Source organism: Flavobacterium pectinovorum (genome assembly GCF_900142715.1).
In the GTDB taxonomy this organism is placed as follows: domain Bacteria; phylum Bacteroidota; class Bacteroidia; order Flavobacteriales; family Flavobacteriaceae; genus Flavobacterium; species Flavobacterium pectinovorum.
In genome coordinates this window covers 634,090-749,432 of sequence record NZ_FRBX01000002.1, presented here as the reverse complement: position 1 = coordinate 749,432, position 115,343 = coordinate 634,090, and the positions used below count along the sequence as shown (strand labels likewise).

Genomic DNA, 115,343 nt, shown 5'->3' with positions numbered 1-115,343 from the left:
TAATTTAAGCGCATATTCTGCATTTCTTCGAAATCGTAATAGTTTTCAAAAATATTATGCATGCATAGTATAATTATTCCAAATTAAATTCTAAATTTGTAAAAGCATATTATAAATTCAAAATATATACTTATGAAAATACTAGTTTGCATCAGCCATGTGCCTGATACTACTTCAAAAATTAACTTCTCCAATGGTGACTCAGAATTTGACACCAATGGCGTACAATATGTAATTAATCCTAATGACGAGTTTGGCCTAACACGTGCTATCTGGTTTCAGGAGCAACAAGGTGCTAACGTTACTGTAGTTAATGTTGGAGGTCCTGATACTGAACCAACTTTGCGTAAAGCTTTGGCAATTGGTGCAAACGAAGCTATTCGTGTAAACGCAAATCCAACTGATGGCTTTTTTGTGGCTAAACAATTGGCAGAAGTAATTAAAAATGGAGGTTATGATCTTGTAATTGCAGGAAAAGAATCTTTAGATTATAATGGCGGAATGGTTCCTGGAATGATTGCTGGAATTTTGGGTTCTAACTTTTTAAACTCTTGTACTTCTTTAACCGTTGATGGAAATAATGTAAAAGCCGTTCGTGAAATCGATGGTGGAAAAGAAACTGTAAGCACTACTTTACCTCTGATCATTGGTGGGCAAAAAGGTCTTGTTGAAGAAAAAGATCTTCGTATCCCGAACATGAGAGGGATTATGACTGCAAGAACAAAAGCCTTAACTATTCTTGAGCCTGTTGATGCTCCTGTAAATACAAAAGCAGTAAAATTTGAAAAACCAGCTCCGAAATCAGCAGTAAAATTAATTTCTCCTGATAACTTAGATGAGTTAATCAATTTATTACACAACGAGGCTAAAGTAATCTAGTAATCAGTATTCAGTCGCAGTTTTCAGTTTTCGAACTTGAAACCTGAAACTTTAAACTTTTAAACAAAAAAAATATGTCAATATTAATATATGCAGAATCTGCAGAAGGAAAATTTAAAAAAGTTGCTTTTGAATTAGCTTCTTACGCTAAAAAAGTGGCAGAAACTTTAGGAACAACCGTTACCGCTTTAACTGTAAACATTACAGATGTAAGCGAATTATCTAAATACGGAGTTGATAAAGTACTAAAAGTTACAAACGATAAATTAGCAGGATTTACAGCTAAGGCTTACGCCGATGTTATAAAACAGGCTGCTGAAAAAGAAGGAACAAAAGTTGTTTTACTTTCTTCGACTACAGACAGTATTTATTTATCATCATTGGTTGCAGTAGCTTTAAATGCTGGTTTTGCTTCAAATGTTGTTGGATTACCGGTAAGCACTTCTCCTTTTCAGGTAAAAAGAAATGCTTTCTCAAACAAAGCTTTTAATATTACCGAAATTAGCACAGATGTAAAAGTTCTTGGCCTTGCTAAAAACTCTTACGGAATTTTCGAAAGTGCAGGATCTGCATCTGTAGAAGATTTTAATCCAACAATTGGAGATAATGATTTTGGAGTAAAAGTAGAATCTGTAGAAAAAGTATCTGGAAAAGTATCTATTGCTGATGCGGATATCGTAGTTTCTGGCGGACGTGGATTGAAAGGTCCTGAAAACTGGGGATTAGTTGAAGATTTAGCCGCTGTTTTAGGCGCTGCAACCGCATGTTCTAAACCAGTTTCTGATTTAGGATGGAGACCTCACAGTGAACACGTTGGGCAAACAGGAAAACCGGTTGCGACAAATTTATATATTGCAATAGGAATTTCCGGAGCTATCCAGCATATTGCGGGTATTAACTCATCAAAAGTAAAAGTTGTGATCAATAGCGATCCGGAAGCACCTTTCTTTAAGGTAGCAGATTATGGTATTGTTGGAGATGCTTTTGAAATTGTCCCTAAGTTAACAGAGAAATTAAAAGCTTTTAAAGCACAGCATTCTTAATTTAAAATTCTCTCAAAAAATATAGCTGCCTAAAAACAAGATAATCGTATCTTTGTTTTAGGTAGCTTTTTTGTTCCATATTTTTTGATTAAAATTGCACCTTTATTTTCCAATCAAAAAAAGTATTAAAATGTGGCATTAAGTGCCCTTTTTTACCCATATATATGAGTCTAGTAAAATTGTCCATAAAAGGAATTTCATACAGTCAAACTCAAAATGGCGCTTATGCCTTAATTTTGAATGAAGTTGATGGTGAAAGAAAACTACCTATTGTTATTGGAGCTTTTGAAGCCCAATCGATCGCTATTGCCTTAGAAAAAGAGATAAAACCTCCTCGCCCGTTAACACACGATTTGTTCAAAAACTTTGCTGAAAGATTTGACATTGTTGTAAAACAAGTAATCATCCATAAACTGGTTGATGGCGTTTTTTATTCAAGCTTAATTTGCGAAAGAGATAAAATCGAAGAAATCATCGATGCCAGAACATCTGATGCTATTGCATTGGCATTACGTTTCAATGCTCCGATTTTTACTTACAAAAACATCTTAGACAAAGCGGGTATTTATTTAAAATCAAATACTGCAGAAACAGATCAGGGTTCTCAGGAAATAGATGATGTACTTTCGAATCCGGAAACTTTCGGGCATGAAGAAGAAAGCAATCAATCCGGCGATGTTTATGCAAAACATAGTTTACAAGAACTAAATGAACTTTTAGATCAGGCAGTTTCTCAGGAAGATTATGAAAAAGCAGCAAAAATTAGAGACGAAATCTCAAAAAGATAATTCTGATTGTTTAATCGTGGATTTGTTTATTCGTTAAATCGATTAAACATTTACCCGAATAAACAACAAAACGAATAAACGATTAAACCAATTATGAAACAATACTTAGATTTAGTAAAACATGTTTTAGAAAACGGGAACCAAAAAGGTGACCGAACAGGAACCGGAACAAAAAGCGTTTTCGGTTACCAAATGCGTTTTGATTTAAGTGAAGGTTTCCCAATGGTTACAACCAAAAAGTTACACTTAAAATCTATCATTTACGAACTGCTTTGGTTTTTAAAAGGTGATACCAATATTAAATATCTACAGGAAAACGGAGTTAAAATTTGGGATGCCTGGGCAGATTCTAATGGGGACTTGGGTCCTGTTTACGGTCATCAATGGCGCAATTGGAATAGCGAAGAAATTGACCAGATCTCTGAATTAATTACTGAATTAAAAACAAATCCAAACAGCCGAAGAATGTTAATCTCGGCCTGGAACCCATCAGTTTTACCAGACACAAAGAAATCATTTGAAGAAAATGTAGCAAACAACAAAGCTGCCTTGCCTCCTTGTCATGCTTTTTTTCAATTTTATGTTACAAGTCCTGATCTTGAAAAAGGCGAAACAAAAGGAAAGCTATCTTGCCAATTATACCAAAGAAGCGCCGATATATTTTTAGGCGTTCCGTTTAATATAGCTTCTTATGCATTATTAACAATGATGATTGCCCAGGTTTGTGATCTTGAAGCGGGTGAATTTATTCATACTTTTGGAGATGCGCACATTTACAACAATCATTTTGAGCAATTAGAATTACAACTAACGCGCGATCCAAAACCATTACCAAAAATGATTTTAAATCCTGCGATTAAAAACATTTTTGATTTTGATTATGACGATTTTACACTTGTTGATTATGAACCACATGCAGGTATAAAAGGAAGTGTTGCTGTATAAATAAAAAAATCCGCTTAAAATTAATTTTAAGCGGATTTTTTTATACTACCAAAACACTATTTTCACTTCCTGCAAAATCATTCCATTTGTATGAATCTGCTTCAGGATCGTTAACATAGCTTCCATCGATTACGTATTTAAACTCGTAAATTGCATCTTTTACTAAGTCATAAGTAGCTTTAAAAGTCCCGTTTTTTAACTTGCTTAAAGTTCCTTCTTCGGCATTCCAATTATTAAAATCTCCAACTACAGCAGCTGAACTTGCATCTTTTGCTTCTACAGAAAATGTAACCTTACAAACTGGTTTTGTTTTGATAAATTGCTTCTTTAAAGACATAACTATTTAATTTTTAGATTTATACACCTAAATTACACAAAATCATTCTTACATTAGACACATACTAAAGCGATTTGTGACAATAACAAAAAGCGCGTGTAATTTTAATCATATCTATAATTTTAATACTATTTTTTTTAGCAATTAGAATTAAACAGTTGTTTTTAACGAAATATTCCACGCTTCAAATTGTTGAATTTCAAAATAAATTTTAACTTTATGACCTCATTTATATCTTATGGAAAAAGAAGCGCACGAACAATACGAATATGCCAGAAGAAGATTAAGACAAAAGAAAGTTCTTTATTTTCATTTTGTTCTTTTTTTAATAGGGAGTCTATTTTTATTTATAGCAAATAGGTTTTTTGGTTTTGGTGCCAACACAGATCAAAATTGGTGTATCTGGGGCATAACGATATGGCTCTTCATTTTTATTCTGCATTTTATAAAAGTCTACATTACAGACAGATTTATGAATAAAAAGTGGGAAAGAGAACAAATTGACAGACTTGTTGCTTTACAACAAAAAAGAATTAGTCAATTAGAATCAAAAATCAACGAGGATACAGATAACAAAATTTAGTTTATACGATGCTTATAATGATAGCGGCTGTAGCCGAAAATAATGCGCTTGGAAAAAATAATGAACTCGTTTGGCATTTACCAAATGATTTTAAAAGATTCAAGGAACTTACAACCGGTCATCACATTATTATGGGAAGAAAGACTTTTGAAAGTTTTCCAAAGCCATTACCCAACAGAACCCATATTGTTATAACGCGCCAGGAAAACTACAACCCCGATGGTTGCATTGTTGTAAATAGCATTGAAAAAGCAATTGCTATATGTCCTGAAAACGAAGACTCATACATTATTGGTGGAGGAGAAATTTATAACTTAGGTTTGCAATATACTGACATTATAGAAATCACAAAGGTTCATCATACTTTTGAAGCTGATGCATTTTTTCCTAAAATTAATGAAAGCGATTGGCTGTTGGTTGAATCTGAAGAAAATTTTAAAGATGAAAAACATCTTTATGATTACACTTACGAAACTTACATTAAAAGATAAAATAAAAAACATCCCCAAAAAATGAGGATGTCTTTAATAAAAAATGATTTCTAGCTTAGGACTTATTCAAGAAATAGTATTTGATAACATGACGTAAAATTTACAATTGTTAAACAATTGAAAACTATTGTTATAAATGAATTGTTTTTCTGAGAATAAATCTCAAAAAATGGGGTCTTTAATACCAAATACCACGAAGGTATTAAAGACAAGAAAATTAAAATTTCCAAAAACAAATTTAATCCTAAGAACGTATTTTGCGCTTTAAAAAATAGTATCATTAAAAATAATACTTTCAAAACTACCTACAAGAACAAATGAAATTACCAGCACAAAAAAAGTATTCATTTGATTTGAGTCACAACAACTATTAATCATTAAAAATTTTAATATTTTTATAGGACAAAAGTGACAATAAAATCTTGTTGCCACAATACCCACTTTCCGTGATTTTTTCACAATACCCACTTTCCGTGATAAGCAAAAGACAATTGTTAGCTTAAAAATCTTTTTCTGAAACATTTGATTTACAAATTAAAAAACCCATAACAGTTAAGTCAGATTGTATTATATTTGCGTAAATAAAAAATAATGACTGAAAAGGTAACCCCATATAAAGACTCTACACTAGGCAAAAAAGAACAAGTTGCCCAAATGTTTGATACTATCTCTGGAAACTATGATAATTTAAACCGCGTAATTTCTTTTGGAATTGATATTAAATGGCGAAAAAAAGTATTGAAAATAGTTTCTGATAAAAAGCCAAAAATCATTCTTGACATTGCGACAGGAACCGGTGATCTTGCTATTTTAATGACACAAACTAATGCTGAAAAAATTATAGGCCTGGATATTTCTGCAGGAATGCTTGAGGTGGGAAAAAAGAAAGTAGAAGAAAAAAAACTATCAAATGTTATTGATTTAGTTTTAGGGGATTCAGAAAGCATACCTTTTGAAGATAATTATTTTGACGCAATTACTGTTGGTTTTGGAGTTCGAAACTTTGAGAATTTAGAAAAAGGTTTCGCAGAAATTTTAAGAGTTTTAAAACCAAATGGTGTTTTTGTTATCTTAGAAACTTCGGTACCAGATAAAACACCTTATAAACAAGGATATAAATTCTATACAAAAAACATACTTCCCGTTATAGGAAAGTTATTCTCTAAAGATAATTCAGCTTATGGATATTTGTCTGAATCGGCTGCTGTTTTTCCTTATGGAGAAGCGTTAAACAATATTTTGAGAAAAATTGGGTTTATAGATGTTGTGGCTATGCCACAAACGTTTGGAGTTGCAACCATTTATTCTGCTTCTAAAAAATAGTATGAAAAAAACAGTAATCTTACTTTTATTAGTCTTAACGACAAAAGGATATTCTCAATTTGCTAAAAACATGTTTAGCAAAGATCCTATTATTAATCTCGAAAACTGGCAAAAACAACGCCTGTACTTCGGGTATTATTTAGGTTTCAATAGTTTCGACTTTAAAATTGATTACAAAAATGTCGTTCAACAAGACATTCAGGTAAAAAAAACAACTGGTTTTAATGTTGGTGTTGTTGCCGATTTAAGATTGCAGGAATACATTAATTTGCGTTTTGAGCCAGGTTTGTATTACACAAAGAGAGATTTGTATTATCCTGAAATGCCTTTAGAAAAAGATTATTTAAGAGAAGTAAACAGTACTTATATACATTTTCCTTTACTATTAAAATTCTCATCATTGCGTACCGGAAACATTCGCCCATATTTAGTTGGAGGAATGTCTACGACATTAAACTTATCGAGTAATTCGAAATCTAAGGATGATAACCATGAAGGAAAATTCAGGGTTAAACCCTGGACTGCCGCTTATGAACTTGGTTTTGGAATAGATATTTTCTCTGAATATTTTATTTTCTCACCTTCTATCAGAGGAATGTTTGGTATAACCGATGAATTAATTCGCGATAATCCTGCAAATGGACCAAGTCCGTGGACAGATAATATTGATTCTATGAAATCAAGAGCGATTTTAATAAATTTCACTTTTCATTAAAACATTTTCTCAACTATTTCGTTTAAATTCACTTAGAATAATTGCTGTTGCAGTAGCTACATTTAAACTTTCCGTTTTTTGTAGCTCTCCAAATCTTGGAATTGTGAGTCGGCTGGTAACCGTTTTTTCAATCTCTACCGAAATGCCATTGGCTTCATTACCCATAATAATGATTCCGTTTTGTGGTAAATTAGATTGATAAATATTTTCTCCATTCATAAAAGTTCCAAAAACAGGTAATTTTGTTTGCGAAATAAAAGTTTTCAAATCGACATAATTTACGTTTACTCTGGTAATAGAACCCATTGTAGCCTGAACTACTTTGGGATTGTAGATATCAACGGTTTCTTTTGAACAAATAATTTGTTTGATGCCAAACCAATCGCAAAGACGCAAAATGGTTCCTAAATTTCCGGGATCACGAATGTCGTCTAAAGCTACAATTAAACCAGAGTCGGTAATTTTATTTTCGGCAGGAATTTTAAAAACCGCCAAACAAGAATTTGGAGTTGATAAAGCACTTATTTTTTTAAGTTCCTGCTCATTAATAAGCGTGCGTTTTGAAGGCTCAACTATTTCGAAATCATTTTGTGTTGTGTATAAATGTTCTAATTCAAAATTGGATTGCAAGAGTTCTTGAATTACTTTTACTCCTTCGGCAAAAAATAATTGATTTGCAAAACGTTGCTTTTTTTGATGTAAACCTGTTATAAGTTTTATTTGGTTTTTACTAACCATAAAATAATGTACTTTTGAATTAAATATTAAAAAACACTTGAAAAAGAATTCCACAAAAATAGTAGCATTTATTCTAATAGCAATATTTATTTCTGCTTGTAATGCCGTAAAAAGAGTTCCGGATGGAAAAAACCTTCTTGTAAAAAATAATATTCTGGTGAATGGAAAGTCTACAAACGACGAAATAGCATCAAATCAAATGTACCAAAAACCAAATGGTACTTTATTAGGCTACAAATTACGTTTGAATATGTACAATTTGGCCAATTTAAATCCTGATTCTACTTATCAGGCAAAATTTAAAAACAATCCGGGTCTTTATGAGCGCCAGGCAAAAGTTTTATCTGCAAAACAAGTAGATCGTCTTGGACAATCATTTTTATATAAAGGAATTCACGAATTTTTAAAAAATACCGGTGAACCGCCTGTTATTGTCGACACTGCAAAAACAAAAAAATCTCTGACTCGTTTAAAATATTATTATTTCAACAATGGTTTTTTTAATGTAAAAACAGATTATAATATTGATAGCGTTGGCAGAAAAAAAGCTCAGGTAAATTATAATATTACAACAGGACCGGGTTATACTTTAGATTCAATTAAAACCAACATTCTTACTCCTGCTCTCGATTCATTATACAAAACAAACAATGAACCTTCTCTTTTAAAATCCGGAAATCAATTTAAAACTTCTGATTTTGAGGAAGAAAAAAGCCGTATTACCACTTATTTCAGAAATCATGGTGCTTACTTTTTTCAGCCAACTTACATCAATTATAATATTGATACGATTGGTAAACAAAACAAGGCAGATGTAACTTTAATTATTAAAAACAATAACATTCAGGAAAGAGATTCGAGCCGTACTGAACCTTTTAAATTGTATAAAATAAGCGATGTCAATATTTATACAGATTATTCTCCAACGAATGCAAAAACAAAAATTAACGATAGTACAGCTTATAACAACTTTAATTTATACAGCTATAAAACTTTAAAGTATAAACCCCGCGCAATAACAGATGCGATTTTTATCACAAAAGGAAGTACTTTTTCAGATACGCGAACAACCCTTTCTTCCCGGTATTTGAATAATTTGAAGATTTTTAATTATCCTTCGATACAATATGAGGTCGACAAACGAGATCCCGCAGGAGAATCTTTAATTGCTAATGTTTATTTAACACCACGAAAGAAATATAGTTTTGGGGCTACTTTGGATTTTACACATTCTAATATTCAAGATTTTGGAATTGGAGCGAGTGTTTCTGAAACGATTCGAAATGTTTTTAACAGGGCTGAAACTTTAGAAATCTCGGCGCGTTTAAATATCGGATCATCAAAAGATATGGCCAATCCAAATAATAATTTCTTTAATGTTTCGGAATACGGAATTGATACAAAACTTAATTTTCCAAGAATCTTGATGCCGTTTGGAACTGAAAAAATTATTCCGAAAAGAATGATTCCTTCAACGAGTATTGCAGCTGGTTTTTCAAAACAAAGAAATATTGGTTTAGATAAAGAAAATTTTACAGGTGGATTATCTTATAACTGGTCTCCAAAAAGACGTAATACAGTAAAACTTGATTTATTGAATGCACAGTTTGTACGTAATCTAAATCCAGGTAATTATTACAGAGTTTATACTTCTTCTTATAATGAATTAAACGGCATTGCAAATCAATACAATACTGATGCGACAAACATAGATGAAAATGGAAATTTAATTATTAGCCAGGGAACAACAAATTTTACTAATGAAGTTTTAAACAATCAAACAGCATTAACTCCGGCAGATGCACAATATAAAGATGTTGAAAGTATTGAGGAAAGAAGAGTAAGATTGACAGAAAATGATTTTATTCTGGCAACGAGTTATACTTTTACAACAACAACAAAAAAAGATCTTGCCGACAATACTTTTTATCAGTTTAAAACAAAAATAGAATCTGCAGGAACTTTATTATCAGCCATTTCAAGCGTTGCGAGTTTACCTAAAAACACAAACGGGAACTATGAAATTTTTAATTTGGAATATTCAGAATATGTAAAAACCGAATTAGATTATATTAAACACTGGGATTTTGGTAAAGAAAAAGTTTTGGCAGTAAGAAGCTTTTTTGGAATCGCAATTCCGTTTGGAAACTCAAATTACATTCCGTTTTCACGAAGTTATTATGCGGGAGGTTCTAATGATAATCGTGCATGGCAGCCTTATTCGTTAGGTCCCGGAAGCACAAATGCTTTGAACGATTTTAATGAGGCTAATATGAAAATTGCAATGAGTGCCGAATTTCGATTTAAAATCTTCGGAGATGTCAAAGGAGCTATCTTTGCAGACGCCGGAAATATCTGGAATGTACTCGATAATGTGATTGATGACAAAGCAAAATTCAACAACTTAAACGATTTAGAAGAAATTTCTTTGGGGTCAGGATTTGGTTTACGTTACGATTTAAGCTTTTTTGTTATTCGTTTAGATTTAGGCTTTAAGACCTATAATCCGGCGCATCCAGAGGGAGATCGTTGGTTTAAAGAATACAATTTTGGACACTCGGTTTTAAATTTTGGAATAAATTATCCTTTCTAATGCTAATTAATTCTTATTTTTGCAACCTAAAAACTAAAAACAACTATAAAAAAAATTACAATGGCACACAATATTAAACCAGGAGTAGCTACAGGAGATCAGGTTCAGGAGATTTTTAATTATGCGAAAGAAAAAGGTTTTGCTTTACCAGCAGTAAATGTTACAGGGTCTAGCACAATCAATGGAGTTCTTGAAACTGCAGCAAAACTAAACGCGCCAGTTATCATTCAATTTTCAAACGGAGGAGCACAATTTAATGCTGGAAAAGGATTATCTAATGCAGGTGAAAAATCAGCAATTGCTGGTGGAATTGCAGGAGCAAAACATATCCACGCATTAGCAGAAGCTTACGGTGCAACAGTAATTTTACATACTGACCACTGTGCAAAAAAATTATTACCTTGGATTGATGGTTTGTTAGATGCATCTGAAAAACATTTTGCAGAAACAGGAAAACCATTATTCAGTTCTCATATGATCGATTTGTCTGAGGAGCCAATCGAAGAAAACATTGAGATCTGTAAAGAGTATTTAGCGAGAATGAGTAAAATGGGTATGACATTAGAAATCGAGCTAGGTATTACAGGTGGTGAAGAAGATGGTGTTGACAACTCTGATGTTGACAGTTCTAAATTATACACTCAGCCAGAAGAAGTAGCTTATGCTTACGAAGAATTATCTAAAGTAAGTCCTAAATTTACTATCGCTGCAGCTTTTGGAAACGTTCACGGTGTTTACAAACCAGGAAACGTAAAATTAACTCCAAAAATCTTAAAAAATTCTCAGGATTTCGTTCAAAACAAATTCAAAACTGGTCCTAACCCGGTAGATTTCGTTTTCCACGGAGGTTCAGGTTCTACACTTGAAGAAATCAGAGAAGGAATTAGCTACGGAGTTATCAAAATGAACATTGATACAGATTTACAATTTGCATATACTGAAGGAATTCGTGATTATATGGTTAAAAACATTGACTATTTAAAAACACAAATTGGTAACCCAGAAGGTGCTGATGTTCCTAACAAAAAATATTATGACCCAAGAAAATGGGTACGTGAAAGCGAAGTGACATTCAACACAAGACTTGAGCAAGCTTTTGCAGACTTAAACAATGTGAATACACTATAATTAAAAGTTTAAAGTTTCAGGTTTCAAGTTTCGCAACTTTAAACTTTAAACCTGAAACAAAAAAAACAAAAAATATGGCTTGGTTTAAAAGACAGGAAAAAGGGATTACAACCGCGACAGAAGATAAGATGGACGTTCCGAAAGGATTGTGGTACAAATCTCCTACTGGAAAAATTATTGACGCTGACGAATTAGCCCGAAACTTATTTGTTAGTCCGGAAGATGATTTTCACGTTAGAATTGGAAGCGCAACCTATTTTGAAATTTTATTCGACAACAACGAATTTGTTGAGTTAGATAAAAACATGACATCAAAAGATCCTTTGCATTTTGTGGATACAAAAAAATATGCAGAGCGATTGAAAGATGTAATGGAAAAAACGCATCTTAAAGACGCTGTACGTACCGGAGTAGGAAAATCTAAAGGAAAAGAACTTGTAATTTGCTGTATGGATTTTGCCTTTATTGGTGGATCTATGGGAGCTGTTGTAGGGGAAAAAATTGCCAGAGGTATTGATCACGCGATCAAAAACAATATGCCTTTTGTAATGATTTCTAAGTCTGGTGGAGCTCGTATGATGGAAGCAGCTTATTCATTAATGCAATTAGCAAAAACATCTGTTAAACTTGCGCAGCTTGCCGAAGCTGGTTTACCTTACATTTCTTTATGTACAGATCCAACTACAGGAGGAACAACTGCATCTTACGCCATGTTAGGAGACATTAACATCTCTGAGCCAGGTGCTTTGATTGGTTTCGCTGGTCCGCGTGTCGTTCGTGATACTACAGGAAAAGATTTACCGGAAGGTTTTCAAACGGCTGAGTTTCTTTTAGAGCACGGTTTCCTTGATTTTATTACGCCTAGAAAAGATTTAAAAGATAAAATCAACTTATATATTGATTTGATTCAGAATAGTACAATTAGATAGTTTTCGAACTTCTTTATTATATAAAATCCCATTTGCTTCGGCCGATGGGATTTTTTTATATCTTTATTTAAATCTTATTTCCATGGCAAGAATTTTTATTGGTTTAATTATTTGTTTTTTTCTTTTAAATTGCAACAAAAAAGAAAAACAAGAAGAAAACTTTCCTTATATCATATCTCAAGAAAATCATGAAATAATTCACGATAAAGATACGATGCCCGCTCCGCTACCTCCTCCAGGATGGCTTGTATATGGAACAAATACTTTCATCATAAACTCCGATTCTACAGCATTTTACTTTCAACAGAAAGGAATTGGATCGGTTTGTGGAACACCGACTGCCGACACAATTCCTTACTTTATAAACTTACAGCCTAAAGATATAATTGAAATTTCAAATAAAAATATTTATGATTTTATAAAATTGAATTATAAAGATGATTTTCGAAACCAAACCTTTATCGCTTCTCAATCGGACACTTTAAAAGCTAAAGTCTTTTTCGAATTAAATAAATCCTTAAACTTCTTTAAGAGAGATCGAGATTTTGTTGTTATTAGAAGGACAACTCAAGAAGAAGATACAGTTATTTATTATAAGAAAAACAACAAATATTACAATTCAGAAAACATTCAATGGGACAAATCAAGAATCAAATTTCCCGAACATGCTGAATTTGCTAAAAGAAAGGAATAAAACCGAGTCAATGTATATCGTTCCTACGGAACTTCTGAATTCTCTATTTCCATATTTTCAACGGAATAAATTCCGTTGCTACCAATATTTCATTCCTACGGAATTTTTCTCAGCGTGTGATTTTAATCCCAACTAATTAATACTTGTCTGAAAAATTGTATTTTTGTTTACGATTCAGCATTAAATAATAGTTTCACATCTAAAGCAAACTAATAGAAAATGTATCGAACATAAATTGATCTGTTTTTTACCAAAACTGATTTTTTTTTAAAGCATTATAAATATCTTTGAACTATGAGCACAGCAACAAAACCAAATCATATAGGGCGAAAAATTAGCCGTATTCGTGAACTTAAAGACATGAAGCAAGAAGCCTTAGCTCAAGCTTTAGGAACAAATCAGCAAGCAATATCTGTTATGGAAAATAGCGAAACTATAGATGATGAAAAGCTCTTGGAGGTTGCAAAAGCTCTTGGAGTAAGCGCTGAAGCTATAAAAAACTTTACCGAAGAAAATATGATCAATTATTTCAATAGTTTTTATGATAATAGTTCTACTCAAGGAAATAGCTTTAATCAAGGCATGTATGCCACTTTTAATCCCTTAGATAAAATCATAGAACTTTACGAGCGTTTAGTTCAGGTAGAAAAAGAAAAGAATGAATATTTGGAAAAATTATTAAAGGAAAAATAATCTTTTTAAAAAACACATTAACTCTAAAATCCTAAGGTAATTTTCTTGGGATTTTTTTATATCAAAATAATACATGTCGTCCCTACGGGACTTTTTTACGTGCGTTGTTTCAATTCAACGGAATAAATTCCGTTGCTACCAATATGTAGTTCCTCCGGAACACTTCCTTAAGACTTTAGCCTTTTAAAACCTTAGAACCTCAGAACCTTTGTTCCTTTGGACCTTTGTCCCCCAAAAAAACTACATTCCCGTTCTAATCGCTTCAACAGGATCTAGATTTGCTGCTGAAATAGCAGGTAAAATTCCAGATATTAATCCGATAAGCGCAGCCAGAGTTGTTCCTAAAATTATATTTCCAAAGCTTAAGACGAATTCAAAATCGAGTGCTTTTGTTAGAATCAATGCAATGCCCCAAACCATCAACAAACCGATAATTCCGCCAATTACAGAAAGAATTATGGCTTCGAATAAAAACTGAAACAGAATAAATCTATTTTTAGCGCCAAGCGATTTTTGAATTCCAATTAAATTGGTTCGTTCTTTTACGGAAACAAACATAATATTGGCAATTCCGAAACCTCCAACTAAAAGAGAAAACCCACTGATAATCCATCCTACAACATTCATCTGACCTAAAATTCCATCGATAAAATCAGTAAATCCGGAAAGTACATTGATGAAAAAGTTATCCATCTCCCCTGCTTTCATTCCGCGAATTGCTCGTAATTTTTGTGCAACTTCAGCTTTATAAGCATCCATATCAATTCCTTTTACAGGTTTTAAAACAATCACAGGCGTCATAGCATCGCTGTCGCCGTACATTCTGCGAAGAAAATTTGCCGGAAAATAAACCGAAGTATCATTACTGTCTCCAAAAAAACCTGCTCCTTGTTTCTTCATTACACCAATAACGGTGAAACGCTGTCCGTATAAACGAATACTTTTTCCGATAGGGTCACTTTCTCCAAAAAGTCCGTTGGCAATATCATATCCTAAAACAATTACAGGAGTTCCTGAATTAGATTCAGATTCGTTATAAAATCTTCCTTTGTCGAAACTTAAGCCATCAATATCGACCATTTCAAATGATGACGGAACCATATTTACATCGGCAACGGTTTTCGAATCGTATTTTAAACTTTCACGATTTACGAATAATTGATAACCAACCTGCTCTGTATTGTTTAGTGAATTTTTTAAGTTGATGTACTCGTCATATTTTACATTCGGGAATTGCTCTCTTTTCCATTGCGGAATTTCTGACGGCCCAAAACAATATTTCATTAAATAAATCGTATTTTTATCTAAACTGCTCAAATCTTTAGAAATTTTTCGGTCTAAAGAATCAACAGCAGCAAGAACAGCAATAATTGAAAATATACCGATTGTAACACCTAACAATGATAATAAAGTTCGCAATTTATTATTTCGTAAAGCGTTAATGGCAAAGCTCAGACTTTCTTTTAATAACCGAAGATAAAGTAGCATATGTTTGTATTTTTCAATAAAGTAAAATTCAATAAATTAAAATCAAAAACCTAATAAAAATCAACTTACTCATGAGTACATTTTTTTAGTATAATGTTACACTAAATCCTTTAAAATAATATTTAAAAAAACTACTTTTGCAGTCTGAAAATCATAACTACACAATGAGCACAACTAAAACAATACAATCAGCATTAATATCTGTTTTTTCGAAAGATGGACTAGAGCCAATCGTTAGAAAATTACACGAACAAAATGTAACACTTTACTCAACTGGCGGAACAGAAGATTTTATTAAAAACCTTGGAATTCCGGTAGTTCCTGTTGAAGACATTACTTCTTTTCCTGAAATTCTTGGTGGAAGAGTAAAAACATTACACCCGAAAATTTTTGGCGGAATTTTAAATCGTCAGGATGATGAAAGTGATGTTCAGCAAATGAAAGAATTTGATATTCCTCAGATTGATTTGGTGATTGTTGATTTGTATCCGTTTGAAAAAACTGTTGCTTCTGGTGCAAGTGAACAGGAAATTATCGAAAAAATTGATATTGGCGGAATTTCATTGATTCGTGCCGGTGCAAAAAACTTCAAAGACACTGTAATTGTAGCTTCGGTAAATGAATACAGTTTGCTTTTGGATTTGATTACAGAACAAAACGGTGCAACAACTCTTGAAAACAGAAGATTGTTTGCTACAAAAGCATTTCATGTTTCATCTCATTATGATGGTGCTATTTTTAACTATTTTAATACTGACGAAACGATCTACAAAGAAAGTATTGCCGGTGGTCAAATTTTGAGATATGGCGAAAACCCACATCAAAAAGGTTTCTTTTTTGGAGATTTTGACGCAATGTTTAAAAAAGTCCACGGAAAAGAGTTATCTTACAATAATTTATTAGACGTTGATGCGGCTGTAAACTTAATTAACGAGTTTAAAACTGACGGACCAACATTTGCAATATTAAAACACAACAATGCTTGTGGTTTAGCTTCAAGAAAAACAATCAGCGAGGCTTATTTGGCAGCTTTGGCTTGCGATCCAACATCTGCTTTTGGTGGAGTTTTAATTGCAAACACTAAAATTGATTTAGCTACAGCACAAGAAATCAACAAATTATTTTGCGAAGTTGTAATTGCTCCAAGTTATGATGATGATGCAATTGAAGTTTTACAAGAGAAGAAAAATAGAATTATATTAGTTCAAAATGAAGTTGAATTACCTTCAAGACAAGTAAGAACATGTCTTAATGGTTTGTTAATTCAGGATAGAAATAATATTACAGATAATAAAGAGCATTTAAAAACCGTTACTACGACAGAACCTACGGCTCAGGAAATAGAAGATTTGATATTTGCTTCAAAAATTTGCAAAAACACAAAATCAAATACGATTGTCTTTGCTAAAAACGGAACATTAATTTCGTCAGGAACAGGTCAGACATCAAGAGTTGATGCTTTAGTGCAGGCTGTTGATAAAGCAAAAGCTTTTGGCTTTGATTTAACCGGCGCTTCTATGGCAAGTGATGCATTTTTCCCTTTTCCGGATTGTGTTGAATTAGCCAAAAAAGCAGGAATAACAGCAGTAATTCAGCCGGGAGGTTCAATAAAAGACGAATTAAGTATAAATTATTGCAACGAAAATAATCTTGCAATGGTATTTACAGGAACACGTCATTTTAAACATTAATTTGTTTAACTTTGTTCGATAAATTATTTATAACATTTTAAACCCCTAAAAAACTTATGGGATTTTTTGATTTCATGACCGAGGATATTGCGATAGACCTTGGTACCGCAAACACTTTAATCATTCATAATGATAAAGTTGTTATTGATAGTCCATCAATCGTTGCACGTGATAGAATATCAGGCAAAATCATTGCTGTTGGTAAAGAAGCTAACATGATGCAGGGTAAGACACATGAAAACATCAAGACCATAAGGCCTTTGAAGGATGGTGTAATTGCCGATTTTGATGCTTCAGAAAAAATGATCAATATGTTCATTAAAAGCATACCAGCATTAAAGAAAAGAATGTTTACTCCAGCATTAAGAATGGTAGTATGTATTCCGTCTGGTATTACTGAAGTTGAGATGCGAGCAGTAAAAGAATCTTGTGAAAGAGTAAACGGAAAAGAAGTTTACTTAATTCACGAGCCAATGGCAGCAGCAATTGGTATTGGTATCGATATTATGCAGCCAAAAGGAAACATGATTGTTGATATTGGAGGTGGGACTACCGAAATTGCCGTTATCGCTTTAGGCGGAATTGTATGTGACAAATCTGTAAAAATTGCAGGTGACGTTTTTACAAATGATATCGTTTATTACATGCGTACTCAACACAATCTTTTTGTGGGAGAAAGTACTGCAGAGAAAATAAAAATTCAAATTGGAGCCGCTATCGAAGATTTAGACGGACCTCCTGAAGATATGTCTGTTCAGGGTAGAGATTTACTTACCGGTAAACCAAAACAAGTAGATGTTTCTTACCGTGAAATCGCCAAAGCATTAGACAAATCAATTCAACGTATTGAAGATGCTGTAATGGAAACTTTATCTCAAACACCTCCTGAATTAGCTGCTGATATCTACAATACAGGTATTTATTTAGCTGGTGGTGGATCAATGTTAAGAGGTTTGGATAAACGTATTTCGCAAAAAACAGATTTACCTGTTTACATTGCTGAAGATCCATTAAGAGCAGTAGTTCGTGGAACTGGAATGGCACTTAAAAACATTGCAAAATTTAAAAGCATCTTAATAAAATAAGATTCTAAATAACAAATTAAAAGATCTTTATAAGAGTCGAATTGAATCATTCGGCTCTTATAAAATTTGAAGCCCTAAAGCATATCCTGAAACAAAATAACCGAACAAGAAATGCAGCAAATTTTTAATTTCATTATACGAAACAGTAATCGATTGCTGTTTTTGCTGCTTTTAGGTATTTCGTTGGCTCTCACAATTCAATCTCATTCCTATCACAGAAGCAAAGTAATCAGTTCGGCTAATTTTTTAAGCGGAGGCGTTTATGAAAAAATTAATCACGTAAATGAATATTTGAATTTAAGAACCGAAAATGACGAACTGGTACTTGAAAACGCAAGATTAAAAAGCCTTTTATTTAATAAAAAAGACACCACAAAAATACCTTTGGCTGACAGTATAAAAGGAGTAAAACCTGCTGATATCATTGTTTCAAAAGTAATTCATAACTCTTACAGCACTCACGAAAACTATATTACCTTAAATTCCGGAGCAAAAGACGGAGTGAAACAGGATATGGGAGTAATCAACAGTTTAGGAATTATTGGTGTGGTTGATAATACATCAAAAAACTATTCTACTGTGGTTAGTATTTTGAATATGAAATCTCAGATTAATGCTAAAATCAAAAAGTCAAATCACTTTGGTTCTTTAACCTGGAACGGTAAAAGCACCGGATATGTTCAGTTAGAAGATGTACCTAGATTAGCATCAATCAGAAAAGGCGATACAATTGTTACCGGAGGCCAATCTGTAATTTTCCCTGAAGGAATTAACATTGGTACCGTTGATAAAATTTACATTAAAGACAAGACAAGTTTTTACGTCATAAACGTAAAACTATTTAACGATATGACCAATCTTGGACATGTTTATATTATTAAAAGTAAAGACCGCGAAGAACTTATTAATTTAGAAAAAAAGGAGAAAGATGAATAGCGCATTGTTAGTCAATATTTTTCGGTTTATAATGTTACTGGCAATTCAGGTTGTTATTTTTAATAATATGAATTTCTTAGGATACATAAGTCCTTTTCCGTATATTCTTTATATCATTCTTTATCCGGTAAACAGTAACAAATCAGGGTTAATAATTTCGAGTTTCTTACTTGGCCTTACCATGGATATGTTTTGTAATTCTGGCGGAATTCACGCAACAGCTTGTGTAATTCTGGCGTATTACAGGCCTTATATTTTTAAATTCTCATTTGGTCTAAGTTACGAATACCAAACAATCAAACTAAATGAGTCTTTAACACCCGAAAGGTTTTCGTTTATTCTAGTATCGGTTTTATTACATCACATTATACTATTTATACTCGAAGCTTTTCAGTTTAAATTTATCTGGGACATACTATTAAGAACTTTATTTAGTTCGATATTCACCATAATTATTTCAATCATAATAATTTATCTTATTAAGCCCAATAGAAGATGAGAAAAGTCCTGCTGCCCTCTTTAATTATTATTGCAGCATCTTTGCTAGTGATCAGGATATTTTATTTGCAAATTATTGATGATTCATTCAAATTAAAATCAGAAAATAATGCAATAAAAAAGGCGTATGATTATCCTGAAAGAGGATATATATATGACCGAAATGGAAAATTATTGGTAGCCAATCAGGCTTCTTATGACATTATGGTTATTCCGAGAGAAATCAAGGAAAATCTTAATGTTACTGAATTTTGTAATTTACTAAGCATTACTCCCGAAGAATATTATAAGAGAATTGCAAAGGCAAAAATATATAGCCCACGATTACCATCTGTTTTTCTTGCACAATTAAACAAATCAGAGTTTGCCGCTTTTCAGGAAAAGATCAGAAAATATGAAGGTTTCTATTTTCAGAAAAGATCGCTTCGTGACTATGAAGTTGACTATGGTGCCAATATATTTGGTTTTATCACTCAGGTAAATGAAAATTTAATTGCCAAAAACCCATACTACAATAGTGGGGATTTAATTGGAAAACAAGGTGTTGAAGAAAGCTACGAAGAAATTTTACGCGGAATTAAAGGTGTAAAATACATTCAGAAAGACAAATACAACCGAGAAATTGGTTCTTACAAAGATGGTAAATACGACACCATCGCCGTTGCCGGGGAAGACATCAACTTAACAATTGATGCCGAACTTCAAAAATATGGCGAAGAACTAATGATTAATAAAAGAGGCGGGATTGTTGCGATAGAACCTAAATCAGGAGAAATTCTGGCTTTGGTAACTGCTCCATCATATGATCCGGGTATTTTAGTTGGAAGACAAAGATCTAAAAACTACACACTTTTATATCACGATTCTATTGCAAAACCTTTATACGACAGAGGACTTTTAGCCGAATATCCTCCGGGTTCACCATTCAAAATCTTAACCGGTTTGGTAGCATTGCAAGAAGGTGTTATCAATGAGCAGACATCCTTTATGTGCCACCACGGATTTAGTTACGGTAGAGGACGTTTTATGAAATGTCACGGTTTTGGTCCGCATCAATTGCATAACGGAATTTATAATTCCTGTAACACTTATTTTGCAAATGCATACATGTTAACTATTAATAAATATTCTGATCCGGGAAAAGCTGTTGATGTTTGGAGTAATCACGTAAAAAGTTTTGGATTAGGTCAGTTTATGGGCTATGATTTACCTACAGGTAAAAAAGGAAACATACCAACTTCTAAAACATACAAAAAAATATATCCTAATGGAGGTTGGAGAAGCACAACAATTGTATCAAATTCAATTGGTCAGGGAGAAGTTTTAATGACGCCAATACAACTTGCCAATATGATGGCGACAGTTGCCAATCAAGGTTATTATTACACACCTCACATCATTAAAAAGATTGAAGGTAAAAAAATTGATGCTAAATTTACTACCAAGCATGTTACGACAATTGATCAAAAATATTTTCCACCTGTAATAAGTGGTTTATTTGATGTATACAATAAAGGAACAGCTTATGCACTTAGGGTAAATGGCATTGATATTTGCGGAAAAACGGGTACAGCAGAAAATTTCGCTAAAATAAACGGAAAAAGAACACAGCTTAAAGATCACTCTATATTTGTAGCCTTTGCCCCAAAAGACAATCCGAAAATTGCTATTGCGATCATGATCGAAAACGGAGGTTTTGGTGCTACCGTTGCGGGACCAATTGCCAGTTTGATGATAGAAAAATATCTAAGAAAGAAAATTACCCGAACAGATCTGGAGGTTCGCGTATTAAATAAAAGCTTAGCCAGCGAATATGCCAAATTAGGAGGAATGAACGAAGCAAGCGCTATCGAATCTACTCCAAAAGATTCTGTCTTAAAAGCTAAAATAGTGGTGCCAAAAGTACCAACAGCTCCAAAAACAGAAATTAAAAAAACAGCCGTAGACACTACTAAAGAGAACTAATAAGGGTTATTTCAAATGAGAAATCAAAGTGTAAAAAATAATATTGATTGGATAAGTGTCTTTATCTACATTGCCTTAGTAACTCTGGGTTGGCTGAATATATATTCATCTTCCCTATTGTCTACAGATGGCACTTACGAAAAACAATTAATATTTATTGCCTGTACTATTCCGTTAATACTTGTTGTTCTGTTTGTAGACGGTAAGTTTTACGAAAAATACGCCAGTATTATATTTGGTGTTTCCTTGTTATCCTTAGCGGGATTGTTTCTTTTTGGAAAAACAATAGCCGGACAAAGATGCTGGTATGCCATTGGAAGTTTTACAATTCAGCCATCTGAGTTTGCAAAAGCTGCAACATCATTGGCTTTGGCCAAATATTTAAGTGACAGTCAAATTAACTTAAAGGAAACAAACAGACAAATTCAGGCATTGGCCATTGTGTTTTTGCCCGTGCTTTTAATTTTACCACAACCCGATCCCGGAAGTGCTTTAATCTATAGTATTTTTATTGTTGTTTTGTTTAGAGAAGGATTACCTTCATGGTATGTCTGGACAGGCTTTATAACTATATTATTATTTGTATTAACGCTGGTTTTAGAACCTTATGTTGTTATACTAATTTCTTTAGGAGTATTAATAATTATACATTTTAAAGGCCGGGCTGTAGATCGAAATCTACTTTTAAGCACGATACTTTTGGCTTTGATTTCAGGTTTTGTTTTATCTGTCGATTATGTTTTTGACAACGTTTTTAAACAGCATCATAGAGACCGTTTTAATATTTTACTAGGAAAAACAGTTGACATGAAAGGTATTGGATACAATACCAATCAATCTGAAATTGCAATTGGATCTGGTGGCTGGATAGGAAAAGGCTTTTTAGAAGGGACTCAAACCAAAGGAGGTTTTGTACCAGAACAACATACCGATTATATTTTTACAACCGTTGGAGAAGAGTGGGGTTTTGCCGGATCACTTGTTGTTATTCTTCTTTTTGCCGGATTGCTTTTAAGAGTGATTTATTTAGCCGAAAGACAGAAGACGAAGTTTAGCCGGGTTTATGGTTATTGCGTTGCAGGAATTCTGTTTATTCACTTTTTTGTAAATATAGCAATGGTTGTGGGCATCTTCCCTACTATCGGGGTTCCGTTGCCGTTCTTTTCGTATGGAGGTTCCGGACTTTGGGGATTCACTATTTTGTTGTTTATCTTCTTAAAAATGGATGCTAACAAGGTTAATGAATGGTAAACATACATTAAATTTCAATCCCGAAGCCTCGGGATAAATTCCAAATTCTAATTGATATAAAAAAATCCAAGTTTATGACTTGGATTTTTTATGCCTATATTTTATGCTTTCAATTTAAAAACTATCTATCGCTATAGAATGGGTAAAAACTAAACATTGTGGAGAACATTAATTTTTATTCTGATTTTACCACTACGCAGACTTTCAAATTAATTCATTTTGCTTCATAAAAAAAGTCCGAAGTTAAAACTTCGGACTTTTCACTATATATGATTTCAATTATATTTTTTCAATTGGTCTTTTCTTTAATAATTTAAGAAGAACCGGGAATGTAGAAATTATTACAATTATAATGATGATATATTCAATATGCTCTTTTAAATTTATTCCTTGTTTTAAAAACACGCCATATAAGTAATGTCCGGAAAAAATCAATAAGAAGGACCATAAAACTGAACTCAGAACATTATAAAACATAAATTTCTTTTTGTCCATCGAAACTATACCTGCAATAATTGGAGCGAAAGTTCTAAAAATAGGTAAAAACCTAGCGTAGATAATAGCTTTTCCTCCATACTTTTCAAAGAAATCTTTTGACTGTAATAAATATTTCTTTTTGAACCAGAAAGAATCTTCTTTTTTAAATAAATAATATCCGCTTTTAGCACCAAACCAATAACCGGTCATATTTCCAAGAACTCCCATTATAGCAACCAAAATTGAAAGTATAAAAACATTTATAAAATCACTTGGAATATAAACTACATTTTGAATTAAATCACGACTGTAAATACCTGCTAAAAACAACAAACTATCTCCGGGAAGAAAAAAACCAGCAAAAAGTCCTGTTTCGGCAAAAACTATAAACAAAACAATATACAAACCAATTTGGAAACCTCCAATGCTTAAAGTAATATAGAATTCAGGGTTAATTAATTGGGTCCAATCAAAATTATTCATAAAATGGTTTGGTTACATTTATAGTTGGTGAAAGTAACAATAATTTACTTTAACCACAATAAAATACGGTATTTTAAAGATAAATTAACTATTCAAAGAAGCCCAGGCTATCAAACCTGGGCTTTAAATTATTAACCTCTTTCGTACTTACAACAAGAGTGCAAATTATCGTAATCTTCCTGAGTTGCTTTTACTTCTTTTGTATCATGACCGACTTTGGCAATGGCTTTATTTAAATCAGCAGGCGAAGATTTCTCTTCATTTAATATTACACTTAATTGATGTGTATTAATATCCCAGTTGGCTGTTTTTACACCTGGAACACTATAAGCAGCTTTTTCGATTCGCTTTTTACATTGCTCACAATTTCCGTTTACTTCTGTTGTATATTTTAAGTTCTTGTTTTTTTTAGTTTGGGCCTGAGCCGAAAATCCTAAAAAAGTGATCATCGCAATTAAAATTAAATTTTTCATATTATTATTTGTTGTTATTGAATTGATTTTTAAAATTGATATCGATATTCATTGACATTGTTATTGAATTATTTTATTTTAAATCGTAATCCTGCATAATACATTTGTCCGTAAATAGGCGCATATGCAATCGAAGCGTCAAAATTTGGACCAAAAGGATTATCTGCTCCTAAAATAGCCTTTTCTTGTTTATAGTTTCCAATATTTTCTCCACCAATATAAATTTCAAAAACAGGAGAAAAAACTCTTGTTACCTGAACATTCATCACAGCATAAGAAGGAGAAAAATCAGGAAATTGATCTGCAGCAGGGTTTGTAGCCGTGTATGGCAATTGTTGTTTGCCTGACCAGTTAAAAGTATAATCGAATTTCCATTGTTTATCATCGTTAAGATTGGTTTCGTATTCCAGATTTCCTAGAAAACGATGTTTGGCCTGCAACGGACGCTGAAAAGTTCCTCGCAAATAATCGGTCTGAATGTCATAATATTTATAAGCTGTTCGCAAATTCAGATTATGTGCTAACTCATAATTAAACTCAACCTGCAGACTATTCGCAAATGAATTTCCTTTTAAATTATAAAACAAAACTTCCTGCGGACTTTGCATTAAATCGACAACGGCCTGATTTTGAAAATCGGTTCTGTAAAAATCAAAACCCGCATCGGCATTTTTATTAAAAACTTTAAATTTTTGAGAGAAACTGACACCATAATTCCATGCAATTTCAGGATTTAGTCCATACGTTTTTCCGTTATTATCTAAAATTGAAAAAGTTCTTGAACTCGCAAAAAGCTGTTGATTTTCGGCAAAAATATTGGCAGAACGTTTTCCTCTTCCGGCAGAAAAACGAATTACTCCATTTTTCCAAGGATTGTATCGCATGTGTAAACGTGGCGTAACGAAAAAACCAAGGCGGTTATGATTATCAACCCTTCCTCCTAAAATCAAACTAAAATTATCGGTGTTGTCATATGTATATTCAAAAAATGCTCCAACTGAATTATCAATTCTGCTATAATCATTTACATTCACAAATTCCTGATATTGATCGTAAGTGAAATTTAAACCTGTCGTGAATTTATGTTTGGTATTATTGATAATCGAATTGAAAATTAAATTCGAATAATAACTATTTTGCCTAATATCATATTGATTTAAACCAAAATACGAATCTTGATTATGACTGTTAAAAGCATTTTGAAAACCGATACTTTGATAAGGCATATCTTTAAAAACATAACCAATTTTAGTAGAAACCTCAAAACGTTCGGTATTAATTTCTGATCCCCAGAAATTCGTTGTCCCGCGATCTCTGTCTTTATCAAAATCGACTTCTCCGGTTTGTTTTTTATCATTCATATATCTGAAATTGATAAAACTCACCAATCCGCTTTCGGGATCATAATACTGATATCTGTTTAAAACATTGATTTGTTTCCCTAACGGATTATCTAAAAATCCGTCATCGTTCATATCATTCTTCGCTACTCGCGTATTTCCGTGTACAAACAAACTTGTTGCCCATTTATCAGATAATTTTTTATTGAAATGCGTATTTAGCTCAAAACGAGAATCTGTAGAACCGTAGGCGTTCAGAAAAAACGGAATATCGCTTAAAGGTTTTAAAAGCTCTGTGTTTATTTGTCCCGAAATACTTTCGTAACCGTTAATAACACTTCCTGCTCCTTTTGTAATCTGAACACTTTCTATCCAGGTTCCGGGTGTAAATGATAATCCGTAAACCTGAGAAGCGCCACGAACTGAAGGGATATTTTCTTCGGTAATCATTAAATACGGACTTGTTAAACCCAACATTTTAATTTGTTTGGTTCCTGTTAAGGCATCAGAAAAATTAACATCAATTGATGGATTTGTTTCGAAACTTTCGGCCAGATTACAACATGCCGCTTTCAGTAATTCTTTACTGGTTATTGTGGTTGTATTTGCCGTGAGCGTATAGGATTTTTTTATTCCTTTTTGCTTTTTTGTAATTTTCACTTCCTCCAAATCTTCTTGCGAAAACACAGAAACAGAAAGCAAAGTCATCACAAAAAGCATGATATTTTTTTGCATAAAAAAATGATTTTAATTATTTAGAAAATGCTGTTTTTGAATTCTCAGAGAAATAAAAACAGTGGATTACAAGCCAAAGTCAGGCTTGATTCTAAACATTAAAATCAGGCGTAAAAAATATATTGTTGATATAATTGATATAAAGGAGGCGCATTCGCATCAGAATAATACGAAATGATTTGATTGCTTTTGAAAATAGGAATTGATAAAAAAGCAATTGGTTTAAACTCCTGAATTATTGCAGAAAAAGCAATCTGAAAAAAGAATATTTTGATAGTGGCATCATCTGATTTTTTTTCAAAATGAACTACTTTGTCTTTACAACAAGAAGATTTTTTTTCGGATGCTCCACAACATTTTTTTTCAGAGGAAACAGAAGCTGTGGTATTTAATGAAACAGAAGCAATTTTTCCTCCGCAATAATGCACATCAAAAGCAAACCCAATGTTGGAAACCAACAATAGGAAAGCTAAAAATAGTCCTGTGCACTTTTTTAAATTCATATTGCAAAACTATTTAAAAAGCTTCGAAAAAGCGCAAAAAAAATGTTATTTTTTGAGATTTTGCTGCTGATAATAAAAAGCCGGAATAAATAACAGCACAAATATTGGCTGAATAATAAATCGTCTTATATAGAAAAGAATCCAACTTCCTTCCGGATAAAATTTCAGAATTGTGAAAAACATACCGAAAAGCAGCAATAAAAAGAAGACGTATAAAACGGAACTGAATTTAATTATCTCAACATCTTCAAACAAAGAATAAATTAACACTAAAGACAATACTGTATTCAAAAAATACCGAAATAAAAGTCCTCCAAAAAGCCTCAAAAGGTCAACTTCGGGAAAAGGCAAACTTTTAAAATCAGATTCAAAATAAACTAAAAAAGGATCATAAAAAAGCTGATTTTCAAAAGCTCTGATAATTCCGAAACAGTTTACAATTACAATTGCTATTATAATTTTCCACTTATGTTCGAATATGTTATTTAGCATATTTTGAAAATTTATTCACCCAAATGATCCACAAAATAAAAACTACTCCGTAAATAACTAATGGAAAAAGAACTCCATGCAGAATATGTTCTTTTTCGGGGAAATGAAATAATAACACCGTTAGTAATGCAATTCGAATTACATTTAACAGATATATGATAAGGATTCCAAAAAGAATAAAAAACAAAGTGGTTTTAAATTTTCCTGAAAATGCAACTATAAAAGATATAAATAATATAATAACACTTATGGCATTACAGCCTTCTATGATTCTCAATGTATATCTTTTGTTGTACCAAACCTCTATATAAGGATTCGTGATACTTTTGAAAATTTTAATATCACAATTAAACAAATCCATTAACTGGTTAACATTATGACCAACAACATTTGTTATTCCGTCAACATCATTGATTTCAAAACTATTCAAATAGAATTTATAAACTACCGTAAGCAATATATAAACACCAAAAAAAGTGCTAATAAAAATTAGAAATGGCTTGAATTGTAATAAATATTTTCTCAAAGGATTTTTTTTTCAAATTTATATATTTTTTAACTTCGGCTTTAAATACTTTTGTATAAAATTTTTATACCATGACATTTCAGGAATTACAACCGAAAATAAGCACTATAGTAGCTGAAAACAACATTGTTAGAGACGAAAAACTTTTGGCAATTTGTCAATTATTAAATGCAAATGTAGAATATTATAACTGGGTTGGTTTTTATTTTGCCAATCACGAAAACAAAACCCTTCATTTAGGCCCTTATGTTGGTGCAGAAACAGATCATACTGTGATTCCGTTTGGAAAAGGAATTTGCGGACAGGTTGCAGAAAGTAATGCCAATTTTGTAGTACCTGATGTTGCTGCTCAGGATAATTATATTGCATGCAGCTTTACAGTAAAGTCTGAAATCGTTGTTCCTTTATTTGTAAACGGTGTAAATATTGGTCAGATTGATATTGACAGCCATGTTATAGATCCTTTTACAGAGGCTGATGAACGATTTTTAGAATTTGTAAATCAAGAAGTTGCTAAACTATTCTAAAAGGGCTATTTTTAATAAAAAATAGAACTGAATGAAGAGAAACATATTACTCCTTTTGCTTCTGATAATTTCAGCTAATCTGTTTTCACAAATTAATGTAATGTCTAAGAAAATTTTTCTTGACTCATTAAATCGTGAAACAACGCCCGAAAACTACAGTTACACACGAATAATTACGAATTATTCTCAAAAAAGTGCAAGATACGTTGTTACCGACTTCTACAAAAACGGAAGAAAGAAAATGACAGGTACTACTTTAGACAGGGATATTTTAAAAAAAGATGGAGAGTTTATCTGTTATTATAAAAATGGGGCAAAAGAATCTGTCGTAAATTATTTAGAAGATCATAAATCAGGCAAAGAAATTAATTGGTACGAAAACCAAAGCAAAAAATGGGAGAAACAGAATCTCTGGGATTCAAAAACAAAAAAATCCCAAACTTTAATTCTTAATTACTGGGATGAAAATAAGAATCAAACTGTAATTGATGGAAACGGAGAATATGAAGAAACAGATAAATATACAACACAAAAAGGAACTATTAAAAACGGACTAAAACAAGGTACGTGGCAAGGGAGTGACATTTTGCGCAAGATTACCTTTATTGATAATTATGATCGGGGCGTTTTAATTTCGGGCGTTAGTATCGATGAAAACAATGTGAAATCTTCGTATTCTTCTTTAGATAAGAAACAAGCAGGCAGAAAATAATTATAATCGTAATAGTTAGATCATTATATGTAATACCTATTACAGTACCAATTAACAATCTAAAAAAGATCGAATATTGCTCAAAAAACAAAATTTGGTATTCTATTTTAAGATTCTCTTATTTTTGTTTGATTCTTTTGTTTTTTTACCTTATTTTTGCACCCGTCTTACAAAAGATGTATGACATACATAAAAATCATTAAATAATATTGGAATGTATTTAACTAAAGAAAAGAAAGAAGAGATTTTCGCACAACACGGTGGTGCAACAAACACTGGAAGCGCAGAAGGTCAGATTGCATTGTTCACTTACAGAATTTCACACTTAACTGAGCACTTGAAAAAAAATCGTCACGATTACAACACAGAGCGTTCTCTTGTACTATTAGTAGGTAAAAGAAGATCTTTGTTGGATTACTTGAAAAAGAAAGAGATCAACAGATATCGTGAGATTATCAAAGTATTGAATATCAGAAAATAATCAATATAGAAAAGAGGTGCGAAAGTGCCTCTTTTTGTTTTTAGATTACAAGCATTTTATAAGAAAAAAAGTTTGGTTTTTCATTGGGTTTTAGAAACAACAACTACACACAACAACTACAACACAACTAAAACCCATTGTATAACCAATAAGGAAAAATTATGATTCCACAATTATTTGTAGAAAAGATCGATTTAGGTGATGGCAGAAGCATCACAATCGAGACGGGGCGTTTAGCAAAACAAGCTGATGGTTCGGTAGTAGTAAGAATGGGCGACACGATGATACTTGCAACAGCAGTATCTGCACGTAGCGCTAACCCAGCGGTTGATTTTTTACCATTAACGGTAGATTACCGCGAAAAATTTGCAGCAGCAGGTCGTTTTCCAGGAGGTTTCTTTAAAAGAGAAGCTCGCCCTAGCGATAGCGAAGTATTAACAATGAGATTAGTTGACCGTGTTTTACGTCCGCTTTTCCCAGATGATTACCATGCTGAAACACAAGTTATGATTCAGTTAATGTCTCATGACGAAGAAGTTATGCCAGACGCTTTAGCTGGTTTAGCTGCATCTGCAGCATTAGCAGTTTCAGATATTCCATTTTATAACTTAATTTCTGAAGTTCGTGTTGCACGTATCGACGGAAAATTTGTAATCAACCCAAGCAGAACAGAATTAGAAAAATCAGACATCGACATGATGATTGGAGCTTCTTTGGATTCTGTAGCAATGGTTGAAGGAGAGATGAAAGAAATTTCAGAAGCTGAAATGGTTGAAGCAATTAAATTTGCTCACGAAGCTATTAAAGTTCAAATTCAGGCACAATTGCGTTTGCAGGCTGCTTTTGGTAAAAAAGAAATTCGTACTTACGAAGGTGAGAAAGAAAACGAAGAAATTTACAAAAAAGTAAAAGCTGCTGCATACGATAAAATATACGCTATTGCAAAAGTTGGTTCAGCTAAACATGAAAGAAGCGCTGCATTTGCTGAAGTAAAAGAAGAAGTAAAAGCTTTATTTACTGAAGAAGAATTAGCTGCTGATGGAGATTTAGTTTCTAAATATTTCTACAAAACAAACAAAGAAGCTGTTCGTAATGTAGTATTAGAATTAGGTGTTCGTTTAGATGGTAGAAAAACTACTGATATCAGACCAATCTGGTGTGAAATTGATTATTTACCAAGAGTTCACGGTTCTTCTTTATTTACACGTGGAGAAACTCAGGCTTTGGCTACTGTAACTTTAGGAACTTCCAGAGAAGCTAACCAAATTGACTCTCCATCTGAACAAGGAGAAGAAAAATTCTACTTACACTATAACTTCCCTCCTTTCTCAACTGGTGAAGCAAAGCCATTAAGAGGAACTTCAAGAAGAGAAGTTGGTCATGGTAACTTAGCTCAAAGAGCTTTAAAAAATATGATTCCTGTTGATTGTCCTTACACAATTCGTATTGTTTCTGAAGTTTTAGAATCTAATGGTTCTTCTTCTATGGCAACAGTTTGCGCTGGTACAATGGCATTAATGGATGCTGGAGTTCAAATGGTAAAACCAGTTTCTGGAATTGCTATGGGATTAATTACTGATGGTGAGAAATTTGCTGTATTGTCTGATATTTTAGGCGATGAAGATCACTTAGGAGATATGGACTTTAAAGTAACCGGAACTGCTGACGGTATTACAGCTTGTCAAATGGATATCAAAATTGACGGATTACGTTATGATATTATGGAGCAGGCTTTAGGGCAAGCACGTGATGGTCGTTTACACATTTTAGGTAAACTTACTGAAACTATCGCTGCACCAAGAGCTGATGTAAAAGCTCATGCACCAAAAATCATTACCAGAACTATCCCTGGAAACTTTATTGGAGCCTTAATTGGACCTGGTGGAAAAGTAATTCAGGAATTACAAAAAGCTACAGGAACAACTATTGTGATCAACGAAGTTGATGAGCAAGGTGTTATCGAAATCTTAGGTACAGATCCTGCCGGAATTGAAGCAGTATTGGCTAAAATTAAGTCAATCACTTTTAAACCACAAATGGGAGAAGCTTACGAAGTTAAAGTAATTAAAATGTTAGATTTTGGAGCTGTTGTAGAATATACATCTGCACCAGGAAATGAAGTTTTATTACACGTTTCTGAATTAGCTTGGGAACGTACTGAAAACGTTACTGATGTTGTAAACATGGGAGATGTTTTTGAAGTGAAATACTTAGGTGTTGACCCTAAAACTAAAAAAGAAAAAGTGTCAAGAAAAGCACTTTTACAAAGACCTCCACGTGAGGAGAAAAAAGAGTAATCAGATCTTAGTTTACTAAAGGTTTATTCATAGAAAACCCCAATTCATTTATTTGACTTGGGGTTTTTCGTTTTTATCTTTTTTCAATTCATAACAAATCAACTTTTCAAAAACTATCCATTAAACAATTTGTGTCTTTTTATTGATTTTCCTTCTCTAATTAAATAAGCATGATAAGAGCTTGGAACATCATGTGTCCATTTAGGTAAAAAATAAATTATCAGATAAACATCAATATGCCCCACTATTCCAAAAAATACTGCAAGAAAAAAAGGAATTCCGGCATAACCAAAACCTATCATGGAGACAAATGCGAGTAACAATGTTACCCCCCATAATTTAGATAAAATAGCATGAGTACAAGTTTCTTTTCTAAATTTTAGAATACTAAAAACATATGTCAGACCTTCCATTACAAAAATTGAAATAATCGCATATTTATGTTCAATAATAATTTCTGGATTTAATAACCACGTGCACCAACCTACACAAATCCAAAAAATTAAATCGACCTGACTATCCATTCGACGTAATTTTTCTGATGACACACCTACTCTTCTGGCAATAATACCATCAAAAACATCCGTTAATAATCCGAAGATCATTAATGACACTAAAATCATTCTAACATGCACAAAATTAGTGCTCGCAATTAGAATCATTATGAAACCTAACAATAATCTAATAAGAATAAGCAATAAAGGAACTTTTTTCATTTCTATAATTTTAATAATTCCCAACAAACCTATTGCAATTATCGCATTTTGATTTGTGCAAAATAATAATAACAATTTGTATATTTGTGATTATCGCAAATTATGAAACATCAGGAATCCTTTTTAAAATCAATTCGAAACAAAATTCCAAAATCTACTTCTCTAATAGATGAGATTGCTACCGTTTTAGAAATCAGTTACGATGCATCGCACCGAAGAATATCCGGAAAAAGTAAATTTTCATTGGATGAAACTATTAAACTAGCCAATCATTTTAATATTTCAATGGATAATTTATATGCGAAAAAGGAAAATATTATTGTTGAGAAAACAATTGAAATAGAAACATTAAAAGATATGCTTCAGTATTTCAAAAGATCGGCAGAGCAAATTGAAATATTAACGAAAGATTCTAATACCGTATTATTTTATTCTGCAAAAGACATTCCTCTATTTTATTTCATGGACGGAACCATATTATCAAAATTTAAAGCTTTTGTCTGGCTTAATCTTTTAAATACAAATCCAAAAAAAGTTTCCTTTGAAAATTTTGTCATTGAAGAATCCTTTACAGAATACATGCAAAAACTAAAAACTGTATACGAAAATGTCCGTGTAAATGAAATATGGAATGATACTACCATCAACAGCAGTCTACAACAAATTCTGTATTTTTATGAAGCAGGATTACTTAGTCTAAAAAATGCAAATGCCCTGTGTAAAGATTTAAAGAGAATCATTAATTTAATACAGGAAAAATGCAATGAACCCAATACCAATTTTGCAATTTATTATAATGAGTTGATTTTACTAAATAATAACATGCTCATAGAAACCGATCAAAAGTTAACGATGTTTGTACCTTATACGCTACTAGGTTATTTTATAACTGATAATGAAGATGGCTGCAAAAATGTACATCAGTTTTTCAAACAACAAATCACAAATTCAAAACCCTTAGGGCAATCTGGAATAAAAGAGCAAAATTTATTTTTTAATCGAGCCATTAGAAAGATAGAGTATTATCTGGAGAAGATAAATTCGCAGGTAGATCTATTATTTTAAAAGCAGATATTAAATACGTAATTTATTCACATAAAATCCTAATTCATTTATTTGAATTGGGATTTTCCTTATAAAAAAACAAACATTAAATGACATTTTAACACTTATCCGTGAAATTTGTAACATTTTTTTGATACTTTTGGAATCGCCAAAACCAAACATTAAAACCACACAATCCTTTGAAAAATTATCAAAAAAAATCTGCATTCCTTATTTTATTTGGATTATTCTTAAACATTTCCATTATTCACAGTCAAACTAGCAATGATGTTGCTATTTACAATTGGTTTGACAAAACAATAGGGAAAGAGAATCTGGACATCATTAACGGCATCCCGCACACCAATCCTTACAGAACAACCGGAGATAGTCATTTGTATTATATTGACCAATACGAATTAGGAACCCTTAATTATGAAGGACAATTATATTACAACGTAAAACTAAAATATGATATTTATAGAGATATTTTGGTTTTAAATCCTTTTGGAGAATCAGAAAGTATTGGTATAAATGTTATCACTACCAAAGTTGGATCTTTTTCTATTAAAGATAAAAACTTTGTGAATATCGATAAAAAAGATCTGGCGGTTCCTGAATTTACAGCAGGTTACTATGAAGAAAATAAGATTTCGCCTGATTTTGTATTTTACATTAAGCATCATAAAAACCAAATAAAATCGATAAATGAAGGTGTCTTACTTTATACTTTTAAAGAAAACACATCATACTTTCTTGATTTAAAAGGTAAAATTTATTCTATAAAAAGCAAAAACGATATCATCAAACTGTTTCCAGATCAAAAAAAACAAATCAATGGGTTTTATTTAATGAATAGAGAACTTAGAAAATCTGACGAAAATCAATTTATGAGAAATTTGATGAAATATATTAGTAATTCTCTTTCCATTCAAACCAAATAAGACAAATGAAAAAATTTCTACTCGCCTTAATTATTTTATTCTCATTTCAATTATCTGTTGCTCAAAATACGAATGAGAAAATATCTATTACTTTTAAAGATGAAACTCTTGAAAGTGCATTAAAAGCAATTGAAACAAAAACATCTTACAAGATTTATTTTGATCATACATGGGTTGGCGCTAATAAAGAGTTGATAAACGGAACTTATACCGACGTTAAAATTGATGAGATACTGGATAAAATTTTAAATAAAACCGATTTAAATTTTATCATTCTAAAAAACAAAATCATTCTAACACTAAATAGCACAATTCACGATGATTTGCCTGCTAATTATTTTTCTGACGCTCCGATTGAAACTCCGAGCAACGATAATAATAGTGACAATCCTGTTTTTTATCAGCAATATGACTCATTAAACAGTTACAGCGTTACAAAAAAAGCATCTATTGTTTTTATTGGAAAGGAAAACAAGGATATAACCAAGAAAAACTATACTGTTTCTGGTTCTATAAAAAATGCCGAAACCGGTAAACCCGAAGCCAACATATACATTAAGGTAAAAAATAAAAACATCAGTACTTCTAGTGATCCTGATGGAAATTATACTTTGCAACTTCCGAGAGGAATCAATGTTATTGAAATAAAATCATTAAGCCACAAGGATGTATCCAAAACTTTAATGGTTTATGATGATGGTACTTTTGATATTAATGTTAATGACAAATCAAATCAGTTAGACGAAGTTGTAATTAATAAAAAAGGAAGAAAACAAACTGAAACTGCTGTTTCGGGCTTGGTTTCTATTGATATTGAAGGAATAAAAAATGTTCCTTTGATTCTTGGTGAAAGAGACATTTTAAAAGTTGCAACTACTTTTCCTGGTATTAAAACAACGGGAGAAGGATCGGCGGGATTCAACGTTAGGGGAGGAAAAGACGATCAAAACTTAATTCTTTTAGACAATGCTGTACTTTATAATCCACAACACTTTTTAGGTTTTTTCTCTGCCATAAACCCTTATACTGCCAAAAAAGCCGACATCTATAAAGGAAGTATTCCTGCTGATTTTGGCGGAAGATTATCATCTGTATTTGATATTACAACCAAAAACGGAAATCCTGAAAAGTTTTCAGGTGAAGGTGCAATTGGTCCAATTACATCAAACCTTACACTTAGTTTGCCAATAGAAAAAAACAAATCAAGTATTATTTTTGGAGGTCGTGCAACCTATTCAGATTGGATTTTAAAATCTTTAGATGATGAAAATCTTAAAAATAGTCAGGCTGGTTTTTATGACGGAATCCTTAAATACAATAACGCTATTAACAGCAATAACAATCTTGAAGCTACGGCTTATTATAGCCATGACCGTTTTAGTTTGGATACAGATTCTATTTATAAATACAGCAACAGACTTGCTTCATTAAAATGGGATCATACTTTCAACAAAAAAAGCAAAGCAGCTTTAATTTTTACAAATAGTGAATATAAGTTTAATATTGATTATGATTCAGATAATGTTGATTCATTTGATTTTGGATATAAAGTAAGCGAGTCGCAAGTACAGTTGAAATTCAATTATCAATTAACTCCAAAACATAATTTATCGTACGGTATTGCAAGTAAATTATACAATATTGCTCCAGGATACCAACATCCTAAAAATCCTGAATCTCTTTTAATTTCTACCGATATTGAAAAAGAAAGGGCACTAGAATCTGCCATTTATTTAGCCGACAGCTACAAATTAAGCGATAAATTATTGCTTGATTTAGGTTTGCGATATTCTTATTATGCAGCTCTGGGAGAAGCTAATATAAATTCTTATCAGGAAGGTTTGCCTTTAAGCAACGAAACTGTAACGGGAACTACACATTATAAAAAAAATGAAGTTATAAAAACATATGGAGGCTTAGAACCTCGTTTGGCGGCACGTTATTTTATTACCGAAGATTTCTCGATAAAAGCCGGCTATGACATGACCAGACAGTACATTCATCTTTTATCAAGCAATGTAACACAATCACCTACAGATACCTGGAAATTATCAGATTCGAATGTTGCGCCACAAACCGCACAACAAGTTTCTTTAGGTTTGTTTAAAAATCTAAAAGATGAAGAATATGAAATTAGTCTTGAAGGATATTACAAAAGATCTAAAAACATTCTTGATTACAAAGTTGGAGCACAGCTTGTTTTAAATGAAAATGTAGAAACAGAATTATTGCAAGGAGAAGGAAAAGCTTATGGAGTTGAACTTTTATTGAAGAAAACAACCGGAAGATTAAACGGGTGGATTGGCTATACATACTCACGCACACTTATTAAACTTGACAGCCAGTTTAGTTCAGAAAAAGTAAATAACGGAAATTATTTCCCTGCAAATTTTGATAAGCCTCATGATTTAAGTGCGATTTTAAATTATAAATTTACAAGACGTTATAGTTTGTCAACTAACTTTTTATATCAAACGGGAAGACCTATTACTTATCCTATTGGAACTTATCAATATGGAAATGCCCAATATACCTTGTATAGCGACAGAAATGCTTATAGAATTCCTGACTATATTCGTCTGGATATCGGAATTAACATTGAAGGAAACCATAAAATAAAAAAACTGGCTCATAGCTTCTGGAACATATCAGTTTATAATGTTTTAGGAAGAAATAATCCGTACTCAATTTATTTTGTCACTGACCAAAGTGGAAAAGTAAAAGGCTATAAAACATCAATTTTCTCAATACCTGTACCAAGTATTACTTATAATTTTAAATTTTAATTTAAATGAAAAATTATAAACTAAATAATATTCTGGTTTTCATTCTATTAGTTATTCTCTGTAATAGCTGTACAGAAGCATATCCGCTGCTAACTAATAGCTACGAAGAGGCTTTAGTAGTTGAAGCTACTATAACTAATGAATTAAAAACCCAGGAAATAAAACTCACTAAAACTGCCAAGTTTGAGGATGAAAGTTATCTTCCTGAAAGTGGCGCAGAAGTTTTTATAACCGATGATTCCGGTAATCAGTATAACTTTAAAGAAGACGCTGAAAAATATATTTCTACAGTAGAATTTCAAGCTGTACCAGAAAGAAAATATCAATTACATATTAATACCAAAGATGGAAGATCGTTTGAATCGTCTCCTGAAACTTTAACTACCATTAATCCGATGCAAGAAGTAACTGCTGCAGTTGAAGCTAAAGATAATGTGAATGGAGTAAGTATTAGAATAAAAAGTTTCGATGCTGCACACGCATCAACCTATTATCGATATGAATACGAGGAAACCTATAAGATTGTCACTCCAAAATGGAGACCAATAAAAGCAGAACTAAGTCCCACCGGCTCACTTATTTTCCTTACAAATTCACCAGATACAAAAGTTTGTTATGGAAGTAAAAAAAGCACAGACATTCTTTTAGTTAATACAAATGATTTAAGTGAAGATCGTGTTGATTTTCTGGCACGATTCATTAGTGATCAGGATTATATAATGACAACCAGATATAGTATTCTGGTAAGACAATATATTGAAAGTTTAGCAGCCTTTAATTACTATACAACCTTAAAAAAATTATCAGGTCCTGAAAGTATTTTATCTCCAACGCAACCGGGACTTTTATTAGGAAACATACAATCTACTAACAATCTGAACAACAAAATAGTGGGATATTTTGATGTTACATCAGTATCAACAGAAAGAATTTATTTTAATTATGCTGATTTATTTCCAGGCAAAGGCGCACCGCCATATGTTACAGATTGTCAAGAATATTGTTACGGTGATCCTGAAGCAGGACAAGTTCCTGAGCCATGCACACATGTAAAATCGCCTGTAGAAGATTTAGCATTAGGCTATGTAACTTATTTCACAGGAATTGATGGTGCAGGTTCATTTAGCTATTGGGTTAATGCTCCTTGTGGAGATTGTACCACTTTTGCATCGAATATAAAACCAACTTTCTGGACAGATTAACATTTTCAATTCTAATAAAAAAATGAAAAGTTTCTAAATCAAAAAGTGCAAAATTTAAGTAATGAAAATCCATAAAATAAAAAATATAATCCTTTTTGCTTTTCTTGCCATCCTTTTAAATGGATGTACAGAAACGTATCCGCTTTTGACTAACACATATGAAGAAATAATTGTTGTTGAAGCCACTTTAACTAACGAACTTAAAAACCAGGAAATAAAAATTACCAAAACTTCAAGATTTGAAGATGATGGTATTGAACCCGAAACTGGTGCAAAAGTTGTCGTTAAAGATGATCAGAACAATGAATATTTGTTTGAAGAAAATGCAGGAACTTACAAATCTCAAACTGCTTTTGCCGCAGCTCCGGATAGACAATACACATTGGAAATTACCACAAAAGACAGGAAAATTTACCAATCAACGCCACAAACCTTAACAGCTGTAAATCCAATTGAAAGCGTTGTGCCATCGCTTGCAACAAATAAGAATAATGAAACCGGAATTCAGATTAATGTAAATAGTTATGATGAAAACAAGAGTTCAAAATACTATCGTTATGAATATGAAGAAACCTATAAAATTGTTGCGCCAAGATGGAACTCTTTAAAAATTATAGCAACTGGACCACAAACAGTTGCGTTGATTAACAATGATCCAAGTACGAGAATTTGTTATTCAACTCAAAAATCGAGCGATATTATTTTAGTAAATACTAACAATCAGACAGAAGACAGGGTAAACTTACCAATTCGCTTTATTCAAGAAGATAATTATATCATTGGCCACAGATATAGCATACTGGTTAAACAATATATAGAAAATTTAGAGGCTTATACTTTCCATAGAATATTAAGAGATATAGCAGGGTCATCAAGCATTTTATCTCCAAAACAGCCTGGTTTATTATCAGGAAATATAAAATGCATTAGTGATTCTAACACAAAAGTTATTGGTTTTTTTGATGTCGCTTCTTACTCTGAAACTAGGATATTTTTTAATTACAATGATTTTTTTCCTGCTAAACCGGCACCTTATTTCAATACATGTGAAGATATTCCTTTTCTGTTTTGCTTTGCAGGAGAAGGCTGCGAGGGAGAAACTATGATTTACAACATCAATAGAAACCTCATGACGTATATTGGTAACAGCGCACTAAATTACAGACTAGTAGACGCAGAATGCGGAGATTGCACATCATTTTCATCTAACATAATACCTTCATTTTGGACAGAATAAAATACCTTATTGCATTGTTTGTACTCATGAGTACACAATTCGTCGGAGCACAGCAAACCATCTCTTTAGATGAGACTGTTTTCATTCATTCAAATGCCACCACATTTGTTTCGGGTGAAACCTTATTGTATAAAATTTATTGTTTAAAATCTACAGATAAAACACCCAGCAATATTAGCAAAGTAGCCTATGTTGAACTTGTAGACAATAATAAAAAATCGGTATTTAAAACCAAAATTTCGCTGGAAAACTCAGTTGGACAGGGAGATTATTTTATTGCTACAACCTTAAAAACCGGAAATTACAAACTGATTGGTTACACAAACTGGATGTTAAACAAACCTGTTTCTGAGTTATTTCAATTAGACATCAATATCGTTAATCCGTATAAAATAACTGAAAAAGGAACTTCTGAGAATACTTTAACTTCAAATGCCGTTAATTCTTCAAATAGTTCAGAAACCGCATCAAATCAAAGCAGTATCACAAATGAAAATGTTAAACTAAATTTGAATAAAAAAACATTTTCAAATCGTGAATTAGTTGATTTGAAAATTGAAACTTCAAATGCAGTTTTTGCAGACGGGAATTATTCTTTATCTGTTAGAAAGCTAGACAACATACCAACCAAAAGTCAAATCTCTGCTACAGATTTTGCAACAAAATCATCATATCCGGCATTACTTGATTTACAAAATAAAGATCAGAAAATAATTCTGCCTGAATTAAGAGGAGAAACTATTTCCGGAAAAATCACAGCACAAAATGGCAGCGATAAAATCGCAGACATAAGCGTTGGTTTGTCACTTCCGGGAAAATCTTTTGCCTTTAAAGTAGTAAAAACGGATGCTGAAGGAAATTTTATTTTCAACATAAATAAAACGTATTACACTCCGGATATTATTGTTCAGATAATTGATGAAAAAGCAATTAATTATAATCTGACTATAAATAACGCTCCGGAAATAGATTACTCGAAATTATCTTATGAGCAAAATGCTAATTTATCTTATGTGATCAAAGAAAGCCTTTTAGACAGATCTGTTTCAAGCCAGGTTGAAAATGCTTATTATCATAAAAAAGTAGATAACATTGAAAAAACACCAACTCTGGAAACGTTTTATTATCCTCTTGGAAAAGAATATGTTCTGGATGATTTTACCCGATTTAAAACATTAAAAGAAACGATGACCGAGGTTGCTACAGAAGTTTACCACAAACAAGTTGGCGATAAAACTTATTTACACGTAAATGATCCGAGTGTTTTTCCTCAATTACCTGATGCTGCATTAGTTTTGGTTGATGGATTATATTTAGAAAATCAAAATGATTTGATGATTTACAACATGAAAAACGTTTATAAAATCGATGTAATTATTGGAAGATATTATGTAGGTTCAAAATCTTTTAACGGTTTGGTTAGTTTCACCACTTTTGATAAAGATTTTAAAAGCACACAAAAAGGAAACTTTATCGCAAAACCTACTATACTAAGACCACAACCGAAGAAATTATACAACAAAATAGAGTATACTAATTCTAGTGATAACGCAAGAATTCCAGATTTCAGAAATCAATTGTTCTGGAATCCTGAAGTAGCTTTAAACAGCAACAATAATAATTCTTTTTACACGTCAGATATTTCAGGGACTTTTGAGGTAAGACTTGAAGGTTTTGCAAAAAATGGATCACCGGTTTCTTTAAAAGAAATTATCGAGATAAAAGACTCAACATCAAACTAAAAGATCAAATTATTAAATAAAAATTCCCGTTTCTAAACTTTAGAAACGGGAATTTTTATTTTTTTTCAAAAATATTTGTAACTTTTTCATAACTTATTACGTATAACTAATTGTACACTTTAAAAATAAGGAGACAATACAATGAGACAACTTAAAATCACCAAGCAGGTAACCAATCGTGAAACTGCATCGTTAGATAAATATCTACAAGAAATCGGAAAAGTTGACCTAATTACCGCTGATGAAGAGGTAGAATTAGCACAAAGAATAAAGGCTGGTGATCAAAGAGCTTTAGAAAAACTTACAAAAGCCAACCTACGTTTCGTAGTATCGGTAGCTAAACAATATCAAAATCAAGGATTAACACTTCCTGATTTAATTAACGAAGGAAACTTAGGTTTAATTAAAGCCGCTCAACGTTTTGATGAAACTCGTGGTTTCAAATTTATCTCTTATGCAGTTTGGTGGATTCGTCAATCGATCCTTCAGGCTTTGGCAGAACAATCCCGTATTGTTCGTTTACCATTAAACAAAATTGGTTCTATCAATAAAATCAACAAAATGTATGCGTTATTAGAGCAATCTAACGAGCGTCCGCCTTCTGCTGAAGAAATTGCAAAAGAACTTGACATGACTGTAAACGACGTAAAAGAGTCTATGAAAAACTCTGGTCGTCACTTATCTATGGATGCACCTCTTGTTGAAGGAGAAGATTCTAACCTTTACGACGTTTTACGTTCTGGAGAATCTCCAAACCCGGACAGAGAGTTAATTCACGAATCATTACGTACTGAAATTGAACGTTCATTAGAAACATTAACCCCTAGAGAGGCAGATGTTGTTCGTTTATATTTTGGTCTTGGAGATCAACACCCAATGACTTTAGAAGAAATTGGAGAAACTTTCGACCTAACTCGTGAGCGTGTTCGTCAGATTAAAGAAAAAGCAATCCGCAGATTAAAACACACTTCTAGAAGTAAAATCTTAAAAACATATTTAGGATAAATAATATTTTGTTTCAGGTTTCAAGTTTCATGTTGCTATGAGTAACCTGAAACTTGAAACTTGAAACCTTTTTAACGCAAACAACAGTTTGATTGACTGTTCGTTTTTTGATTGATGATTGAAACTCCGGCTGATTACCGGAGTTTTTTATTGCTTTTTTTAACCATTAAGATATTAAGTTAAATTAAGGAAGATCATTCAGTTTATAAAACTAAAAAAGGATATCAACTGCTACTTATTTTCTTAATCTCTTAATGGTTAGAAAAATAAAATTTTATTTTAAACAAACTAAAATCTACCTTTGCAAAAAATAACACACACAACTACACAATGAAGAATACACTTATTGCTCCTTCTGTTCTTGCAGCTGATTTTGCCAATTTACAACGTGATATCGAAATGATCAATAACAGCGAGGCTGATTGGTTTCATATTGATATTATGGATGGAGTTTTTGTTCCAAATATTTCTTTTGGAATGCCCGTTTTGGAAGCAATTTCCAAACATGCAAAAAAAACAATCGACGTACATTTGATGATTATTGATCCTGACAGATATATCAAAACTTTTGCTGATTTAGGTGCCAATATTTTAAGTGTACATTACGAAGCCTGTACACATTTACACAGAACACTTCAGGCCATCAAAGCCGAAGGAATGAAAGCAGGAGTTGCCATCAACCCTCATACTAATATTGATTTATTAGAAGATGTTATTAATGACATTGATTTAGTTTGTATTATGAGCGTTAATCCTGGTTTTGGAGGGCAATCTTTCATCGAAAACACTTATGCTAAAGTTAAAAAACTAAAAGATTTAATTACAAGAAAAGGTGCTTCGACAATTATCGAAATTGACGGTGGTGTAACCAATAAAAATGCAAAACAACTAGTAGAGGCCGGAGCTGATGTTTTAGTTGCAGGAAGCTTTGTTTTTAAAGCCGAAAACCCAACGCAAACTATTGCTGACTTAAAAGTCCTTACTACTTTTTAAATTTTTCAAATTCGGAAAGAAATTAATACCAGTCATTTTTTCTAAAGTTTCAATAGAAACTACAAAATCATAAAGTGACTTATCGCTATCTTCATTCGGAACTAAAAAAGCAATTGCTTTATGTTCTTTCCCTGATTTAGCCAAAATGATTTTATAAAAATATTTAGGAACAGATACTTTTTCTGTTCCTATTTTTTTATTCGAATCTTTCAGGATTCCGCCTGTAACCACATAAACATCATTATACTTACCTGCCCAATAACGTGTTTTCTGCTCTAATCTATTCCAGATCCCGCTATTAAAATCATGTCTTTGAGGCGAAATATTTGATGTATAAAAAGTATCATTATAAGCATCTTTATTAAACTCCATATCTCCAGCCGGACACAAATGGCCTTTGTCATATCCTGATTTTTTATAATTTCTCCAATCAGCAGAACCCGTTGTTACATTTGGATCTTCAACAAAATAAGGTCTTTTAAAATCATTATTTTTTAAATATTCTTTCTTTAATTCATAAGCAACCCATTCTGCCTGCTCAAATTTTTCATTATATGATAGTGTGTAATACTTATGCTTTACAATTTGGTTTGTCGTAGATGTTGGCAAATAAGAAACATTATAAAACGAATCTGTACTGCTTTGACTTGAAGCAAAAGATGGTGAATTATCTTTTTCAGATTCTTCAATTATAATTTCATTTTTCTCTTTCACATCACTTTTACAAGAAAACAATGCCAAGCCAATCAAACTAAACACAAGACTTTTTATCATATTATTTTAATTAAAGTTCATAAAAAAACGCTCCGTAAATATAAACTTTCGGAGCGTTTTCATAACAAATTAATTTTCTAAGAAATTAAGATTTTACTAATTTATCTTTTTTCATTTTAGATGAAGTACCTTTTGCAACATTACCTTTACTTTGCAAATCATCCAAAACATTTAATGCTTCTTCTACATAAACATCTTTTGATAATGCCTGGTGCCAGGCTTCTCTCTTTTCTTTTAAAGTTGCATCGTTTTTAATTTCAAGCTCTTCATAAGGCAGTGATTTAAAAACCAAATTGTTTTTGTATTCTGAAATTGGTTTATATTTTTTACCCTCGTTTTCAACTTGTTCTTGTGTAGCTTTAAAACTGTTGATGTTTAAACTATAAGTGTTTTCTTTGTTTTTAATATCAATCCATTTTGCATTATCTTCAATTAATTTAAATTGAGGACTTTGAGCAATTCTAGTTGTACTATTCGCAATTGCCTGATTAAATTTTTGGTTTTCTGTCCATGTATTATAATCAGCCTGATCAATTTTATCCCAAGGCATTGCATTATCAATATCGCGTTCTCCCATTTTTAAATACGCATAACGATCTGGCATAACAACATCACTATGAACACCTTCTAATTGAGTTGAACCTCCATTAATTCTGTAGAATTTTTGTCCTGTAATTTTCAGTGCACCCAAATCTCCATAACTTGCATTACGAACAAACTGATTTAAATCAAGAACGTTTTGTACAGTACCTTTTCCGTAAGTTTGTTTACTTCCAATGATAATACCACGCTTGTAATCCTGAATTGCAGCAGCCAAAATTTCTGAAGCAGAAGCTGAGAAACTGTTAACCATAATTACTAACGGTCCGTCCCACTCTATCTTTTTATCTTTATCGTATAAAACTTCTTTCTTTTTTCCAGCAGATTTTACCTGAACAATTGGTCCTTCTTCAATAAATAAACCTGCAATATCTACAACTGTAGACAAAGACCCACCACCATCATCACGAACATCAAGTACGATTCCGTTAATATCTTCTTTTTTTAATCTCTCTACTTCAAGAGCGATATCTTTTCCTGCATCGCGACCATCTTTATTTTCAAAATCGATATAAAATTTAGGTAAATAAATTACCCCGTATTTCAATCCATTCTTTTCTACAATACTTGATTTTGCGTATGTTTCTTCGATTTCAACAACATCTCTTATAATAGAAATAACTTTGATACTTCCGTCAACTTTTTTAACGGTAAGTTTTACTTCAGTTCCTTTGTGTCCTTTAATTTTTTTCACAACATCATCCAAACGCATTCCCACAACATCTACAGGCTCTTCGTTTCCTTGTGCTACTTTCAAAATTAAATCTCCCGCTTCAAGTTGTTTTCCTTTCCATGCCGGACCTCCTGAAATTAATTCATCAATTTGAGTAAAATCATTTTTCTTGGTTAATCTTGCACCAATTCCTTCTAATTTTCCACTGATATTCACATCAAAACGATCTTTTTCCTCTGGTGCAAAATAACTTGTATGAGGGTCAAAACGTGTCATAATAGAATTTACGTACACAGAAAACCAATCTTCTTTATTCAAATCTTTAATAAGACTAAAATTATCATCTAAAGATTTTAAAGAACTTTCACGAGTTTCTTTTTCTAAAGTTTCAAACGATTTTACTTTATAAGCAGGATCTGTTTTTTTCTTATCTTCTTCCAACTTTTGTTTTGTAACAAGTGATGAAAGTGTAGATAATTTAATTTGCTTTCTCCATCTTTCATTAATTTCTGTTAGATTTTTGGCATAAGGCAGCGTCTCATAATCTGCATTAAAAGTCTCGTCAACATTATAATTAAAAGGTTGAGCTAAAATAGTTTTATAGCGTTTTTTGCTTTCTTCCATACGTTTCATCAATCTTGTATAAGTAAGATTGAAAAAGGTAAGATCCTTGTTTAAAAACTGATCGTCAAGCATCAATTCATATTGCTTAAATTCATCAATATCAGACTGCAAAAAGAATCTTTTTGAGGGGTCAAGCGCATCAATATAATCCTTGAAAATTCCTTTAGAAAACTCATCATTTATTTCAGCAGGACTGTAATGTCCTTTTTCAATAACAAAAGCAAGTAATTCTAAAAGCGTTTTATCTCTGTTTGGATCCGGATCATCTTGCTTATCTGCATTAATTTTAAAAGCAAATAAGGTTAAAGACAAGCATAATACGGCTATAAGTATTTTATAATTTCTTTTCATAAACATAATAATAGCATTCATCAAATTTTTTAATCTAAGTTACGGTAAAAACTGTGCCAACAAAGCCAAGCTCACTATAATTTTTTGTTAAAGATATAAAAATGTTTGAAGTACCAAAGCCATCTTTACTTTAGTTGACAAATTTTATTTTAATTGTTACTTTTCTACAAAATCTGTCACTACATTTGTTATATAATGCAGCATTTTTAGCTGTATAACAACACTTATTTAAATTATGAAACAAGAAAAGCCCCTTATATTAGTTACCAATGATGACGGAATTCTGGCTCCCGGTATCAGAGCTTTAATAAGTGTTATGGAAACTATTGGCGAGGTAATAGTTGTAGCGCCAGACAAGCCACAAAGCGCCATGGGACATGCCATTACTATCAATAATACTCTTTATCTTGATAAAATTTCGAAAGAAGGCGACGAAATTGCTGAATATAGCTGCTCCGGAACTCCCGTTGATTGCGTCAAACTGGCAGTAAATGAAATCATGAAAAGAAAACCTGATTTGTGTGTTTCAGGAATTAACCACGGATCAAATTCTTCTATAAATGTTATTTATTCCGGAACTATGAGTGCCGCGGTTGAAGCAGGAATTGAGGGGATCCCGGCAATTGGTTTCTCTTTATTAGATTTTGACTGGAATGCCGATTTTGAACCTGTAAAATCTTTTGTCAAAAGAATTACTCTGGAAACAATTGCGAACGGATTACCAAAAGGTGTAGTTTTAAATGTCAATTTTCCGAAATTAAAAGAAAATGAAATTAAGGGTGTCAAAATTTGTCGTCAGGCGAAAGCTTACTATGCTCAGAAATTCGACAAGCGCCAAACACCTTTTGGCAAAGATTATTATTGGCTAACAGGTAAGTTTACAAACGAAGATCAAGGAGAAGATACTGATGAATGGGCTCTGGAAAACGGTTATATTTCGGTAGTTCCTGTGCAATTTGATTTAACAGCGCATCACACTATACAACAACTTAATACATGGAATTTAAATGAATAAAAAAGATATTACTATTGGTTTCTTAATTGGAATTTTTGTCGCCTTCCTGGGGAGTTTTTTATTTATAAAAATCTTTACTGATTTTGAAATTTCAACCGGAATTAAGACAATAAAACAATATGGCTATTTGGGAAAAGTGATTGCTTTAGGAGCCACTTTAAATTTAGTTGTTTTTACAATTCTTTTAAAAATCAATAAAGAATTTATGGCAAGAGGAGTCATTTTTGCTGTAATTGTTTTGGCGATTTCTACTTTGTTTATTTAAATTCTATCTTTGCATTGCAAAATTTTGTTGTGTTTTTAAAATAAAACACATCTCAAAAATACTTTTATGAAATACTACATAATAGCTGGCGAAGCCTCTGGAGATTTACACGGTTCAAATTTAATGAAGGCATTATATGAGGAAGATCCTCAGGCTGAAATTAGATTCTGGGGAGGTGATTTAATGCAAAAAGCCGGAGGAACTCTGGTAAAACATTATCGTGAACTAGCCTTTATGGGGTTTGTTGAAGTTATTTTTAACTTAAAAACCATTTTTAGCAATATTGCTTTTTGCAAAAAAGATATTACATATTTTCAGCCAGATGTCATTATTTTTATAGATTATCCTGGTTTTAATATGCGTATTGCAAAATGGGCAAAAGCATTAAATTACAAAACGCACTACTATATTTCTCCTCAAATTTGGGCCTGGAAAGAAAACAGAATCAAAGCCATCAAACAGGATGTCGACAAGATGTTTGTGATTTTACCTTTCGAAAAAAGTTTTTATGAAGACAAACATCATTTCCCGGTAGATTTTGTTGGTCATCCTTTAATTGATGCTATTCAAAATCAGCCGCCTTTTGATGAAGTTATTTTTAGAAAAGAAAATCAATTGAGTGAAAAGCCGATTATTGCTGTTTTGCCCGGAAGCCGCAAGCAGGAAATCACCAAAATGCTAAGTTTGATGTTAAGTGTTGTTGATGATTTTCAGGATTATCAATTTGTAATTGCCGGCGCACCAAGTCAGGATTATGAATTTTACCAGCAATTTATTACCAATAAAAACATCAAATTTATTTCTAATAAAACTTATGATCTGCTGCGTTCTTCAACAGCTGCATTGGTAACATCCGGAACAGCAACTTTAGAAACTGCACTTTTTAAAGTACCCGAAGTGGTTTGTTATAAAGGAAGCTGGGCTTCTTACCAAATTGCAAAACGCATTATTACCTTAAAATACATTTCGCTTGTTAATTTAATTATGGATCAGGAAGTTGTAACAGAATTGATTCAGAACGAATGCAATCCAAAACGTATTAAAGAAGAGTTACAAAAATTACTAAACCCAAATTATCGTCAAAATCTGCTGAAAAATTATGATATTCTGGAGCAAAAACTAGGCGGAATTGGCGCAAGTAAAAAAACTGCAAAACTTATTGTTGCCGATTTAAAATCTTAACCTTTTTATTTTGAAAAAAATACTCGTTTTATCTTTGTTGTCTTTGATGTTTATTTCGTGTAAATCGACATCACCTGCAATAAACAAAACTGAATCAAAACGAGAAAATAAATATATTGTAAATAATTTAATCGAAACTGCAACAGACAATATTGGCGTACGCTATAAAGCCGGAGGAACAACCAAAAATGGTTTTGATTGCTCTGGCTTGGTTTTCACCACTTTTGATTCTCAGAATATTAAACTGCCAAGAAGCTCGTATGAACAATCTAAAATTGGAAAAATAATTAGATTAGACGATGCAAAAAAAGGTGATTTAATATTTTTCAAAACCAATAAAAGCAACCAAATAAATCATGTTGGTTTAATTACCGAAGTCCATTCTGATGAAATAAAATTTGTGCATTCTTCAACCTCAAAAGGTGTAATAATTTCATCAACCAAAGAAGCTTATTATCAAAAATCTTTTACACAGATTAATCGAATTATTGATTAATAATACACATTAAAAATATTATTTTTCTTACAAATTTTTAATACTTTTAGATCATGAAAGTATTAGATTTTCCTTTGGTTAAAATTACCATCAGTTTTATTTTAGGAATTTTGGTTTGCTATTTTTGGCAGCCTTCAATTCTATTAGCCACAACTGCTCTTGGTCTCGGCATATTCTTAATTTCAATCTTATATTTTCTTTCAAAAAAGAGCAAAAAAGCAAATATTCTTTTTGGCATAAGCATTAATTACCTTTCATTTTGTGTCGGAATTACGACGCTCCTGATCAATACCGATTCTCTTCAGCAATCTAATTATACACATTATGAAAAAGCTTTTAAAAGTGAGCATTATGTAACTCTGACACTTCGAGAAAAAATCAAAAGCAATGATTATAGTGATAGATATATTGCCATTGTAAACAGCATTAATCAAAAAAAATATTCGGGGAGGATTATCATAAACGTACAAAAAGACAGTTTGCCAAATCTTCTTATAATTGGAAACAAAATAAAGGTAAAAACAATTTTACATCACAATAGTCCATCCAAAAATCCAAATCAGTTTGACTACAGTAAATATTTGGCAAACAAGCAAATATATGCACAAATCTATACATCAAAAGCAGCGATCAATATTAACAAAAAAATCAAAAAAGATATTTGGTTTTATGCTTCACGATTAAACACAAGAATAATTCGCAATCTTGAAAAAGCAAATTTCAATAAAGTCGAAATGGATGTTGCAATGGCATTAATTTTAGGACAGCAACAAGAAATTTCAGCTGATATTATTAAGGACTATCAATATTCTGGAGCTACCCATGTTTTATCCGTTTCAGGGCTACATGTAGGCTTTATAATGATATTCATTCTATTTATTTTAAAACCAATTCCCAACACAAAAAAAGGTTCTTTTACAAAACTAGTTGTCATTATAATTTCACTCGCACTTTTTGGTATTGTATCAGGACTTTCACCTCCCGTTTTACGTTCAGTTGTTATGTTTTCTTTTATTGCCATTGGCAATCATTTACATAGAAGTACTAATACTTATCATACTTTACTTGTTTCCGTGTTATTGATTTTACTTTTTGAACCTTATTTCCTATTTGATGTTGGGTTCCAGTTAAGTTACATTGCATTATTTTCTATTGTATGGATTCAGCCTTTATTCAAAAATATATGGACTCCTAAAAATAAAATCATTAATTATCTTTGGGAAGCCTTAACCGTTTCATTCGCAGCACAAATAGGCACTTTCCCTATTTGCTTGTATTATTTTCATCAGTTTCCGGGGCTTTTCTTTGTGACCAATATTCTCATTTTACCTGTTTTATCCTTTATAATGATTGCAGGAATAATTGTTATGGTGATTTCTGTATTTCAAAGTTGTCCATTATTTATTGTTCAAATTTTCGAAAAAAGCATCTATTTCTTAAATCTTATCATTCATTATGTAGCATCTTTTGATTCTTTTGTAATTATAAATATCTGTTTCAATTCTTATTATCTGTTTACATTTTCCTTAGTAACTATAACAGTGATAATATGGTTTAAAAAACCAAGTTTCGGTAAATTAATTGCGTTTCTTTTTACTCTTATTTTACTGCAAATTTCATTTGTTTACACTAAAAAAGAAACTGAAAACCAAAGAGAATTAATTGTTTTTAATACAGCAAAAAAAACAATTATTACAAAAAGAACCGGACAAAATGTTTCCATTTTTACAAATGACAGCCTTCTAAAAAAAGAAACAAAAAATAACATTACCGATGCTTATTTAGTTGGAAATTTTGCCACTTTGAAAGAAATAAAAACCGTTAGGAATCTTTTGTTTTTTAATGGCAAAAAAATCCTTTTAATAGATAGTACCGGTATTTATGAAGATAAAATTCAACCGGATATTATTATTCTAACGCAATCGCCCAGAATAAATTTAGATCGTATTTTACAGAAACTCAAACCAAAAATCGTAGTAGCAGATGCAACAAATTCAAATTCTATGCAAAAATACTGGAGGACAAGTTGCCTGATAAAAAATATCCCTTTTCACGCAACACGCGAAAAGGGATACTATACTTTGAATTAAAATTCTTGCTATTCCTCCGGATTCAAAATCAAATTAGATTCAGCAATCCATGCTTTTACACCTCCTGAATTGTAACCAATTTTTCCTAAGGAATTAAAGTTGGTTTTTCCTGTTCTCATAGCTGCGGTTGCAAAACAAGCTTGGGGTAACTCGTCTATACCGAAGGCATTTTTTAAGGAAACATTTTGGTCTCTTACACTCTGAGATGCTGAAGCATCAGACAAATCAAGTTTTACTAAAATAACATTTTTATTCGACCAATTGAGAAAATCAGGCGTGTTAAAAATTTCATTTTGAATTTTTTCCGGTGCATTTGAGGCGGTAAAAAAAATCAATAATGGTTTTCTTTGTTCATTACTTATTGCAATCGCATCTGTCAGATTTGTACTCCAGACAAGGCCTTGTGATCGCATAAAAAACGAACCTAAAAAAAACAGTAGGATAAGTAATTTTTGGGTCATAAAAAATAAGGTTTGGTTATAATAATTGAACCAATTTAACATAAATACGCTAAAAAACAATCCTGACGGAGTTAAAAAGTTAACGAAGTCTTAATAAAAAGGAAATCACTAATAAATTGATAAAAAAATAGCAATTTGAAAAAAAACCGAGCTTTAAATAGCAAATGTCGTTACACTAAATTGCCGGAACAGGCAAAAAAATATCCCTTTTCACCTGTCGTGAAAAGGGATTACTACAAAATTAAATTTAGAAAGTAATTAAAAAGTTTTATTATTCGCTTTCACTGGGATGCAAAATCGAATTTGACTCAGAAATCCACGATTTTGCACCGCCGGGTTTGTAGGCAAGTTTTCCTAACGCACTAAAAGTCGTTTTGTTTTTTCTAACAGAAGCACTTGCAAAACAAACTTCGGGTAATTCAACAACGCCAAAAGCATTTTTAAGTCTTACATTTTGTTCTTTATCACTATCAGAAGCATTAATATCGGATAAATCCAATTTAACAAGAATAACATTGTCACGAGACCAAACCGCAAAATCAGGCGTCTTGAAGATTTCATTTTGAAGATTATCCGGCACACCAGAGGCAGTAAACAAAATCAGCATTGGTTTATTTTGCTCATTGCTTATAGCGATAGCATCAGTCATGTTTGTTCTCCAGACTAAATTTTGAGAATGTAACATAAATGATCCAAAAAAAACGAGTAGGATAAGTAATTTTTTAGTCATAGTAATAGGTTTGGTTAGATTAGCATGACGAAATTAACATAATATTTTAATTTTACAAGTTTTATTAATACAAAAAATACACTATATGTTTTTTTAATACCAATAAAATAATAAAATAATAATTTCCAAAAATGCAAATCAAAACTTTTCCTACTAAACAAAAAAAACTCCCTACATTACTGTAGGGAGTTTTTTAAAATTATTTATTGAATAAAATTTTCGCTTAAGATTTTTTCGGATGTACAATTCCTTCCGCAACTGCCAGCCAGGCTGATGGTCCACCTGCAACATATCCGGTCTGTCCAAGTCCTTTAAAATTTACTTTACCATCCTTAGCTTCTGCGCTGGTAAAATAAATAGTCGGAAACCCCTGTATACCAAAAGCTTGCTGCAACTCATTATTCTGATTTTTTATTTCAGGAGTTTGCGGAGTTCTTCGTGGGTAATCCAACTCTACTAAAACAACATTGTCTTTTGCCCATTTCTGAAATTCAGTTGTTTTTAAAACCTCATTTTGCAAACGGATACACCATCCGCACCAATCGCTTCCTGTAAAAAACATTAGCATTGGTTTATTCTCCTTATTGCTTACAGTAATTGCTTCTTTTACATCTGTATACCATTTTAACTCTTGAGCTTGAGAAGTAAATGCTCCTAATACAAAAAAGGCAACTAAAAATATTTTTTTCATGGTCGGCGTTTTAATTTTTTACAAATTTAAACAAAAAAAGAATCGGTAAATGTCGTCTATTTTACTTCTTGCATTAATTTTTTGATTAAAGGCGTTGTTACAATTAAAACAACACCTGCAACAAGTGCATATATAGCCAATTGATAATACCCATCTGTATAAGCAATAAGTTTAGACATTAAAGTCGTTCCTGTATTAGCATTTGACATTTCTGAACCTAGTTTTCCGGCTGCAAATTGCCCGAATGCGCTTGATAAAAACCAAAGCCCCATCATCATACCAAACAATCTTTTTGGAGATAATTTGGTAATTACAGACATTCCGATTGGTCCGATACAAAGTTCTCCAAGTGTATAAACCAAATATCCTAACGCAAATAAATCTAATGAACTTAGCCCATTTGCATCAACAAAAAATCTGGCACTATAAAATATAAAGAAACCAACAGCTAATAGTATAAACGAAAATCCAAATTTAATAACTGTATTCGGCTCAATTTTTCTTTTGTATAAAAAGATCCACAATAATCCCACTAATGGGCTAAAGATAATAACGTATAATGAGTTGATACTGTTATTGACTACGTTTGGATCAATATTAAACCACAATAGTTTACTTGATAAATTATCTTTAGCAAAAAGCGAAAGCGACCCTCCTGACTGTTCAGAAATAGCCATAAACATAAAATATCCGAAGATAAAAATGAAAGCGGCCAGTAATTTGTATTGTTGTTTTCTGTCTTTTATTTGAAACAATTCATATAAGAAATACAATAGTGCTGCAATTCCAATCGTATACATAAAATATTCTGTAAAATCAGAATTGATAACCATTATGTAAACTAACGGAATCACTACAATAGAACCCACATAAACTGCGATTTCATAAAGATTACGTTTTTTTGCAGGGTGGTTTTCAAGAGGTGAATTCCCAATTGGCGCCAAGTGCTTTTTCGTTAAAAGAAAAGTAATTACTCCAATAATCATTACAATTGCTGCAGATAAGAAACATAGACTCCACGAATAGTTTTTTCCTAAATAAATAGGAATTGCACCACCCAACATTCCACCAATGTTAATACCGGCATAGAACATTCCATAACCTGCATCTCTTCTTCCGTCGCTTTCATGATATAACTCACCAACCATTGAAGATACATTTGGCTTAAAAAAACCGGTACCAATAATAGATAATGTAATTCCGTAATAAAAGAAATCATGTGGAGAAGCCGCTATTAGCAAATTCCCCAAAATCATTACGATTCCACCAAAAAGCAATGACTTTTTAAACCCTAAAATTTTATCGGCAAAAATACCTCCAATAAAAGTAAAAGCATAAACAAAAGCCTGAATAGCTCCATATTGAAGATTTGCTTTTCCTTCAAGCAAACCTAACTGGTCTACCATAAAAAAAGCTAAAACCCCTCTCATTCCATAGAAGCAAAAACGCTCCCACATTTCAACCAAAAACAAATACCATAATTGCTTTGGGTATTTTCCTTTAAAATCCTGTATCTGTTCTAATGTAATTGTATTGTTTTCCATCTTATCTAACTCCATGCATCATTTTTTTCAAGAAAGGAGTTAAAGCAAACAAAATTATTGCTGCAAGTCCTGTAAGAACAACAAATACCATGAAAAACTCGTATAAATTATGAATTTCAAATCCGGCAAAAAAGTGATTATGAGCACTAATTTGGTGTTTATCCAACAAGGCTAATTGCTCTGCAGTTGGTGTAATTTTATTATCTAAAACCGCTTGAAGATCAATTCCTAATTCTTTTGCTTTTGCAAATTTATCTCCGGTTGCAGGCAAGATAGAACCCAAAGTTCCTCCTAAAGCATAACCAGACGCATTCGACAAAAAGAATACTCCGTATAATAATGATGCAAAACGTTTTGGAGATAACTTACCTACCAATGATAAACCAATTGGTGATAAACACAACTCAGCACATGTATTTAAGAAATACAATAAGATAAGCCATTTTACTAATAACAGTCCTGAAGTTCCAATATATGAAACCTGAGTGGCAATCATAAAGAAACTAATACAGATTATCACTAGTCCGGCAGCTAACTTTACAGGAGAAATAGGTTCTTTTTGATTTGCTCTCAAAGTATCCCATAAAATACTGAAAGGAACAGCCATAACAACCACAAATAATCCGTTGAAAATCTGAACCATTGATGGAGGCATTAGATAGCCAAAGAAATGTCTGTCTGTTTGATTGTCTGCAATAAAAGTTAAAGATGAACCAGCTTGTTCAAAAGCGGCCCAGAAGAAAATAATAAAGAACGAGACAATGTAAATTACAATAATTCTGTCTCTTTCAATTTTTGTTAAAGACGTATCTGAAATAATTAATCCGGCCAAAGCCAAACCGCTGGAATAAATCAAAGTATAAATTAAATTCTGACCTACAACATAATGAAAAAAGAAACCTAAAGCGATAAATGCAATTCCCGCAATAGTTAAAGCTTTATTAGAAAAATTTGCTTTTTGTGCTTCTCCTTCTTCAAAATCTTCTGCAACATTTTTAGAAGGTAAACCTCCTAATGGTCTTCCTTCAGGAGAAACCACATATTTGTTTTTTAAGAAGTAAAAAAGAACAGTTCCGATAAGCATAGCACCAGAAGCTGCCATGAAACCCCATCTAAAAGCGTGAATATCTCTAATTCCTCCAGAATCTTTAACATCTCCTAACAAAGGACAAATTGACTGCCCTAAGAAAGCACCGATATTAATACCCATGTAAAAAATAGTAAAGGCAGTATCCAGTTTTGTTTTTTCCTGTTTTGGATACAAACTTCCCACCATACTCGAGATATTTGGTTTGAAGAATCCATTACCAAAAACAATAACACCTAAAGCAGAATACATAATGATTTTAGCCAAAGGCAGGTTCGCCTCAAAAATACTTCCACTGGTAAATAATAACATCTGGCCAATTGCCATCAATAATCCACCTAAAAGAATACAATTTCTGTTACCTAAAAAACGATCGGCAACAAAACCACCTAACATTGGTGTCAGATAACAAAGCCCAAGAAAACCTCCATAAATCAGCGAGGCTTCTTCTTCTTTCATTAATAATGAGTTTACAAGAAATAAAGTCAATAAAGCCCGCATTCCATAAAAATTGAACCGCTCCCACATCTCCGTCCCGAACAAAACCCACAGTCCTTTTGGATGCGCCGTTTTTACTTGAGTTTCTTCCATATTATTCATTATTTTTTAAAAGTTGATAAAGTTATACTATAAATTTTCTTTGATAAAATTAGTCATTTTGTTATAAAGCTGAATTCTTGTTTTACCTCCGTAAATACCGTGGTTTTTATCTGGATATATTTGAGAATCGAATTGTTTATTAGCCTGAATTAACGCTTCCATCATTTGCATAGAATTTTGCACATGTACGTTATCATCACCAGAACCGTGAATCAATAAAAATTTACCTTTTAATTTGTCAACGTGATTTATTGGAGAATTTTGATCATAACCGCTTGCATTTTCCTGTGGAGTCTGCATGTATCTTTCTGTATAAACACTGTCATAAAATCTCCAGTTTGTTACCGGAGCAACAGCGATTGCCATTTTAAACACATTGTTTCCTTGAAAAATACAGTTTGAAGCCATAAAACCTCCATAGCTCCATCCGAAGATTCCAATTCTTGAAGCATCAACATAAGGATAAGCTCCAATTACTTTTGCAGCATCAATTTGATCTTCTACTTCGTATTTTCCTAATTCTTTCTGTGTTACTTTTTTGAAGTCAGCACCTTTAAAACCAGTACCTCTACCATCAACACAAGCTACAATATAACCTTGTTGAGTAAGAGATAAGAACCAGTAATCATCTGTATTGTTCCAGTCGTTATTTACTTGTTGAGATCCCGGACCAGAATATTGGTACATGAAAACCGGATATTTTTTTGAAGGATCAAAATCTTTTGGTTTTAAAATCCATGCATTAAGTTCGTTTCCTTTTGCTGTTTTTAAAACAAAAAATTCTTTAGCAGGAAGATTATATCCTTTCAATTTATCTGCAAGAGCCTGATTGTTTTCGATAACCTGAATTTCTTTTCCAGTTTTTGACTCATTCAAGGTATAAGTCGTTGGCACTAAATTGCTGGAAAAAGTTGTAATGAAATATTGGAAATTTGGACTGAAAGTAGCAGCACTTGTTCCAACTTTTGAAGTTAAACGTACTTTGTTTTTTCCGTCTAAACCAATTCTGTAAATATCTCTGTTGATTGAACCATTTTCTGTAGATTGATAGAAAATAGTTTTATTTTTTTCGTCGAAACCATAGTAAGACACTACTTCCCAGTTTCCTTTTGTAACCTGATTTTTAAGTTTTCCGGTTTTATCATACACATAAATATGATTAAAACCGTCTTTTTCGCTTGTCCAGATAAAACTGTTGTCTTTTAAGAAAGTTAAGTTATCTGTCACATCAACATAAGCTTTGTCTTTTTCATTTAAAACCACTTTTGCAGCAGCCGTAGTTCCATCTACAAATAATAAATCAAGATTATCCTGATGACGGTTTAAAACCTGAGCACATAATGTATTATTATCATTTGTCCATTGTAATCTTGCAATATAAAAATCTTTATAATTCCCTAAATCAACTTTTTTCGTTGCATTTGCAGCCGCATCATATATATGTAATGAAACTACAGAATTTTTTTCTCCGGCTTTAGGATATTTGAATGTTTCAACTGTTGGATACAAGTCTTTTTTGAAGATTGACATTGAAAATTCCGGAACGGCACTTTCGTCAAAACGAATATAAGCTAATTTTTTACTGTCTTTACTCCAGTCAAAAGCACGAACAAAAGCAAATTCCTCTTCATAAACCCAGTCCGTAATACCGTTGATCACTGCATTTTTCTTTCCATCTGTAGTAACCGCTGTTGATTTTTTTGAAGCTACATCATAAACATAAAGATTGTTTTCTTTAGCATAAGCGATTTTAGTTCCGTCAGGAGAAAAAGTTGGTTCCTGAACCTGAAAATCAAAAAGCTTCGTTAATGATTTAGAAGCAATATCATATAAAAAATAATCTGCCGTAAAAGAGTGGCGGAAAATTTGATTCGTGTTACAAGCAATTAAAATCTTTTTTTCTGATGCATCAAAAGTATAACTGTCAATTCCGTCTGCTAATTCCTTATGGTTTTTTGTATCAATTAAATTAGATACTTTTTTAAGCGTTGCAAAATCGTATAAATCAATTTGCATACTTCTGCTGGCGTTGTCAACATTCAATACAGTATATTGGTCTGTATTTTTCAAAGATTGCAATTCATCCATTCCTTTGGCACGAAATGCTCCACCATAAATATTCTCAACAGTAATTTTTTGTTGCCCAAAAACCGTAGCAACTAAAAACAAAAGTATAACAGTAATTTTACTTGTATTCATTTGAATTAATTTAAATATAAAAAAGAGCCCAATTTTAGTGAAAAAAATAAACATAATACACATTTTAAGTGTTAAATGTTAAAAAAAATAACGATTGCGTATTTTTCAATTTTAAATAGATTATAAACAAAACTCTTAAATTGGTATCTTTGCCGCAACATTATTATTTAAAATACTGAAAATGAACAATGCTGTTGCCGGATTTTCGAAATTATCCAAAAAAGAAAAAATAAACTGGATCGCCAATGAATACTTTTCTACTCCCGAAGAAGCGCTTAATATAATAAGAAATTACTGGAATTCAGATGAAAAGCTTCAACAGCTACATGATGAATTTATAGAAAATACGATTACTAATTTTTATATTCCGCTTGGCGTAGCACCCAATTTTTTAATCAACGGAAAATACAAAACCATTCCAATGGCAATTGAAGAAAGTTCAGTTGTAGCTGCTGCTTCAAAATCAGCAAAATATTGGGCAACTCGCGGTGGTTTTAAAGCAACAGTTATTAACACCGAAAAGATTGGTCAGGTTCATTTTACTTTTAATGGAGATGCAGAAAAACTACAATCGTTCTTTGACCAAATAAAACCTAAGTTTTTCTCAGAAACGCAAAGCATTACCAAAAACATGCAACAGCGTGGCGGTGGAATTTTAGATATTAAATTAAAAGACAAAAGAAGTTTACTAGAAAATTATTTTCAGCTTCATGCTACTTTTGAAACCAAAGACAGCATGGGCGCAAATTTCATTAACTCTTGTTTAGAACAATTTGCAACGACTTTAAAAGAGGAGTTTCAAAATTCTGAATTGTTTTCAGAAGAAGAAGCGATCAACGTAATTATGAGCATTTTATCTAATTATGTTCCGAATTGTCTTGTTCGCGCCGAAGTTTCCTGCCCAATTGAAGATTTAACCGAAAAACACATTACAAATCCACAGGATTTTGCAGAACGCTTTGTTCAGGCAGTGCAAATTGCAGAAATTGAGCCCTTTAGAGCCGTAACACACAACAAAGGGATCATGAATGGTGTTGATGCTGTAATTTTGGCAACGGGAAACGATTTTAGAGCTGTAGAAGCCGGTGTACATGCTTATGCATCACGTAATGGTCAATATGCCAGTTTATCACATGCTAAAATCGAAAACGGAATATTTACCTTTTGGTTGGAAATTCCACTTGCTTTAGGAACCGTTGGCGGATTAACTTCGTTACATCCTTTAGTAAAATTATGTCTTGAAATGCTGGAAAAACCTTCTGCAGAAGAATTAATGCAAATTGTTGCCGTTGCAGGTTTGGCGCAAAATTTTGCTGCCTTACGTTCTTTAACTACAACCGGAATTCAGGAAGGGCACATGAAAATGCATTTAAACAACATCATTAATCAATTTGAAGCCAACGAAGAAGAACGCCATTTAATTAAAGCTCATTTCAAAAAGAACACCGTTTCGCATAGCGCGGTAGTTGAATTTATTGAGAATATAAGAAAATAATTGATTAATAAATTTCAAAAATTATAGTTTCCAAATAAAAATCCCAAATTCCAACTCCCTACAATAATTGGAATTTAGTCCCGAGGCTTCGGGATAAAAGATTGCAATTTCCTTGAAAAAATTATAGAATGAAAACAACCTTTTACAGTAACGGAAAACTTTTAATTTCCGGAGAATATCTTGTTTTAGACGGCGCTAATGCTTTTGCTTTGCCTACAAAATTTGGTCAGGATTTGATTATCGAAGAAGGAACCGACCAGACAATAGAATGGAAAAGTTACGACTATGATGATCATCTTTGGTTTGAAGATGTTATTTCGTTTTCTGAAATTATAAACAAAACCATTCCGGAATCAGAAACTGTAAAAACAACTTTAATCAATATTCTGCACGAAGCTTATGTATTAAATCCTGATTTTATTAATAATTCTAACGGATTTAAGGCAAGTACGCATCTTACATTTCCCAGAAAATGGGGATTGGGTACTTCCTCTACCTTAATAAATAATATTGCGCAATGGGCAAAGATAAATGCGTTTACTTTACTTAATAACAGTTTCGGAGGCAGCGGATATGATATTGCCTGCGCACAAAATAATACTCCTATTTTATATCAGGTTGAAAATAATGCTGTGAAACCGGTAGTTTTTAATCCGGCTTTTAAAGAAAACATTTACTTCGTTTATTTGAATAAAAAACAGAATAGCAAATCAGCAATAAAAGCATACTATAATAACAGGAACGAACATTTAGCAGAGAATGTTGCTAAAAACAATAAAATCACAGACGCTATTTTAAATGCCAAGACTCTAAAAGAATTTGCGCTAGCAGTAGAAAAACATGAAATTCATTTAAGTAATATCCTGGAAACAAGAACAATCAAAGAAATAGCTTTTTCTGATTTTAATGGCGTAATAAAAAGTCTTGGGGCTTGGGGCGGCGATTTTGTAATGGTAATTTCTAAAGAAGATCCAAAAGCTTATTTTACTACGAAAGGATACGAAACTATTTTGACTTATGATGAAATGATTTTACAAGTGTAAATTATCTCTCTGCAATTTATTAATTTACTTTCTTGTTCCTAACTTGTTTAGAGGTTTCAAGTCGGCGTACTTTTTGGTTTTCTTGTTCGTTAGATTCTATAAGAGTATTATGCAGGCGTTCTGCCATTTTTTCTATACTATTTGTAATAGAATCATAAACTAGTTCCATTCTGCGATGTTTCTCTTCTTTTACCGCTTTTAAAACATCTTCTACAAAAAACTTATCGTATTTTTCAGCAACAGAATCACGAGTATTAGTAAGTCTGATAACATAATCGTTACTCAATATCGTAACCTTGAAATGTTGTTCTTCATTACTTAAATAATACTTTCCTCCCAATTCATCAACATTGATGTCAGTACTGCTTACCTTCAAAAGCTCGGTAATTATCCCAAAAATATGATTCTCAATTTTGGTGTATACTTTAGCTTTTCTTCTAAACAAAAACTTAAACATAACAAAAATTAAATGCCTGATTATTAAAGTACTTACTCATTCTTGTTTTGGAATTTTAGTTGGTATTTTGTGTTGAAAATTTCGACAAATAAACTGCAATATTTTGAATATCACAAATTTTTTAAATTATATTTCGATTATTCCTATAGAATTATCAAAAATAGACATGTAATTATTACAAAATTATTCTGAATTTGTCTAAATTAACGGAAACAAAAAAGCATTTAATTGCTAATTAAAGCAATTTATAAATTACAGTTCTTGTTCGGAATGATATACGAGAAATTGCTCGTTTTAGTTTTAAAAATTTGACTAAAAATTACTTTAAAAACCTTAAACGCATAAAAAAACCCGAAACATTCAAATGAACATTTCGGGTTTTATATTTTTTTTTATTTACTAGTATAGACTAGTAATTAAATTGCAATCTGTTATCTTCAATTTTAGCATTGTTTTTTAACGCTGGTAAAATTCTGCTTGCATCAGATGCAGTTTGAGTTTTTATTTTTGCAACATATTCTGCATGGTTAGCAATTGCAGGAGCTTTTACTGTACTAATGTTTTTTACAACATACACCCCAGTATTTCCTTCAATTGGAGCAGAAACTTTATTTGCTCCTAAAGCAAATGCAGTTCCAACAACTTTAGGCTCTTGCCCAACTCCACCAGGTAAAACAGGATTATCCAAAGTTACATCAGTAGCTTGTTGAACAGCAACTCCGGCACTTTTAGCAATAGCTTCAAGATTTGAACCTGTCATTTTAGCTTTAAGCATTTCTGCTTTTTTCTTGTTTTTCAAGATTGGCTCAACATAAGGTCTTGCAACAGTTACAGATACTAAACCTGATTTGTTTTCGCTTTTGTATTGTGCGATTACGTGACCAATATTAGCTAATTCAAAACGTTTTACATCACCGATTTTTGTTTCCTTGTCAAATGCCCATCTTACAATGTTACGTTGATTCCCTAAAGGACCAAACGCTTCATCCATAGCTTTTGCAGTTACAGGAGCAGCAGCTTTTAAACCTAAAGCTTTTGCTGTTGCGTTAAAATCTTTATCAGCAGCGTCCATTTCGAATTTAGTTGCTAATGTAAATACTTTATCAGAAGTAGCTTCAGAAGGCTCTATTTTTTGAGCAATTGTAGCTAAACGAATTCCGTCTTGTTTATCTGTAATTTTGATAATGTGAAATCCAAATTGAGTTTCAACTAAACCAACTTTTCCAATTCCATTATTGAATACAAAATCATTGAATGGTTTTACCATTTGGTTTGGACCAAAATATCCTAAATCACCACCTTGCTGTGCAGATGAATCATCAGAACTTGTAAAAGCCAACATCATGAAACTATCAGGATTTGCCTGAACCTGAGCCAGGATTCCTTCAGCTTTAGCTTTAGCTTCTTCTTTTGTTCTTTTTTCTTTTGCGTTAGGAGTTTGAGATCCTTCGTAACCAATTAAAATATGACTTGCTTTTGCATTAACACCAGATTTAAATCCTAAAGATTTAGATATAGCATAATATCTTCCGTAAACATAAGGTCCGTAGATCGCTCCGGCAGGCAAGCTGAATAATTTATCAGCATCAACTGCAGGTAAATTATTTTTAGCTACATATGTAGAATCGTAAGGAACATCAGAATTTGCATTTACAAATTCGGCAATGTTTGTTGCGTTTCTAAAACCTGGCAAAGTATCGTTTTTACCTGTTTTTGCATTATATTCTACTCTTCCGTTTAATAAAGCAGTAATTTTAGCTTTAATTTCAGCCTCATCTTCTTTTGAAGCTTTGTCTTCAACTAAAACATATTGAATTTCACGAGTTTCATCCGCTTTGAATTTTTTCTCGTTTTTCTTCATATAATCAACAATTTCATCATCAGAAATTTTTACATCACTATCTTTAATTGAAGAATATAATCCGGCAGCATAAGCAAAGTTTACTTTATTAGCTTCCATTTCATATTTCAATTTCCCTTCACTAGCAGTTGTGTAAAGACCTGATTTTACTAATGTATTGTAGATTTGGAATTTTGCGTTTAATTCAGCATCTTTTTCTTTTGCAGAAATATATTGTGCTGCTTCAGGATTTGTTTTAAAGTACTCTTTAAATTTAGCTACGTCAAAAGCACCTGCTGCGTTTAAAAACATTGGATTTTTACCAATATTTGGGTCAGTTTTTAAAACTTCCAAAAGGTGTTTTTCTCCAACTCTCAATCCTAATTTGTCAAACTGAGATGACAATAAAGCAATTGAAACCTCTTGATCCCAAACTCTGTTTGCAGCTTCAGTGGAAGTAATTCCTTGCCCACTTTTTTCAACATTACTAACTTTAACTCTAAAGTCTTCAAATGAAATATCTTTTCCATCGATGCTTCCTACATCTTTTGAACTCTGACCGAAGCTTCCTCTTGTGAAAAGATCTTGTATTATAAATGCAAATAATGCAAGTGCAATAACTCCTATCAATAAAGCGGAACGCTGTCTAATTTTTGCTAAAACTGCCATTTTTATTATCGTTAATTTTATATTCAGTTTGCGAAAATACAATTATCTAGTTAATAACAATACAACTAGTGTTTTATTTTCGACATTTTTTTTTAATTAATGAAAAAATCACTCTTTTATCGTCATTTTTACCAATTCAATTTTCTTGTTTGACGCTTCTTCAACCACAAAATGGAAGTGATCAATCACGATTTTTTCTCCTTTTTGAGGTATTTCTTTTGTAGAATTCACGATAAAACCACCTAATGTTCCGTAAGAATCTTCTTCAGGAATGTCTAATTTATATGTTTCATTTAAATATTCAACATCTAAACGTGTCGAAAACAAATATTGACCGTCACCAAGCTCCTGCTCTATTAATTCTTCATCTAAATCGTGTTCATCTTCAATTTCACCAAAAAGCTCTTCTACAATATCTTCTATTGTTATAATTCCCGAAGTTCCACCATGTTCATCTAAAACAACGGCAACGTTTTTTCGCTTTTTGATTAACAAATTTAAAGCGTCTTTTATTGAAATTGTTTCAGGCACAAACTCAACCGTCATCAAAACCGATTTAATTGTTTTAGGCTTTTTAAACAAATCAAAAGAATGCACGTAGCCTACAATATCATCAAGTGAGTTTTGGCTTACTACAATTTTAGAATAACCTGTTTCAATAAATAATTCCTTAAGCTCTGAAACACCTGCAAATATATCAATATCAACAATTTCCGTGCGAGGTGTCATGATATCGCGCGCTTTAACACCCGAAAATTCTAAAGCATTTTGAAAGATCTGAATTTCTGAATCGACTTCGTCATTTTCTTCTACAGAACTCATTTGTTCGGTGATATAATTTCCTAACTCTATTTTGCTAAAATACAATTGAACCTGATCGCCTTCTGTTTTAAAAAACTTTCTTAAAATAAAATCTGAAATCCAGATGAAAAAAGTCGAAATATAATAAAACAACCTGTAAAACAAATAAGCCGGAATAGCAAAAATCTTAATCAGGGAATTGGCATAAATCTGAAAAAAAACTTTGGGAAAAAACTCAGCCGTTACCAAAACTACAAAAGTAGAAATCACGGTCTGAACCAATAAACTGGTAATATTTGAAAACTGATATCCTAAATGAGCAATACATTTCAGGACTACATCTCCCATAAAAAAACCGTAAACTACAAGAGCTATATTGTTGCCAATAAGCATAGCAGCAATAAATTTTGACGGATTTTGGGTAAGTTTCGTTAAGATTTGAGAAAGAAAATTATCTTGCTTTTTTTCTATTTCAAGATAAATTTTATTGGAGGAAACAAAAGCTATTTCCATTCCTGAAAAAAAGGCTGATAGTATTAAACATAGTATTATAATACTAATTTCCATTTTTTATTGTTTTTTATAATGATCATCAAATCTTTTAGCATATTTTCTTCTGAAGAAAAACATAAAAACACTCACTGCGGCAATCAAAAAGCTTAACCAGGGATTTCCGGTAGGATCATTTAACTTTGTAATTCCGTCATAAATAAACGCAACTGCAATTATTAAGTAAAGGTATTGTGTGTATTTTAAAATGCCCATAATCTTTATTTTATTCTTCGGCTTCTAATTCGCCGGTTACTCTTTGTGAGTTTATTACTTTAAAATCTTTGCTGAAGTCAATTCCCTGCCCGTACGAAACTCCTTTTGCATCTGTTAATTTAAACTTCCTCTCGGTATAAAACCATTCGTTTTTCTGATCAAAATACAACTGTTCTGTTTCTAACATCTGACCTGTTTCTGAAGTGATTTTTACTTTTCCCTGCAAATCAATAATCCCGGTTTGCTTATATGAAACAGCATAATTGGATCTTATAAAAGTACGCTTTTGATTTTTATCATACAAAGTAACGTCAATTCCTTCAGGAAATTCTGTAAACGGAAAATCAAGATTAGAATAATCCAGCATTTTTCGGCTTTTAAGAACTCCGGTTATGCGTCCTGAATCTGTATATTTTATATCGACAGTATCAGCATCACTTCCCGGAACAAACTCTGAAAAGTTAATTTTCTGAACTTCTTTAAAATTACTTTCGCATCCAAAAAACAGTGTCACAGCAAAAACTGTGACAGCGTTTATTATATATCTCTTTGGTAAATTCATTTGCCAAATGTAGTAAATTGTAGTGAGCTTAAAAAAACATAAAACCTTATGCTTAATTGAATTTACTTTTCACGAACCATTTATCGTTAAAAGAGAAACTTAAGCTAAAATTTAAATAGTTTTCCTGAACTAAACCTGCAGATGTTGTCCCTTTTTTACCAAACTCGATTCCGAAATTTACGTTTGAAAAAGTTCCTGTAATTGGAAAACCTGCACCTAAAGACATTCCAACATCATTAATTGATTCATTATTTACTATTAATCCTGTTTTTTCAAATTTAAGACCTGCTCTATAAGTGATTCTGCTAAAATAACTTGAAAAAGAGCTGTAATTTGGCACATAATATCCTCCAACTGCATATTTAGAATACTTTTCGTAACGAACATTATCACTTGAGTTGTAATAATTATTAAGTTTCCCGTCTCCCTGAAAAGCTATTGTTGTACCTACCAACCATTTTCTGGCTTCTCCAACACCTGCACCAAACGTTATTTTGTTTGGCAATTTCAACGTATTTTCAACAGGATCACCGGTTACCTCATCCGGATCTCCGTCAACTTCAATAATTCTTGAACTGTCTGAAGTTAATGTACTTGCAAAAGTGTAGTTTAAACTAGTATATAGATTTAATTTTTTATCAATTTTAGTTTGATACATTGTACCAATATTAAAATTCACACCTGATAATTCAGAAGCATTGGTTTCTCTTGTAGCACTTTGAACTCCGGTAACGGCTTCTATAGTAGTTGTTGAAATTTTACCAAAGTTATATTGTACATCTGCTCCAATATTCCATTTTGGTGTAATTTTATAACCTAAACCAAGGAAAACTTTGTTTACGCCACCTTTTCCTTCAAGCTGACTGTTTACTCCTCCTTGTGTCGGGTTTAGATCTGAAATTTTATACCCTACAGAAGACAAAGGCACTAAACCAAAACCGGCTCCAAATTTACCCATTGGAATCCCTAATGCTAAATAATCAAAAGTTGATCTTTGCGCTTTTGAAGACTCAGTGCTGCTTTTTATATTATTCGTTCCAAAAGTTCCTCCAACTGTAAAAGTCGTTTGTCCAAGACTGGCATAACTTGCCGGATTTTCAATATTCAAGTGAATACTATCCTGTTCTACTGCAACCCCGGCCATCGATCTGTTTTCAAGGGTTCCTTTAAATCTTGATTCTCCAATTCCGTAAAAAGAATATGGTGACGAAGTACCTTGCTGAGCAAATGAAACGAACGAGATAAGTAAACAAGCACTTATTATAATTTTTTTAATCATTGTCGATTTTATATTGAAATGTTTGGTTCAAACTTTCCAGAAGGAAATTTGAATTGGCAAATATGGTATTTTTTAATCGTTTAGCCAAAAATTCTGCATCGCCACCCGTTAAAATTATTATAAAATTTGAAAAGTTTGTGCTATATTCATCGATAAAACCGTCAATCTCATAGACGAAACCATTAACAACTCCAGAATGAATGGCTTGTTGGGTCGAGTTTCCTATATATGAATCAGGCAACTCTAAAGCCAGCAAAGGCAGCTTGGCCGTGTAATTATGCAAAGCTTCATAACGTAATCGCAGGCCCGGAGAAATAGCTCCGCCCAAATAATTGTCGTTTTCGTCGACAAAATCGTAGGTAATGCAAGTTCCCGCATCAATAACTAACCTGTTTTGTTTTGGAAATTGTAAAGTTGCTCCCGCAGCCAAAACCATTCTGTCGATTCCTAACGTTTTTGGTGTCGCATATTTATTTATAAAGGGAAAAATATCCTCATGCGTTAAAAAATGAATATTGAGTTCTTTTTCGAAAGCCAAAAAAGATTGTTTTTCGATGTTTCCAACCGATGCAACAACTAAATCAGAACAATTTGAAAACTTTTTTAAAATTTTTTCAATTTTTTTTTCGAGTTCATTTTTCTCAAAAACGAAATTTTCAAGAACTTTACTTCCCTCAAAGACAGCCGCTTTAATTCGAGTATTTCCAACATCAACAGTTAAAACCATATTTTTTTATTTACCAATGCGAAGGTACGAATTGATTTTTTTAAAAAAATGTTTTGGATAAACGAAAAATGATTCTATCTTTGCACCCGCATTAACCGCACAACGGTACCTTAGCTCAGATGGTAGAGCAATGGACTGAAAATCCATGTGTCCCTGGTTCGATCCCTGGAGGTACCACCAAAACCCGAATAGCAATATTCGGGTTTTTTGTTTTTAATACTTTCTACAAATGCATTACTTATATATTCTTTACTCAGATTCATCTCAAAAATTTTATATTGGCGAAACCAACGATTTAGAAAGTAGAATTGAGAAACATCAAAACCATTTTTACTCAAACTCATTTACCAAAATAGCTGAAGATTGGAAAATTGTTTTAACCGTCGATTGTATTGACAGAGAAGAAGCTGTTTATTTAGAAAAATTTATTAAAAGAATGAAAAGTAAAACTTTTAATAACAAAATAATTGCAGATCCTTCTATTTTAAAAGATATCTTGTCTAAAAGAAAACCATAATGTCCCTGGTTCTCCCGAAGCCTCGGGACTGGAGGTACCACCAAAACCCGAATAGCAATATTCGGGTTTTTTGTTTTTAATACTTTTTGGGGAAATTCCAATTTTTTAAATTCCAAAATCCAATAAAATTTACCGCAAAGAAACGCTAAGATTTACGCAAAGGTTCGCAAAGCTAATTATCAAAGCTTTGCGAACCTTTGCTTTTATATGAGCTTAATAAAATCTTTGCGAACTTTGCGCTTTTTCTTTGCGCCTTAGCGGTAAAAAACACCCCAATTTGTAAACTTTCAATTACCAAAAAGTGTAAATTAAACAATTATATGATTTTGTTAAAAAAGTATCAATTAAATAAAAAAATATCTTTTATATTCGTAAAATAATACTTTATACTTTTCTTTACTAATAAGAACACAAGAGCTATTTATGGGTAAAACTTCTACAAAAGGCATTTGGAAAGTAATTTCTGCCTCATCAATGGGTACAATGATTGAATGGTATGACTTCTACATTTTTGGAAGTTTAGCTGTTGTAATTTCAACAAAATTCTTTCCAAGCGATAATCCAACTGCAGCTTTTTTATCTACATTGGCCACTTTTGCGGCAGGATTTGTAGTTCGCCCGTTTGGAGCATTGTTCTTCGGAAGACTTGGTGATATTATTGGTAGAAAATATACTTTTATGGCTACCTTATTATTGATGGGTGGTTCTACTTTTTTAATAGGCTGTATTCCAAGTTATGAAACGATCGGTTTTCTAGCCCCTTTATTGGTTTTAATTCTTCGTTTATTACAGGGTCTCGCACTTGGAGGAGAATACGGTGGTGCCGCGACGTATGTAGCAGAACACGCTCCCGCCGGACAAAAAGGATATTGGACATCATGGATTCAAACCACGGCTACAGTTGGTTTATTCATTTCATTAATGGTAATTCTGGCTACAAAAAATGTGCTTTCGGCTGAAGATTTTGATTCTTGGGGATGGCGCGTACCTTTTTGGGTTTCGATCGTAATGGTTGGAGTTTCGTATTTAATTCGAAAAAATATGGATGAATCTCCTGTATTTGCAAAAGCTAAAAAAGAAGGTACAACCAGTACAAATCCTCTAAAAGAAAGTTTTGGAAACCGATATAATTTAAAATTTGTCTTATTGGCTTTATTTGGCGCCACAATGGGACAAGGTGTTGTTTGGTACACCGGACAGTTTTACGCAATGAGTTTCATGAAAACGGTAATGAATGTTGATTCCTCACAGGTTGATGAATTACTTGGAATTGCCTTATTATTAGGAACTCCGTTTTTTATTGTTTTTGGATGGCTTAGCGATAAAATAGGACGAAAATATATTATGATGGGCGGAATGCTGATTGCTGTTTTATTATATAGGCCTATCTATAAAATGATGTACGAAACAACCGATTTAAAAAATAAAACTGAAATTGTACAGGAAACGAAACAAGTTGTTGAAACCAGTAAAATCAATGATTCTATAGTTACAAATCAAAAAAAATATACTGACGGCACAACCTTAACAGAGAAAAAAACGTATACTAAAAACAAAAAAGAAGCTCAGGTTAATACATCAATTAGTATCAATACAAATGACGAATGGACTTTGATTTTTTTAATTTTCGTTCAGGTTTTATTTGTTACGATGGTGTATGGACCAATTGCGGCATTTTTAGTAGAAATGTTTCCAACGAAAATCAGGTATACTTCGATGTCTCTTCCTTATCATGTAGGAAACGGAATTTTTGGAGGTTTGCTTCCGGCAATTTCAACCTATTTTGTAACGCATTCTAAAGAGGCAGGAAAACCGGAATTTTATCTTGACGGTCTTTGGTATCCTATTATAATTGCTTCGATATGCTTTGTAATTGGAATGGTATATATTGATAATAAAAACAAAACGAATCACCTTTAATATAAATAATTATGAATGCAATCAAACAAATTTTAGGTGTTTTATGGGTTATTTTAGCTGTGGCTGCAGCTTATTTTTGTGTCTTTGAATTTGGCTTACCCAAACTATTATCAGACAAACAAGACGATTTAGTCTTTGGAATCATCATTTTATTTATTCTGACACCTTTAATTGTTTTAGGTCTGGGAACTTTTGGTTATTTTGCCGTAATTGGCGAATACAATGAAAAGAAATGAAAGAAAAATAAAAGGGTTGCCTGTTTCCAGACAACCCTTTCGCATTACTAACAAAACCAAAATCTTGTTGTGAAATTTATTTTTTAATAAACTTCATCACCTGGATTTTACCATTTTGATCAAAAGCTTTTACCACATACAGTCCCGCTTTTAAATCGCTTACACCAAATTGAAAATCAATATTTCCATTAGGCACAAAACTTTTTACCAATTGCCCGGATATTGCGTAAACCTGAACTTTTGCTGCAGCAATATTTAAGGTAAAATAATTAGAAACCGGATTTGGATATAATCTCACAACATTTCCTTTTTCGAAATTTTCTATGGCCAGGCTGGCTTCTTTATTTCCATAAATTCTATATTCGCCGGCAGGTAAATTTAGGGTTGCGTTTACATCTGTAACTTCTATAGCGCTATTATCCATTAAATTATACCATGTTCCTGTGTATTGAAAACCTGTTGCAACATTTTGAGCCACAACATCAAAATTGGCAATGATTAAAACATCTTTTAATTGTGTGGAAGGTAAATTACTGTTGTTGATTTTTATATTTACAGATAACGAATTTACGCTTGCTATTGTTGGTGTTCCTAAAAATACCGGCTCGGTCGTTTTAAGGGTTATCATTTTTGCCCAATCGTTGTAAATTTTATTCCGATTTGAATTTCCTAACCAATTATTTGCCCATTGCGGTTGTGGTTTTGTATCTAATTTACAATCTCCGGAAATTGCATCGAAATCATTATTTACAGAATTATCATTGCAGGTAAAAATGGAGTTTTCCCAGCCTAATTCTCCAAAATGCCAGATCATTTTTGGCCCGGGAACTAGTAAAGAAACAGCGCCAATGGCAGACATTCTTGATAAAGCTGTATTTAGATCTTTAACATTATATGTTCCGCTTGAAGCTCCGTATTGTACATTTTTATACATCAGACGTTCTTCATCATGACTTTCGGCATAACCCATTAATCGGTTTGCCACAAAACCGTGACTCGAACTCGTCATTCTCGAAATATCACTTTCTGATGCATATCCCATAGACAATTGATTATAAGGCCCCGTCATTTTTCCCCACATCATAACACCTTTACTAGGCGTTTCATCAATTTTATAATTGGCCCATTCTTTTTCTTCTATATCACTTCCTAAATGTTCAAAAATAGTGTAATGTGTAGGATCAAGACTCCATGAATAATCAGCATATTTCTTTAATATATCTACCCTGTCCTGCTGATAACTATCTGTACAACCACCATCAGAAGCTGTACAATTTTGGGTAAATCCTTTGGTTAAATCCCAACGGAAACCGTCAATTTTGTATTCTTCAATCCATTGTTTGATTACGCGATTTACATAATTCTGCGTTTTTAAGGATTGATGATTAAAATCTTCACCCACATTATAAGCATGTTTGGCAACGGTATTAAAATACGGATTCTCCTCCGTTGGCGAACCAAAACCATCTCCATCAGGATCGTTCATCCACATTCTTACCATCGGGTTTCTTCCAAAAGCATGATTTAAGGCAACATCAAGAATAACCGCAATTCCGTTTTGATGATATAAATCAATGAGTTCTTTTAATTTATCCGATGTTCCGTAGAATTTATCCAACGCCATGTGGAAAGAAGTATTATAGCCCCAGCTTTCATTGCCTTCAAATTCCATTACCGGCATTAATTCGATTGCATTTATTTTTAGGCTTTTAAAATATTCAATTCGATCAATTAAACTCTGATAATTTCTGGCTGCATCAAAATCACGAACCAAAACTTCATACACTACTAATTTCTCTTTTTCGGGTTTTGTAAAATTCGTAACATGCCAATTGTATGGGGTTTGCCCTGTTTTTAAAACAGAAACTTCAAAATTTTGTCCTGCAGGATAAACTGGCATATTGGGATATGAAGCTGCAGGAATCCACGGATCATCATAAGGTGACAAAACCAAAGTTGAATAAGGATCTGCTGTTTTTACTAATGAAAGCGAATTGGTAAGCGGTGTCGCATCAACCACCCAATATTGATAGGTGTTATTTTCACCGGAAATTAATCCTGTTAATTCCAACCAAAATTTACCGGAAGAAGGATCTTTTTTCATGGCATACGCCGATGAAGGCTGCCAGTTATTAAAACTTCCGGCAACGTAAACAAAATCTTTTAAAGGTGCATCTAAAACTAAAGTTGCTTTTGTTGCATCATTTGAATTGTAATTAATCCCATCAACTAAACCAGTCGGCATTGTTTGAGAAATTGTATTGGGATTTACAACAATCGCAAACTTTTTAACTATTGTTGTAGCTCCCTGAACAATACTCAGCTCATAACTTTGATTACTCAATATATTGGTATGATTAAACGAATAAGAAGATGTACTCGCATTTGTATCGATCGTTGTTCCGTTTGCTTTAAGCGTATAGCTTGCTGCTCCGTTTGTGTTGGTTGCGGTAATATTAAAATTTGCGCCTGAAGTTATAATTGTAGTACTATTTTCAGATGGTGCAGTTAAAGTTGCCTGAAAAGAACCAACTTTAATAAAAAAATCTGAACAAGATGGCACTTGCTTTAATGTCTGAGAACCATTTGCATTTCTAAAAACCAGACCCATTTTTGTAGCATCTGTTTGTTGTGTTGCAGTAAGTCCAAAATAGATACTTGGCGTAATGGTAATACTCCAAGTGCCATTTCCATTGTCATTCATTAAGCCTATTCCGTCATCATTTCCCCAATTTCCTTTTGCAGTTGCCCATGGATTAGCTTCTGTTCCAATTCCTGAATGCATATATACTTTTGAAGGATTGGTACCCATTTCATTACAAGTTGGTGATGCAAACGAAACTGTAATTGTTATTGGTTCATTTACCTGAAATATAGCAGGAGACACTGTTATTTGCTGAGCATTGGCAGTGACAAAAAGCAGATATAAACATACTAGTATAATTTTTTTCATAATGTGGTTTTGGTTTAGTTAGTATTATAAAAAAAGGCTATCATAGAGATAGCCTTTTCAGTATGTACATTAAAAATTAATCTAATGTTATTGTTTTTGCAACGTTGTCAATTTTAAAAACTCTAAGTCCGGTTGCTCCGGTATATTTGAAGTTTTTATCTCCGTCATTAGCATTTTCTAATTCTGAATCAATAGTATAACCTGCGTTAGCATAATATTCAAAGTTGTGACTATTATCTGAGCCCCAGTTGCCTCCACTTGTAAAGTCATTAGATAAAAATTCTCTAAATGCTTCTCCATTTTTAAGAACAAGACTAACCTCATAGATTTTTGATTGTCCGGCAACTAATGGAAATTCAGTTTCAGCATCTCCATCCCATGACCATCCACCAGGAGTAGCACCTCCTACTAACCAGTGAGAACTAGCTAGTGGCGCATGATAAGGAGTCGCTTTAAAAGTAACTGAGTTAGAATATTGCGGAAGCCCATCTGCACCTATCACAGCTTTAATACGAAGATCAACATCGTTTACTTCTTTCTCGATAAAACCTCCATTAACTAAAGCAGAATTTAATTCTTCTACAGTTAGTTCCTGCGAAACTGCAGTAGTATTAGTTACCGTCACTGGGCTCTTAAAATTAGTTCCTGCTTTTGCAATTTGAATCGTATAGTTTACTACTACAGTACTTCCTGCATAAGTTGCTTTGTTCCACGTAACAGTTGTAGCAATTTCTTTCTCTGTTTCCTTTGAAAGCACAATACTAAAATCAGATTGTGGTGTTAACAATACCGGAGCAGTTCCTACCCCAATAACAGGTCTGTTTTCTACATCATCAGCATTACACGAGACCGCTAATACACCAATAAATGCAATTAAAATTTTATATATATTTTTCATTTTAATGTTTTATAAAATTAGTATCCAGTGTTTTGCTCTAATGTTGGGTTTGCCTGAATGTTTCTTGCAGGAATTGGCATTAAGTCTCTGTACGACTCCGTAGCATTACCATTGATAGAACCACCTTTCCATTGCCAGATTTTTGATGCTCCTGTAAATTTTCCAAAACGAATTAAATCAGTTCTTCTTTTACATTCCCAAAATAATTCTCTTCCTCTTTCATCTAAAATAAAATCAAGAGTTAATTGAGGAAGTGTAACCGCCTGAGCATTTGCTCTGGTTCTAATTTGGTTGATATAACCTAAAGCAGTATTAATGTTTCCGGTAGTAGCTCCTCTAAGAGTTGCTTCTGCGTACATCAAATAAGCATCAGTTAATCTAAACATTGGGAAATCGATATCCGGAATATCATTTCTTTGTGCTGCAGAACCATCTGAATTTATATTAATGTATTTTGTAACAGCATAACCGTCTGTAAAAGTTCCTACATTATTAATGTTTTTTGATTGACCATCTGTATAAAATGTTCCTCTATTATCTGCTGTTGCAGTTTCATCTGGAAAAAGGTCTACAAACTCTCTACGAGTTCTGATTCCCTGCCATCCACCATCCATACCTCTGGACGCAGCATTCATGCTTCCTCCAATAGAAGCGTGCATAATAAAACTCATTCCTCCACCAGTAGCTCTAATAGCGTTACCATCTCCAACAATTGGGAAAATAAATTCGCTTTGAGCACCATTTCTATTATTATCTGCAGAGAACAAATAACGATAAGGAACATTTGCAAAAGTATATCCTGAATTAATAACTTCAGAACACATTGTAGCTGCTTCGTTATTTCTGTCTACTCCTGTATATACTTTAGAATTTAAATAAATTTGTGCCAATAAAAATTTAGCAGCCGTTTTATCTACTCTACCATATTCGTTTGTTTTTGAAGCAGCTAAACTATTGTCTAAGTCTTTTAATTCTGACTCAACAAAAGCGAAAACTTCTGCTCTTGATTTTTGTACCGGATAGAAGAATCCAACAGGATCATTTTCTGTCGTGATTGGCACATTTCCAAACAAGTCCATTAAGTTATAATAAGAAAACGCTCTTAAAAAACGAGCTTCAGCTCTAAATGTAGCGATTTCAGCTTTTAAACTTGCATCAACACCTCTTTCTGTTAATTTTTCATCAGTAGTTTGTCTTAAAAACTCATTGGCAACACTAATGTGGTAAAATGCTCTTGAAAATGTTCCTTCTAAAAATTCATTAGCAGGAGCCCATGTTTGAGCATTTATTGTTGGTAAAGTACCATCTGCCCAAGCAATAATAGCTTCATCTGTAGAAAATTCCTGAGTTACAAAAAGCAATCTTAAGTAACTGCTAAAGTCACCACCAAGTCCTGAAATATCAGGGTTTCTTCCAGGTATCGTAGCATCTCCATCTCCATCATTACCTCCAACATACAAACCTGCGTATAATTTTGCTAATACTTGTTTGTACGATGCCGGATCCTGAAAAAAGGTTTCTGATAAAAATTCATCATCGTCTTTTGGGGTCACGTTTAAATCGTCCGTACACGAAGTAAGCGTCATACTTATTCCTAAAATGAATAGGAAAAAATAAGATATATATTTAAATGATATTTTCATTTTGTTTATTTTTAAATTTTTGATTTCAGTCTACTATTAGAAATTGGCATTAACTCCAAACAAGAAAGTTCTTGCTCTTGGGTAAACATTATTATCAATTCCGTTGAATTTCTCAGGATCTAATCCATCATATTTCGTAAGAATGAAAACATTTTGAACACCAGCTGTAAATCTTAAAGAAGCAGCTTTGATAATTGTTTTATCAAAAGTATATCCAAGTGTAACGTTATCTAATTTGATAAAAGAAGCATCTTTTACAAAATAATCAGACAAGTAACGTTGTGTTCCGTTATCTTCATAAGTAAAACCAGTATTAAAATAATCTGAACTCACGTTTGACAAATCTGTTTGTCTTCTTAAACCTGCATCAGAATATCCTAAATTAGAACTTACGTTGTCAAAAATCTTATTTCCAACACTTGCTCTCCAGTTCATTGTAAAATCAAACTTTTTGTAGTTTAAAGTAGAGAACAAACCGAAAGTGTAATCCGGAGCAGTTTTACCAGCTCTGTAACGGTCACCTGCATCAAGTTTTCCATCTGCATTTCTATCTACATAAGCACCTGCAATTGGTCTTTTGTTTGCATCATATAATTGTTCGTATACAAAAAATGAATTTGGCGCATATCCTACTGAGTTAATCTGGATTTTATTTCCATTTCCACCAGCAATATTATCACCCGTTAAATAACCTTGAAAACCTGGAACTGTAGTTCCTAATTCTGATATCTCCTGATCAATGTAAGTCGTATTGAAAGCTACATTCCAAGTCAAATTATCATTTTTAACAATATCAGAAGCAATACTAAACTCAACCCCTTTTGTTCTTACACTACCAATATTAAAGAAACCTTGATTTCTAATATTTGCACCATCAGGAACCGCAATATCTGCTAATAAATCTGTCGATTTTTTATCAAAGTAGTTAATTGTTCCAGTAATTCTGTCACTGAAAAATCCATAATCAATACCAACGTTAGTCTCAGCTAATTCTTCCCATTTAATATCAGGGTTATAACCTTCCGGTCTCGCTGTTGAATAAACAGTATTACCAAAAACATATTGAGAATTGATTGTTCCAATAGTTACCCTACGCAAATAATCATATTGAGCAGAGATATCCTGTTGACCAGTAGTACCGTAACCAACTCTTAATTTTAAAGTCGAAAAAGTAGCGTTATCTTTTAAGAAAGCTTCTTCAGATAAATTCCATGCAAAAGCAGCTCCACCAAAATTACCCCATCTGTTATCTTCAGAAAAACGAGAAGTTCCGTCTCTTCTATAATTTAAAGTCAATAAATATCTACTGTCATATCCTAAATTCAAACGTCCAAAAAACGATTGTAAATTAACATCCGGCTCAGTAGTAACATCTTCATTAGGATTTGGTTGTCTGGTTTCTCCCGATTGATATTTCTCTCTTTGAAACAATTGGTAGTTATAACCAGCCGTTGCATCAATTTTAATTTTTCCTAAATCTTTAGTATAATTAAAATAAGCATTTAAGTTTTTATTTTGAAGTGCATCTGTATAACTAGAATAGTTTCCTAAGTTTACATAACCTGCCTCAGTAAAAGGCTTTGGCTGATATCCTAAAGCACTTTGTGTACTTACTTCAGTATATCCACTACTGTCAAATCTATCAATACCTGCTTCTACAACAGCTCTTAAATCTTCAAAGAAATGAAGTTTATAGTCTAATCTAACGTTACCCCATTTTCTTGTCGAAGTAGCTCTTCTGTTATCCTGGTTTAATCTTGCCACAGGATTTCTTGCAGGCAATAATGGTAAATTTCCACTAGGTTCAAGCCATTCATAATATCCTCCGTAACGAGAACCAGTTTCGTAAACAGATTGTGTAGGATCAAATCCGATAGCACTTCCAATTACAGCACCTTCATCCTGAAATTGGTTTTTACCGAAAGATAAATTTCCGCTAATATCAATTTTTAAATGATTATCAAATAAAACCGGATTTAACGATAACGATGTCGTAGTTCTTTCAAAAGAAGTGTTTCTTAGGATTCCAGGGTTATCAACATTACCAACAGATAAACGTACAGGCAATTTGTTAAACAAAGAACCGCTTACAGAGATATTATTGTTAGTTGTTAAAGCAGTATGAAAAATTTCATCTTGCCAGTTTGTATTTGCAGTACCCAATAAAGCTTGTTGCGCCGGAGTACCTTTTGTATTTACCAATTCACGATATTGGTCTGCATTCATTACATCAACAGTATTCGCGACAGTATTGATACCAACCTGAGAACTAAAGTTAACTTTTACACCACCTTTTGTTCCTTTTTTAGTTGTAATAACAATTACACCATTTGCAGCTCTTGACCCATAGATTGCAGCAGCAGAAGCATCTTTAAGAACTGTAAAAGACTCAATATCATTAGGATCAATTGTAGATAAAATACTTGTAGAACCTTCTGGTTTAGTATTACTTAACGGAAGACCATCTAATACAATTAAAGGCTCGTTTGAAGCATTTAATGAAGATCCTCCACGAATTCTGATATCCGCTTTTGCTCCAGGCGCTCCACCACCAGTTACATTAACACCCGAAATACGACCGCTAATTAAACTCTCCGGAGTTACGTTAATTCCTTTATTAAATTCTTTAGCAGAAATTTGAGATACAGATCCTGTTGCGTCTTTTTTCTTAACAGTACCATAACCTACTTGTACAACAACTTCCTTAAGTTGGTTGGTATCTTCTTCTAAAGAAATATTTAGTGTTTTTTGTCCGGTGAAATCAATCGTTTGCGTTTTGTATCCAATAAAAGATACCACAATTTTGTTTCCACTTTTAACATTTGATAGTTGGTAATTACCATCAAATCCTGTTGATGCACCCGTTGGAACACCTTGTACATTTACATTTACTCCCGGTATTGGCTGCCCTGTAGCTTTATCAACAACAGTTCCGCTTAAAGTACTTTGAGCTAGTACAGTAAATGGCAACAAGAGGAATAAAAATAACAACTTTTTGTAAATTGTTTTCATACTTTTTGTTTAAATTAGTTTGAGTTTGTGATTGTTAGTTAAGTTTTTAATTTTACTTCGAATTTCAAAATTAGGAATTTATTAACATGAACAACCAGAACCAATTTTTATTGAGTTACGAAAACGTGGTAGTGTTGAAAACTTTCTATATTTTGTAATCTTTTCAGTCAAAAAATGATAAATCAGAAAATAAAAGATACCTTTATTAATAATTAGATTTTTTTCAATATTACGATGAAACGCAAAATCACCTTAAAACAGATTGCAAAGGAACTCGACGTCTCTATTTCAACTGTCTCAAAATCACTTAGAAACAGTCTTGAAATTGGAGAAGAAACGCGCTTAAAAGTGCAGGCTTTTGCAAAGTTTTACAATTATAAGCCAAACAATATTGCCCTTAGTTTAAAAAACCGGAAAACCAAAAGTATTGGTATTATTATTCCCGAAATTGTACACTATTTTTTCTCTACGGTGATCAACGGAATTGAGCAGGTTGCCAACGAAAATGGTTATAGTGTTGTGATTTGTTTATCTGATGATTCATTCGATAAAGAAGTATTAAACATGGAGATGTTAGCCAACGGAAGCATCGACGGTTTTATCATGTCTCTTTCTAAAGAAACACAATACAAAGGTGATTTCCACCACATTACAGAAGTTATCAATCAAGGAATGCCGGTTGTAATGTTCGATCGCGTTACTAATGATATTTTGTGCGATAAGGTTATTATTGATGACAAAGCTGCGGCTTATGAAGCTGTACAGAGTTTGATTGATAATGGCCGAAAAAAGATCGCTTTAGTAACTACTGTCGATTACGTAAGTGTTGGAAAACTAAGAACCGATGGTTACGAAAAAGCTTTATTAGACAACGGGTTACCATTCAACGAAGATTTAATCATTAAAATTGAAGACGTAGATACCTGCGAAATAACCATTTCTGAACTTTTGCATGCAAGAGCTTTTGACGCTGTTTTTGCAGTAAATGAACTTTTTGCAGTAACAATTATCAAAACTGCATCAAAAATGGGACTCAAAGTTCCCGAAGATTTAGCTGTAATTGCATTTACAGACGGAATCATCTCAAAATATTCAACGCCAAGTATTACAACGGTAAGCCAAAGCGGTGAAAAAATGGGAAATAAAGCTGCTAAAATGCTGATCGAAAGGCTTGAGGCAGAACACAACGATGACGAAGAAGAAAACGAAAATTATACTACCGAAGTGATAGAAACACATCTTATAAAAAGAGAATCTACTGACTAAATTTCTTAAAATCAACACATTCCAAAGCCATAATTAATTTTTATGGCTTTTTTGTTAGTATATATCTAAAAATAATTTATACTTTTACGCCTGTCAAGGCTTTTACTTTTACTTCGAAAAAAACAGTAAGTTTTGATAAGCAAAGCGCTTATCGTCTAATTAATTTTTTAATTACGATAATGGAAAAGCGTAAATTAAGTTTCTGGGAAATTTGGAACATGAGTTTCGGTTTCTTGGGAATACAAATGGGATTTGCACTTCAAAATGCAAATGCCAGCAGAATTCTTCAAATTTTTGGTGCCGACGTACATGAACTTTCGTGGTTCTGGATTATTGCTCCCCTTATGGGATTAATAGTGCAACCTGTTATTGGTCATTATAGTGACAAAACCTGGGGAAGATTCGGCAGAAGAAAACCCTTTTTTCTTGTAGGCGCTATTTTAGCTTCTGTTGGATTAATTTTAATGCCACAAGCTAATATTTTCATTTCAATTTTACCCGCTTTATGGGTTGGAGCCGGAATGTTAATGATCATGGATGCTTCGTTCAACATTGCCATGGAGCCATTTCGAGCTCTTGTTGGTGATAATTTAAGAACAGATCAGCGAACTGCAGGTTTCAGTATTCAAACTTCATTAATTGGTTTTGGAGCTGTAATTGGTTCAGCACTGCCTTATGTTTTAACGAAATATTTTCATGTTTCAAACAGCACTGTTCCCGGAAGTGTCCCATTAAATCTGACTTTATCTTTTATTATTGGAGCAGCAGTTTTAATAGGTTCAATTTTGGTTACGCTGTTTACAACAAAAGAATATACTCCGGAAGAATTAGCCAATTTTGAAGATCCTCAAAGCGAAAAAGATGTTCCATCTGAAGAAAAATCAAAACTAACAGACATTTTTACTGATTTTGCAAAAATGCCAACAACAATGCGTCAGCTAAGTTGGGTACAATTTTTCTCCTGGTTTGGTTTATTTGGCATGTGGGTTTTTACAACTCCGGCTATTGCACATCATATATACGGCTTGCCATTAAGCGACACTTCAAGTCAGCAATATCAGGATGCCGGAGACTGGGTCGGAATTTTGTTTGGAGTTTACAATTTAGTTTCTGCTATTATCGCACTGTTTTTCCTGCCATACATCGCAAAAAAAATCGGACGAAAATCAACTCACGCACTTTCATTAATCATTGGAGGAATCGGATTAATTTCCATTTACTTCATGCCAAATGAAGACTGGGTTGTATTACCAATGATTTTAATTGGAGTTGCTTGGGCCAGTATTCTGGCAATGCCTTACGCAATCCTTGCAGGATCGATTGCTCCTAAAAAAATGGGGGTTTACATGGGAATCTTCAACTTCTTTGTTGTAATTCCTCAAATTGTAAACGCATTAATTGGCGGTCCAATTGTAAAATATCTTTACAATGGCGATGCAATTTATGCCTTAATTACAAGTGGAGTTAGTTTTTTAATTGCTGCTCTTTTAGTTTACAAAGTAAAAGACGTAGACGATACTATTCAAAAATAATAAAGAAGAATTTTTCATATAATGAACAAAAAAGCATTCATATTCGACCTTGATGGCGTAATTGTCGATACTGCTAAATACCACTTTTTGGCATGGCAGAAAATCGCTCAGTCGTTAAATATAAATTTTACACATGAAAACAACGAACTTTTAAAAGGCGTGAGCCGTGTTCGTTCGTTGGATATAATTCTTGAATTAGGAAACGTTCAGGCTTCTCAGGAAGACAAAGAGAAATGGCTGATTCAAAAAAACGAAGATTACTTATCTTATTTAGTTGACATGGACGAAAGCGAGATTCTTCCCGGAGTTTTTAAAATTCTTCAGCTATTAAAAGAAAAAAATCAGGGAATTGCGTTGGGTTCTGCGAGTAAAAATGCCCGACCAATTCTGGAGAAAACAGGAATTCTTTCGTATTTCGATGTTATTGTTGACGGAAACGATGTTACCAATGCAAAACCGGATCCGGAAGTTTTCTTAAAAGCGGCTCAATTATTAAACATTGACCCAAAAGATTCAATTGTATTTGAAGATTCAGTTGCCGGAATCCAGGCAGCAAACATAGGAGAAATGGTAAGTGTAGGAATTGGTGAGGAAACAATTTTACATGAAGCTGATTATATTTTTAAAGATTTCACCGAAATCGATTCACAGTTTATCGAGAAACTAATTAATTAGAAAATGTGCCAATTTGATAATTAGATAATTTACATAAATCTGAATTATTTAATTATCAAATAGAAATCATCAACTGATATTTTAAAAATAAAATCATCTAATTAAAAAGTAAAATAGTACAACAACAAGCAATTAAGGATAGAATTAAATTAGAAGTAGCCAAAGACAAGTAATTATCTCATTTTCTAATTGACACATTTTCTAATTACCCTAATTGCCACATTATCTAATTAAGAAATAATGAATCAAGATTATATAAAACCAGACAATTGGTCTATCATAGAAGAAGGATTTGATGTAGAAAGAGTCAAATCGTCTGAAAGTCTTTTTAGTATCGGGAACGGTGCGATGGGACAACGCGCTAATTTTGAAGAAACATACTCTGGAGAAACTTTTCAAGGAAGTTATATTGCCGGAATTTATTATCCGGATAAAACCAAAGTGGGCTGGTGGAAAAACGGATATCCAAAATATTTTGCGAAAGTATTAAACGCGCCAAACTGGATTGGGATCGATGTTCAAATCAACGAAGAAAATCTTGATTTAAACAATTGCACCGAGGTTAGAAATTTCCGTAGAGAATTGAATATGAAAGAAGGATGGTACAACCGTTCTTTTGAAGCAACTTTGAAAAATGGAACTGAAATTGCCGTAAACGTTCGTCGTTTTCTTTCTTTGGATTTGGATGAAGCCGGAATTATCAAATTTGAAATTACGCCTTTAAACAAAGACGCCAAAATTGTTTACAAACCTTATATTGATGCCGGAGTTACGAATGAAGATGCCAATTGGGAAGAAAAATTCTGGGAACCGCTTGAAGTAAAAAAATCAAATAGTGAAGCTTTTGTAACCGCTCAGACATTCAAAACGCATTTTAAAGTTACGACTTTCATGCACAATACGATTCTTGCAAACGGAGAAAATGTAAATATTTCACCTTCTACAATCGATTCAACTTCAGATAAAGTTCAGTTTACTTACGGAACAATTATCGCAAAAGGACAAACCTCAGCAATTCAGAAAATTGGAGGATATACCGTTTCTTTAAACCACGAAAATACTTTGGCTGCAGCCGAAAAAACAATAAAAGCTGCCCTTAATTTAGGATACGATGCTTTGCTTCAAAATCAAATTGATGCCTGGGCAAAAATCTGGGAAATGTCGGACATTACAATTGATGGCGATGTAAAAGCACAACAGGGAATCCGTTTCAACATCTTCCAATTAAACCAAACTTATTTAGGAAAAGATTCTCGTTTGAATATTGGACCAAAAGGTTTTACAGGAGAAAAATACGGTGGATCTACTTATTGGGATACCGAAGCGTATTGTATTCCGTTTTACATGGCAACTAAAGATCAGCAAGTTGCAAGAAACCTATTAACTTACAGATTCAATCAATTGGACAAAGCGATTGAAAATGCCAAAGATAATTTAGGTTTCAAAAACGGAGCGGCTTTGTATCCAATGGTAACCATGAATGGTGAAGAATGCCATAACGAATGGGAAATCACGCACGAAGAAATTCACCGAAACGGAGCGATTGCTTTTGCGATTTATAATTACCACCGTTTCACGGGAGATTACTCTTATATTTCTGAAAAAGGTCTGGAAGTTTTAATCGGAATTGCGCGTTTTTGGCATCAAAGAGCTTCTTTCTCTAAAGAAAAAAATCAATACGTAATTCTTGGCGTTACAGGTCCAAATGAATACGAAAACAACATCAACAATAATTTCTACACCAATTATATTGCAAAATGGTGTATTGATTTTGCATCAGAACAAATTACAAAAGTAGCTGTAGAATATCCTTCAGATCACAAACGCATCTTAGAAAAAGTTAGCCTTTCGGCGAATGAAATTCAGGAATGGAAAAAAGTGGCCGATAATATGTATTTCCCAACTTCAAAAGAATTAGGGATTTATTTGCAGCAAGATGGCTTTTTAGACAAAGATTTAGTTCCCGTAAAAGACTTAGATAAAGCACAAAGACCAATCAATCAAAAATGGTCTTGGGATCGTGTATTGCGCTCGCCTTACATCAAACAAGCCGACGTTTTACAATGTTTCTATTTCTTCGAAGATCATTTTTCTAAAGAAGAATTAAAACGCAATTTCGAATTCTACGAGTCATTTACGGTTCACGAAAGTTCGCTTTCGCCTTGCGTACACTCGATTCAGGCTGCCGTTTTAGACAAAATGGATATGGCTTATACGTTCTATTTAAGAACTTCTCGTCTTGATCTTGATGATTATAATAAGGAAGTTGAAGAAGGCTGTCACATCACGTCAATGGCCGGAACATGGATGAGCATTGTAGAAGGTTTTGGCGGAATGCGTGTTAAAAATGACCAGCTTCATTTTTCGCCAAAAATTCCAAAAGAATGGAAAGGTTACTCTTTTAAAATTAATTTCAGAAACCAAATTTTAAAAGTAGCTGTGAATCATGACGAAACAACATTTACTGTAGACAGCGATCAAGATTTAACAATTGTAGTTAACGGAAATCCTGTAATTGCAAGTAAATTTGTACAAATAAATTAAATTACAATATACTTAAAACTAAAAAACATGAAAAACTTATTTTTCGCAAGTTTAATCTTGTTTGCATTTAGCTCGATCGCAAATGCACAGCAATTAAAATCACCCGAAGGAAAGTTCGTAATGGAATTTTCGCTGCAAAACGACGGAACTCCAACTTATAATTTAAAATATAAAAATAAAGAAGTTGTAAAAACCAGTAAATTAGGTCTTGAACTTAAAGATGATAAAAAATCTTTATTGAATGATTTTACTGTTGTTGATACTAAAACTTCGACTTTTGATGAGACTTGGAAACCAATTTGGGGAGAAGTAGATCAAATTAGAAATCATTATAATGAATTGGCTGTAACTTTAAACCAAAAAGGAACAGAAAGACAAATCGTAATTCGTTTCCGTTTATTTGATGACGGTTTAGGATTTAGATATGAATTTCCGGCTCAAAAGAACCTGACTTATTTTGTAATTAAAGAAGAAAGATCTCAATTTGCGATGACTGGCGATCACACCGCTTTCTGGATTCCTGGAGATTATGATACTGAGGAATACGATTACACCAAATCGAAATTATCTGAAATTAGAGGTTTATCTGAAAAAGCATATACAGCAAACGTTTCTCAAAAAAACTTTTCCCCAACAGGAGTTCAGACTTCTTTGATGTTAAAAACAAATGATGGAATATACATCAATTTACACGAAGCGGCTTTGATCAACTATTCTTGTATGCACTTGAATCTTGATGACAAAAATATGACTTTCACGTCTTGGTTAACTCCAGACGCAAAAGGAGATAAAGGATACATGCAAGCACCAAGTCATTCGCCTTGGAGAACGATTATGGTAAGCGATGACGCTAGAGAAATCCTAGCTTCAAAAATGACTTATAACTTAAACGATCCGTCAAAAATTGATAATACTTCCTGGATTAAACCTGTAAAATACATTGGTGTTTGGTGGGAAATGATTACAGGAAAAAGCTCTTGGTCATACACAAACGATTTTCCAACGGTACAATTGGGCGTTTCTGATTTCTCAAAAGCAAAACCAAACGGAACACACGGTGCAAACAATGCTAACGTAAAAAAATACATTGATTTTGCTGCTGCAAATGGTTTCGACGCTGTTTTGGTTGAAGGCTGGAACGAAGGCTGGGAAGACTGGTTTGGGCATTCAAAAGATTATGTTTTTGATTTCGTTACGCCTTATCCTGATTTTGATGTGAAAGGTTTGCATGAATATGCAAAATCAAAAGGTGTAAAAATCATTATGCACCACGAAACTTCAGGTTCTGTTCGTAACTACGAACGTCATATGGACAAAGCATATCAATTCATGAAAGACAACGGATATGATGCTGTAAAAAGCGGTTATGTTGGAGATATTTTACCTCGCGGTGAAAATCATTACGATCAATGGATTGTAAACCATTACCAATATGCAATCGAAAAAGCGGCTGATTATAAAATTATGGTAAACGCTCACGAAGCCGTTCGTCCAACAGGAATTGCAAGAACATACCCTAACTTAATTGGAAACGAAGCAGCAAGAGGAACAGAATACCAAGCTTTTGGAGGTTCTAAACCAAATCACGTTACGGTTTTACCATTTACACGTTTAATTGGAGGTCCAATGGATTATACTCCGGGAATTTTCGAAATGGACATCAGCAAAATGAATCCTGAAAATACCTCGCATGTAAATAGTACAATTGCAAACCAATTAGCATTATATGTTACCATGTACAGTCCGTTGCAAATGGCGGCTGATACTCCGGAGAACTATAACCGTTTTCCAGATGCATTCCAATTCATTAAAGATGTGGCTGTAGACTGGTCAGAAAGTAAATATATTGAAGCTGAACCAGGCGATTTTATCACTGTTGCCCGTAAAGCAAAAGGAACAAACAACTGGTTTGTTGGAAACGTAAACGGAGAAACTCCACGTACATCAAACATCGATTTCAGTTTCCTTGAAAAAGGTAAAAAATACACAGCTACAATTTATGCTGATGCAAAAGATGCGCATTACAAAACAAATCCGCAAGCTTATACTATCAAGAAAATTGCTGTAACAAACAAATCAAAATTATCGCAGTTATCTGCTCCGGGCGGAGGTTATGCGATCAGTATTATCGAAACCAAATAATTTTCTAAAAAGACAGGCAATTTTCCCCGAGATTGCTTGTCTTTTTTTTAATCTGATATATTTATCCTGCAAGGTTTCCAAAACCTTGTAGGTTTAAACTTTTCTCAAATATACCTACAAGGTTTTGTCCCGAAGCTTCGGGATTGCAGGAAATCAAATTATAAAACCGATTAGAATGAATAATTATAAGCTAAAATTTTTGATTCTTTTAATCGTATTTTCAGGAATTAATATTTATTCTCAAACAAAGGCTGTTGCAAAATATAATTATCTCTTGTATTTGCCTAAAGACTATTCAAAAGAAACAAAAAAATACCCGCTTGTAATTTATCTTCATGGCGGAGGACAAAAAGGCAACGATCTAAACAAATTAAAGGCTTATGGATTGCCTTATCTTGTTGAAAAAGGAGAAAATTTTGACTTTATAATTGCTTCTCCTCAATGTCCTGACAATAAATACTGGTCAACAGAAAATTGGTTCAAAACTTTATATGCTGATTTATCAGCAAAATATAGAATCGATACCAGCCGAATTTATATTACAGGAATTAGCATGGGCGGCTATGGTACATACATTACTGCTCTGGATTTTCCTGATGTTTTTGCTGCAATTGTGCCTCTTTGTGGAGGAATTAATGATAGCGATTTATCAAGAATCTGTAATTTGAGTAAAATTCCTATTTGGGCATTTCACGGAACTGCTGATGATAAAATTTCAATTACCGAAACTGAAAGAATCGTCAAAGGTCTTGAATCATGTGAAAACAAAAACAATTTCAAGTTTACTCGTTTAGAAAATGAGGGTCACGGAATTGAATATCTATATGAGAAAAATCCAGAAATATATAAATGGATGCTCAAACAAAAGAAATCAAAAAAATAAAATTATGAAAAACCACAAAATATCACTTATACATCATTCAATCTATACATTAATCTTAATGGTCTTGTTGTTTTCTGCTTCCGCGAAAGCGCAAATCCAAAAAGTAGAACCGCCGTTTTGGTACGCCGGAATGAAAAATCCGGAGTTGCAGATTATGTTCTACGGAAAAAACATTGCTCAATACGAAGCTTCGGTTTCAAACAATGTCGTGATCAAAAATGTAGAAAAAACGGAAAATCCAAATTACCTTTTCGTAACAATTGATACGCAAAACCTAAAAGCTTCTGAATTGGTTTTCTCTTTCAAAACCAAAAATAAAGTTGCATTTACGCAGAAATATTCGCTTAAAGAAAGAAGAGCAAACTCAGCAGACAGAAAAAGTTACGATGCATCGGATATGATTTACTTAATCATGCCCGATCGTTTTGCTAACGGAAATCCGAAAAACGACAGCGACCCATCTTTAACAGAAAAGGGAAATCGCCAGGATCCAAGCGGACGTCACGGCGGAGATATTGAAGGAATTATCAAAAACTTAGATTATATTTCCTCTCTTGGTGCTACAACAATTTGGAGTACACCTTTATGCGAAGACAACGACAAACAGCATTCATACCACACTTACGGACAATCTGATGTTTACAAAATTGATCCGCGTTACGGAACTAACGACGATTACGCTCGTTTATCTGCAGAAATGCACAAAAAGAACATGAAACTAGTTATGGATTATGTAACGAATCACTGGGGAATTACGCATTGGATGATGAAAGATATTCCGACCAAAACATGGTTCAATCAGTTCGAAAACTTCACCCAAACACACCACCGTCGTGAAGTTATTACAGATATTCATGCATCAAAAATAGATCAGGAAGTTTGTGTTGACGGTTGGTTTGTACCTTCAATGCCGGACTTGAATTTGAGAAATCCTTTGGTAGCAAAATACCTAACTCAAAACGCAATTTGGTGGATAGAGTTTGCTAATCTTGACGGATTTAGAGTAGATACTTATAACTATTCTGATGCAACGGCGATGGCAAATTGGGCAAAATCCATTACAACTGAATATCCGAATTTTAATATTGTAGGCGAAATCTGGATGCACAATCAGGCGAATTTGGCTTATTGGCAAAAAGACAGTAAAATTGGTGCCATCGAAAACTACAATTCGAATTTACCAAGTGTAATGGATTTTACGCTTCAAAGTCAAGTGGTTTCTGCATTTAGTGAAAGTGAAGGAACCTGGGATAACGGAATGATTAAATTCTACAATAATTTTGCAATGGATTATCTGTATCCAAATACCAACAACATTTTAGTTTTTGCCGAAAATCACGATACAGATCGTATGAATGATAAGTTTAAATATGATTTTCCTAAATACAAGCTAGCAATGACTTTATTGGCTACAGTTCGCGGAATTCCACAATTGTATTATGGTTCAGAAATTGGAATGGGCGGTGACAAAAGCAAAGGAGATGCAGACATTCGTCAGGATTTTCCAGGAGGATGGGCAGGTGATAAAAACAATGCGCTAACCGCAGCTGGAAGAACTCCTGAACAAGCAAAATATTTTGATTTTACATCGAAATTATTCAACTGGAGAAAATCAAACGAAGCCGTTCACTTCGGAAAAATGACACATTATATTCCTGAAAATAATAATTACGTTTATTTTAGATATACAGATACTAAAACGGTGATGGTGGTTTTTAATAATAATGCTACAGCCCAAACTATTAAAACCAATCGTTTCAAAGAAAACATCAAAAACTTTAAGTCAGGGAAAGATGTTTTGACCGGAAAAACATTTGATTTATCTACTGAAATTACTTTAGAACCAAAATCGGCTGTGGTTTTAGAATTGGAATAAAAACATCAAAGATTTTTTTCACACAACGCATATCGTAGAGACGCACAGCAGTGCGTCTTTTTTTATCTTCAAAGAGACCTGACAGGTTTTAAAAACCTGTCAGGTCTAACAACGGTAAAATCTAACACAATATATTTCCGCCACGAATTCACGAATTATTCTTTTATAAATTCGTGAATTCATGGCGGTTTTTTCATTTATATGATTTCCTTTCTTTATCTTTAATATTCTCGCTCAAAATTAATTTTAATGAATAACGAAAATACTTCTAAACCGCCTTTCGTTTGGGAAGGAGCAAATATTTATTTTTTACTTACCGATCGTTTTTACAATGGAAATCCATTCAATGATTTAAACTTCAACAGAACCAAAACTCCGGGAAAATTACGTGGTTTTGAAGGCGGAGATATCATCGGAATTATAAAAAAGATCGACGAAGGCTATTTTGATGAATTGGGAATAAATGCCATTTGGCTTACGCCGATTGTAGAACAAATTCACGACGGCGTTGACGAAGGAACCGGGCTTAGTTATGGGTTTCACGGTTATTGGGCGAGAGACTGGACGGCTTTAGACCCTAATTTCGGAACAAAAGAAGATTTAGCCAATCTTGTTAAAAAAGCACACGAAAAAGGCATTAGAATTATGCTTGACGGCGTTATTAATCACACCGGACCTGTAACCGCAGAAGACCCGATGTGGCCGGAAGACTGGGTTAGAACTGGAATTGTCTGCGATTATAAATCATTCGAAAACACAACGATGTGCACTTTAGTCGATAATCTTCCGGACGTAAGAACCGAAAGCAATCAGGAAGTGGAACTGCCTTCTTTTTTAATCGAAAAATGGAAAAATGAAGGTCGTTATGAAAAAGAAATTACCTCGTTAAATGAATTCTTCAAAAGAACAAATTACCCAAGAACTCCAAAATATTACATCATAAAGTGGTTAACCGATTATATTCTGGAATTTGGAATTGACGGTTACAGAGCTGATACTGTAAAACATACAGATGAAGATGTTTGGGTTGATTTTAGAAAAGAATGTGATTACGCATTTGAAACCTGGAAAAAACATCATCCGCTTGAAGTTTTAGATCAGAATCCGTTTTATACGATTGCTGAAGTTTATGGTTATGAAATAAGCAGCGGACTGGATTATGATTTTGGAGATCGAAAAGTAAACTATTTCGAAAATGGTTTTAACTGCATGATTAATTTTGAATTTAAACTCGATGCTCAAAACGATTATGAAGTTATATTTTCAAAATATTCAGCAAAACTTCAAAATGAATTAAAAGGTTTTAGCGTTCTGAATTACGTATCATCCCACGACGATCCCACTCCATTTGATGGAAATCGAAACAGAACTTTTGAAGCGGGAACCAAATTATTGCTCTCTCCGGGAATTTCTCAGGTTTATTATGGTGACGAAACGGGTCGTTCATTAGTAATTGAAGGCACTGAAGGCGACGCAACTTTACGATCTTTCATGAATTGGGAAGATGTTGAGTCAAATGAAGAAACGCAGAGGATACTTTGGCATTGGCAAAAACTAGGACAATTCCGCAGAAATCATCCTGCGGTTGGAGCAGGAATACACAATATGATTTCAGATAAACCGTATATTTTTTCAAGAAGTTTTACTAAAGTTAATTATAAAGATGAAGTTGTAATTGGTTTAGATTTGGGAACTGGTCGAAAAGAACTTCCGGTTGATTCTGTTTTTGAAGATGGAACCAAATTAAAAGACGCTTTTTCAGGACAAGAAACAGAAGTCCAAAACGGAAAAGCAATCATCGATTCTGAATACGGTCTTGTTTTGTTAGAACTTGCTTAAAAGCAATGAAACAAAATCGCAAAGTTTGTCACGCAGATTTTGCAGATCTAAGCAGATTTAAATTTTTAAAAATTATCTGCGTGAATCTGCTTAAATCTTTTTAAAATCTGCGTAAAAAAAATCATCGTAATCTGTGAAATCTGTGGCGAACTTTTTTTATATAAATCCTTGCGCACTTTGCGTAAATCTTTGCGACCTTTGCGGTTAAACTTACTCACAAAGAAAATGCTAAAAATAGCACATCGCGGCGCCAAAGGATACGAACCCGAGAACACTTTACAGGCTTTTCAAAAGGCATTAGACTTAAATGCTGATGGAATAGAATTCGATGTTCATTTAAGTTCCGACGGACATATAATCGTAATTCACGACGAAACCATCGACAGAACAACCAATGGAAAAGGTTTTGTAAATACTTTATCTTTAAGCGAATTAAAATCGTTTTTGATTGCGGATCAACTTGAAATTCCAACGTTAAACGAAGTTTTTGATTTAGTGGACAAAAAATGCCTCATCAATATTGAATTGAAAGGCATAGGAACTCCTCATAAAGTTGTTGCTTTAATTGAAGAATATATTTCGGATAAAAACTGGAATTATGAGCATTTTATCATTTCAAGTTTTGACTGGAATATGTTGCAGGAAGTTCACAATTTAAATTCAAATATTGCAATTGGAGTTTTAACAGAAGAAAATATCGATACAGCTTTGGCTTTCGCCGAAAAAATAAAAGCTCGTGCCATTCATCCGGATTATCAATTATTGAATCAGGAAAACACCAAGGAAATACAAAAGAAAGGATTTCTGGTTTTGCCCTGGACAGTAGATTCTGATGAAGATATTCAAAAAATAAAAAGCTATAATGTAGACGGAATTATTAGTGATTTTCCGGATAAACTATAAAAAATCATTGTAATTTTTGTCAAAGTTTAAAACTTTGACAAAAATAATTTAACAAGTCCACGCCTTAAAAATTTGTGCTAATTCGTGTAATTCGTGGCAAAAAAATCGTGGCAAACCAAATAATATGATTCAAAATTTCGACATAATTATTGTTGGCGGAGGCGCTGCAGGATTTTTCACGGCGATTAATATTGCAGAGAAAAATCCAAAACTAAAAATTGCCATTTTAGAAAGAGGAAAAGAAGTACTTTCTAAAGTCCGCGTTTCCGGCGGTGGACGCTGCAACGTTACACACGCCTGTTTTGAACCTAATGAATTGGTTAAATTTTATCCCAGAGGCGAAAAAGAACTTCGTGGCCCGTTTCATCAATTTTGTTCTGGTGATACAATTGAATGGTTTGAAAAACATGGTGTTGAATTAAAAATAGAAGATGACGGGAGAATGTTTCCTGTTTCTAATTCTTCTCAAACCATTATTGATTGTTTCTTAAAAGCAACCGAAAAACTCGGCATAAAAGTCTTAACGGGACAAAGTGTACAATCAATTTACAAAGCCGAAAATCATTGGAAAATTGATACTCAAAGCGATAAATTTATTACCGAAAAATTAGTTCTTGCAACCGGAAGTAATCCTAAAATTTGGGAAATGCTACAAGAAAAAGGACACGCCATTGTGAGCCCTGTTCCTTCCCTATTTACTTTCAATATCAAAGATCCTCGCATAAAAGAATTACCGGGCGTTGCGGCACAAGTTACCGTTAACGTAAAAGATACGAAACTAGAATCAACAGGACCTTTGTTAATTACGCATTGGGGAATGAGCGGTCCGGCAATTCTAAAACTTTCGGCCTGGGGAGCGCGTATTTTATTCGATAAAAACTATCAGTTTACGATTTTCGTCAATTGGTTAAATGATGTTGATACCGAAGATGCTGAAAAAATCCTAAAAGACTTAAAACAGGAACATGCGAAAAAAGCAGTTTCTAAAAAATCACCTTTCAATTTCCCAAATCGTTTATGGGAAAGTCTGGTTTTAGCTTCGGGAATTGAAATCGAAACAAAATGGGCCGATTTATCTAAAATTCAATTGCAGAATTTAGCTTCTCAATTGACAAAAGCAAAATTTCAGGTAAACGGAAAAAGTACTTTTAAAGAAGAATTTGTTACTGCGGGTGGAATTGATTTAAAAGAAATCAACTTTAAAACGATGGAAAGTAAATTACATCAAAATCTATATTTTGCCGGAGAAATTGTAAATATAGATGCGATTACGGGAGGTTTTAATTTTCAAAATGCCTGGACAAGCGGGTTTATTTTGGCTAATAATATATAATATAGAATGAAATTTAAAGGAATTATTTTTGATTTAGACGGAACATTAGTAAACTCATTAGAAGACATTTCAGATGCCATGAATACTGTACTTACAGGTTTAAATTATCCCACTCATACTTATGATATTTATCAATATTTCATAGGAAGCGGTTTGCGAAATTTGGTAAGCAAAGCATTGCCGGCATCAAACAATTCTGATAAACAAATTGAAATTTGTTTTGATTGTATGATCAACGAATATCGCGAAGTTTGTACTATAAAAACAAAACCATACGAAGGCATTATAACGTTACTGGATAATTTGTTTTCAAGAAATATTAAATTAGCGGTCTTTTCAAACAAAGCAGACGAACTTACCAAAAAAATAGCCGCAGAAATATTTCCTAATTATTTTGACGCTGCCGTTGGTTTAAGTACTGAAGAGCTTAAAAAACCAAATCCGTTTGAAGCTTTAGAAATAAGCAAAAACTGGAATTTAAAACCCGAAGAAATTCTGTTTGTTGGAGATTCTGATATTGATATGCAGACCGCAATAAATGCAAATATGTTTGCTGTTGGAGTTTCCTGGGGTTATCGAACAGAAGAAGAATTAATTGGCAGTGGTGCGAAAGTGGTAATAAATAAACCGTCGGAATTAATTGAGATATTATAAATACAAACCGAATTAACAAGAATTTACAGGTTTGCTAAGTTTTCCTTAAGACGATTCTAATAATTTTACTTCAACTAAAAACCATTAGATGAAAGTAAAGTTACTTACTATAATTTCTTTTTTGACTTACCAATTTTCCATTTCCCAAACAGAAAAATCACTACACGGAAGAGTCTTTTCCAACAATTATCCACTTGATAAAGTAGAAGTTATAAATAAAACAGCCAAAACAAGTACCAGAACAAATAAAATGGGAGAATTTTCGATTGTTGTTCAGGCAAAAGATAGTTTATTGTTTTTCGCAAAAGATTACTTTTTTACACGATTGAAAATATCACAGGAAAATATTGAACAAAACAATATTACCGTCAATATGAATATAAAAGCGGAGGAATTAAATGAAGTTGTAGTAACAAATATAAAATTTGATAAAATAAACACTTCTCAACAAGATATTGACGATATAAAATTTGATAAAGACAATAGATCATTGCAAAAATATACCGGTGTTTACGACGGAACTATTGCAAATGGAATGGACTTTACCAGAATGGGAACCGGACTTATAAATTTATTTAAAAAAGATAAAGAAGAAGTCAAAAAGAAAACTGAGGAAACTGTTTTCAAAAAACTTATAGCAGCATCAATTCCTCGTGATTATTTTACCAAAGATCTAAAATTAAAACCCGAAGAAGTTGATTTATTTATTGAGTTCTGTGACGCCGACCCAAGATCAGCGAAACTTATAGAAAACAACAATATCCTAACTACAATGGATTTTTTGTATGCTAAAAATGAAATGTTTAAGAAATTAAAAACAGAATCTAAAAACTAAATCTTATCTATTCAACCACCAAATACTGGCATTCAAAATTGCTGCAAAAGCAACCCAGGCCAAATACGGAATCAATAAATAACCCGCAGTTTTATTTATTTTGATAAACTTCAAATAAGTTTCATAAATCATCAGCCATAAAAGCGCGATTTCGATTAAAGCCAACATTGGATTTTTAAGTCCGAAGAAAAGATATGACCAAATAGCATTCAATGTCAATTGAATCAAAAAGAAAGCTAATGCCTTTTTTACAGCTTCGTTTTGTTCTTTTATTTTGTCCCAAACCAGTCCCGCAGCAACCGCCATTAAAATATAAAGTAATGTCCACATTGGCATGAAAATCCAATTGGGCGGATTAAAAATTGGTTTTACAATTGTTGGATACCAAGTTTCAACACTTGGTCTTGTAACCACACTTGCAGAATATCCTACCAGTAAACAAACGATTAAAGCTATGGCGATTTTGACAGTTTTGTTCATTCTATTTTATTTTTCATCAAAAATAGTTAAAAGATATTTGAAACCATATAGTTCATTTTAGTTTGAACCCCACTTACATTTTCTTATATAACTTATATGGTGAAATAGTATAAAAACTATCTTTGCCAAAATTTTATAATTCATGTTTACAGCAACTGATTTTATTCCTAAAAAATATACTTCGACAATCGAAAACGGAAATTTTGAATGGAGCGCTCCCAGCAATATTGCATTAGTGAAATATTGGGGCAAAAAAGACAATCAAATTCCGGCAAATCCTTCAGTAAGTTTTACTTTGAATAATTGTAAAACGATTACGAAATTGAGTTTTGAAAAGAAAAGCATTTCTCCCGAAGTTTCGGGACCGCTCAGTGTGACAGATAATGGTTTTTCTTTTGATTTACTTTTTGAAGGAAAACCAAAAGAGGATTTTAAACCAAAAATTCAGAAGTTTTTGGAAAGAGTTGAAGTTTATTTACCATTTTTAAAGGATTATCATTTTACGATTGATACACAAAACACGTTTCCTCATAGTTCAGGAATCGCATCTTCGGCATCTGGAATGGCTGCTTTGGCAATGAATTTTATGAGTCTGGAGAAAGAATTAAATCCAGAAATGACAGAGGAATATTTTTACCAAAAAGCATCATTTTTAGCTCGTTTAGGTTCTGGAAGTGCCTGCCGAAGCGTAAAAGGAAATGTTGTCGTTTGGGGAAATCAGGCTAACATTCAAGGAAGTACCGATTTATATGGAGTTGAATTTCCGTATACAATTCATGACAATTTTAAGAATTATCAGGATACTATTTTGTTGGTTGATAAAGGCGAAAAACAAGTATCGAGTACTATTGGGCATGATTTAATGCACAATCACCCATATGCTGAACGACGTTTTGCTCAGGCACATGAAAACCTGGATCAGTTAATTGCCATTTTTGAAAGTGGAAATTTAGACGAATTCATTAAAGTTGTTGAAAGCGAAGCCTTGACTTTACATGCCATGATGATGACATCTATGCCGTATTTTATTTTGATGAAACCAAATACTTTGCAAATCATAAATGCGATTTGGAAATTTAGAAATGAAACCAAAATTCCGGTTTGTTTTACACTTGATGCAGGAGCAAATGTTCACGTTTTATATCCCGAAAACGTTAGCGAAAAAGTACTTCAATTTATTCAGGACGAATTAGTTGTATTTTGTCAGAATGGTCAGTACATTTGCGACGAAATTGGAAGCGGTGCAATGAAGCAATAATTTTTGTATCTTTAATTAAAATTTTATGTTATGGACATTCAATTAGAGAAACTCAATGCAATGAATATGTTGAAGGAAACTAATGATCCTGCACTTATTATGGCTGTTGCAAGATTGCTAAGACAGGAGAAAAATGATTGGTGGGATGATTTGACAGAAGCCCAGAAAGAAGATGTGGCTCAAAGTGAATTAGAATTTGAAAGAGGAGAATTTAAAAGCTTTGAAGATGTGATGAAAAAATATAAGGAGTGAATCTTAAAATAAATATTTCAAAAACAGCTGAAGAGAATTTAGATGCTGTTTTAAATTTTATTGAAGCAAGATGGTCTAAAAAATCGAAAGAAATGTTTCTTGTGAAATTTCAAAAAGCAATTTCAATAATTAGCATGAATCCTGAAATTTTTCCAAAATCATCAATAAATAAAAAATATCGAAAATGTGTCGTAACAAAACAATCAAGCCTATTGTATAGTTTTGGTTCAAATGAAATTAGAATTCATTCCATTTTCGACACACGACAAGATCCAAATAAAATTAAGAAAGACATAAAATAAATATGAAAGGACCATTATTTTACTCAAAAATATTACTCTTTGGAGAATACGGAATTATTCGCGACTCTAAAGGACTTTCTATTCCTTATAATTTTTACAATGGTGCGTTGAAGAAAATCGAAGATCCTTCGGCAGAAGCAATAGCATCAAATGCAAGTTTAAAACGTTTTGTAACTTATCTTGAAACTTTACAGACAGAACAGCCTGAATTGGTTTCTTTTGATTTGGCAAGTCTAAAAAATGATGTTGAAACAGGCATGTATTTCGATTCAAGTATTCCGCAAGGATACGGAGTAGGCAGCAGCGGCGCTCTTGTTGCGGCTATTTATGATAAATATGCTACTCAAAAAATAACAGTTTTAGAGAATTTAACTCGTGAAAAACTGTTACAGCTAAAAAATATATTTTCTCAAATGGAGAGCTTTTTTCACGGAAAAAGTTCTGGTTTAGATCCTTTAAACAGCTATTTGAGTATCCCAATTTTAATAAATTCTAAAGATAATATTGAAGCAACCGGAATTCCAACTCAAAGTTTTGATGGAAAAGGGGCTGTATTTTTATTAGATTCCGGAATTGTTGGCGAAACAGCGCCAATGGTAAACATTTTTATGGAAAACCTAAAAGACAAAGGGTTCCGTACGATGCTTAAAAACCAATTTGTAAAATATACCGATGCCTGCGTAGAGAACTTTTTGCATGGCGACATGAAATCATTGTTTACCAATACAAAAAAACTTTCTAAAGTCGTTTTAAATAATTTTAAACCAATGATTCCTGAACAATTTCACGGAATTTGGCAAAACGGAATTGATACAAATGACTATTACCTGAAACTTTGTGGCTCTGGCGGCGGCGGTTATATTCTGGGCTTCACAGAAGATTTAGAACGTGCTAAAGCATCTTTGAAAGATTACAAATTAGAAGTTGTTTACCAATTCTAAAAAAAATTAAGCCACTTTAAAAAATTACGCTTATTTGAATATCCTTTTCTAAGTTACACTCTAAAAGTTATTTAATATGAAAAGTATTTTAAAAATTATTAAAGCAACTTTTTTAGGAGGAATTGTATTTTTAGCACCGTTAATTTTATTGCTTATTCTTTTAGAAAAAGGATTTGGTATTATTCAAAAAATTACAAATCCGATTGTTAGTCATTTTCCAAAAGTAAAAGTTTTAGGATTGGCAATAGAAGAAATTGTCGCGATTTTAATTATTGTGATTATTTGTTTTGCTGCTGGTTTGGTTGCTAAAACTACCTACGCACAAAAATTGATTCACAGATTAGAAAACGGAATTTTAAGCTTTGTTCCCGGTTATTCGTTCATGAAAAAAATGAATGAAAACATAATGGGATTTGAATCCAACGAGGATTTAAAAGTCATTTTAGTTCCTACAGATGCAGGCTTGCAATTTGCATTTTTGATTGAACAGATAGACGAAAACAACTCTGTCGTATTTATTCCCGATGCTCCAAATCCGTGGAGTGGTTCTGTAGTTTTTGTAGAAAAAAAAGACATTAAAGAAGTTGAAATCTCACAAAAACAAGCTTTGGCCTGTATTAGAAAATTAGGCTACGGATCTAAGGAATTATTAAAAAATAAACTTTGACCACCTGTTTCCTACGGTAAAAAATCTTAAATTAGACCCCAATTCCAAAATTTAAATCAAAAAATGTTAAGCAGACAGCACAAACTTTTAGTAATGAAAATTGTTGGTCTGTTCTCTGTAGTAAGAGGTTACAACATTCCTATTATTGTCCTGGCACAATATTTATCGGCGATCTTTATATTGGCTCCGGAAAAAAGAGCCCTGGATATTTTACTAGATTTCAACTTGTTTTTGATTGTTTTTGCTTCCGCAGTTACGATTGCCTCTGGCTATATTATTAATAATTTTTACGACAGTCAGAAAGATCTAATCAACAGGCCAAACAAATCTATGCTCGATAGATTGGTGAGCCAGAAAACAAAATTATCGGTTTATTTTAGCTTGAATTTCCTGGCGGTATTAATGGCCTTGATTGTTTCATGGAGGGCTTTTTTATTTTTTTCGGCTTATATTTTCCTGATTTGGTTTTACTCTCATAAAATTAAAAAATACGCGATTATTGGCAATCTAACTTCGGCTTTGCTGGCAGTTGTACCTTTTTTTGCGATTTTATTGTACTTCTATAACAAAATTTTATTTGAAGAAATCGAAAATCACATGAGTCATTTTGCAGTAATTTCGGCACATGCCATGTTTTTGTTTTTATTGTTGCTGATTCGGGAAATGATCAAAGATTTGGAAAACCTAAAAGGTGATTTGGCAAACGATTATCAAACGATTCCGATATTGTATAACGAAACGGTTTCAAAACAAATTATTACGGTTTTAACTTTTATGACCGTGATTCCGGTTTATGTTTTGGTTAATATTTATGATGTGGGTTATATGGATATTTACTTTTATATCTGTTTTATTGCCTTGTTGTTTTTTCTGATTTATTTATGGAAATCAAACTCTAAGGAACAATATTTACTGCTTCATAATGTTTTAAAATTCCTTATTGTTTCGGGTGTTTTTTGCATTGTTTTGATTAATCCGAGTGTTTTGTGGCATGGGAAGAATTTGATTTCACGATTTTAGGGTTTTAAATGGCACGCGGATGATGCGGATTTAGGCAGATTTACGCGGATTTTTTTTTGCTCTTTGTGAATCTGTGAAATACTTTGTGAATCTTTGTGAAATAGCTTTTTCAAAATGTTTAAAAGAAGCTTAATGTTTGAAACTAGCCCCGATTGCAGCGAAAATCCTTTTATTTTTTTTCTTTAAAAAATAAAAGATTGAAGTGAAAAGCGGGAAACCATGCCTAAAAAAAGCCAATTGTGCTGCTTCTATAACTTCAATTAAAAATAGCTATTAATCTAAGAACAATGAACTTAGGATTATTTAGCAAGAATAAACTATCTTTGCACAAATTACAGAATTTATGAACAATAAGGAAGGCAATAATAAAAGAGGCGGATCGAGACCAAATAGCTCAAGATCAAACTCTAGCAAGCCAAAACCTCCTATGGCGAAACGTGCGCAAGGGCCAAAAAAAGTGAAACCTGCTGTTAAGGCTGCTGAAGAAGAAAAGGCAGAAAAAATTAAAAAACAGAATCAGGCTCCGAAAAGACAAAAAGCAGCAGACGAAATTCGTTTGAACAAATACATCTCAAATTCAGGTGTTTGTTCACGTCGTGATGCCGATATATATATCCAGTCCGGAAATGTCAAAGTAAATGGCGTTCCTGTTACTGAAATGGGTTATTTAGTAAAATTAAACGATGTTGTAAATTTTGATGGCGTTACTTTGACTCCTGAAAAGAAAGAATACATCTTGTTGAACAAACCTAAAAACTTTACAACTGCTCTTGATGAAGGTCAAGAATATCGTAACGTTCTGGAACTTGTACGCGGTTCTACTACGGCAAAAATTGCTCCGATTGGAAGAATGGACAAGAACACAACTGGCTTGTTGTTGTTTACGAATGATACTGATATGATTCGTAAATTTACTTTACCGAGTCAGAAATCGTCTAAAATTTACCAGGTTTCGTTAGACAAAAATTTAAAATTTGAAGATTTAGAAAAAATCAGCAAAGGTTTAGTTCTTGACGGACATCGTGTGTTTGTTGAAGAGGTTAGTTATATTGATAATGAACCTAAAAGCGAAATTGGCTTAAAACTGCGTTCATCAAATGTAAAAGTGGTTCGAGCTATTTTCGAAAACTTTGACTATGATGTTTTACGTATCGATCGTGTATCATTTGCGGGCTTAACCAAAAAGAATTTACCAAGAGGTAACTGGCGTTTTTTGACCGAGCAAGAAATTATAAATTTGAAGAACGTCTAAGAAACGCTTCAAATTAGGCAATATAAATCCTGTTTTACTTTTGTAAAATGGGATTTTTTTTATTTAAATATATGATTATATGGAAATTCTAGAAAAAGTTATGTCCAAAAAGTGTAAAAACAGATCGTCCCATTGCCTGATTTTTTTCTTCAACTGTTTCGTGGCAAGAGAATCCAAGGATGATTTTTATTCCTGGCTGAATACTGTTTAGAATATCACGTTTTTGATCTTCTAACAATAATTTCAGGTTTTTAATTAACTGTGAATTGTTTTTAAGATAAGAAACAACTAGTAACGCAGAAAAATTAAGGATTTCGCGTGCTGTTTCACTTTTAATTCCTACTTCGTTTGAGATCATTTCAGAAATTCTTCCTTTTTTATTGCTGAAAATCTCTTTAAGCAACTCGTTTCCTTCGATTCTATAACAATCATCTACTGATAAAATTCTTCCTGAAGTAAAGTCAACTTCTCCGTAAAATGTTGAATTATCTTCTAATAGTGTGACTATGTTTTTATAAAAACCCGACTCCTCGGCTTTATTGTACAATCCCATTAGAACGGTTCCGATTGAAACATCAATTCCCTTTATCAAGAGGGCATCATTTTCGAAATAAAACTTATTTAATTTAGAAACAACATTAGAAGAAATAAAACGTCTAAGTTCAATTTGTAGGTTAGGAGTCATATGTTTAGTTTTAAAATTATTTAAATCCATTCAAAATAATCGACTAAGTGGGGCTTTTTGTCGTTTATCGTGATAAAAATATAAAATATTTTAACATTTCCAAAAATTAAGTTAAAAACTCAAGCTTTATTTTTAACGCTTTTTTTAGCGGAATTCTAAAAGTCTCAATGAACATAACCCTTTCGTTATCAAAAAGAAATAAAAAATATAAATTAAAAAAATGTTATTTTTTAAAAAATACTAAAAATATAGGAAAAATATTAACATAAATTTGATGATTAAAACAATAAAAATCTGTTTTGCCAAACTATGTTTAAAAAAATGCCAAGAAAAATAACACAAAAAAGGAAATTAATGAAGCTTGAGGCCAAAAAACCCAACAACGAACCTGTTGCCGCTTTTATTGCACGGTTATGATTTTTAGAATCGTATATCATTTCTCCAACAAAAGCACCTACAAAAGGCCCAATGATAACTCCAAATGGTATGGGAGCGATGATTCCAACAATTAGTCCAATGTTTGTTCCCCAGACTCCATATGAACTTCCGCCAAACTTTTTTGTGCCTCGTGCCGGAATAACATAATCTAAAACAGTAATTATTATTGTAATTAAAAGTGTTATCCCTAAAATCCAATAATTATTTTCGACAGCTTTTGTAAGATACAATAATAACAAACCAACCCAACAACTGGAAAGTCCCGGTAAAAAAGGTAGAAAACTACCAAAAACACCAACAATTACGCATACAAAACCGAGTATTAACAATAGTAAATCCATTTATTTTTTTGTAAATTTGCCCGTAAACCGTCAGAAAAATTAGACAATGTACAGTGTTTTTAAATTATTTTTTATGTGCACTTTGATCTTTATGATCAATAATAATGCCTATGCGCAAAATAAAAAACTGTCTGTTGACGATCAATTACTTCAGGACAGTATATATAAAAGTAATAAGAAAAAGGTTTTAAATTTCTCGATGAAAGAATTTGATTCACTTTTTTTTGAATATTTTTCCAGTAAAAATAATCCCGACTTAGTTTTAAGTAAAACAGAATTCTATACTTATACTGTTCAAATTGCTACTTTTTCTGATCGATTGGCGAAGTTATATCCTGACCAAAAAGAAGTTGCAGAACAAAACAAAGAAAAATGGCTTTCTGAAAGCTATGAAGAATATTTAGATTATAAAGCTAACCAAAAAAAATAATCGTATTTTTATAAATATAATTAGTTCAATACAATATCATAATCTTGAAGCAGTTCCCATTTTTTATAATCCTACTATTTATTAGTTCTTGTCAATACTTTGAGAAGCAGATTCCGTCTGAAAAAGAATTACTTCAAAAAGAGCTAAAATCTATCAATTGGAAAGAAGTTGACGAATTCCCATCGGTTGTTGATTGTGAAAAAGTAAACGACAAAAAACTGCGCCAACAATGCTTTTTTGAAGTAATGGCACAGCTAATTCAGGAAAAATTAGATATTGATACGCTTTCCATTCTATATCCTGAACTTGATACAATTGAGGTGAAAGTAACTATATTTCCTAACTCTTCAATGAAATTTGAACCTCAGTTTTCTAAAGATTCGGTAGCATATGATACAATTAAAATTGATAGTATTTTACAGGCTCGTTTGGTTGATTTTCCAAAAGTAAATCCTGCTATAAAACGCGGAGTTCCGGTAAAAACACAATTGATTTTACCAATAATTATTAAAGCGAAAGAAGAAAAAAAATAGTTTTTATTTCACAAACCGTCGATCTTTCCATTCGTAAGAACCAAACAAACTATACAAAGCTACGCACGTGCTGAAAAAAGGATAGAATAAACTACTCAAAAATAAATAGCGCAATCTTTTATTTGTTAAAAATTGGTTTGTTAGGTAAAGCAAAACAAAGTCAATAATAAATTTAGGGAAAACAAATAAAACTAAAAGTTGCCAGGACCAGATTCCGAAAATCAAGAATACAAATCCAATAACAAAACTTAGATTTCCAAAGAAAACGATTAATCCTAAAGATTTTCCGAAAGTGCTTTGATAAGAACTTGTTTTTGCTGCCCAACGTACCCTTTGATGAAACAGGGATTTCCAGTTTTCAGTTGGTTTGGTTAAAACAATCGCTTCCTTGGCTTTTAAATAATGAACTTCATCAGGAAATAAATCTGCGGCTTTCTGCAGTAAAAAAACATCATCGCCACTTGCAATTTTATTATTTCCATCAAATCCATTTAGTTTTTCGAACAATGATTTTGTGTAAGCAAGATTGGCTCCGTTACACATAAATGCTTTTTTAATTCCGAAACTTCCAATTGTAGCTCCTTGTAAACTTGTTAAATCCAATTGCTGAAAATGATGTAAAAATGAATTTTCGCATTGATAAGAAACGGCTCCTGCCAACATGGAAACATTGTTTTGCTGAATGTAATTATCAAACGTTAAAAGCCAATTTTCAGGCACAATACAATCGGCATCGGTCGTAATAACCCAATTGGTTTTTACGTGCTGCATGGCTGTTGAAATGGCGTCTTTTTTAGGTGAATTTGAAATTCTTATGTTGTCAATTAAGCTAACGTGAAACCTGAAACCTGAAATTTGAAACTTTTTATTAGAGCTATCATCCACCAAAATAACTTCGAACAAATTATTTGGATAACTGAGTTTTGCGAAACTATCTAAAAGTTTGGGTAAATTCTTTTCTTCATTCCTGAAAGGAACTATAATTGTAAAACTGGTTTTTGGTTTAAAATCTGTTTTCTGATATTTTTTTATTCGTGTAAAGCCATAAATAAGCACGCTGATACTTATTATATAAATTTTTAATATGACAAATAAAATTAAACTCATTCTACCCTTTTAGTTTTGAAATTCAACACATAATAACTTCCTAAAACAACAGGCAAAACTACATTTAAAAACCACATCAACGTACTTATAAAAACAACAATCCATTCGTTTACGTTTAAAATTCCGAAGAAATAAACCGCTACACTTCCTTTTACAGCAAAGTCCAAAAATTGAAAAGTAGGTAATGATGAGGCCAAAAAATAAACAACCGCAATTGTTGAAATCAACGTGAAATAAGGCAAATCGACATCAAAAGCCAAAAACAAAAAGTAATATTGATGCGAGAAAACCAAATAACGCAATATGCCTAAAAAGATATTTCTTTGATGAATTGGTTTTGGAATTTCATTGATTTTATGAATCAATTTTTCAATGGAATATCCTTTGATTTTAATCTTTTTAAAGACTACAGAAAATAGGATAAAGAAAAAAGATATTGCGATTATTCCCAAAACCCATTTCCAATATCCGAGAAATAACAAGCCGATTGTTCCAAATAAAACCGTTAAAATCATCTGGATTCCGTTGCAGATTAAGTTTAGGAAAACTACTCTTTTTGCTTCAGATTTTGGGTAATACAATGCTTTTCCGGCATACTCTCCTACCCCGTTTGGCGTAAAAATTCCGGCTGTAAGGGCAGCTAGAACTTGTTTTGTGGCTTCGCCTAATGAGATTTCATGAATGACTTTGGCCAGATTCTGCCATTTTAAAATTTCGAAATATCGATTTAAAACACTCAAAAGCAATATAAATCCAATTCCTAAAACCGACTGATTTTTACGAAACAGTGTAATGAATTTTTGCCAGTCGAGTTTGTCGTTATTCGCCAACTGATTATAAATAAAGTAAAATGCGCCACCTACAATCAAAAGTTTGACCAGAAGAACAAGGAATTGCTTAGCTTTGTGAGGAATTGAAATCATGCTGCAAAAGTAATCAATTTGAAAATGTGGCAATTTGAAAATTAGAAAATGAATTATAGCATTTTTCTAGCAACTTTCGAACTTGAAACCTGAAACCTGAAACAAAATCACTTGACAAAAGAACGCATCATATTAGGCATCGACCCGGGAACTACAATCATGGGTTTTGGATTGATTAAAGTAATCAATAAAAAAATGGAGTTTTTGCAGCTTAATGAGTTGCAATTGTCCAAATACGATAATCATTACCAAAAACTGAAAATCATTTTTGAGCGCACCATCGAATTAATCGAAACGCATCATCCGGATGAAATTGCGATTGAAGCGCCTTTCTTTGGTAAAAATGTACAATCGATGTTAAAGTTGGGACGCGCACAAGGTGTAGCAATGGCAGCGGGACTTTCGAGAGATATTCCGATTACAGAATATGAACCTAAAAAAATAAAAATGGCGATTACCGGAAACGGAAATGCCAGTAAAGAACAGGTTGCCAAAATGTTGCAACAGCTTTTAGGATTGAAAGAATTACCTAAAAATCTCGATTCAACAGATGGTTTGGCGGCTGCGGTTTGTCACTTTTTTAATTCGGGAAAAATTGTTGCAGGGAAAAGTTATTCCGGGTGGGATGCTTTTGTGAAACAAAATGAGGATAAAGTGAGGAAATGAGATAATGTGTCAATTAGATAATTAGATAATTCTTAAATTGAGAATAACTAATTGTATAATTTAAACATTCAACATTACATTATCTCATTATCAAATTGACTAATTATCTAATTAAAATGTCAGGTATCTATATCCATATTCCTTTTTGCAAACAGGCTTGCCATTATTGCGACTTTCATTTTTCGACTTCGATGAAAAAGAAAGACGAAATGGTTTTGGCTTTAGCCAAGGAAATAGGCATGCGCAAAAATGAGTTTAATCTTCTTGATTCCGCTCAAAGTGACAATCAAATTGAAACCATTTACTTTGGCGGTGGAACGCCTTCTGTTTTGTCAAATGAAGAAATCAACTTTTTAATTGCTGAAGTTTATAAAAACTATAATGTTGTCGAAAATCCGGAAATTACGCTAGAAGCAAATCCGGATGATTTGTCTTCAAAACGAATTTTCGAATTATCAAAAAGTCCGATAAATCGCTTGAGTATTGGAATTCAGTCTTTTTATGAAGATGATTTGCAGCTGATGAATCGTGCGCATAATTCGGCGGAAGCCATAAATTGTTTGAAAGAGGCTACTAAATATTTTGACAATATTTCGCTTGATTTAATTTACGGAATTCCCGGAATGAGCGACGAAATGTGGAAACAGAATATTGAAACGGCTTTGAGTTTTGGTATTCCGCATATTTCGAGTTATGCTTTGACGGTTGAACCGAAAACGGCTTTAAGAAAACTAATCGATACCGGAAAAATTGCTGAACCACAAGACGAAGTGGCTTCGAATCATTTTCTGATTTTGGTGGAAACACTTCAACAAAATGGTTTTATTCATTATGAATTATCGAATTTTGGAAAAGAAAATTACTTCTCTAAAAATAATTCGGCCTATTGGCTGGGCAAAAAATATATCGGTATTGGCCCTTCGGCACATAGTTATGATGGTGAAAAAAGAGGCTGGAATGTGGCAAATAATTCGCTTTATCTGAAATCAATTCAGGAAAATATTTTACCAATCGAAACCGAAACTCTATCGAAATCTGATCGTTATAATGAATATATTATGACAGGATTACGAACTATTTGGGGTGTTTCATTAGACAGAATTGAAAAAGAATTTGGTTTGGAATATCTGGATTATCTAAAAAAACAAGTTCAGAAATTCTTAAATGATAATTTGGTTTTCATCGAAAATAACATTCTAAAACCAACCGCAAAAGGAAAATTTTTAACGGATGGAATTGCTTCAGATTTATTTTATCTAAATTTGGAAGAATAAAATTTGCCACAAAGACACAAAGACGCAAATAAACTTTGTGACTTAGCGCCTTTGCGGCATAAAACCTTAATTTGTGTTAGCAAAAATCAACAACTTCGAAATCGACTTATCAAAACCTATTGATATTTCAATCCAATTAACCAATACAAACGAAAACCCAATTGCGTGGTATATCGAAAAACCGGTTATTGAACCAGTTGTTTTTGGCGATTGGATTGGGAAAGTTTCTGAAGGAAAATCATCAACTAATTTCAATAATATTTTCTTCAATCCTCATGGGCATGGCACGCACACGGAATGTCTGGGGCATATTACGAATGATTTTTATAGCATTAATCAGTCTTTAAAACAGTTTTTCTTTTTTGCCAAATTGATTACAGTTGAACCTGAAAAAATTGGAGATGATTTGGTGATCACAAAAGAACAAATTTTGACTGCGCTTAATGCAATAAGTGCTTCTCCCGAAGCCTCGGGATCGCTCAGCATGACAAACGGGGCTTTAATAATTAGAACGCTCCCAAACCAAAAAGACAAAAAATCAAGAAAATATTCGAATACAAATCCGCCCTATTTGTCTGAAGAAGCGGCAATTTTCATCCGCGAAAGCGAAATTCAGCATCTATTAATCGATTTGCCAAGTGTTGACAAAGAACACGACGAAGGAAAATTATTGGCACACAAAGCTTTTTGGAACGTAAAAGACACACACAATTTAAATAATGACGCACGTTTTGAAGCCACAATTACAGAAATGATTTTTGTGCCGAATGAAATTGAAGATGGAAATTATTTGCTAAATCTTCAAATCGCTTCATTTGAAAACGATGCAAGTCCGAGTAAACCTGTTTTGTATTCGATCGCAAACTTTTGATAATTAGTTGATAATTGATTTTTAAATTAGTAGCTTTATGATTACTAATGCTTAATTATCTGCATTGAAAACAGCCACGAAACAAAGTTTAAACCGAATGAACTCGAATGCCATTTTTGCATGTGTATTTCTGCTTTTTGTTTTCAGCTCTGCAAAATTATTAAGCCAGAATAAACCTGAAAAAGATACAGTAAATTTTATTTATTATCCGGATAAAATAATGGTTCGCGCAAATGTAAGCACTCAAAATGATGCTTATTTACTGACCAATAAAAATGGTCCAAATCTGGATTTAGAAACCAATAATAGTTACAAACTTTTTTTAAGTATCGATTATAAATTTATCGGTTTTAGTTATGGTTTTTATCCGAAGTTTTTTGGTGGAAATAAAGATGAAGACTTAAAAGGAAAATCATCTTTCTCTGATTATAATTTTCGTTTCTTTTTAGGAAGATGGCTTCAAACGGCTCAGTTTAGTAAAACGAGAGGTTATTACGTCGAAAACATGTCTGAATTTGACCCGAATTGGGTTGAAGGAAAAGATTCGTATCTTAAGTTTCCGGATTTTAAAACGGTACAATACGAAATGTCGACATCGTATCTTTTTAATCCAAAATTCTCTCTTAAAAGTATCACATCTTTTACCGAATGGCAAAAAAAGAGTGCCGGAAGTTTTATTCCGTCGCTGATTTATAGTTATAACAGAATTCTTTCGAAATTTGAAGATCTTAATGGAAAACAAAAAGAATTCGATGTTCGGTTGGCGGCAGGATATTATTATAACTTCATTATTCACAAAAACTTTTATATTGCTCCACATTTATCACCTTCGATTGGTGTAAAATTTTTACATGATAAAAGTATTGATGCAGGAGTTGAAACTATTGAAAAACATACATACTTTACCCGAAACATTGAAGGCGGTATTAAAATTGGCTATAATAGCAATCGCATACTTTGTGGCGCAAGTATCAACTTCGACGACAGTTCGTATAATCAGGATAAAACAACGGTAATTACAAATGGTAAAGTCTACGGATTATTGTATTTTGGCTACCGTTTTGATGCTCCTGAGTTTGTGAGTAAACCTATTGAAGAAGTTGGTGAAAAAATTAAAATGTAATAAAATAGCGACTAAGGTTCTAAGATACTAAGAAGCTAAGTTTTCTTTAGCACATCAGAACCTAATTATAGATTAATGAAATGCAAAAATTACCATGAATCAGATTACCGTTTCGACCGATAAAACCAAACTGAATGTTCCGTTTATACAAAACTTTTTAAAAGATATTTATTGGGCTGCGGGCAGAACAATAGATGAAGTTCAAACTACAATTGATGCTTCGGTTTGTTTTGGAATTTATTTAGATGACAATCAAATTGGTTTTGCACGTGTCATTACAGATTATGTGGTTTTTGGTTACGTTATGGATGTTTTCATTACAGAAGAGCATCGTGGTAAAGGTTATTCGTCTGTTTTAATTGAAAATATGATGAACGAACCAACTTTAAAAGACATTAAAATTTGGCGTTTGGCAACAACAGATGCTCATTTTTTATATGAGAAATTTGGTTTTAAACCTTTAGAACATCCTGAAAAAATGATGGAAAAGAAACTATGAAAACAGTTATTAAATTAGAAGAAGCAGGTTTATTTATTCTCAGAATCTATTTATTTAGTCTCCTAGATTATCAATGGTGGTGGTTTTTGATTTTTATTCTCGCGCCCGATTTTTCGATGCTGGGTTATGCTTTTAATAATAAAACAGGAGCCTTTATGTATAATATATTTCATCACAGAGGAATTGCGATTTTAATTTATTTAACAGGCTGTTATCTAAAATTAGAATCATTGCAACTTGTTGGTGTAATCTTATTTTCGCATTCGGCAATGGATCGAATGTTTGGTTATGGATTGAAATATGAACAAGGTTTTAAGTACACTCATTTAGGTGAAATTGGTAAATAATATAGAAGATGAATTTAGAAACGTTTTACGAATATTGTCTTTCTAAAAAAGGCACAACAGAACATTTTCCGTTTGATGAAGACACTTTGGTTTTTAAAGTTGGCGGAAAAATATTTGCTCTATCTTCCTTGTCACAATGGGAGAAAAACGAGCAGGCAGTCAATTTAAAATGTGATCCTGAACGCGCTCAGGAATTGCGGGCGGAATACGACGAGATAAAACCGGGCTTTCATATGAGCAAGGTGCATTGGAATACAATTGCTTTAAACGGAAATTTATCGACAGCTTTTGTAAAAGAACTTATCGATCATTCGTATGAATTGGTTTTCAAAAGTTTGACGAAGAAAATTCAGAATGAAATTATTGAATTAGAAAATTAGGCATTACATTTGCAGCGTAAGACAACAAAACTTAGCAATTTATCACCCCATGAAAGAACAATTTAAAAAATTTCTAAACGAAGAACAAGACCCAAAAGCGATTGAAAAAATCACTTCAAAACTCAACGATTTGTTGATGAAAGGTGAAGAAGTTGGATATATTGCGGTTCAAAAAAAACCGGCAATTACTGTTTTTCCTGATAGTATTGTATTAACAAACAAACGAATCATTATTTGTAAGCCTAAAAATTTAGGTCTTTCAATGGATTTTACAGATTACACTTGGGATGATATTGCGGGTGCTTTTGTAAAAGAAAATATTTTGGGTTCTGAATTCTCATTTAACACGAATACAGACTTGTCTATTTCAATTGATTATATTCCTAAAATTCAGGCTAGAAAAATATATACTTACGCAAAAGAACAATTGGATTTACTTAAAAATCCGGTTGTAATTTCTGCTCCAACGATAGAAGCTGCTCCTGCAGAAATTGAAATCGAAGATGCTATCGAGGAAGTAGAAACGGAAGAAGTTACGAATTATGCCGAAATTATGCCGGCAACAACTCCTTCTTATACGGAAACTTACGAACCAATTCAGCCTCAAACTCCAACCGGAGATCGTAAATTAAGTGAATTATCAAAAGAAGAACTTTTTGACAAATTACAGAATTATAAAAAACTATTGGACAACGGATTAATCATGCAAGGTGAATATGATGCGTTCAAAAAAGAGATATTGAGTTATATGTAAAATTTCTAACCGCAAAGTTCGCAAGGATTTACGCAAGGTTCGCAAAGTTTATAAAAGAAAAAACCATCAGTTTGACTGATGGTTTTTTTATGCTTTTGCGCTCTTGGCGTAAATCTTTTGCAAACTTTGCGGTTAAGCTAAAACGTAGCTTTTTGTTTTTCTACAAAATTATGTGCTTGTAATTCTAATAATTCCGTTGCTTTTTTGCGTTGCAGATCGTACAGGTTTTTATCTCCGGCAATATCAGCATACACTTTGTCGTGCATTTCGGCGCTGGTTTTTACTAATAATTCACGCTGGTATTTATTTTGTGCCAAAGTCGCTTTCATTGCGGTTTCGGCTTCTTCTTGTTTAAAATCAAATTCGCCTTTTGGAGCCAGTAATTTTGCTATAATCGGAGAAGTTTCAATTGCCAAAAACAACAGCATAATAAAAAATGAAGGCAGCCACGGCAATTTATTCAATGCATTAATTCTGGCCATTAAACCGTCAAAACCTTCAATTATAGGCTGTGTTTGCAATACTTTTTTATCTAAATCAGCTTGCAACTGTTTTCCTGTTTTTTCTTTCTCGGCAATTTTAGCTTCGTTAGTTGTTTTTAAAACTGCTAATTCCTTTAAAGATGCATCGTGCTTTTCGCGTTTTTCCTTATAAACCGGACCTTTACCCAGTTTTTTTGTTCCCGTCGTTCCTTCGGCTTCGGTAATATAAGTTGAATAAAGTGCATTTACTTCTTTCTCTTTCGTCAGAATATCGGCTTTTAAAGAAGCTATTTCAGCTTTATTTTTATCTAAATCAGATTTGAAATAATTGCCAACTTGTTTTTTGTTCGCCAATTCCATTTCGTTTTTTTCCTTCAATAAAACAGTATTGATTTCTTTTTCGAAAATTTTAATCTCCAAAGGTTTAGAAATTACAATTGCAATAATAATCGCCAGTATAATTCTGGGAGTCGCCTGCAGGAATTCATCCATAAAACGATCTCTTTTTTTAATTGTCGAAACAATAAACCGGTCTAAATTAAAGATTAGTAAACTCCATACAAACCCAAAAATTAAAGCAGGATAAATAGAGTCAAAAACAGTAAAAAGTGCATAAGCACTGGCAAGAAAAGCCATAACGGCAGTAAAAAAAACGGTGGCGCCTATACCAACATATTTGGTTTGCTCGCCTTCGGAGCAGCCTTCGAGTACATCTCTGTCGGCTCCAGAACAAAGGATAAAAAATTGTTTTAACATGATTGATGATTTTTGATTGTGATTGATAGGGCAAATTTAACGCCAAAAATTTAATTCTGCCTTAAATAGTTGATTTGTTTTTAGTTGTGAATCAATTATTTGCTACTTAAATGTTATTTAAATATTAATACCATTTGAATTTTTGCCTCTAATCATAACAGTATGTTAATTTTTTTCAATGGTTTTAGTAATACTAAGGTTCTAGTTTCGCAACAAAACAAACCAAACACAATGAAAAAATTTTATTTAGTAGTAACATTCTTTTTATTAACCTTATCAGGTTATGCTCAAAAGGCCATAATATCCGGAAAGGTTTTAGATGCCGATGACAAATTACCTTTGCCAGGAGCAATGATTCAAATTGTTGGTGACAACAAATACACGGTTTCAGATTACAATGGCCGATTTGAATTGCTTAATATCAATATTGGAACGTATCAGGTTACCGTAAAATATATTGGATATACACCAATAACACACGAAATTACGGTTGAACAAGGCAAAAATAACGTTCTTGATTTTGCTCTTAAAACTTCAGGAACAGAGTTGAATGAGGTTGTTGTTGGAGACATTTTAAAAGGTCAGGCCAAAGCATTAAATCAACAAAAAAACAGCAAAAATATTGGAAACGTAATTTCATCAGATCAGGTGGGGCGTTTTCCTGATGCCAACGTTGGTGATGCTTTAAAACGTGTTCCGGGTATCACGATGCAAAATGATCAGGGTGAAGCACGTAATATTATTATCAGAGGTTTGGCTCCGTCCCTGAACTCGGTGACTTTAAATGGAGACCGAATTCCATCTGCAGAAGGAGACAACAGAAATGTACAAATGGATTTAATTCCGTCTGATATGATTTCGACTATTGAAGTAAACAAAACGCTAACTTCAGACATGGATGCGGATGCGATTGGAGGCTCTGTAAATTTAGTAACAAGAGCAACTCCAAACGGTGAAAGAATTTCGGCAACGCTTGCGGGAGGTTTTATGCCAATTCGCGAACACGCTACTTATACAGCAGGTTTGGTTTACGGAAATCGTTTTTTTGACAATAAATTAGGCGCAGTTTTTAGCGGATCATATAATAATGTAAATTATGGTTCTGATGATGTGGAGAACGAATGGGTAAAAGACGATTTTGGAAATGAATTTGTTCAGGCATCTGAAATTAGAAAATATGATGTACAGCGTATTCGCCGCAGCGGATCTGTGGCTTTAGATTATAAATTTGACGAAAACAATACCATTTTTGCCAATGCTATTTATAACTGGAGAGACGACAGAGAAAACCGTTTTAGAACAACTTATGATGATATTGAAGCCATTTACGATGGTGAAAATATTACTGGTTTTGAAGGCCGTATAAAACGCCA

The 115,343-nt window shown here is 32.7% G+C and carries 106 protein-coding genes and 1 tRNA gene (1 of these 107 running past the window's edge); 72 read left to right on the top strand and 35 right to left on the bottom strand.

Annotation, left to right across the window (positions count from 1 at the left end; translation table 11 throughout):
* The first annotated feature begins 132 nt into the window (after positions 1-132).
* The 4 genes from BUE22_RS09850 (at position 133) to BUE22_RS09835 (ending at position 3,655) form a co-directional block, all read left to right on the top strand.
* Complete coding sequence (locus BUE22_RS09850) at positions 133-879, top strand: electron transfer flavoprotein subunit beta/FixA family protein (protein ID WP_073394886.1); 747 nt, start codon at positions 133-135, stop codon at positions 877-879.
* A gap of 74 nt (positions 880-953) precedes the next feature.
* Entirely contained in the window at positions 954-1,922 is a 969-nt protein-coding gene (locus BUE22_RS09845; protein ID WP_042566127.1) for an electron transfer flavoprotein subunit alpha/FixB family protein, read from the top strand.
* Positions 1,923-2,086: 164 nt separating this feature from the next.
* Positions 2,087-2,710, top strand: a complete 624-nt coding sequence (locus tag BUE22_RS09840) for a bifunctional nuclease family protein (protein ID WP_042566126.1) — start codon at positions 2,087-2,089, stop codon at positions 2,708-2,710.
* A gap of 93 nt (positions 2,711-2,803) precedes the next feature.
* The gene (locus BUE22_RS09835; RefSeq protein WP_073394885.1) at positions 2,804-3,655 is read left to right on the top strand and encodes a thymidylate synthase; all 852 of its coding nucleotides are present in this window, start codon (positions 2,804-2,806) and stop codon (positions 3,653-3,655) included.
* A gap of 40 nt (positions 3,656-3,695) precedes the next feature.
* On the opposite strand, the gene BUE22_RS09830 is transcribed toward BUE22_RS09835, so the two are convergent.
* On the bottom strand, positions 3,696-3,992 hold the full coding sequence (locus BUE22_RS09830; protein WP_042566124.1) for an isoamylase early set domain-containing protein: 297 nt from the start codon (positions 3,990-3,992) through the stop codon (positions 3,696-3,698).
* 238 nt (positions 3,993-4,230) lie between these two features.
* Here BUE22_RS09830 and BUE22_RS09825 point away from each other — a divergent pair, with 238 nt between their 5' ends.
* From BUE22_RS09825 to porT, 4 genes are all read left to right on the top strand, one after another.
* A complete protein-coding gene (locus BUE22_RS09825) occupies positions 4,231-4,575 on the top strand; it encodes a 2TM domain-containing protein (protein WP_042566123.1) in 345 nt (114 codons plus the stop codon).
* Positions 4,576-4,583: 8 nt separating this feature from the next.
* Positions 4,584-5,066 carry a dihydrofolate reductase gene (locus BUE22_RS09820; protein WP_073394884.1) on the top strand — a complete coding sequence of 161 codons (483 nt, stop codon included), beginning with the start codon at positions 4,584-4,586 and terminating at the stop codon, positions 5,064-5,066.
* 591 nt (positions 5,067-5,657) lie between these two features.
* Positions 5,658-6,389 carry a bifunctional demethylmenaquinone methyltransferase/2-methoxy-6-polyprenyl-1,4-benzoquinol methylase UbiE gene (ubiE, locus tag BUE22_RS09810; RefSeq protein ID WP_042566120.1) on the top strand — a complete coding sequence of 244 codons (732 nt, stop codon included), beginning with the start codon at positions 5,658-5,660 and terminating at the stop codon, positions 6,387-6,389.
* Position 6,390: 1 nt separating this feature from the next.
* Entirely contained in the window at positions 6,391-7,104 is a 714-nt protein-coding gene (gene porT / locus BUE22_RS09805) for a type IX secretion/gliding motility protein PorT/SprT (protein ID WP_073394883.1), read from the top strand.
* A gap of 9 nt (positions 7,105-7,113) precedes the next feature.
* Here porT and BUE22_RS09800 read toward each other — a convergent pair whose 3' ends face one another.
* Positions 7,114-7,842 carry a TrmH family RNA methyltransferase gene (locus tag BUE22_RS09800; protein ID WP_073394882.1) on the bottom strand — a complete coding sequence of 243 codons (729 nt, stop codon included), beginning with the start codon at positions 7,840-7,842 and terminating at the stop codon, positions 7,114-7,116.
* A 37-nt stretch (positions 7,843-7,879) separates the two neighbouring features.
* On the opposite strand from BUE22_RS09800, the gene tamL reads away from it, so the two are divergent.
* The 5 genes from tamL to BUE22_RS09775 all read left to right on the top strand — a co-directional run bounded on the left by tamL (position 7,880) and on the right by BUE22_RS09775 (position 13,879).
* A complete protein-coding gene (gene tamL, locus BUE22_RS09795; RefSeq protein WP_073394881.1) occupies positions 7,880-10,435 on the top strand; it encodes a translocation and assembly module lipoprotein TamL in 2,556 nt (851 codons plus the stop codon).
* Positions 10,436-10,495: 60 nt separating this feature from the next.
* Positions 10,496-11,563 (top strand): class II fructose-bisphosphate aldolase, encoded by a 1,068-nt coding sequence (gene fbaA / locus BUE22_RS09790; protein WP_042566116.1) that lies wholly within the window; start codon positions 10,496-10,498, stop codon positions 11,561-11,563.
* 74 nt (positions 11,564-11,637) lie between these two features.
* Entirely contained in the window at positions 11,638-12,492 is an 855-nt protein-coding gene (gene accD / locus BUE22_RS09785; RefSeq protein ID WP_073394880.1) for an acetyl-CoA carboxylase, carboxyltransferase subunit beta, read from the top strand.
* An 82-nt stretch (positions 12,493-12,574) separates the two neighbouring features.
* Positions 12,575-13,186: a hypothetical protein gene (locus BUE22_RS09780; protein WP_073394879.1), complete on the top strand. Its 612-nt coding sequence runs from the start codon at positions 12,575-12,577 to the stop codon at positions 13,184-13,186.
* A 294-nt stretch (positions 13,187-13,480) separates the two neighbouring features.
* Positions 13,481-13,879 (top strand): helix-turn-helix domain-containing protein, encoded by a 399-nt coding sequence (locus BUE22_RS09775; RefSeq protein ID WP_073394878.1) that lies wholly within the window; start codon positions 13,481-13,483, stop codon positions 13,877-13,879.
* Positions 13,880-14,119: 240 nt separating this feature from the next.
* Here the strand turns inward: BUE22_RS09775 and BUE22_RS09770 are convergent, their stop codons facing one another.
* Positions 14,120-15,367 (bottom strand): ABC transporter permease, encoded by a 1,248-nt coding sequence (locus tag BUE22_RS09770; RefSeq protein ID WP_073394877.1) that lies wholly within the window; start codon positions 15,365-15,367, stop codon positions 14,120-14,122.
* A gap of 164 nt (positions 15,368-15,531) precedes the next feature.
* Here BUE22_RS09770 and purH point away from each other — a divergent pair, with 164 nt between their 5' ends.
* The 6 genes from purH (at position 15,532) to rodA (ending at position 22,793) form a co-directional block, all read left to right on the top strand.
* Positions 15,532-17,058: a bifunctional phosphoribosylaminoimidazolecarboxamide formyltransferase/IMP cyclohydrolase gene (purH, locus tag BUE22_RS09765; protein WP_073394876.1), complete on the top strand. Its 1,527-nt coding sequence runs from the start codon at positions 15,532-15,534 to the stop codon at positions 17,056-17,058.
* A gap of 56 nt (positions 17,059-17,114) precedes the next feature.
* On the top strand, positions 17,115-18,143 hold the full coding sequence (locus BUE22_RS09760) for a rod shape-determining protein (protein WP_007804822.1): 1,029 nt from the start codon (positions 17,115-17,117) through the stop codon (positions 18,141-18,143).
* A 111-nt stretch (positions 18,144-18,254) separates the two neighbouring features.
* Positions 18,255-19,079: a rod shape-determining protein MreC gene (mreC, locus tag BUE22_RS09755; RefSeq protein ID WP_073394875.1), complete on the top strand. Its 825-nt coding sequence runs from the start codon at positions 18,255-18,257 to the stop codon at positions 19,077-19,079.
* Complete coding sequence (locus BUE22_RS09750; RefSeq protein WP_073394874.1) at positions 19,072-19,578, top strand: rod shape-determining protein MreD; 507 nt, start codon at positions 19,072-19,074, stop codon at positions 19,576-19,578. The genes mreC and BUE22_RS09750 overlap by 8 nt, the downstream gene beginning before the upstream one ends.
* Positions 19,575-21,542, top strand: a complete 1,968-nt coding sequence (gene mrdA / locus BUE22_RS09745) for a penicillin-binding protein 2 (protein WP_073394873.1) — start codon at positions 19,575-19,577, stop codon at positions 21,540-21,542. The genes BUE22_RS09750 and mrdA overlap by 4 nt, the downstream gene beginning before the upstream one ends.
* A gap of 15 nt (positions 21,543-21,557) precedes the next feature.
* Positions 21,558-22,793 (top strand): rod shape-determining protein RodA, encoded by a 1,236-nt coding sequence (gene rodA, locus BUE22_RS09740; protein ID WP_042566108.1) that lies wholly within the window; start codon positions 21,558-21,560, stop codon positions 22,791-22,793.
* Between the two features lie 279 nt (positions 22,794-23,072).
* Here the strand turns inward: rodA and BUE22_RS09735 are convergent, their stop codons facing one another.
* From BUE22_RS09735 to xrtF, 6 genes are all read right to left on the bottom strand, one after another.
* Positions 23,073-23,753, bottom strand: a complete 681-nt coding sequence (locus BUE22_RS09735; RefSeq protein ID WP_042566107.1) for a DedA family protein — start codon at positions 23,751-23,753, stop codon at positions 23,073-23,075.
* Positions 23,754-23,884: 131 nt separating this feature from the next.
* On the bottom strand, positions 23,885-24,226 hold the full coding sequence (locus tag BUE22_RS09730; protein WP_073394872.1) for a heavy-metal-associated domain-containing protein: 342 nt from the start codon (positions 24,224-24,226) through the stop codon (positions 23,885-23,887).
* Positions 24,227-24,294: 68 nt separating this feature from the next.
* Positions 24,295-26,301, bottom strand: a complete 2,007-nt coding sequence (locus tag BUE22_RS09725) for a TonB-dependent receptor plug domain-containing protein (protein ID WP_073394871.1) — start codon at positions 26,299-26,301, stop codon at positions 24,295-24,297.
* Positions 26,302-26,405: 104 nt separating this feature from the next.
* On the bottom strand, positions 26,406-26,804 hold the full coding sequence (locus BUE22_RS09720) for an HYC_CC_PP family protein (RefSeq protein WP_073394870.1): 399 nt from the start codon (positions 26,802-26,804) through the stop codon (positions 26,406-26,408).
* Between the two features lie 45 nt (positions 26,805-26,849).
* Positions 26,850-27,296: an exosortase F system-associated membrane protein gene (locus BUE22_RS09715; protein ID WP_073394869.1), complete on the bottom strand. Its 447-nt coding sequence runs from the start codon at positions 27,294-27,296 to the stop codon at positions 26,850-26,852.
* Positions 27,286-27,822 carry an exosortase family protein XrtF gene (gene xrtF / locus BUE22_RS09710; protein ID WP_073394868.1) on the bottom strand — a complete coding sequence of 179 codons (537 nt, stop codon included), beginning with the start codon at positions 27,820-27,822 and terminating at the stop codon, positions 27,286-27,288. The genes BUE22_RS09715 and xrtF overlap by 11 nt, the downstream gene beginning before the upstream one ends.
* 71 nt (positions 27,823-27,893) lie before the next feature.
* On the opposite strand from xrtF, the gene BUE22_RS09705 reads away from it, so the two are divergent.
* The 4 genes from BUE22_RS09705 (at position 27,894) to BUE22_RS09690 (ending at position 31,839) form a co-directional block, all read left to right on the top strand.
* Positions 27,894-28,349: a GAF domain-containing protein gene (locus BUE22_RS09705; protein ID WP_073394867.1), complete on the top strand. Its 456-nt coding sequence runs from the start codon at positions 27,894-27,896 to the stop codon at positions 28,347-28,349.
* Between the two features lie 100 nt (positions 28,350-28,449).
* Positions 28,450-29,061: a hypothetical protein gene (locus BUE22_RS09700; RefSeq protein ID WP_243396781.1), complete on the top strand. Its 612-nt coding sequence runs from the start codon at positions 28,450-28,452 to the stop codon at positions 29,059-29,061.
* 214 nt (positions 29,062-29,275) lie between these two features.
* Positions 29,276-29,542, top strand: coding sequence for a 30S ribosomal protein S15 (gene rpsO / locus BUE22_RS09695; RefSeq protein WP_042566099.1), 267 nt, complete (start codon positions 29,276-29,278; stop codon positions 29,540-29,542).
* 161 nt (positions 29,543-29,703) lie between these two features.
* Positions 29,704-31,839: a polyribonucleotide nucleotidyltransferase gene (locus tag BUE22_RS09690; protein ID WP_073394864.1), complete on the top strand. Its 2,136-nt coding sequence runs from the start codon at positions 29,704-29,706 to the stop codon at positions 31,837-31,839.
* Positions 31,840-31,952: 113 nt separating this feature from the next.
* Here the strand turns inward: BUE22_RS09690 and BUE22_RS09685 are convergent, their stop codons facing one another.
* On the bottom strand, positions 31,953-32,555 hold the full coding sequence (locus BUE22_RS09685; protein ID WP_207761262.1) for a CDP-alcohol phosphatidyltransferase family protein: 603 nt from the start codon (positions 32,553-32,555) through the stop codon (positions 31,953-31,955).
* 102 nt (positions 32,556-32,657) lie between these two features.
* On the opposite strand from BUE22_RS09685, the gene BUE22_RS09680 reads away from it, so the two are divergent.
* The 8 genes from BUE22_RS09680 (at position 32,658) to rpe (ending at position 43,508) form a co-directional block, all read left to right on the top strand.
* Positions 32,658-33,620: a helix-turn-helix domain-containing protein gene (locus BUE22_RS09680; protein ID WP_073394862.1), complete on the top strand. Its 963-nt coding sequence runs from the start codon at positions 32,658-32,660 to the stop codon at positions 33,618-33,620.
* A 179-nt stretch (positions 33,621-33,799) separates the two neighbouring features.
* Positions 33,800-34,543 carry a hypothetical protein gene (locus BUE22_RS09670; protein WP_073394860.1) on the top strand — a complete coding sequence of 248 codons (744 nt, stop codon included), beginning with the start codon at positions 33,800-33,802 and terminating at the stop codon, positions 34,541-34,543.
* Positions 34,544-34,548: 5 nt separating this feature from the next.
* Entirely contained in the window at positions 34,549-37,329 is a 2,781-nt protein-coding gene (locus BUE22_RS09665; RefSeq protein WP_073394858.1) for a TonB-dependent receptor, read from the top strand.
* Between the two features lie 5 nt (positions 37,330-37,334).
* A complete protein-coding gene (locus BUE22_RS09660; protein ID WP_073394856.1) occupies positions 37,335-38,531 on the top strand; it encodes a DUF4249 domain-containing protein in 1,197 nt (398 codons plus the stop codon).
* A 61-nt stretch (positions 38,532-38,592) separates the two neighbouring features.
* Positions 38,593-39,768 carry a DUF4249 domain-containing protein gene (locus BUE22_RS09655; protein WP_073394854.1) on the top strand — a complete coding sequence of 392 codons (1,176 nt, stop codon included), beginning with the start codon at positions 38,593-38,595 and terminating at the stop codon, positions 39,766-39,768.
* A 26-nt stretch (positions 39,769-39,794) separates the two neighbouring features.
* On the top strand, positions 39,795-41,510 hold the full coding sequence (locus BUE22_RS09650; RefSeq protein ID WP_243396780.1) for a hypothetical protein: 1,716 nt from the start codon (positions 39,795-39,797) through the stop codon (positions 41,508-41,510).
* Positions 41,511-41,651: 141 nt separating this feature from the next.
* On the top strand, positions 41,652-42,515 hold the full coding sequence (locus BUE22_RS09645) for a sigma-70 family RNA polymerase sigma factor (RefSeq protein ID WP_007804760.1): 864 nt from the start codon (positions 41,652-41,654) through the stop codon (positions 42,513-42,515).
* A gap of 330 nt (positions 42,516-42,845) precedes the next feature.
* Positions 42,846-43,508 carry a ribulose-phosphate 3-epimerase gene (gene rpe / locus BUE22_RS09640; protein ID WP_073394850.1) on the top strand — a complete coding sequence of 221 codons (663 nt, stop codon included), beginning with the start codon at positions 42,846-42,848 and terminating at the stop codon, positions 43,506-43,508.
* On the opposite strand, the gene BUE22_RS09635 is transcribed toward rpe, so the two are convergent.
* Positions 43,485-44,282 (bottom strand): DNA/RNA non-specific endonuclease, encoded by a 798-nt coding sequence (locus BUE22_RS09635; protein WP_073394848.1) that lies wholly within the window; start codon positions 44,280-44,282, stop codon positions 43,485-43,487. The two genes, rpe and BUE22_RS09635, sit on opposite strands and share 24 nt — an antisense overlap.
* 85 nt (positions 44,283-44,367) lie before the next feature.
* Positions 44,368-46,551, bottom strand: coding sequence for a carboxy terminal-processing peptidase (locus BUE22_RS09630; protein WP_073394847.1), 2,184 nt, complete (start codon positions 46,549-46,551; stop codon positions 44,368-44,370).
* A 214-nt stretch (positions 46,552-46,765) separates the two neighbouring features.
* Here BUE22_RS09630 and surE point away from each other — a divergent pair, with 214 nt between their 5' ends.
* The 5 genes from surE to BUE22_RS09605 all read left to right on the top strand — a co-directional run bounded on the left by surE (position 46,766) and on the right by BUE22_RS09605 (position 51,578).
* Positions 46,766-47,545 (top strand): 5'/3'-nucleotidase SurE, encoded by a 780-nt coding sequence (surE, locus tag BUE22_RS09625; RefSeq protein WP_073394844.1) that lies wholly within the window; start codon positions 46,766-46,768, stop codon positions 47,543-47,545.
* Entirely contained in the window at positions 47,538-47,810 is a 273-nt protein-coding gene (locus BUE22_RS09620; protein ID WP_073394842.1) for a hypothetical protein, read from the top strand. The genes surE and BUE22_RS09620 overlap by 8 nt, the downstream gene beginning before the upstream one ends.
* A 66-nt stretch (positions 47,811-47,876) precedes the next feature.
* The gene (gene lpxB, locus BUE22_RS09615; RefSeq protein WP_073394839.1) at positions 47,877-48,992 is read left to right on the top strand and encodes a lipid-A-disaccharide synthase; all 1,116 of its coding nucleotides are present in this window, start codon (positions 47,877-47,879) and stop codon (positions 48,990-48,992) included.
* A gap of 10 nt (positions 48,993-49,002) precedes the next feature.
* Positions 49,003-49,488: a C40 family peptidase gene (locus tag BUE22_RS09610; RefSeq protein ID WP_073394836.1), complete on the top strand. Its 486-nt coding sequence runs from the start codon at positions 49,003-49,005 to the stop codon at positions 49,486-49,488.
* Positions 49,489-49,541: 53 nt separating this feature from the next.
* Positions 49,542-51,578, top strand: coding sequence for a ComEC/Rec2 family competence protein (locus tag BUE22_RS09605; RefSeq protein WP_073394833.1), 2,037 nt, complete (start codon positions 49,542-49,544; stop codon positions 51,576-51,578).
* Between the two features lie 8 nt (positions 51,579-51,586).
* Here BUE22_RS09605 and BUE22_RS09600 read toward each other — a convergent pair whose 3' ends face one another.
* From BUE22_RS09600 to BUE22_RS09575, 6 genes are all read right to left on the bottom strand, one after another.
* A complete protein-coding gene (locus tag BUE22_RS09600; RefSeq protein WP_073395035.1) occupies positions 51,587-52,039 on the bottom strand; it encodes a thioredoxin domain-containing protein in 453 nt (150 codons plus the stop codon).
* A gap of 271 nt (positions 52,040-52,310) precedes the next feature.
* Positions 52,311-52,769 carry a thioredoxin domain-containing protein gene (locus BUE22_RS09595; protein ID WP_042566082.1) on the bottom strand — a complete coding sequence of 153 codons (459 nt, stop codon included), beginning with the start codon at positions 52,767-52,769 and terminating at the stop codon, positions 52,311-52,313.
* A 223-nt stretch (positions 52,770-52,992) separates the two neighbouring features.
* A complete protein-coding gene (locus tag BUE22_RS09590) occupies positions 52,993-53,460 on the bottom strand; it encodes a thioredoxin family protein (protein ID WP_042566081.1) in 468 nt (155 codons plus the stop codon).
* Between the two features lie 56 nt (positions 53,461-53,516).
* Positions 53,517-55,004, bottom strand: a complete 1,488-nt coding sequence (locus BUE22_RS09585; RefSeq protein ID WP_073395034.1) for a peptide MFS transporter — start codon at positions 55,002-55,004, stop codon at positions 53,517-53,519.
* A gap of 1 nt (position 55,005) precedes the next feature.
* Positions 55,006-56,682 carry a peptide MFS transporter gene (locus BUE22_RS09580; RefSeq protein WP_073395032.1) on the bottom strand — a complete coding sequence of 559 codons (1,677 nt, stop codon included), beginning with the start codon at positions 56,680-56,682 and terminating at the stop codon, positions 55,006-55,008.
* Between the two features lie 36 nt (positions 56,683-56,718).
* A complete protein-coding gene (locus BUE22_RS09575; RefSeq protein ID WP_073395033.1) occupies positions 56,719-58,890 on the bottom strand; it encodes a S9 family peptidase in 2,172 nt (723 codons plus the stop codon).
* A 181-nt stretch (positions 58,891-59,071) separates the two neighbouring features.
* Here BUE22_RS09575 and BUE22_RS09570 point away from each other — a divergent pair, with 181 nt between their 5' ends.
* A complete protein-coding gene (locus tag BUE22_RS09570; RefSeq protein ID WP_073394831.1) occupies positions 59,072-60,385 on the top strand; it encodes a hydroxymethylglutaryl-CoA reductase, degradative in 1,314 nt (437 codons plus the stop codon).
* 128 nt (positions 60,386-60,513) lie between these two features.
* Positions 60,514-61,428, top strand: coding sequence for a GYDIA family GHMP kinase (locus BUE22_RS09565; RefSeq protein WP_073394828.1), 915 nt, complete (start codon positions 60,514-60,516; stop codon positions 61,426-61,428).
* Between the two features lie 19 nt (positions 61,429-61,447).
* On the opposite strand, the gene BUE22_RS09560 is transcribed toward BUE22_RS09565, so the two are convergent.
* The 7 genes from BUE22_RS09560 to BUE22_RS09530 all read right to left on the bottom strand — a co-directional run bounded on the left by BUE22_RS09560 (position 61,448) and on the right by BUE22_RS09530 (position 68,528).
* Entirely contained in the window at positions 61,448-61,885 is a 438-nt protein-coding gene (locus BUE22_RS09560) for a hypothetical protein (RefSeq protein WP_042566077.1), read from the bottom strand.
* A 409-nt stretch (positions 61,886-62,294) separates the two neighbouring features.
* A complete protein-coding gene (locus BUE22_RS09555) occupies positions 62,295-64,394 on the bottom strand; it encodes a peptidylprolyl isomerase (RefSeq protein WP_042566076.1) in 2,100 nt (699 codons plus the stop codon).
* A gap of 108 nt (positions 64,395-64,502) precedes the next feature.
* The gene (locus BUE22_RS09550) at positions 64,503-65,762 is read right to left on the bottom strand and encodes a hemolysin family protein (protein WP_073394825.1); all 1,260 of its coding nucleotides are present in this window, start codon (positions 65,760-65,762) and stop codon (positions 64,503-64,505) included.
* A gap of 3 nt (positions 65,763-65,765) precedes the next feature.
* Positions 65,766-65,960: a hypothetical protein gene (locus tag BUE22_RS09545; RefSeq protein WP_042566074.1), complete on the bottom strand. Its 195-nt coding sequence runs from the start codon at positions 65,958-65,960 to the stop codon at positions 65,766-65,768.
* Between the two features lie 10 nt (positions 65,961-65,970).
* Entirely contained in the window at positions 65,971-66,522 is a 552-nt protein-coding gene (gene lptC / locus BUE22_RS09540; RefSeq protein WP_042566073.1) for an LPS export ABC transporter periplasmic protein LptC, read from the bottom strand.
* A 52-nt stretch (positions 66,523-66,574) separates the two neighbouring features.
* Positions 66,575-67,801 (bottom strand): BamG family beta-barrel-assembly machinery protein, encoded by a 1,227-nt coding sequence (locus tag BUE22_RS09535; protein WP_073394824.1) that lies wholly within the window; start codon positions 67,799-67,801, stop codon positions 66,575-66,577.
* Positions 67,794-68,528 carry a type III pantothenate kinase gene (locus BUE22_RS09530; RefSeq protein ID WP_073394822.1) on the bottom strand — a complete coding sequence of 245 codons (735 nt, stop codon included), beginning with the start codon at positions 68,526-68,528 and terminating at the stop codon, positions 67,794-67,796. The genes BUE22_RS09535 and BUE22_RS09530 overlap by 8 nt, the downstream gene beginning before the upstream one ends.
* A gap of 104 nt (positions 68,529-68,632) precedes the next feature.
* On the opposite strand from BUE22_RS09530, the gene BUE22_RS09525 reads away from it, so the two are divergent.
* The 4 genes from BUE22_RS09525 to BUE22_RS09510 all read left to right on the top strand — a co-directional run bounded on the left by BUE22_RS09525 (position 68,633) and on the right by BUE22_RS09510 (position 71,201).
* Positions 68,633-68,708, top strand: a tRNA-Phe gene (locus BUE22_RS09525).
* Between the two features lie 49 nt (positions 68,709-68,757).
* The gene (locus tag BUE22_RS09520) at positions 68,758-69,045 is read left to right on the top strand and encodes a GIY-YIG nuclease family protein (protein ID WP_073394820.1); all 288 of its coding nucleotides are present in this window, start codon (positions 68,758-68,760) and stop codon (positions 69,043-69,045) included.
* 423 nt (positions 69,046-69,468) lie between these two features.
* Positions 69,469-70,965 (top strand): MFS transporter, encoded by a 1,497-nt coding sequence (locus tag BUE22_RS09515; protein ID WP_073394818.1) that lies wholly within the window; start codon positions 69,469-69,471, stop codon positions 70,963-70,965.
* An 11-nt stretch (positions 70,966-70,976) separates the two neighbouring features.
* Positions 70,977-71,201, top strand: a complete 225-nt coding sequence (locus BUE22_RS09510) for a DUF6814 family protein (protein WP_042563404.1) — start codon at positions 70,977-70,979, stop codon at positions 71,199-71,201.
* Between the two features lie 76 nt (positions 71,202-71,277).
* Here BUE22_RS09510 and BUE22_RS09505 read toward each other — a convergent pair whose 3' ends face one another.
* From BUE22_RS09505 to BUE22_RS09490, 4 genes are all read right to left on the bottom strand, one after another.
* Entirely contained in the window at positions 71,278-74,154 is a 2,877-nt protein-coding gene (locus BUE22_RS09505; RefSeq protein ID WP_073394816.1) for an alpha-amylase family glycosyl hydrolase, read from the bottom strand.
* A 76-nt stretch (positions 74,155-74,230) separates the two neighbouring features.
* A complete protein-coding gene (locus tag BUE22_RS09500; protein ID WP_073394814.1) occupies positions 74,231-75,052 on the bottom strand; it encodes a SusE domain-containing protein in 822 nt (273 codons plus the stop codon).
* A 17-nt stretch (positions 75,053-75,069) separates the two neighbouring features.
* Positions 75,070-76,695 (bottom strand): RagB/SusD family nutrient uptake outer membrane protein, encoded by a 1,626-nt coding sequence (locus BUE22_RS09495; protein ID WP_042563402.1) that lies wholly within the window; start codon positions 76,693-76,695, stop codon positions 75,070-75,072.
* Positions 76,696-76,731: 36 nt separating this feature from the next.
* Positions 76,732-79,707, bottom strand: a complete 2,976-nt coding sequence (locus tag BUE22_RS09490; protein WP_073394812.1) for a SusC/RagA family TonB-linked outer membrane protein — start codon at positions 79,705-79,707, stop codon at positions 76,732-76,734.
* A 234-nt stretch (positions 79,708-79,941) separates the two neighbouring features.
* Here BUE22_RS09490 and BUE22_RS09485 point away from each other — a divergent pair, with 234 nt between their 5' ends.
* The 12 genes from BUE22_RS09485 (at position 79,942) to BUE22_RS09430 (ending at position 96,189) form a co-directional block, all read left to right on the top strand.
* The gene (locus BUE22_RS09485) at positions 79,942-80,973 is read left to right on the top strand and encodes a LacI family DNA-binding transcriptional regulator (RefSeq protein ID WP_073394810.1); all 1,032 of its coding nucleotides are present in this window, start codon (positions 79,942-79,944) and stop codon (positions 80,971-80,973) included.
* 179 nt (positions 80,974-81,152) lie between these two features.
* Entirely contained in the window at positions 81,153-82,505 is a 1,353-nt protein-coding gene (locus BUE22_RS09480; RefSeq protein ID WP_073394808.1) for an MFS transporter, read from the top strand.
* Positions 82,506-82,526: 21 nt separating this feature from the next.
* Positions 82,527-83,180, top strand: a complete 654-nt coding sequence (gene pgmB, locus BUE22_RS09475; protein ID WP_073394807.1) for a beta-phosphoglucomutase — start codon at positions 82,527-82,529, stop codon at positions 83,178-83,180.
* A 240-nt stretch (positions 83,181-83,420) separates the two neighbouring features.
* Positions 83,421-85,724, top strand: a complete 2,304-nt coding sequence (locus tag BUE22_RS09470; RefSeq protein ID WP_073394806.1) for a glycoside hydrolase family 65 protein — start codon at positions 83,421-83,423, stop codon at positions 85,722-85,724.
* A 27-nt stretch (positions 85,725-85,751) separates the two neighbouring features.
* A complete protein-coding gene (locus BUE22_RS09465) occupies positions 85,752-87,866 on the top strand; it encodes a glycoside hydrolase family 97 protein (protein WP_073394804.1) in 2,115 nt (704 codons plus the stop codon).
* Between the two features lie 175 nt (positions 87,867-88,041).
* A complete protein-coding gene (locus tag BUE22_RS09460; protein WP_052483534.1) occupies positions 88,042-88,749 on the top strand; it encodes a carboxylesterase family protein in 708 nt (235 codons plus the stop codon).
* 4 nt (positions 88,750-88,753) lie between these two features.
* Positions 88,754-90,625 carry a glycoside hydrolase family 13 protein gene (locus tag BUE22_RS09455; protein ID WP_073395031.1) on the top strand — a complete coding sequence of 624 codons (1,872 nt, stop codon included), beginning with the start codon at positions 88,754-88,756 and terminating at the stop codon, positions 90,623-90,625.
* A 249-nt stretch (positions 90,626-90,874) separates the two neighbouring features.
* The gene (locus BUE22_RS09450) at positions 90,875-92,464 is read left to right on the top strand and encodes an alpha-amylase family glycosyl hydrolase (RefSeq protein ID WP_084540240.1); all 1,590 of its coding nucleotides are present in this window, start codon (positions 90,875-90,877) and stop codon (positions 92,462-92,464) included.
* Between the two features lie 225 nt (positions 92,465-92,689).
* Positions 92,690-93,367, top strand: coding sequence for a glycerophosphodiester phosphodiesterase (locus tag BUE22_RS09445; protein ID WP_073394802.1), 678 nt, complete (start codon positions 92,690-92,692; stop codon positions 93,365-93,367).
* A 124-nt stretch (positions 93,368-93,491) separates the two neighbouring features.
* Positions 93,492-94,700, top strand: a complete 1,209-nt coding sequence (locus BUE22_RS09440) for a BaiN/RdsA family NAD(P)/FAD-dependent oxidoreductase (protein ID WP_073394800.1) — start codon at positions 93,492-93,494, stop codon at positions 94,698-94,700.
* Positions 94,701-94,706: 6 nt separating this feature from the next.
* On the top strand, positions 94,707-95,354 hold the full coding sequence (locus tag BUE22_RS09435; RefSeq protein ID WP_073394798.1) for an HAD family hydrolase: 648 nt from the start codon (positions 94,707-94,709) through the stop codon (positions 95,352-95,354).
* An 88-nt stretch (positions 95,355-95,442) separates the two neighbouring features.
* Positions 95,443-96,189, top strand: a complete 747-nt coding sequence (locus BUE22_RS09430) for a hypothetical protein (RefSeq protein ID WP_073394796.1) — start codon at positions 95,443-95,445, stop codon at positions 96,187-96,189.
* A 3-nt stretch (positions 96,190-96,192) separates the two neighbouring features.
* Here the strand turns inward: BUE22_RS09430 and BUE22_RS09425 are convergent, their stop codons facing one another.
* On the bottom strand, positions 96,193-96,669 hold the full coding sequence (locus BUE22_RS09425) for a TspO/MBR family protein (RefSeq protein WP_073394794.1): 477 nt from the start codon (positions 96,667-96,669) through the stop codon (positions 96,193-96,195).
* 142 nt (positions 96,670-96,811) lie between these two features.
* Here BUE22_RS09425 and BUE22_RS09420 point away from each other — a divergent pair, with 142 nt between their 5' ends.
* The 7 genes from BUE22_RS09420 (at position 96,812) to BUE22_RS09390 (ending at position 102,361) form a co-directional block, all read left to right on the top strand.
* Positions 96,812-97,927 carry a diphosphomevalonate decarboxylase gene (locus BUE22_RS09420; RefSeq protein ID WP_073394792.1) on the top strand — a complete coding sequence of 372 codons (1,116 nt, stop codon included), beginning with the start codon at positions 96,812-96,814 and terminating at the stop codon, positions 97,925-97,927.
* Between the two features lie 30 nt (positions 97,928-97,957).
* Entirely contained in the window at positions 97,958-98,179 is a 222-nt protein-coding gene (locus BUE22_RS09415; protein ID WP_042563389.1) for a hypothetical protein, read from the top strand.
* Complete coding sequence (locus BUE22_RS09410; protein WP_073394790.1) at positions 98,176-98,481, top strand: type II toxin-antitoxin system RelE/ParE family toxin; 306 nt, start codon at positions 98,176-98,178, stop codon at positions 98,479-98,481. Before BUE22_RS09415 ends, BUE22_RS09410 begins: the two co-directional genes overlap by 4 nt.
* Before the next feature lie 2 nt (positions 98,482-98,483).
* The gene (locus BUE22_RS09405) at positions 98,484-99,422 is read left to right on the top strand and encodes a mevalonate kinase family protein (RefSeq protein ID WP_073394788.1); all 939 of its coding nucleotides are present in this window, start codon (positions 98,484-98,486) and stop codon (positions 99,420-99,422) included.
* Positions 99,423-99,498: 76 nt separating this feature from the next.
* On the top strand, positions 99,499-100,089 hold the full coding sequence (locus BUE22_RS09400) for a DUF502 domain-containing protein (RefSeq protein WP_073394786.1): 591 nt from the start codon (positions 99,499-99,501) through the stop codon (positions 100,087-100,089).
* 63 nt (positions 100,090-100,152) lie between these two features.
* Positions 100,153-101,109: a geranylgeranylglycerol-phosphate geranylgeranyltransferase gene (locus tag BUE22_RS09395; protein WP_073394784.1), complete on the top strand. Its 957-nt coding sequence runs from the start codon at positions 100,153-100,155 to the stop codon at positions 101,107-101,109.
* Positions 101,110-101,452: 343 nt separating this feature from the next.
* Complete coding sequence (locus BUE22_RS09390) at positions 101,453-102,361, top strand: pseudouridine synthase (RefSeq protein ID WP_042563384.1); 909 nt, start codon at positions 101,453-101,455, stop codon at positions 102,359-102,361.
* Between the two features lie 88 nt (positions 102,362-102,449).
* Here BUE22_RS09390 and BUE22_RS09385 read toward each other — a convergent pair whose 3' ends face one another.
* Positions 102,450-103,046 carry a DUF937 domain-containing protein gene (locus BUE22_RS09385; protein ID WP_042563383.1) on the bottom strand — a complete coding sequence of 199 codons (597 nt, stop codon included), beginning with the start codon at positions 103,044-103,046 and terminating at the stop codon, positions 102,450-102,452.
* Between the two features lie 278 nt (positions 103,047-103,324).
* A complete protein-coding gene (locus BUE22_RS09380) occupies positions 103,325-103,825 on the bottom strand; it encodes a DUF456 domain-containing protein (protein ID WP_073394781.1) in 501 nt (166 codons plus the stop codon).
* 73 nt (positions 103,826-103,898) lie between these two features.
* Between BUE22_RS09380 and BUE22_RS09375 the strand changes: the two genes are divergently transcribed.
* Together BUE22_RS09375 and BUE22_RS09370 are read left to right on the top strand one after the other, a co-directional pair.
* Positions 103,899-104,255, top strand: coding sequence for a hypothetical protein (locus tag BUE22_RS09375; protein ID WP_124020494.1), 357 nt, complete (start codon positions 103,899-103,901; stop codon positions 104,253-104,255).
* Positions 104,256-104,299: 44 nt separating this feature from the next.
* Positions 104,300-104,788 (top strand): hypothetical protein, encoded by a 489-nt coding sequence (locus BUE22_RS09370; RefSeq protein ID WP_073394779.1) that lies wholly within the window; start codon positions 104,300-104,302, stop codon positions 104,786-104,788.
* A gap of 3 nt (positions 104,789-104,791) precedes the next feature.
* On the opposite strand, the gene BUE22_RS09365 is transcribed toward BUE22_RS09370, so the two are convergent.
* Positions 104,792-105,895 (bottom strand): glycosyltransferase family 2 protein, encoded by a 1,104-nt coding sequence (locus BUE22_RS09365; RefSeq protein WP_073394777.1) that lies wholly within the window; start codon positions 105,893-105,895, stop codon positions 104,792-104,794.
* A complete protein-coding gene (locus BUE22_RS09360; RefSeq protein WP_073394775.1) occupies positions 105,892-106,818 on the bottom strand; it encodes a lysylphosphatidylglycerol synthase domain-containing protein in 927 nt (308 codons plus the stop codon). The genes BUE22_RS09365 and BUE22_RS09360 overlap by 4 nt, the downstream gene beginning before the upstream one ends.
* Before the next feature lie 111 nt (positions 106,819-106,929).
* On the opposite strand from BUE22_RS09360, the gene ruvC reads away from it, so the two are divergent.
* From ruvC to BUE22_RS09320, 8 genes are all read left to right on the top strand, one after another.
* On the top strand, positions 106,930-107,484 hold the full coding sequence (gene ruvC / locus BUE22_RS09355; RefSeq protein WP_026982724.1) for a crossover junction endodeoxyribonuclease RuvC: 555 nt from the start codon (positions 106,930-106,932) through the stop codon (positions 107,482-107,484).
* Between the two features lie 116 nt (positions 107,485-107,600).
* The gene (gene hemW / locus BUE22_RS09350) at positions 107,601-108,758 is read left to right on the top strand and encodes a radical SAM family heme chaperone HemW (RefSeq protein ID WP_073394773.1); all 1,158 of its coding nucleotides are present in this window, start codon (positions 107,601-107,603) and stop codon (positions 108,756-108,758) included.
* 73 nt (positions 108,759-108,831) lie between these two features.
* Positions 108,832-109,629, top strand: coding sequence for a cyclase family protein (locus tag BUE22_RS09345; RefSeq protein ID WP_073394771.1), 798 nt, complete (start codon positions 108,832-108,834; stop codon positions 109,627-109,629).
* Positions 109,630-109,693: 64 nt separating this feature from the next.
* Positions 109,694-110,752 (top strand): DUF4421 family protein, encoded by a 1,059-nt coding sequence (locus BUE22_RS09340; protein ID WP_124020493.1) that lies wholly within the window; start codon positions 109,694-109,696, stop codon positions 110,750-110,752.
* A gap of 94 nt (positions 110,753-110,846) precedes the next feature.
* A complete protein-coding gene (locus BUE22_RS09335) occupies positions 110,847-111,251 on the top strand; it encodes a GNAT family N-acetyltransferase (RefSeq protein ID WP_073394767.1) in 405 nt (134 codons plus the stop codon).
* A complete protein-coding gene (locus BUE22_RS09330; RefSeq protein WP_073394765.1) occupies positions 111,248-111,598 on the top strand; it encodes a DUF4260 domain-containing protein in 351 nt (116 codons plus the stop codon). The genes BUE22_RS09335 and BUE22_RS09330 overlap by 4 nt, the downstream gene beginning before the upstream one ends.
* Before the next feature lie 8 nt (positions 111,599-111,606).
* Positions 111,607-111,978 carry an MmcQ/YjbR family DNA-binding protein gene (locus BUE22_RS09325; protein WP_073394763.1) on the top strand — a complete coding sequence of 124 codons (372 nt, stop codon included), beginning with the start codon at positions 111,607-111,609 and terminating at the stop codon, positions 111,976-111,978.
* Positions 111,979-112,027: 49 nt separating this feature from the next.
* A complete protein-coding gene (locus BUE22_RS09320) occupies positions 112,028-112,732 on the top strand; it encodes a PH domain-containing protein (protein ID WP_073394762.1) in 705 nt (234 codons plus the stop codon).
* Positions 112,733-112,869: 137 nt separating this feature from the next.
* Here the strand turns inward: BUE22_RS09320 and BUE22_RS09315 are convergent, their stop codons facing one another.
* Positions 112,870-113,970, bottom strand: a complete 1,101-nt coding sequence (locus tag BUE22_RS09315; RefSeq protein WP_073394761.1) for a DUF4407 domain-containing protein — start codon at positions 113,968-113,970, stop codon at positions 112,870-112,872.
* Between the two features lie 231 nt (positions 113,971-114,201).
* Between BUE22_RS09315 and BUE22_RS09310 the strand changes: the two genes are divergently transcribed.
* Positions 114,202-115,343 carry the beginning of a TonB-dependent receptor gene (locus BUE22_RS09310; protein WP_073395030.1) on the top strand. The gene runs 1,669 nt beyond the window's last position, so 1,142 of the gene's 2,811 nt are visible here — the first part of the coding sequence; its start codon is at positions 114,202-114,204; the stop codon falls past the right edge of the window.

Bases quoted from the DNA above. Each gene is read 5' to 3' on its own strand.
- lpxB (WP_073394839.1), top strand. From the start codon at position 47,877: ATGAAATACTACATAATAGCTGGCGAAGCCTCTGGAGATTTACACGGT.
- hemW (WP_073394773.1), top strand. From the start codon at position 107,601: ATGTCAGGTATCTATATCCATATTCCTTTTTGCAAACAGGCTTGCCAT.
- BUE22_RS09680 (WP_073394862.1), top strand. From the start codon at position 32,658: ATGAAACATCAGGAATCCTTTTTAAAATCAATTCGAAACAAAATTCCA.
- BUE22_RS09470 (WP_073394806.1), top strand. From the start codon at position 83,421: ATGAATCAAGATTATATAAAACCAGACAATTGGTCTATCATAGAAGAA.
- BUE22_RS09385 (WP_042563383.1), bottom strand. From the start codon at position 103,046: ATGACTCCTAACCTACAAATTGAACTTAGACGTTTTATTTCTTCTAAT.
- BUE22_RS09835 (WP_073394885.1), top strand. From the start codon at position 2,804: ATGAAACAATACTTAGATTTAGTAAAACATGTTTTAGAAAACGGGAAC.
- BUE22_RS09665 (WP_073394858.1), top strand. From the start codon at position 34,549: ATGAAAAAATTTCTACTCGCCTTAATTATTTTATTCTCATTTCAATTA.
- BUE22_RS09630 (WP_073394847.1), bottom strand. From the start codon at position 46,551: ATGAATGCTATTATTATGTTTATGAAAAGAAATTATAAAATACTTATA.
- BUE22_RS09590 (WP_042566081.1), bottom strand. From the start codon at position 53,460: ATGAAAAAAATATTTTTAGTTGCCTTTTTTGTATTAGGAGCATTTACT.
- BUE22_RS09585 (WP_073395034.1), bottom strand. From the start codon at position 55,004: ATGGAAAACAATACAATTACATTAGAACAGATACAGGATTTTAAAGGA.
- rpsO (WP_042566099.1), top strand. From the start codon at position 29,276: ATGTATTTAACTAAAGAAAAGAAAGAAGAGATTTTCGCACAACACGGT.
- BUE22_RS09780 (WP_073394879.1), top strand. From the start codon at position 12,575: ATGGCAAGAATTTTTATTGGTTTAATTATTTGTTTTTTTCTTTTAAAT.
- BUE22_RS09490 (WP_073394812.1), bottom strand. From the start codon at position 79,707: ATGAAAACAATTTACAAAAAGTTGTTATTTTTATTCCTCTTGTTGCCA.
- BUE22_RS09435 (WP_073394798.1), top strand. From the start codon at position 94,707: ATGAAATTTAAAGGAATTATTTTTGATTTAGACGGAACATTAGTAAAC.
- BUE22_RS09800 (WP_073394882.1), bottom strand. From the start codon at position 7,842: ATGGTTAGTAAAAACCAAATAAAACTTATAACAGGTTTACATCAAAAA.
- BUE22_RS09760 (WP_007804822.1), top strand. From the start codon at position 17,115: ATGGGATTTTTTGATTTCATGACCGAGGATATTGCGATAGACCTTGGT.
- BUE22_RS09720 (WP_073394870.1), bottom strand. From the start codon at position 26,804: ATGAATTTAAAAAAGTGCACAGGACTATTTTTAGCTTTCCTATTGTTG.
- BUE22_RS09315 (WP_073394761.1), bottom strand. From the start codon at position 113,970: ATGTTAAAACAATTTTTTATCCTTTGTTCTGGAGCCGACAGAGATGTA.
- BUE22_RS09430 (WP_073394796.1), top strand. From the start codon at position 95,443: ATGAAAGTAAAGTTACTTACTATAATTTCTTTTTTGACTTACCAATTT.
- BUE22_RS09650 (WP_243396780.1), top strand. From the start codon at position 39,795: ATGAGTACACAATTCGTCGGAGCACAGCAAACCATCTCTTTAGATGAG.
- BUE22_RS09705 (WP_073394867.1), top strand. From the start codon at position 27,894: ATGACATTTCAGGAATTACAACCGAAAATAAGCACTATAGTAGCTGAA.
- BUE22_RS09495 (WP_042563402.1), bottom strand. From the start codon at position 76,695: ATGAAAATATCATTTAAATATATATCTTATTTTTTCCTATTCATTTTA.
- BUE22_RS09735 (WP_042566107.1), bottom strand. From the start codon at position 23,753: ATGAATAATTTTGATTGGACCCAATTAATTAACCCTGAATTCTATATT.
- mrdA (WP_073394873.1), top strand. From the start codon at position 19,575: ATGAGAAAAGTCCTGCTGCCCTCTTTAATTATTATTGCAGCATCTTTG.
- BUE22_RS09725 (WP_073394871.1), bottom strand. From the start codon at position 26,301: ATGCAAAAAAATATCATGCTTTTTGTGATGACTTTGCTTTCTGTTTCT.
- purH (WP_073394876.1), top strand. From the start codon at position 15,532: ATGAGCACAACTAAAACAATACAATCAGCATTAATATCTGTTTTTTCG.
- BUE22_RS09770 (WP_073394877.1), bottom strand. From the start codon at position 15,367: ATGCTACTTTATCTTCGGTTATTAAAAGAAAGTCTGAGCTTTGCCATT.
- pgmB (WP_073394807.1), top strand. From the start codon at position 82,527: ATGAACAAAAAAGCATTCATATTCGACCTTGATGGCGTAATTGTCGAT.
- rpe (WP_073394850.1), top strand. From the start codon at position 42,846: ATGAAGAATACACTTATTGCTCCTTCTGTTCTTGCAGCTGATTTTGCC.
- BUE22_RS09775 (WP_073394878.1), top strand. From the start codon at position 13,481: ATGAGCACAGCAACAAAACCAAATCATATAGGGCGAAAAATTAGCCGT.
- BUE22_RS09400 (WP_073394786.1), top strand. From the start codon at position 99,499: ATGAAAAGTATTTTAAAAATTATTAAAGCAACTTTTTTAGGAGGAATT.
- BUE22_RS09515 (WP_073394818.1), top strand. From the start codon at position 69,469: ATGGGTAAAACTTCTACAAAAGGCATTTGGAAAGTAATTTCTGCCTCA.
- BUE22_RS09485 (WP_073394810.1), top strand. From the start codon at position 79,942: ATGAAACGCAAAATCACCTTAAAACAGATTGCAAAGGAACTCGACGTC.
- BUE22_RS09535 (WP_073394824.1), bottom strand. From the start codon at position 67,801: ATGATTAAAAAAATTATAATAAGTGCTTGTTTACTTATCTCGTTCGTT.
- BUE22_RS09660 (WP_073394856.1), top strand. From the start codon at position 37,335: ATGAAAAATTATAAACTAAATAATATTCTGGTTTTCATTCTATTAGTT.
- BUE22_RS09580 (WP_073395032.1), bottom strand. From the start codon at position 56,682: ATGGAAGAAACTCAAGTAAAAACGGCGCATCCAAAAGGACTGTGGGTT.
- accD (WP_073394880.1), top strand. From the start codon at position 11,638: ATGGCTTGGTTTAAAAGACAGGAAAAAGGGATTACAACCGCGACAGAA.
- BUE22_RS09560 (WP_042566077.1), bottom strand. From the start codon at position 61,885: ATGTTTAAGTTTTTGTTTAGAAGAAAAGCTAAAGTATACACCAAAATT.
- rodA (WP_042566108.1), top strand. From the start codon at position 21,558: ATGAGAAATCAAAGTGTAAAAAATAATATTGATTGGATAAGTGTCTTT.
- BUE22_RS09600 (WP_073395035.1), bottom strand. From the start codon at position 52,039: ATGACCCAAAAATTACTTATCCTACTGTTTTTTTTAGGTTCGTTTTTT.
- BUE22_RS09655 (WP_073394854.1), top strand. From the start codon at position 38,593: ATGAAAATCCATAAAATAAAAAATATAATCCTTTTTGCTTTTCTTGCC.
- BUE22_RS09330 (WP_073394765.1), top strand. From the start codon at position 111,248: ATGAAAACAGTTATTAAATTAGAAGAAGCAGGTTTATTTATTCTCAGA.
- BUE22_RS09465 (WP_073394804.1), top strand. From the start codon at position 85,752: ATGAAAAACTTATTTTTCGCAAGTTTAATCTTGTTTGCATTTAGCTCG.
- lptC (WP_042566073.1), bottom strand. From the start codon at position 66,522: ATGAATTTACCAAAGAGATATATAATAAACGCTGTCACAGTTTTTGCT.
- BUE22_RS09840 (WP_042566126.1), top strand. From the start codon at position 2,087: ATGAGTCTAGTAAAATTGTCCATAAAAGGAATTTCATACAGTCAAACT.
- BUE22_RS09480 (WP_073394808.1), top strand. From the start codon at position 81,153: ATGGAAAAGCGTAAATTAAGTTTCTGGGAAATTTGGAACATGAGTTTC.
- BUE22_RS09830 (WP_042566124.1), bottom strand. From the start codon at position 3,992: ATGTCTTTAAAGAAGCAATTTATCAAAACAAAACCAGTTTGTAAGGTT.
- BUE22_RS09575 (WP_073395033.1), bottom strand. From the start codon at position 58,890: ATGAATACAAGTAAAATTACTGTTATACTTTTGTTTTTAGTTGCTACG.
- surE (WP_073394844.1), top strand. From the start codon at position 46,766: ATGAAACAAGAAAAGCCCCTTATATTAGTTACCAATGATGACGGAATT.
- ubiE (WP_042566120.1), top strand. From the start codon at position 5,658: ATGACTGAAAAGGTAACCCCATATAAAGACTCTACACTAGGCAAAAAA.
- BUE22_RS09570 (WP_073394831.1), top strand. From the start codon at position 59,072: ATGAACAATGCTGTTGCCGGATTTTCGAAATTATCCAAAAAAGAAAAA.
- BUE22_RS09545 (WP_042566074.1), bottom strand. From the start codon at position 65,960: ATGGGCATTTTAAAATACACACAATACCTTTACTTAATAATTGCAGTT.
- BUE22_RS09455 (WP_073395031.1), top strand. From the start codon at position 88,754: ATGAAAAACCACAAAATATCACTTATACATCATTCAATCTATACATTA.
- BUE22_RS09425 (WP_073394794.1), bottom strand. From the start codon at position 96,669: ATGAACAAAACTGTCAAAATCGCCATAGCTTTAATCGTTTGTTTACTG.
- BUE22_RS09845 (WP_042566127.1), top strand. From the start codon at position 954: ATGTCAATATTAATATATGCAGAATCTGCAGAAGGAAAATTTAAAAAA.
- BUE22_RS09510 (WP_042563404.1), top strand. From the start codon at position 70,977: ATGAATGCAATCAAACAAATTTTAGGTGTTTTATGGGTTATTTTAGCT.
- BUE22_RS09850 (WP_073394886.1), top strand. From the start codon at position 133: ATGAAAATACTAGTTTGCATCAGCCATGTGCCTGATACTACTTCAAAA.
- BUE22_RS09565 (WP_073394828.1), top strand. From the start codon at position 60,514: ATGAAAACAACCTTTTACAGTAACGGAAAACTTTTAATTTCCGGAGAA.
- BUE22_RS09320 (WP_073394762.1), top strand. From the start codon at position 112,028: ATGAAAGAACAATTTAAAAAATTTCTAAACGAAGAACAAGACCCAAAA.
- BUE22_RS09460 (WP_052483534.1), top strand. From the start codon at position 88,042: ATGAATAATTATAAGCTAAAATTTTTGATTCTTTTAATCGTATTTTCA.
- BUE22_RS09395 (WP_073394784.1), top strand. From the start codon at position 100,153: ATGTTAAGCAGACAGCACAAACTTTTAGTAATGAAAATTGTTGGTCTG.
- BUE22_RS09450 (WP_084540240.1), top strand. From the start codon at position 90,875: ATGAATAACGAAAATACTTCTAAACCGCCTTTCGTTTGGGAAGGAGCA.
- BUE22_RS09685 (WP_207761262.1), bottom strand. From the start codon at position 32,555: ATGAAAAAAGTTCCTTTATTGCTTATTCTTATTAGATTATTGTTAGGT.
- BUE22_RS09405 (WP_073394788.1), top strand. From the start codon at position 98,484: ATGAAAGGACCATTATTTTACTCAAAAATATTACTCTTTGGAGAATAC.
- BUE22_RS09595 (WP_042566082.1), bottom strand. From the start codon at position 52,769: ATGACTAAAAAATTACTTATCCTACTCGTTTTTTTTGGATCATTTATG.
- mreC (WP_073394875.1), top strand. From the start codon at position 18,255: ATGCAGCAAATTTTTAATTTCATTATACGAAACAGTAATCGATTGCTG.
- BUE22_RS09380 (WP_073394781.1), bottom strand. From the start codon at position 103,825: ATGGATTTACTATTGTTAATACTCGGTTTTGTATGCGTAATTGTTGGT.
- BUE22_RS09445 (WP_073394802.1), top strand. From the start codon at position 92,690: ATGCTAAAAATAGCACATCGCGGCGCCAAAGGATACGAACCCGAGAAC.
- BUE22_RS09635 (WP_073394848.1), bottom strand. From the start codon at position 44,282: ATGATAAAAAGTCTTGTGTTTAGTTTGATTGGCTTGGCATTGTTTTCT.
- BUE22_RS09360 (WP_073394775.1), bottom strand. From the start codon at position 106,818: ATGATTTCAATTCCTCACAAAGCTAAGCAATTCCTTGTTCTTCTGGTC.
- BUE22_RS09420 (WP_073394792.1), top strand. From the start codon at position 96,812: ATGTTTACAGCAACTGATTTTATTCCTAAAAAATATACTTCGACAATC.
- BUE22_RS09690 (WP_073394864.1), top strand. From the start codon at position 29,704: ATGATTCCACAATTATTTGTAGAAAAGATCGATTTAGGTGATGGCAGA.
- BUE22_RS09555 (WP_042566076.1), bottom strand. From the start codon at position 64,394: ATGGCAGTTTTAGCAAAAATTAGACAGCGTTCCGCTTTATTGATAGGA.
- BUE22_RS09415 (WP_042563389.1), top strand. From the start codon at position 97,958: ATGGACATTCAATTAGAGAAACTCAATGCAATGAATATGTTGAAGGAA.
- fbaA (WP_042566116.1), top strand. From the start codon at position 10,496: ATGGCACACAATATTAAACCAGGAGTAGCTACAGGAGATCAGGTTCAG.
- BUE22_RS09550 (WP_073394825.1), bottom strand. From the start codon at position 65,762: ATGGAAATTAGTATTATAATACTATGTTTAATACTATCAGCCTTTTTT.
- BUE22_RS09730 (WP_073394872.1), bottom strand. From the start codon at position 24,226: ATGAAAAATTTAATTTTAATTGCGATGATCACTTTTTTAGGATTTTCG.
- BUE22_RS09620 (WP_073394842.1), top strand. From the start codon at position 47,538: ATGAATAAAAAAGATATTACTATTGGTTTCTTAATTGGAATTTTTGTC.
- BUE22_RS09820 (WP_073394884.1), top strand. From the start codon at position 4,584: ATGCTTATAATGATAGCGGCTGTAGCCGAAAATAATGCGCTTGGAAAA.
- BUE22_RS09440 (WP_073394800.1), top strand. From the start codon at position 93,492: ATGATTCAAAATTTCGACATAATTATTGTTGGCGGAGGCGCTGCAGGA.
- BUE22_RS09500 (WP_073394814.1), bottom strand. From the start codon at position 75,052: ATGAAAAATATATATAAAATTTTAATTGCATTTATTGGTGTATTAGCG.
- BUE22_RS09530 (WP_073394822.1), bottom strand. From the start codon at position 68,528: ATGGTTTTAACTGTTGATGTTGGAAATACTCGAATTAAAGCGGCTGTC.
- BUE22_RS09645 (WP_007804760.1), top strand. From the start codon at position 41,652: ATGAGACAACTTAAAATCACCAAGCAGGTAACCAATCGTGAAACTGCA.
- BUE22_RS09605 (WP_073394833.1), top strand. From the start codon at position 49,542: ATGAAAGTATTAGATTTTCCTTTGGTTAAAATTACCATCAGTTTTATT.
- BUE22_RS09715 (WP_073394869.1), bottom strand. From the start codon at position 27,296: ATGCTAAATAACATATTCGAACATAAGTGGAAAATTATAATAGCAATT.
- BUE22_RS09520 (WP_073394820.1), top strand. From the start codon at position 68,758: ATGCATTACTTATATATTCTTTACTCAGATTCATCTCAAAAATTTTAT.
- BUE22_RS09390 (WP_042563384.1), top strand. From the start codon at position 101,453: ATGAACAATAAGGAAGGCAATAATAAAAGAGGCGGATCGAGACCAAAT.
- BUE22_RS09700 (WP_243396781.1), top strand. From the start codon at position 28,450: ATGTCTAAGAAAATTTTTCTTGACTCATTAAATCGTGAAACAACGCCC.
- BUE22_RS09750 (WP_073394874.1), top strand. From the start codon at position 19,072: ATGAATAGCGCATTGTTAGTCAATATTTTTCGGTTTATAATGTTACTG.
- BUE22_RS09375 (WP_124020494.1), top strand. From the start codon at position 103,899: ATGTGCACTTTGATCTTTATGATCAATAATAATGCCTATGCGCAAAAT.
- BUE22_RS09325 (WP_073394763.1), top strand. From the start codon at position 111,607: ATGAATTTAGAAACGTTTTACGAATATTGTCTTTCTAAAAAAGGCACA.
- BUE22_RS09335 (WP_073394767.1), top strand. From the start codon at position 110,847: ATGAATCAGATTACCGTTTCGACCGATAAAACCAAACTGAATGTTCCG.
- porT (WP_073394883.1), top strand. From the start codon at position 6,391: ATGAAAAAAACAGTAATCTTACTTTTATTAGTCTTAACGACAAAAGGA.
- BUE22_RS09825 (WP_042566123.1), top strand. From the start codon at position 4,231: ATGGAAAAAGAAGCGCACGAACAATACGAATATGCCAGAAGAAGATTA.
- BUE22_RS09505 (WP_073394816.1), bottom strand. From the start codon at position 74,154: ATGAAAAAAATTATACTAGTATGTTTATATCTGCTTTTTGTCACTGCC.
- BUE22_RS09365 (WP_073394777.1), bottom strand. From the start codon at position 105,895: ATGAGTTTAATTTTATTTGTCATATTAAAAATTTATATAATAAGTATC.